The sequence below is a fragment of the Ensifer sp. B1-9 genome, from assembly GCF_050474445.1.
Classification (GTDB): domain Bacteria; phylum Pseudomonadota; class Alphaproteobacteria; order Rhizobiales; family Rhizobiaceae; genus Ensifer.
Genome location: NZ_JBCHVG010000002.1, coordinates 389,719 through 502,367, shown reverse-complemented (window position 1 = coordinate 502,367; position 112,649 = coordinate 389,719). Strand labels below are relative to the sequence as shown.

Sequence of the window (112,649 nt, the reverse complement as noted above, 5' to 3'; positions counted from 1 at the left end):
GACCAGCAAGGCGGACAACCAGTTGTCGGAAAGAAAACGGAAAAACGAGGTTTCGGCGACACGCCGCATCCTCTTGCCGTCAGCGAGGCCTGCAATCGCAGACTGCCAGGCGGCGAGACCGATCTCCGTCAGCCGGTCGACGTCGCCGGCGCGAGCATGGCGGATGAAGGGCATGACGCGGGCTCCTTCCGCGACAAGAGTGGCCGTGCGTGCCTCAGAAGCAGAAATGGCGGTGCCTGTCCGGCACCGCCATCAGAATTTACCACCACTTGGCCGGTGTGAAGCGGCCCGCCGCCTGCTCGATGACATGCGCCGTCTTGAACAGCGTCTCTTCTTCGAACGGCTTGCCGATCAGTTGCAGGCCCAAAGGCAGCCCCTTATGGTCGAGGCCGCCGGGAACAGCGATGCCGGGCAGGCCAGCCATGTTGACCGTCACCGTGAAGATGTCGTTCAGGTACATCTTGACCGGATCGGATGCCAGATCCTCGTCGGCGATGCCGAAGGCGGAGGACGGCGTTGCGGGCGTAAGGATAGCGTCGACGCCGGCGTGGAAGGCCAGCTCGAAGTCACGCTTGATCAGCGTGCGGACCTTCTGCGCCCGCAGATAGTAGGCGTCGTAGTAGCCGGCCGAAAGCACGTAGGTGCCGATCATGATGCGGCGCTTGACCTCCTGGCCAAAACCGGCGGCGCGCGTCTTCTCGTACATTTCGACGATGTCCTTGCCATCGACGCGCAGACCGTAACGCACGCCGTCATAGCGGGCGAGGTTCGAGGAAGCCTCGGCCGGAGCGACGATGTAATAAGCCGGCAGGGCGTATTTCGTGTGCGGCAGGGTGATGTCGACGATCTCGGCGCCAGCTTCCTTCAGCCAGGCAATGCCCTGCTGCCAGAGCGCCTCGATCTCCTCCGGCATGCCGTCGACGCGGTATTCCCGGGGAATACCGATCTTCATGCCCTTGATCGACTTGCCGATCGACGCTTCGTAGTCCGGCACCGGCAGATCGACCGAAGTCGTGTCCTTGGTGTCGACGCTTGCCATCGATTTCAGGAGGAGGGCGGCATCGCGCACGTCACGGGCGATCGGGCCGGCCTGGTCGAGCGACGAGGCGAAGGCGACGACGCCCCAGCGCGAGCAGCGGCCATAGGTCGGCTTGATGCCGACGGTGCCGGTGAAGGCGGCCGGCTGGCGGATGGAACCGCCGGTGTCGGTCGCCGTGGCACCGGCGCAGAGATGCGCGGCGACGGCCGCGGCGGAACCGCCGGAGGAGCCGCCAGGCACGAGATCCATGTTGGAGCCCTTGGCGCGCCAGGGGTTCTTCACGGCACCATAGTAGGACGTCTCGTTCGACGAACCCATGGCGAACTCGTCCATGTTCAGCTTGCCGAGCATGACGGCACCGTCGTTCCAGAGGTTCTGGGTAACGGTCGATTCGTAGCGCGGTGCGAAACCGTCGAGAATATGGCTGCAGGCCTGGGTGTGCACGCCTTCGGTACCGAAGAGGTCCTTGATACCGAGCGGGATGCCTTCGAGCGCGCCGGCCTTGCCGGCGGCAATGCGCGCATCCGAGGCCTTGGCCATCTCGCGTGCCTTGTCCGGCGTTACGGCGATATAGGCGTTGATCGCCTCATTGGCGGCGTCGATTGCGGCGATATAGGCGTCCGTCAGTTCGACGGCGGTGATTTCCTTGGCGGCGAGCTTTGCGCGGGCTTCGGCAATCGTGAGGCTGGTAAGGTCGGTCATGATGAAATCGGGCTTTCGCAATCGGGAACGTCGGGGCGGCAGGCGGAGGTTACTCGACCACCTTCGGGACGAGGAAGAAATTGCGATCGGAATTCGGCGCATTGGCAACGATGTCGTCGGCCTTGTTGCCGTCCGTGACGTCGTCCGTCCGCTTCTTCATCTCCATCGGCGTCACCGAAGTCATCGGCTCGACGCCATCGACATTCACTTCGGAGAGCTGTTCGACAAAACCGAGGATGCCATTGAGCTCGCCCATCATCCGCTCGGCTTCCTCTTCGCTGACGGCGATACGGGCAAGGCGCGCAACGCGCTTCACGGTGGCAAGGTCTACGGACATGATCGTCTCCGGTAACTGGAACTTCCCCCGCTATAATGGCGCGCGGCGAGCCACGCAACGGGGGAATTGCCGGAGTACCGGGCCTCGCGTCAAAAGGCCCGGCGCAACATCAGACCTCGACGACGCCGCCGACGTGCGGCGTCTCCACCTTGGTGGGCGCACTTTCCATACCGACAACGAAGGTTTCGGGCGTCTGGTCGATGATCGGGAACGAGCCGTAATGGCAGGGGATCGCCGTCGAGAACTTGAAAAAGCGCTGGCAGGCGAGTGCCGCCACGGCTCCACCCATGGTGAAACGGTCGCCGATCGGAACGATGCCGATCGCAGGCTGGTGCAGTTCGCCAATCAACGCCATGTCGGAAAAGATGTCCGTGTCGCCCATGTGGTAGAGCGTCGGCTCGTCGTCGAAGTGCAGCACCAGGCCATTAGCGTTGCCGAGCGAGTGGGAGACGCCGTCCTCGGTGATCTGCGCCGAGGAATGCAGCGCGTTGACGAAGGTTGCGGAAAAGCCGCCGAGGTGGATCGTTCCGCCGGTGTTGCCCGGCTCCATTTTCGTGACGCCCTGCCTGCCGAGCCACATGCAAAGATCGAAGTTGCCGACGACGGTGGCCCCTGTCTCCTTGGCGATCGCAACCGCATCGCCGACATGGTCGCCGTGGCCATGGGTCAGGAGGATGTGGGTGAGGCCGGCGGTCGCGTCCCTGCGCTCCTCGTCCCGGAAGGCGGGGTTGCCGGTGAAAAAGGGGTCGATGAGGATTTTGGCCTTTGCCGTCTCGACGTGAAAGGCGGAATGGCCGAGCCATTTGATCTTCATGACTTTCTCCCTGATGATTTGCGTATCGGAACAGCATATGGAACAGACAACCCTCCGCGCAAAGATCGAATCGACACGGACATGGCAATTCTCACCATCGAAGAGCTGGCATCCCAGCTTCATCAGAACCAGGCGATCGCCGGGCTCGACCTTGGCACCAAGACGATCGGTCTCTCGGTCTCCGATCTCGGCCGCCGTTTCGCGACACCCCGCGAGGTGATCCGCCGGGTCAAGTTCGGGGTGGACGCGGAAGCGCTGTTGTCAGTGGCGGAAAAAGAAAAGGTCGCGGCCTTCGTCATCGGCCTGCCCGTCAATATGGACGGCAGCGAGGGACCGCGCTGTCAGGCGACCCGCGCCTTCGTACGCAACATGGAGCAGAAAACGCCGCTGCCCTTCATCTTCTGGGATGAACGACTTTCGACCGTTGCGGCCGAGCGCGTGCTGATCGAGATGGACGTTTCGCGACGGAAGCGGGCCGAACGCATCGATTCGGCCGCCGCCTCCTTCATTCTTCAGGGCGCCCTCGACAGGCTGGCGTCGCTTGGAAGGGACGCCCTCTCGGACTGAGCTCTGCCGGCACCGAAACGACGGCGATACCAGGCTGAGATCTCCCGGCGCTTGCGAAAACCGATAATGGCAAAGACCACGAAACTATCGAAGACGATTGCGCGGGCGACGAGCGGCGGGATCGTCTCCGGCGGAATGCCGAGAACATGGCCGTAGACCTGGAACACGAGATCGTGGGTCTGCCGCGTCAGCATGAAGAAGCCGAAGCTCATGTCGTAATAGGAGAGACCATACCACGACGTGAGGAACATGACCGGGCAGGCCCACAGGATCAGAAACCACTTCATGCGGCTCCCCTTTCCGAAATGCGGCGGTGGATCAACGGATATATGGCGCGGTCCGCCAGCAACAAGGCGAGCAGGACCGTCGTTGGAACCGCAATATCCATCGCCAGTCCGGCGAAAAACATCATCATGATGATCAAAAGGCCAGTTCTCACCGAACCGCTCCATCCGGATTCTGTTGAAATGCCTGGTCAATTTCCTCCCTGTGGGGAAGACGTGCAACGTAAACCATTTGTTAAGGTTAATTTGCACAGGCTGGTCTTTTGGTGCCGTTGGACGCGGCTGCGCTCCGATCTTTCTCCCCTATGCCGCAAGTCCATTCCGATCGCTGCAGAATCCGGGTAGCGATATCCCTCCCCCTCGCAGGTCCTCCTCCATGACCGTCGTCTTTGAAAGCATCTTCCCGATCTTCCTGCTCGTACTGCTCGGCGCCTGGCTCAAGCGCTCGACATTCGTCGACCAGAGCCTTTGGCTCGGGCTTGAGCAGTTTGGCTACTTCATCCTGTTCCCCGCCCTTCTGTTCTCGACGCTCGCCCAGGCGGACTTTGCCGGCCTGAAAGCCGACGCGACGGCCATCGCGACGGTCGGCAGCGTCAGCCTGATGTCGGCCTTTGTGCTGCTGCTCTGGCCAATGCTGCGGGACCGCCAGGTGTCCGGTGCCTCCTTCACATCGGTCTTCCAGACCGCGACGCGCTGGAACGGCTTCATGGCGCTGGCAATCGCGCAGAAGCTCTACGGCCCGATCGGTTTGACGCTGACCGCCCTGGTGATGACGCTCGTGATCATTCCCATCAATCTCTACAATATCGGCGTGCTGGTCTGGTTCGGCGGGGGCAATCGTGACTTCAGGCGCTTCTTCGCAAAGATCGTCACCAATCCGCTGATCGTCGCCTCGGTGCTTGGTATTCTCGTCAACTCGATCGGCCTGAAGATCTACGGCCCCGTGATGTCCACGATCGAGATGCTGGCGAGCGCCTCGCTCAGCCTCGGGCTGGTAATGGTCGGGGCGGGCTTGCGCGCTTCCGATGCACTGAAGCCGAGCGCGACAGCGCTGCTCGCGGTCTTCCTCAAGCTGATTGTCATGCCGGTCTTCATGGTGAGCGCGAGCTACCTGCTCGGCATTCGCGGCGACGCCCTGCTGGTCATCGCGCTTGGCGCGGCCGTGCCGACGGCGATGAACGGCTATCTGCTGGCCAAACAGATGGATGGCGACGCCGAACTCTATGCGGCAGTCGCGACGATCCAGACGGTCGTCTCGTTCTTCACGATACCGCTCGTCCTCTACCTGACGGCGTACGTTACAGGGGGCTGACCGCTTATGCCGCAGCGGCCTGACGACTTACGTCCCAGGGCCCGACGGCTTATGCCGCGGGGCCTGACGGCTTATGCCGCAGGGGGATAGAGAAGATCGAGGATGTAGGCGGAATCGAAGCGCGAATCGAGCATGCCGTAGGTCGAGCGCCATCCGGCGGCCAGGCGCGATTCGAGGAACGCGTCCGCGATGCGACCGGCACCGAGGCGGTAAAGCTCGGCGGCAGCCCCTGCGAGCGCCAGTTGCTCGACCAGCATGCGCGCCGCACCCTCATCGCGCTCGCAGAGCGACATGGCCGCACGCAGCACGTCGATCGTCTTGCGGCCGGACGGCCCGAGATCGCGCGCCAGAACGACGAAGAGCTGCTCGAAGAGATCCTTGCCCTTGGCGAGCACGCGCAGCACGTCCAGCGCCATGACATTGCCGGAGCCTTCCCAGATGGCGTTGACCGGCGCCTCGCGGTAATGGCGCGCCAGCGCGCGCTCCTCCACATAGCCGTTGCCGCCCAGGCATTCCATCGCTTCATAGATCAGCGCCGGCGCGATCTTGCAGGCCCAGTATTTCGCGACAGGCGTCATGATCCGCGCATAGGCCGCGTCTTCCGAACTGCTGCGCGCCTTGTCGAAGGCCTCGGCCAGACGGAAGGAAAGTGCGCTTGCCGCCGCCACATCGAGCGCCATGTCGGCCAGCACACGCGTCATCATCGGCTGGCTCACGAGCGGCTTGCCGAAGACCTTGCGGCCGCGAGTGTGATGCACGGCTTCGGCGAGCGAGGCCCGCATCATGCCGGCGGATGCCAGCGCACAGTCAAGGCGCGTCAGCGTCACCATGTCGAGGATCGTCCGGATGCCGGCATCCGGCGCGCCGAGGATGAAACCGAACGTGTCGGAGAACTCGACCTCTGACGAAGCGTTGGAGCGGTTGCCGAGCTTGTCCTTCAGCCGCTGGAAACGCAGCCCGTTGGCGCTGCCGTCCTCCAAGAGCCGCGGTACGAGGAAGCAGGCGAGGCCGTCGCGCGTCTGCGCCAGCATGACGAAGGCGTCGCTCATCGGCGCCGACATGAACCACTTGTGGCCGTTGAGCCGGTAGATGCCTTCGCCCACGCGTTCCGCCGTAGAAGTGTTGGCGCGCACGTCGGTGCCGCCCTGCTTCTCGGTCATGCCCATGCCGACGGTGACAGCCGATTTCTGCATCCAGGGGCGGTTGGTGGAATCGTATTTGCGCGACAGGATCTTCGGCGCCCATTCCTTCTGGACCGCCGGCGACGCAGTGATCGCGGCAAGCGAAGCGCTGGTCATCGTCAGCGGGCAGAGATGGCCGCATTCGAGCTGGGCCGTCAGATAGAAGCGGATTGCGCGGGTCTTGTGCGACTGGTTGCGTTCATCCGGCAGATTTTCCCAGGCGGACGCGTGCAGGCCCGAAGACATCGAGCGACGCATCAGTGCATGCCAAGCCGGGTGAAACTCGACGACGTCGAGACGCTCGCCGCGCGGCCCATGCGTCTTCAGCTTCGGCGGACCTTCGTTCGCCATGCGCGCCAGTTCCTGCGCCTCCGGCGAGGTGACGTAACGGCCGAGCAGATCGAATTCGTCGCGCAGTGTCTTGCTCATACCGGACGTGATGTCCACCACCAGCGGGTCGGAGCGATAGGCGTTGACACCGGACCAGGGCTTGGGCTGGTTCAGCTCGGCGAGTTTCTGTTCAGTCCGGTTCATCTGATTCATGGGCCGGTTCTAGCGCAAGTTTCACGACCACGGAACGGGGCGCGAAAAAGATAGGATCGCCGTTGCAAGTTTTCTGCGGACGGTGACGCCCAAGCCTTGCCGTGCCGGGGGCCAAGTCTTATAGAGCGACGCAATTTAGAGCGGAATGAGGAAAAGTGTTTGCGGTTTTCCGCTCGCATTCCGCTCTAACTTATAAGAAGCGATCACGTTAATGGTGTTGGGCCTCATCGGCCCAAAACCATCGTGATCCGAAGAGCGCAAGGGCGGCCCATGACCACTTTCCCGCATCGCCACCTGCTCGGCATCAAGGGGCTCACGGAGCAGGATATCACCTATCTGCTCGACCGCGCCGATGAAGCCGTCCAAATCTCCCGCCAAAGAGAGAAGAAGACCTCCACGCTTCGAGGGCTGACGCAGATCAACCTCTTCTTCGAGGCCTCGACCCGCACGCAGTCTTCCTTCGAACTCGCCGGCAAGCGCCTCGGCGCCGATGTCATGAACATGTCGGTCGGCAATTCCTCGGTGAAAAAGGGCGAGACGCTGATCGACACCGCGATGACGCTGAACGCCATGCACCCGGACGTGCTGGTCGTGCGCCATTCCTCGGCCGGCGCCGCGGCGCTGCTGGCGCAGAAGGTTTCCTGCTCCGTCGTCAATGCCGGCGACGGCCAGCACGAGCACCCGACCCAGGCGCTGCTCGACGCGCTGACGATCCGCCGCGCCAAGGGCAAACTCTCACGTATCATCGTGGCGATCTGCGGCGACGTGCTGCACTCGCGCGTGGCGCGCTCCAATATTCTCCTCCTGAACCAGATGGGCGCCCGCGTCCGCGTGGTCGCTCCGGCGACGCTGCTGCCCTCGGGGATCGCCGAGATGGGCGTCGAGGTCTACCACTCCATGGCCGAGGGCCTGAAAGATGCCGATGTCGTCATGATGCTGCGTCTCCAGCGCGAGCGCATGGCCGGCGCCTTCGTTCCTTCGGTGCGCGAATACTTCCACTATTACGGGCTCGACGCGGAGAAGCTGAAGGCTGCCAAGGACGATGCACTCGTCATGCATCCCGGGCCGATGAACCGCGGCGTCGAGATCGCCTCGGAAATCGCCGATGGCCCGCAGAGCGTGATCGAACAGCAGGTCGAGATGGGCGTTGCCGTACGCATGGCGGTGATGGAAACGCTGCTTCTCTCGCAGAATCAGGGGCCGCGCCTATGACCAGACCACTCGTTCTGAAGAACCTCCGCATCGTCGATCCCTCGCGCAACCTTGATGAGGTCGGCACCATTATCGTTGGAAACGACGGCCGCATCCTGGGTGCCGGCGCCGATGCGCAGAACCAGGGCGCGCCGGACGGCGCCTTCGTCAAGGACTGCGCCGGGCTCACTGCAGTTCCGGGCCTCGTCGATGCCCGCGTCTTCGTCGGCGAACCGGGCAGCGAACATCGCGAGACCTTCGAATCCGCGTCGCGCGCGGCGGCGGTCGGTGGCGTCACCACTTTCATCGCGATGCCGGACACGGATCCTGTGATCGACGATATCGCGCTGGTCGAGTTCGTGAAGAAGACGGCGCGCGACAAGGCCGTCGTCAACGTGCATCCGGCCGCGGCCCTGACCAAGGGACTGGCCGGGGAAGAGATGACCGAATTCGGCCTGCTGCGCGAAGCCGGCGCCGTCTGTTTCACCAATGGCCGGCGGTCGATCCACGATACGCTGGTCCTGCGCCGCGCCATGACCTATGCGCGCGAATTCGGCGCCGTCATCTCGCTTGAGACCCGCGACAAGTATCTCGGCGCCAACGGCGTCATGCACGAAGGCCTGCTCGCAAGCTGGCTCGGTCTTGCCGGGATCCCGCGCGAGTCGGAGATCATCCCGCTCGAGCGCGACCTGCGCATCGCCGGCCTGACGAAGGCGGCCTATCACGCCGCGCAGATTTCGGTTCCCGAATCGGCAGAGGCCATCCGCACCGCGCGCGAACGCGGCGCCAACGTCACCTGCGGTATCTCCATCAACAATCTGGCACTCAACGAGAACGACATCGGCGAGTACCGCACCTTCTTCAAGCTTTCGCCGCCGCTTCGCAGCGAGGACGACCGGGTCGCCATGACCGAGGCACTGGCCGACGGCACCATCGACATCATCGTCTCCTCGCATGACCCGCAGGACGTCGATACCAAACGCCTGCCCTTCGCCGACGCCGCCGATGGCGCCATCGGCCTGGAAACGCTCGCGGCTGCAGCCCTTCGCCTGCACCACAGCGGCCAGGTTCCGCTGATGCGCCTTATCGATGCCATGTCGACGCGTCCGGCAGCAATTTTCGGTCTCGACGCCGGTACGCTGAAACCCGGCGCCAAGGCGGATATCGCGGTCCTCGACCTTGACGAGCCGTGGGTGCTCTACAAGGAGGCGATCGTTTCGCGCTCCAAGAACACGCCGTTTGAAAATGCACGCTTTACCGGGCGGGTTGTGCAAACCTATGTTGCGGGCAAGCTTGTGCATTCCGCATAAGCCCGAAGCGGTCGCGCGGGAGGGGAACCGGTGGATCTATTTTCCTGGCAGCTCGGGCTGCCCTTGACGTTGGTGTGTCTCGCCTTCGGCTATCTGCTCGGCTCGATCCCATTCGGGCTGATACTGACCCGCATGGCGGGGCTCGGCGACGTGCGAAAGATCGGCTCGGGTAATATCGGCGCGACCAATGTGCTGAGAACCGGCAATAAGAAACTCGCAGCCGCCACTTTGCTGCTCGATGCCCTGAAGGGTACCGCGGCCGCGGCCATAGCCTCCTATTGGGGCGTCGAGGCAGGCATCGCCGCCGGCTTTGCGGCGTTTCTCGGCCACCTCTATCCGGTCTGGCTCGGCTTCAAGGGCGGCAAGGGCATTGCCACTTATATCGGCGTCCTCCTCGGCCTCGTTCCCGTCATGGTGCTTGCCTTTGCGGCGGTCTGGCTCGCCATGGCGAAAATCACCCGTTACTCCTCATTGTCCGCCCTGGTTGCAACGGCTATCATCCCGGTTCTACTTTACGCAGTAGGGAATGAGAAGGTCGCTCTCCTCTTCGCCGCAATGACCATCATTAGCTGGGTGAAGCATCGCGCCAATATCCAGCGGCTGCTCGCCGGCACGGAAAGCAAGATCGGAGATAAGGGATAATGTCTGAGGACAGCGCAGGACGAACCGGAGTGGCGCTGACCGAACGACAGAAACTCTCCTGGCTGCGGCTGATCCGCAGCGACAATGTCGGCCCCATCGCCTTCAGGGACCTGATCAACCACTTCGGCACCGCGGAAAATGCGCTCGACGCGCTCCCTGAACTGTCCCGGCGCGGAGGAACCAAGCAGGCCTACCGCGTGGCGACCGTGAGTGAGGCCGAACGGGAACTGGAAGCGGCGCGACGCTGCGGCGCGGTCTTCGTCGGTATTGGCGAGCCGGGTTATCCCTCGGCGCTGCGACAGATCGACGGCGCTCCCCCTCTTCTCGCCATGAAGGGCGACCTCAAAGCAGCAACCCGCCCATCGCTCGGCATCGTCGGCTCGCGCAATGCATCGGCGAGCGGCGCAAAGTTCGCGGCGATGATCGCGCGCGATGCCGGACGCGCAGGCTATGTCGTCACTTCGGGTCTTGCCCGGGGCATCGATACGGCCGCCCATCGCGCAAGCCTCGAGACGGGCACGATCGCCGCACTTGCCGGCGGGCTCGATCGCCCCTACCCGCCCGAAAACCTCGGCCTCCTCGAGGAGATCACATCTGGCCGCGGCCTCGCGATCAGCGAAATGCCTTTCGGGTGGGAGCCGCGTGCCCGCGATTTTCCTCGCCGCAACCGCCTGATTGCCGGCGTCAGCCTCGGCGTCGCCGTCGTCGAGGCGGCCAATCGCTCCGGTTCGCTGATCACCGCCCGTTATGCCGCCGATTTCGGCCGGCTCGTCTTTGCCGTTCCGGGATCCCCACTCGATCCCCGGTGCCACGGCACCAACGATCTTCTGAAACAGGGCGCGATCGTGACAACGTCGCCGGACGATGTCCTCGAAGCGCTGGCGCCGCTCAGCCAGTTCGAGCTGGCCCTGCCAAGCGCCAGGGAACCGGAGGGGCATACGCAGCCGAGCGCCCCCGCCACGACCAGCGACACCGATCGTGCGGCCATCATCGATGCGCTTGGCCCGACGCCGGTCGAAACGGACGATATCGTCCGGCACACCGGGCTTTCTCCCGCGCAGGTCTACCTGCTCCTTCTGGAACTCGATCTCGCCGGGCGGCTCGACCGGCACGCCGGCGGGCTTGTGTCTCTCACGGCAACCGAATGAGTGCCAGCAATGGTGATCCGCGGCCGCTAAGAAGCGACGGAATACCCATTGCAGATTGCAGATGCCATGCAATCTTGTGTGAGTTGCATCGCCTCCTCTCATCGTTATTTTGGGCGAACCCTCTTGACCCCGCACGAATCCCTGTCCATTTCGGGGCATCGATACAAGGCGACACACGGCGCTGACAGCGCTGGCGCCCGAACCAGAACCGGTTGTCTCAGAAAATGACGATGAATGTTGTAGTGGTGGAGTCGCCTTCCAAGGCAAAGACGATCAACAAGTACCTCGGGCCTGGCTACAAGGTACTGGCTTCGTTCGGCCATGTGCGCGACCTGCCGGCGAAGGACGGTTCGGTCCGTCCGGACGAAGACTTCGAAATGTCCTGGGAGGTCGACGGCGCCTCGGCGAAGCGCATGAAGGATATTGCCGACGCGGTCAAATCCTCCGACGGCCTCATTCTCGCAACCGACCCGGATCGCGAAGGCGAAGCCATTTCCTGGCACGTGCTCGACCTCTTGAAGAAGAAGAAGGTGCTTGGCGACAAGCCGGTCAAGCGCGTGGCCTTCAACGCCATCACCAAAAAGGCAGTGCTCGAGGCGATCGCCCATCCGCGCGACATCGACATCTCGCTGGTCGACGCCTACCTGGCACGCCGCGCGCTTGACTATCTCGTCGGCTTCAACCTGTCGCCGGTGCTCTGGCGCAAGCTGCCGGGCGCCCGTTCGGCCGGCCGCGTGCAGTCGGTCACGCTCCGCCTCGTCTGCGACCGCGAAGCCGAGATCGAGCGCTTCGTCTCGGAGGAATACTGGAACATTTCGGCGCTGCTGAAGACCCCGCGCGGCGACGAGTTCGAGGCGCGCCTCGTCTCAGCCGACGGCAAGCGCCTTGCGCCCAAGGCGGTCGGCAACGGCGAGGAAGCGAACCGGCTGAAGACCCTGCTCGATGGCGCCGCCTATGTCGTCGACAGCATCGAGGCGAAGCCCGTCAAGCGTAATCCGTCGCCGCCCTTCACCACCTCGACGCTGCAGCAGGCGGCCTCCTCCAAGCTCGGCTTTTCGGCCTCGCGCACCATGCAGGTCGCGCAGAAGCTCTATGAAGGCGTCGACATCGGCGGAGAGACGGTCGGTCTGATCACCTATATGCGTACCGACGGCGTGCAGATGGCGCCGGAGGCGATCGAGGCCTCGCGCAAAGCGATCGCCAGCCAATTCGGCGATCGTTACCTGCCGGAAAAGCCGCGCTTCTATTCGACCAAGGCGAAGAACGCCCAGGAAGCGCACGAAGCCATCCGCCCGACCGACTTCAACCGCACGCCGGACCAGGTTCGCCGCTTCCTCGATGGCGACATGCTGCGGCTCTACGACCTTGTCTGGAAGCGCGGCATCGCGAGCCAGATGGCATCCGCCGAGATCGAGCGCACCACCGCCGAAATTACCGCCAACAATGGCGGCAAGACCGCCGGCCTGCGTGCCACCGGCTCCGTCATCCGCTTCGACGGCTTCATCGCCGCCTATACGGATGCCAAGGAAGATGGCGAGCAGAGCGACGACGGCGACGAGGATGGTCGCCTGCCGGAGATCAATGCGCGCGAGAACCTCGCGAAGCAGAAGATCAACGCTTCGCAGCACTTCACCGAGCCGCCGCCGCGCTACTCGGAAGCGAGCCTGATCAAGAAGATGGAAGAGCTCGGCATCGGCCGGCCTTCCACCTATGCCGCAACGGTCACGACGCTGCTCGACCGCGACTACATCACCAACGACAAGCGCAAGCTCGTGCCCCAGGCCAAGGGCCGCCTGGTGACGGCGTTCCTGGAGAGTTTCTTCACGCGCTATGTCGGCTACGACTTCACGGCGTCGCTGGAAGAGAAGCTCGACCAGGTCTCGGCCGGAGAGGTCAACTGGAAGGACGTCCTTCGCGACTTCTGGAAGGATTTCTTCGCACAGATCGAGGAAACCAAGGAGCTGCGTGTCACCAACGTGCTCGACGCACTGAACGAGGAACTGGCGCCGCTGGTCTTCCCGAAGCGCGAGGATGGCGGCGATCCGCGCACCTGCCAGGTCTGCGGCACCGGCAAGCTGTCGCTGAAGCTCGGCAAGTATGGCGCCTTCGTCGGCTGCTCGAACTATCCGGAGTGCAATTTCACCCGCCAGCTTTCCTCCGAGAGCAACGGCGACCAGGAAGCGGCGGTCTCCAACGAACCGCAGGCGCTCGGCAAGGACCCGCATACCGGCGAGGAAATCACGCTGCGCAGCGGCCGCTTCGGTCCCTATGTCCAGCGTGGCGACGGCAAGGAAGCCAAGCGCTCGAGCCTGCCGAAGGGCTGGACGCCATCGACCATAGACCACGAGAAGGCGGTCGCCCTTCTGTCGCTGCCGCGCGACATCGGCGCGCATCCCGAAACCGGCAAGATGATCTCGACCGGCCTCGGCCGCTACGGACCATTCGTGCTGCATGACGGCACCTATGCCAATCTCGAATCGATCGAAGACGTGTTCTCGATCGGCCTCAACCGCGCCGTCTCGGTTCTTGCCGACAAGCAGTCGAAGGCCGGCGCCGGGCGTGGCCGCACGGCAGCCGCCGCGCTCAAGGAACTCGGAGATCACCCGGAAGGCGGCGCCATCACCGTTCGTGACGGGCGCTACGGTCCCTATGTCAACTGGGGCAAGGTCAACGCCACTCTGCCCAAGGGCAAGGATCCGCAGTCGGTGACGGTCGAGGAGGCGCTCGCGCTGATTTCGGAGCGCGCCGCCAAGGGCGGAACGACGAAGGGCAAGGCAAGCAAGGCCAAGACGACCAAGGCAGCGGCAAAGTCCGAGGACGGCGCTGCGAAGACAACCAAAGCCAAGGCACCCGCCAAGAGCAAGACGAAGACGGCCCCCAAGGCCAAGAAGGGCTGATTTTGACCAGAATACCGCGCGACCCGACCGAACAGTCCGGCAAGAGAAGCATGGGCAAGAAGCCTGCTCGCGCGGCCAAGGCCGGACCGGCTCAGCCAAGCGAACCCATCATTCACGGCGCGGTTCCGCCGCGCGACGTACTGATGCGCTTCATCGCCGAAAACCCGGATCGTGCCTCCAAGCGCGAGATCGCCAAGGCCTTCGGTCTCAAGGGCGAAACCCGTGTCGAGCTCAAGGCGTTGCTCAGATCGCTGGAAGAGGACGGTCTGGTCGAGAAGAAGCGCAAGTCGCTGGTGCGTCCCGGCGCCCTGCCCCCTGTCACCGTGCTCGACATCACTATCCGCGACGTCGACGGCGAACTGATCGGCCGGCCGGCCGAGTGGCTTGACGACGACGGCGTCGCTCCGGCGGTGCTGATCAAGCAGTCGGCCGTCGGCAAGGCCAAGGGCAAGGTTCCGGTCGGCGGCCTCGGCGACCGCGTGCTCGCCAAGATCTTTCCGGCCAAGGAGCGGGGCGGTCCTGCCTATACGGCGCGCATCATCAAGGTGCTGGACAAGCGTAAGGACGCGGTGCTCGGCGTCTTCCGCTCGACGCCCGGCGGCGGTGGCCGCTTGATGCCGATCGACAAGCGCGGCGAGGAAGTGCTCGTCGATCCGGAATTCACCGGCAACGCCAAGGATGGCGATCTCGTCGAGGTACAGCTCGCACGGGTCGGCCGTTACGGCTTGCCACGCGCCCAGGTGCAAAACGTCATCGGCTCGGTGGCCTCGGAGAAGGCGATCTCGATGATCGCGATCCATTCCCACGGCATACCCCACGTCTTCCCGGAACGGGTGATCGAAGAGGCAAATGCCGCTGGACCCGCCACCATGGCGCATCGCGAAGACTGGCGGACGCTGCCGCTCATCACCATCGACCCGGCCGATGCGAAGGATCACGACGACGCCGTTCACGCCGAGCCGGATCCGTCCGAAGACAATCCCGGCGGCGTCATCGTCACGGTCGCGATCGCCGATGTCTCCTATTATGTCCGGCCAAAATCCGCGCTGGACCTTGAGGCGCTGAAGCGCGGCAACTCGGTCTACTTCCCCGATCGGGTGGTGCCGATGCTGCCCGAACGGATATCCAACGATCTCTGCTCCCTGAAGGAAGGCGTCGACCGCCCGGCACTGGCCGTGCGCATGCGCTTTTCCAAAGAGGGCCGCAAGGCCGGGCACACGTTCCACCGCATCATGATGAGAAGCGCGGCAAAACTCTCCTACCAGCAGGCGCAGGCGGCCATCGACGGCAATCCGGACGACAAGACCGGGCCGATCCTCGACACGATCCTGAAGCCGCTCTGGGAGGCTTATCGCACCCTCACGCGCGGCCGCGACCGGCGCCAGCCCCTCGAGCTCAACATGCCCGAGCGCAAGATCATCCTGAAGCCCGATGGCACGGTCGACCGTGTCTTCGTTCCCGAGCGCCTCGATGCCCACAAGCTGATCGAGGAAATGATGATCCAGGCAAACGTCGCTGCGGCCGAGACGCTGGAGCAGAAGCGCCAGGTGCTGATCTACCGCGTGCACGACCAGCCGTCGCTCGCCAAGCAGGAGAGCTTGCGCGAATTCCTGGCGACGCTCGACATCTCGCTCATCAAGGGCGGAAACATGCGCTCGAACCATTTCAACGGCATCCTGGCCAAGGCCGAAGGAAAGCCCTTCGAGACGATGGTCAACGAGATGGTGCTCCGCTCGCAGAGCCAGGCCATCTACAGCCCCGAGAATATCGGGCACTTCGGCCTGAACCTCTTGAAATACGCGCATTTCACCTCGCCGATCCGGCGTTATGCCGACCTCATCGTACATCGGGCACTGGTTGCCTCGCTCGGCCTTGGCGAAGGCGGACTGACGCCGCAGGAAGAGGGTGTGCTCGACGACATCGCCGCGGAGATCTCGACCTTCGAGCGCCGCGCCATGGCAGCGGAACGGGACACCGTCGACCGGCTGATCGCCCATCATCTGAATGGCCGTGTCGGCGAGGAATTCGAAGGCCGCGTTTCGGGCGTCACCAAGGCGGGACTCTTTGTCACCCTGCCCGCCTATGGCGCCGATGGCTTCGTTCCGATATCTACGCTCGGACGCGACTACTTCATCTATGATGAGGCGCATCAGGCGCTTTCCGGCGAGAAGACCGGGCTCGGCTATCGCCTGGGCGATCCGGTGCGCGTCAAGCTCGTGGAGGCCGTGCCGCTTGCGGGTGCGCTGAGATTCGAAATGCTGAGCGAGGGGCGCAAGATGCCGACGGCGACGCGCTCCTTCCACAAGTCCGGCCGGCGCGACCGCACCGGGGCACGCAAGAAGCCGGGAACACGGCCGCCGAGAGGCCGGCGATAGGTTCCCGCAAGGCAGAGGAATAGGCATGAAAGCAGCGGCAGGCGAAACACTTCAACTGGGCAGCAGCGAAAGCGACGAGCGCTCGGTTGGCCTTTCGATGAAGCGCGGCTTTCTCGGCCGCTGTCCGGCCTGCGGCAGCGGCAAGCTGTTTCGCAGCTACGTCAAGTCCGTCGATGCCTGCGCCGCCTGCGGCGAGCGCATGGACCATCATCGTGCCGATGACTTCCCGCCCTATATCGTCGTGACGATCGTCGGCCACCTCGTGCTTGCCGGCTATATGATGACCGACCTCATCCTGCCGTTGACGACGTGGCAGCATCTGGCGATCTGGGCGCCGATCACCGTGATCAGTTCGCTGGGGCTGCTGCAGCCGGTCAAAGGTGCCGTCATCGGTCTGCAATGGGCGCTCAGGATGCACGGCTTTGGCGGTCACGAAGACGCGCCGGAAGATGTCCTGCCGCCGCGAGACGACAGGGCATGACGTCTGCGCGGAGCTCAGGCGGCCCGGAACGCCAGCATCCTGCGGCCGTCAGACCGCGGGATGCCGCCTCCGTCATGCTGCTGGACCGCCAAGGGGAGCGCGTGCGGGTTTTGATGGGCAAGCGGCACAGCGCCCACGTCTTCATGCCGGATCTCTATGTCTTCCCCGGTGGACGGCGCGATGCCGGCGACCACCGCATCAGTTTCGGCTCCGACCTGCACCCGTCCGTCCTGCATGCGCTGAAGACGGCCGGCACACGCCAACTGACCGACACAAGCGCCCGCGCGCTCGCCCTTGCCGGGCTGCGTGAGCTCTACGAAGAGGCCGGCATCGCCGTCGGCCAACCGGCTCCCTCGGCCACCGCGCCGGTTCCCTTTCTTCCCGATCTTGCGAAGTTGCGCTATATGGCTCGGGCCATCACCCCTCCGGGCCATGCGAGGCGGTTCGATACGCGCTTCTTCGCTTTGTTTGCGGACGAGGCCGGGATCGATCCGACACGCTTCCTGGACAGCCGGGAGCTTCAGGACTTGCAGTGGATCGATGTGAACGATTCTCCGTCTCTACGGATACCTGACATCACCGCCATCATACTTGCGGATCTCAGAACCAGTCTCGACACCGATCCGTCGCTCCCCTGTGAACGAGCGGTGCCACTCTATGCCGCGCGCCGTGGGCGCCTCGTCCGCACGTTGCTCTAGGGTTCGCCTAATGTCACAGCCGTCGCCCGGTATAACTGCACCGGTTGAGGATATTCACTGGCGGTCGCTGATCGCCGCCGTTGCCGCAATCAGCGCCGTTGGCATCGCCATCGGCCTCGGTCTGCCGCTGCTCTCCATCATCATGGAGAAGCGTGGAATTTCCTCGACGCTCATCGGGCTCAACTCGGCGATGGCCGGCCTTGCCTCGATGGCGGCCGCGCCGTTCACCACAAAGGTCGCCCATCGCTACGGTGTCGCACAGACCATGTTGTGGGCCGTGCTGGTCGCCGCCATGAGTGCCTTCGGCTTCTACTACATCACCAACTTCTGGCTCTGGTTTCCGCTGCGTGTGATCTTCCACGGCGCCATTACCGTGCTCTTCATCCTCTCGGAGTTCTGGATCAACGCGACTGCACCGCCAAGCAAGCGCGGCTTCGTGCTCGGCATCTACGGCACGGTTCTTTCGCTTGGTTTCGCCACCGGTCCCCTGCTCTTCTCCATCCTCGGCAGCGAGGGCATCCTGCCCTTCGTCGTCGGCGCCGGCGTGATTCTGCTTGCCGCCGTGCCGATCTTCCTGGCGCGTGACGAGAGCCCCGTCATCGACGAGAAGCCCGAGCGGCATTTCCTGCGCTACGTCTACCTCGTTCCGACCGCCACGGCCGCCGTCTTCATCTTCGGCGCGGTCGAATCGGGCGGGCTTTCGCTGTTCCCGGTGTTCGGTACCCGGTCCGGCTTCACCGAATCACAGGCCGCACTGCTGCTGACGGTGATGGGCATCGGCAACTTCATCTTCCAGATCCCCCTCGGCATGTTGTCCGATCGGGTGAAGGACCGGCGCACGCTGTTGTCCGCCATGACGGTCATCGGCCTCATCGGCGCCCTCTGTCTGCCGATGCTGGCTGAAAGCTGGTTCCTCATGGCGGTCGTGCTGCTTTTCTGGGGTGGTTGCGTGTCCGGGCTCTACACCGTCGGCCTCAGCCATCTGGGGTCTCGCCTGCAGGGCGCGGATCTCGCGGCCGCCAACGCCGCCTTCGTGTTCTCCTATGCGGTCGGCACGGTCGCTGGCCCGCAGGTCATCGGCGCCGCGATGGACGTCACCGGCGACAACGGCTTCGCCTGGGCGATCGCCGGCTTTTTCGCTCTCTATGTCGCGCTTTCGGTGGTCAGGATCGTTTTGAATCCAAAACGGCCTTGACTTTTCGGCCGCGATTTGTAGTTTCGCGCCAACCTTGCCCGTGGCCCGCAACCGGTTGTCCACGGCTTTCATTGTTACAAAGGCAGGACGACCATGGCAAAAGCCACCACCATCAAGATCAAGCTGCTTTCGACAGCCGACACGGGTTTCTTCTACGTCACGACCAAGAACAGCCGTACGATGACGGAAAAGATGACGAAGACCAAGTACGACCCGGTCGTCAAGAAGCACGTCGAGTTCAAGGAAACCAAGATCAAGTAAGATCGACGGTTTCCCGGGGATCAAGGGGCGCCGACCGCAAGGTCAGGCGCCCTTTCCTTTTGGGCGTTCGAGCATGGGCTTTCGGCGATCGCGGCGACCGGCCAGTTGACGATCGAAAGGCATGCCGTCTCGCGCCTCTCGCCTGATCCCCCAAAGTAAAAACGCCGCCCCGAGATGGGGCGGCGTTTCGCAAAGGGGGTCGGCTGGCCTCTGACTGCGGCACGAGGATTCCGCAGGCGTCAAAAGCCAACCGACCGACCCCACGACCCAGGAGATGCGGCGGACCTGAGCATCATGGGGTAAGCAAAATGTTAGGAGGCGATGCCTTCCTGTTCATCAGCATCACCTGAAAATGGAAAAAAATCAACGAATTCTTAATGCGCGAAGCGGTGCCGCTAAGCGCATGGTTAATTCTGTATCAGACTGAGACAGGCATACGGTCTGGGCGCCGCGGCTACCCAAACTCCCCGGTAGCATCGGCTGCGGCGAGAATACAACTTTAGATGCAACCTGCAAGAGGTGGCCCCAAGAAATTCACCGGGGTGCGGAGCGTCCGGATTGGACGCCCAAATGCTCAGGCAGCCGCCGCCACCACACGGTTGCGGCCCTCGTTCTTGGCTTGGTAGAGCGCCGTATCCGCGCGCTTGAGCAGAGCCTCGGCCGTATCGGCATCCGGCCTAAGCGTCGCGATTCCCATCGACGCCGTTACCCTCAAAACGCCATCCGCCTGTGGTACCGGGAACGGCAGGCTTTCGATAATCATACGTAAGCGCTCGGCGACGCCGGCCGCCATCTCAGCCGACGTATCCGGCATCACGACGACGAATTCCTCTCCGCCGAAACGGCAGGCAAGATCGGCCCCGCGGACGGTCGCACGAATGCGATTGGCGAACTCCCGCAGCACTTCGTCGCCGGCATCATGGCCGTAGGTATCGTTGACCTGTTTGAAACGGTCGATGTCCGTCATGCAGATGGACAGCGGCCGGCCGCGCGCAGCAGCCCGATCCATCAGCAGTTTCAGGTGAGTATCGAAATAGCGGCGGTTGTGCAGGCCGGTCAGCCCGTCGGTGACGGCAAGTTCGATGGTCTGCTGCACGCTCGCGCGCAGCCTGTCATTGCAATGCTTGCGCCGGATCTGGGTCATGGAGCGAGCGATCAGCTCATTCGGATCGACCGGCCGCATCAGGTAATCGGTCACGCCGAGATCGAGGGCGCGGACCACCATCTCATCGCTGCCCTGCTCCGCGATCAGCAGGATGGGGATGAAGCGCGTCCGCTCCAGCGAACGCAACTGCGAGCACAGCCGCAGAGGATCGTATTCGTCGAAGTTCGCGTTGACGATGACCAGGTCGAAATTGTTCTCGGCGGCTTCGAAGAGTGCCGCCTGCGGATCTGAGGTCACCGAGACATCCGCGATCGGTGCAAGCGCGCGCTGCAGCCTCTCCTGCGACGAGCCACGACCATCGACCAGCAGAACATTGCCCGGCTCATCCGGGCGATCCGAGCGGCCGACGTCCTCGAGGCCGATGGTCTGCGCCGTCTGGGCGCGCAGGCGCAATTCGTCGCTGACATTCTTCAGCCGCACCAGGCTCTTCACGCGCGACATCAGTTGCAGATCGTTGACGGGCTTGGTCAGGAAGTCGTCGGCGCCTGCCTTCAGGCCGCGCACGCGATCCGACGGCTGATCGAGCGCCGTCACCATGACGACGGGAATATGCGCCGTGCGCGGATTCGCCTTCAGCCGTTCGCAGACCTCGAAACCGTCGAGTCCAGGCATCATGATGTCGAGCAGCACGAGATCGATGGGCGTCTTCTCGCAAAGCGCCAGTGCCGAGTAGCCGTCATTGGCCGTCAACACATCGAAATATTCGGCGAGCAGCCTAGCTTCGAGCAACTTCACATTGGCCGGAACATCATCAACGACAAGGATACGCGCAGTCATATCAATTTTCCCGCCGCTCAGGCATCGCCCAGGTAGGTTTTGATCGTTTCTATAAACTTCGGTACGGAAATCGGCTTGGAAACATAGGCTTCGCATCCACCCTGGCGGATGCGCTCCTCGTCTCCCTTCATTGCAAATGCGGTAACGGCGATGACAGGAATGACGTGCAATTCATCGTCTTCCTTCAGCCATTTGGTCACTTCCAGACCGGACACTTCCGGCAACTGGATATCCATGAGAATGAGATCGGGCCGGTGCTTGCGCGCGAGCTCGAGCGCCTCCATGCCGTTGCGCGTCTGGATCGTCGCATAGCCGGAAGCCTCAATCAGGTCGCGGAACAGCTTCATGTTCAGCTCGTTGTCCTCAACAATCATTACCTGTTTGGGCATGTCGATCCCTTGCTGTCCGTCGTCACCTTGCAAGTCTCCTCAAGACATTTAACTTGCAGAGTCGACGACTCGACCCATTTCCTCAACTTCAGAGATAGGCCTATTTGGTTGAAAAATAGGTAACTCAGCACGTAAAAACCATACGGGGACGAAGCATTGAAGAGCGCTGACGAAATCGCCATCGACATCCTCGCCTGGCTCGCCGGCGAGCCTGAGCTTCTGTCCCGTTTCCTGGCGCTGACGGGCACCGATCCCACGGCATTGCGCAATGCCATCGCCGAGCCTGGATTCATGGGCGGACTCGTCGCCTTTCTCATGGACCACGAGCCAACGCTGATGGCATTCTGCCAGGCGACCGGTACGGCGCCGGAAGATGTGGTGCGCGCCCATGCGGCGCTTTCGGGCCATTCGGATTTTGAGGATTGAGCGTGCCAGGCGCGTCCACAGGCGACCGGATCCAGCTTCGAGAGCGCCCGCTGATCGTCAGCGACATCGATGAGGTCGTGCTCGAATTCATCAATCCGTTCAAGCTTTTCCTTGAAAGCTGCGGCCACGTTCTGTTGCCCCGATCCTTCCGTTTGACCGGCAACATCGTCGATCGTACGAACGAACGACCGCTCGCGGAGGCGGAGGTCAAAGCCCTGCTTGATTCCTTCTACGGGACGCAGGATCGCTGGCAGACGCCGGCCGCACAGGTCGTCGAGACCTTGGCGGCGCTGTCGAAGGAAGCGGACATCGTTTTCCTCACCGCCATGCCGCCGCATCACGCTGCGATCCGGCGCGCCTTGCTCGACCGGCTTGGCCTTCCCTACCCGCTGCTTGCCTCCGAGGAACCGAAGGGACCGATCGTGCAGAAACTGCACGCCGGACGCCCGGTTCCGCTGGTCTTCGTCGACGACATTCTTCGCAACCTGCAGTCGGTCCAGCGCTACGCGCCGTCCTGCCTGCTGATCAACCTGATGGTTAACGTGGAGTTCCGCGCGCTCGCCCCAAAGCCGGACACCGGCATCCGCGCGGCCGCTGACTGGCCGGAGGCCGCGGCGGCCATTCGTGCGCATTTCGAGGGCTAATTCAGCGCCGGTTCCCATCAGTCCAAATCCAAACGCATCAGCGGTCTGCCATCCTTGCGACGCGCCACGACGTCGAATCCCGCGGCCTCGAAGACCGTCGTCGCGCCGACCCAAAGGGCGACTGATTTTGACTGTTTGGCGTGATCGATCGGACAAGCATCGAGATAGCGTGCACCGCCCGCCCTGGCGTGGTCGACCGCGGCGCGCACGAGTTGATGGCTCAAGCCCTTGCCCCGTAGTTTCGACTGCATGAACAGACAGCTCAGCGCCCATACCTTCGGATCGGTCGCCTCGCGGTCCTCCAGCGGTCGCGCCACCGTGCGCGGTGAATTGAACTGCGGAACATCCTGGCGAGGACCAACCTGAACCCAGGCCACCGGCTTTCCCTCGAAATAGCCGAGGATGCCGGGCGGCGGCGCGGCTTCGATACGTTCCTTGATAAAGGCCTTGCGCTGCCCGGCCGGCATCGCCGTTCGGATGGAATGCGGCAGGCGCAACGCGGTGCACCAGCAACCGCCATAGGCACCGTTCGGCTCAAAAAGCTGCTCGAAATCCGCCCAACTATCCGCCGTCACGGGTGAGAACTGGAGTGTGATTTCCAACGGAGCCTCCCTTGAGACTCACCAGCCTAGAGCGTAAGGTCGCGATGTTCAATATTTGTTCCCGATATGCCCGACAGCGCTGCTCAATCTCCAGGCTTCTGCCGCGACTGCCTCAAGGAACAGGCCGTTGGCGCGCGGCGCTGCACGGCCTGCGGCAGTCCACGCCTGCTACGCCACAGCGAGCTCTATGATCTGACATTGGCGCATATCGATTGTGACGCCTTCTACGCGTCGATCGAAAAACGCGATGATCCGGAACTTGCCGACAAGCCGGTGATCATCGGCGGCGGCAAGCGCGGCGTGGTGTCCACCGCCTGCTACATTGCCCGCATTCACGGCGTACGCTCGGCAATGCCGATGTTCAAGGCGCTGGAGGCCTGCCCGCAGGCCGTGGTCATCAAGCCCAACATGGAAAAATACGCGCGTGTCGGGCGCGAAGTCCGCACGCTGATGCAGGAGTTGACACCGCTGGTGCAGCCGCTGTCGATCGACGAGGCCTTTCTGGAACTCAAGGGTACCGAGCGGCTGCACCACGATCCGCCGGCGCGCACGCTCGCGCGCTTCGCCCGGCGTGTCGAGCAGGAGATCGGCATCACCGTCTCCGTCGGCCTCTCCTACTGCAAGTTTCTCGCCAAGGTGGCTTCCGACCTGCAGAAGCCGCGCGGCTTTTCGGTCATCGGCCAGGCCGAGGCACTGGAGTTCCTGAGAGAAAGGCCGGTCACGCTGATCTGGGGCGTCGGCAAGGCCTTCGCCAATACCCTGGAACGCGACGGCGTGCGCACGATCGGGCAATTGCAGAGCATGGAGGAAGCCGATCTCATGCGCCGCTACGGCACCATGGGACAACGGCTCTTTCGCCTGTCGCGCGGGCTCGACGAGAGGGCGGTCGAGATCGACGGAGAAGCCAAGAGCGTGTCCTCCGAGACGACGTTCAACGACGATATCGCGCGTTACGACGATCTCGTGGTGCACCTCAGGCGCCTCAGCGAGCAGGTAGCGCATCGGCTGCGAAAGTCCGAACTCGCCGGTCAGACCGTCGTTCTGAAACTGAAGACGGCCGACTTCAAGATCCGCACCCGCAACCGGCGGCTCGACAGCCCGACACGGCTCGCCGACCGCATCTTCCGCACCGGGCTGCAACTCCTGGAAAAAGAGGCGGACGGCACGAAGTACCGCCTGATCGGGATCGGCGTCAGCGATCTCTCAGCCCCGGATCTTGCCGATCCGCCCGATCTGGTCGACCCCGCGGCAACCCGCCGGGCCGCGGCCGAAGACGCCATCAACAAGCTGCGCGACAAGTTCGGCAAGGCCAGCGTCGAGACCGGCTATACCTTCGGCACCCGGAAACGCGATCCCTGAACGCGGGCGCAGCGCGATCATGCAACCTTGATGTGGTGCGCACACGGACTGGATGAATTCTTTAAAGATTGCAGGCTAGGCTCGTTCGCCAAGTCACGTGTTGGGTTGAGTGTATGGTATCGCGTTTCGCTCTCACCGCCAGCTTCGTTGCTCTGCTTTTGTCACCGGCCACCGGGTTTGCAGGCAGTCGCGGGCCGCTACAGATCATCGTCTCGAAAGACCAGCAATCGCTCGTCGTCTATGACGGCGACGCCGTGATTGCGACGTCGCCGGTGTCAACCGGCAAGGCCGGCCATGCGACGCCGACGGGCATCTTCTCGATTCTGGAAAAGCGGCGCCATCACAAGTCGAACATCTACTCGAACGCGCCGATGCCCTTCATGCAGCGGCTTACTTGGTCGGGTATCGCGCTGCACGGGTCCAACCATGTGCCCGACTACCCCGCCTCGCATGGCTGCGTGCGCCTGCCGAGCGCTTTCGCCGCCTCGCTTTACAAGATGACCGAGCGCGGCGTGCACGTGCTGATTTCCGACCGGCAGATAACGCCTGCAGAGGTCAAGAGCGCCCTGCTCTTTCGCCCGGCTCCCTCGGAAATCCTGCCGCCGCTTTCCGATGTGCCGCTGAGACCCGCCATCAGCCAGGCTGGAGATACGCCGGTCGAAGTCGCCATGACAGAACCGGCAGGTGGTGCGGGGGGCGCAGCCAAATCCACGGCAGAACCGATCCGTATCCTGATCACGCGCAGCGATGCGCGGGACGCCATGCGTGAAGTGCAGGCGTCGCTGGAGTTCCTCGGATACGCACCCGGTACGATCGACGGCCACCCAGGGCCGGCGACGATTGCGGCGCTCCGTGCCTTCCAGGCGAGCGAAGGGCTCGAGAGCGACGGCAAGCTGACGCCGGAGTTGACCGACAGGCTGCTGCGCAAGGCCGGGCGCACGCCGCCGCAGAACGGCAAGATCCTCGTGCGGCAAGGGTTCAAGCCACTGTTCGAAGCGGGTCTTACCATCGACAAGCCGGAAGAGGCACTTGGAACGCATTTCCTTCAATTCCGCCACAATGAAGAAGAAGGCGCTGAAGGCAAATGGTTCGGCGTTTCCCTTGAGAACCACCTGCCTGCTTCGACGAAGAAGCGGCTCGGCATTTCCACAGACGCGGATCCCTTCGCCTATAACGGAATACAGCGGACGCTGGCGCGGATGACGATATCAGACGATGTTCGCAGGCGGGTCGAGGGCCTGTTGGCCGAAGGCTCGTCGCTCTCGATCGCCGACACGGAAAGCGGACTGGAGACCGGCGAGGGCACCGATTTCATCACCATCACCCGAACGCGGCCCCGCGACTGATCGCAGGCCTATACGCGAAACAGTCATGGGCGCGCCGCCGCTCGCCTTGAAGGACCTCCACGCCAGTTCTCCGGTTCACTGAAAGGGAAACATCCGGATCAAACCAGCTCGACGTCGACCACACCCGGCGCCGAGCGCAGCGCTGCGGCGATCTCCGGCGAAATCCGGAACTTCTCGCTCAGTTCCACCTCGATCTCGCGCTGACCGTTGTCCTTGATGACGACGAAGGAGACGAGGCCGTCGCCTCTGGTGTTGAGATGCGAGGCGATCGATTTCAGCGGGCCGGAATCGCGCACATAGACGCGCAACGCCTTCTGCAGTTGCAGCGATTCTTCCTCCAGCGAGCGCAGGGTCTGGATGCGCAGCCCGATGCCTTCCGGCCGCTCTTCGGCGGCAACGGTCATCACCAGCGATTTGCCCGGCTCCAAGAGGTCACGATACTGATGCAGCATCTCGGAGAAAAGCACGGCCTCGAATTGGCCGGAGGAGTCGGAAAAGGCAACGATGCCCATCTTGTTGCCGGTGCGCGTCTTGCGTTCCTGCTTCGAGGTTACCGTGCCGGCTAACCGGCCGGCGGTTGCGCCCTTCTTTACCGCGCCTGCGAAATCGCCGAAGGTCTGCACCCGCATCTTCGCAAGCAGCGCATTGTAGGTGTCGAGCGGATGGGCGGAGAGATAGAAGCCCAGCACCTGGAATTCGCGGTGCAACTTTTCCGAAGCGAGCCAGGGCGTGTAGGCGGGGAGCGCGATTCGCTCCGGCCCGGTTGCCGCCCCTGCCCCAAACATGTCGCTCTGGCCGCTCGTCTTGTTCTCCTGCGCACGCTGGGCGAGGCCAAGGATGCGATCGAGCCCGCCGACCAGTTCCGCCCGGTCATAGCCGAAGCAATCGAAGGCGCCGGCGGCGATCAGGCTTTCGAAGACGCGACGGTTGAGAAGTTTGGGATCGATCCTGAGGCAGAAATCCTCGAGACTCGCGAAGGGCCGGTCGCCGCGCACTTCGACGATATGCTCGACCGCGGATTCGCCCACGCCCTTAATCGCGGCGAGTGAATAATAGATGCGGTTCTCACCCGTCTGGAAATGCCGGAACGAGGTCTGCACCGATGGCGCGATCACCTCGATGCTCAGCCGCTTCGCATCCTGGCGGAAGTCGTTGACCTTTTCCGTGTTGGACATGTCGAGCGTCATCGACGCCGCCAGGAACTCCACCGGATAGTGCGCCTTCATATAGGCGGTCTGGTAGGAGACGATCGCATAAGCCGCGGCATGCGATTTGTTGAAGCCGTAGTTGGCGAACTTGGCGAGCAGGTCGAAGATCAGGTCGGCCTGCGGCTTCGACACTTCATTCTTGACGGCGCCGTCGACGAAGCGGGCGCGCTGCTTATCCATTTCCTCCTTGATCTTCTTACCCATGGCGCGGCGCAGAAGATCGGCCTCGCCGAGCGAATAGCCCGAGAGCACCTGGGCGATCTGCATCACCTGCTCCTGGTAGACGATAACGCCCTGCGTTTCCTTGAGCAGATGGTCGATCTTGGGATGGATCGATTCGACCTCTTCCTCGCCATGCTTGCGGGCGTTGTAGACCGGGATGTTCTCCATCGGGCCCGGGCGGTAGAGCGCCACCAGCGCGATGATGTCCTCGATGCAGTCGGGCCGCATGCCGATCAGCGCCTTGCGCATGCCGGCACTTTCCACCTGGAACACGCCGACGGTCTCGCCGCGCGACAGCATCTCATAGGTCTTCGGGTCGTCGAGCGGAATGCTCGCGAGATCGACTTCGATGCCGCGCTGCTTCACGAAATCGACCGCAACCTTCAGAACGGTGAGGGTCTTCAGGCCGAGGAAGTCGAACTTGACGAGACCCGCCTGCTCCACCCATTTCATGTTGAACTGGGTGACCGGCATGTCGGAGCGCGGATCGCGATACATCGGCACGAGTTGCGACAGCGGCCGGTCGCCGATGACGATGCCGGCGGCATGAGTCGAGGCGTGACGGTAGAGGCCTTCGATCTTCTGGGCGATGTCGAGAAGGCGGGCGACCACCGGCTCCTTCTCGGCTTCCTCCTGCAGGCGTGGCTCCTCTTCGATCGCCTTGGAGAGCGGCGTCGGATTGGCCGGATTGTTCGGCACCAGCTTGCAGATCTTGTCGACCTGGCCATAGGGCATTTCGAGCACGCGGCCGACGTCGCGCAGTGCGGCGCGCGCCTGCAGCGAACCGAAGGTGATGATCTGCGCCACCTGCTCGCGGCCATATTTGCGCTGCACGTAGCGGATCACCTCTTCGCGCCGGTCCTGGCAGAAGTCGATGTCGAAGTCGGGCATCGAGACGCGCTCAGGATTGAGGAAGCGTTCGAACAGCAGCGAGAAGCGCATCGGATCGACGTCAGTGATCGTCAGCGCATACGCAACCAGTGATCCTGCACCCGAACCGCGGCCCGGCCCGACGGGGATATCGTGCTGCTTCGCCCATTTGATGAAGTCGGCAACGATCAGGAAGTAACCGGGGAACTTCATGCGCTCGATAACACTGAGCTCGAAGGCCAGGCGCTCGCGATATTCCTGCTCGCTATAGCCGGGCGCCATGCCAAGCTTGGCGAGACGCTGTTCGAGCCCCTCCTCCGCCTGGCGGCGCAGCTCGGCCGCCTCGGCGCGCTCTGCCTCTTCCGGATCCGCGGTGGCGCCGGTAAAGCGCGGCAGGATCGGTCCGCGGGTCTTCAGCATGAAGGAGCAGCGCCGCGCGATCTCGACGGTGTTTTCCAGCGCCTCGGGCAGATCGGCAAAAAGCGCCGCCATTTCCTTGCGGCTCTTGAGATAGTGGTCCGGCGTCAGGCGGAAGCGGCTGTCGTCCGAAACCATCGCGTTGTGCGCCACTGCCATCAGGGCGTCATGGGCATCATAGTCGGACGGCGACGGGAAGAAGGCCTCGTTGGTGGCAACAAGGGGTATGTCGAACTTGTAGGCAAGGTCGATCATCCGGCTCTCATGACGCCGGTCGTAGCCTCCATGCCGCTGCAGCTCGATATAGAGACGATCGCCGAAGAGATCATGCAAGGCTTCGAGGCGTGCCTCGGCCAGCGCCGTCGAGCCAGCCTTCAGGGCCAAGTCCACCGGGCCGCCGGACGCGCCGGTCAACGCGATCAATCCGTCCGTACCGTTTTCGGCAAGCCAGGAACGCGTGATCCGGGTCGCCTGGCTGCCCTCGCCGCTGAGATAGGCGCGACTCACCAAATCGACGAGCCGCGTGTAGCCGTCGTCCGTCGCGGCGATCAGGACGATCGAGGGCAGCTTCGCGAGTTGTTGCGTGTGGCCGCGCCGTTCGCCATCCGCCTCGTCTTCCATGTCGATGGAAAGCTGGCAGCCGGTAATCGGCTGCAGGCCGTCGTCGGCTGCTTTCTGCGAAAACTCGAGTGCGGCAAAGAGATTGTTGGTGTCGGCGATCCCGATCGCCGGCTGATTATCGGCAACCGCCTTGCCGATGACCTTCTTCAGCGGCAGGGCGCCTTCGAGCAGGGAGAAGGCCGAGTGAACACGCAGATGCACAAATTGCGGGTCCGTCCCAAGCGCCTCGCTCGATGCTGCTTTGCCGTCGTCTGCCATTGTTCGCACCCTGATTCCTGTCCGGTCGGCAGGATATCCCGCTTCTCACCCGACATGTCCAGTTTCCCCTGACATATCGTCCCCCTTATTCAATCCCGGGGGCGAAAATTGGGAAGGGCGTGGGAGGAAATGTCGGCGCTCCTCAGAGGCCGAGCGCGATGAAAGAGATGCTTGCGATGAAAAGGCTCATCGAAGCGAAGGCGGCGAGGTCACGAACAAAATCAGTCATAACATGGCTCCTTTTCCGTTATGTTTTTACTTTGTTCCATTTTTGTTCACTCGTCAAGCGAGGCACAGGCATTCTGTTCACGATGGTTAACACGGGAGGCGAATGCCCGTTAACTATGAGGAAGCCGCTTGAGGAACGCGCCGCGCCCGCCTATCAAGAGGAACAACCAAGCGGAGCGTTTCGACATGCATGCACGCCTGATTCTACCCTTGCTGTTCCTGTTGCCGGCGGTCGCCTCTGCGACGGAAACGATCGACCCTGCCCGGATTGTCTCCGCCGCAACCGGCGACTGGGATAAGGACGGGGATTCGGATCTCGCCCTGATCGTGCGGCCCGCCGAGGGCAGCGACGACGACAACGGCGTCTATGTTTACCTGGCCGGCGAAACTGGCGCGCTCGGTTTGAAGTCGGCCATCCCGAACAAGGTCTGGGGTCAGTTCGATCTTGCCGGACAGGCGCCATCGGTCACGGCGCTGCCGAATGGCTCACTCCTCATCACCAGCCACAATGACGCCATCGGCCGTGACCGCTGGGAGCAGAAATTGACGGTGGCATACCGCAACTTCGACTTCGTGGTCGCAGGCTACACCTACTCGTCCTACGATACGCTCGCCCCCGACAACACCTCCCAATGCGACCTCAACGTGCTGACGGGTAAGGGCAAGGCCAATGACAAGCCCTTTGCCGTAAAAGGCGAGCTCGTCCTCCTCAAAGACTGGGACGACGATCGCGGGCAGAAGGCTTGCGGCATTCGATAATCATCTATTTGTTCCCTTTATGTTCTTCACAGCTCTCGCGCATTGCGGCATTTTGAGTCTGGAACATATGGGGAACAGTCATGACCGAACTCAACGGACTCACGGACTTCATCGTAGAGGCCAAAGCCAATGCCTATGTGGGCGGCGGTATGGCCCGCGCTCCTTCGCGCCCGGGCTCCCGCGACATCGGTTACGAACGTGATCGCTGGCGCTATCTCGACAGCTATTTCGGCGGGACTGATTTTGCCGGACAGGAGACCGTCTGGCAGGAGGAGGAACCCCGCTGGGCCATGAACTATTTCGGCCGCATCATCCGCCCCGATCTCATCGATGGAGAGAAGGCTGGGCTGGTCATCAAGGCTGCGCTGCGGACGATGTACCAGGAAAAGCGGCACTTCCTCGGCGGCATGGAGTTTCGGCATGCGCATGGCTACTATATCGACAGCAGCCGTGGTGACACCGGACATTTTTCCGGCCACGAAGTCATCTTCGTCGATGGCGAGGAAGCTTACGAACTCGACTATCGCGGCGGTCTGATCAGGCGGTGAGAGCAAGCCCGGTAGACGCGTCCATCGCGCCTCTGGGCCCCTCTCCGGCGGCCTAAACGAAACGGGCCGGGTCCGCGCTTTCCCGTACGAGCAAAAAACAAGAGGTGACGGCGCCTGAGGATCAACAGGCCGGCCGCCACGCGGTCAGTTCATTTCGACAACCTTGCCGTCCTCGATCGTCACGCGGCGGTCCATCAAGCCGGCAAGCTCGTGGTTGTGTGTCGCGATCAGGGCCGCAAGGCCCGACTGGCGCGCGAGCGCCTCCAGCGCTTCGAAGACATACCCGGCGGTTTCCGGGTCGAGATTGCCCGTCGGCTCGTCTGCAAGAAGCACGAGCGGCGCATTGGCGACGGCCCGCGCGATTGCGACGCGCTGCTGCTCACCGCCGGAAAGTTCCGCCGGACGGTGGTCGGCGCGGTGACCGATGCGCATGTAGTCGAGCAGCGCCCTTGCTCGATCGGCGGCCTCAGCCTTGGGCAGACCGGCGATCAACTGCGGCATCATGATGTTCTCGAGTGCCGAGAATTCGGGAAGCAGATGGTGAAACTGGTAGACGAAGCCGATCTCGTTTCGGCGGATCGCCGTGCGCCGATCGTCGTTGAGCCCACCACAGGAGACGCCATTGACCAAGACTTCGCCGCCATCCGGGCGCTCCAGCAGACCGGCCACATGCAAGAGCGTCGACTTGCCGGTTCCCGAGGGCGCGACCAGCGCAACCGTCTCGCCGCTTCTCAACGTAAAATCCGCACCCTTGAGGATGGGCAGGTACGTTTCGCCTTCCCCGTAGTGTCGCTCGACGCCGGAAAGCTGCAGTGCCACGCGCGCATTCATTCAGTTGATGTCCTTGTCATTCGTAACGCAGGGCCTGCACCGGATCGAGGCGCGAGGCACGCCAGGCCGGGAAGATCGTGGCGAGGAAGGAAAGGGTGAGTGCCATGACGATGACGAGCGCGGTCTCATCGGCATTCATATCGGCCGGGAGCTGGCTCAGGAAATAGAGTTCCGGGCTGAAGAGTGTCGTTCCGGAGATCCAGGAGAAGAACTGCCGGATGGATTCGATGTTGAGGCAGACAACGACGCCGAGCGCCACGCCGGCGATCGTTCCCGCCACGCCGATCGCCGCCCCGGTCATGAAGAAGATGCGCATCACCGAGCTTGAAGTTGCGCCCATCGTTCTGAGAATCGCGATGTCGCTGCCCTTGTCCTTCACCAGCATGATCAGGCCGGAGATGATGTTCAGCGCCGCGACCAGCACGATCAGCGTCAGGATCATGAACATCACGTTGCGCTCGACTTCGAGCGCCGAGAAGAAGGTCTTGTTGCGGTCACGCCAGTCGGTGATGAAGATCTGCCGTCCCGCGGCATCCTCGATCGGCTGGCGCAGTTCGTCGACGACATCCGGATGCTCGACGAAGATCTCGATCGACTGCGCGAGCCCCTCCGCGTTGAAGAAGAGTTGCGCCTCTTCGAGCGGCATGAAGATGATCGTCGAGTCGTATTCCGACATGCCGATCTCGTAGATCGCCGAGACGGTATAGGCCTTGACGCGCGGGTTCATGCCGAGCGGCGTCACATCGCCATTGGGCGAGGTCAGCGTGATCGTTCCGCCGACGCGGATGCCGAGCTGTTCGGCCATGCGCGAGCCGATCGCCACGCCCGAGCCGGAGGCAAAGCCGACCATGTCGCCGGATTGGATATGATCGGAAACCGACTTCATCTTGCTGAGATCGTCGGCGCGGATGCCGCGGACCAGAGCGCCCGTGGAACTATCGCCGACGCCCTGGGCCAGAACCTGGCCCTCGACCAGCGGGATGGCCATGGTGACGCCCTTGACGCCCGAAAACTTGGTCGCCAGTTCCGCATAATTGTTGAGCGGCCCGTCGATCGGCTGGACGATCATATGACCGTTGATGCCGAGAATGCGGGAGATGAGCTCGGTGCGAAACCCATTCATCACCGCCATGACGATGATCAGCGTGGCGACGCCGAGCATGATGCCGATGAAGGAGAAGCCGGCGATTACAGAGATGAAAGCTTCCTTGCGCCTGGAGCGCAGGTAGCGCCAGGCTACCATGCGCTCAAAGGCGGAAAAGGGACGGCTGGAGGACTTTTCAGGCTGCACTGCGGCCTGCACCTGATCTTGCACCACGGCGGTCATCCTGCCTTCCCTCGCCTCATTACTTCGTTGCGATCAGCTTGTTGATCGCAGCTTCGACGGTCATCGTCTCGCGCTCGCCGGTCTTGCGATCCTTGACCTCGACTTCGCCGTTGGCGACCGAACGCGGACCGACGATGATCTGGACCGGAACCCCGATCAGGTCAGCCGTCGCGAACTTCGCGCCGGCGCGGTCGTCCGTGTCGTCGAGCAGAGCATCGAATCCTGCCTTGCCGAGTTCGGAGTAGAGCGTCTCGCAGGCTCCGTCGCAAGCGGCATCGCCCGCTTTCATGTTGATGATGACGCCGTCGAACGGCGCGATCGACTTCGGCCAGATGATGCCGTTGTCGTCATGCGAGGCTTCGATGATCGCCGGCACGAGGCGGGTCGGCCCGATACCGTAGGACCCCATGTGCACGGCGTGCTCCTTGCCGTCGGGGCCGAGAACCTTGGCGCCCATGGCTTCGGAATACTTGGTGCCGAAATAGAAGATATGGCCGACTTCGATGCCGCGTGCCGACACGCGATCGCCTTCGGCAACCGCATTGAAGGCTGCTTCATCGTGCATTTCCGATGTCGCCGCGTAGCGCGACGTCCACTTGTCGAAGATCGCCTTGAGACCGGCGACATCATCGAAGTTGGTTTCTTCGCCGGGGATATCGAAGCCGAGGAAATCCTTGTGGCAGAAGACTTCGGATTCGCCGGTGTCGGCGAGGATGATGAATTCGTGGCTCAGGTTGCCGCCGATCGGGCCGGTATCGGCACGCATCGGAATGGCGCGAAGGCCCATGCGTGCGAAGGTGCGCAGGTAAGCGGCGAACATGCGGTTATAGGCGTGTTCTGCCCCTTCCCGGTCGAGATCGAAGGAATAGGCATCCTTCATCAGGAACTCGCGCGAGCGCATGGTGCCGAAGCGCGGGCGGATCTCGTCACGGAACTTCAGCTGGATGTGGTAGAGGTTGAGCGGCAGATCGCGGTAGGACTTCACGTAGGAACGGAAGACGTCCGTGATCATTTCCTCGTTCGTGGGACCGTAGAGCATCGGACGATCCTGGCGATCCTTGATGCGCAGCATCTCCTTGCCGTAGGCGTCGTAACGGCCGCTTTCCTGCCAGAGCTCTGCGGACTGCAGCGTCGGCATCAGGAGTTCGATCGCGCCCGAGCGGTTCTGCTCCTCGCGGATGATCGCATTGACCTTGTCGAGAACGCGCTTGCCCAGTGGCAGCCAGGTATAGATGCCCGAGGACTGCTGCCGGATCATGCCCGTACGGAGCATGAGGCGGTGGGAAACGATTTCCGCTTCCTTAGGATTTTCCTTCAGGATGGGCATGAAAAAGCGGGACAGGCGCATGACGGGTTCCAGAACTTGATGAACGTCGCACTATCGGCGGATTCGGGCGAAATGACGTTGAGCTCCGGTGCCTTCTTTGCCGATAGACTGGCAAGGGCGACCGACGCTTCTCGGGGTCGAGCTCTCCATTATCCATCGTCGGCAAAGCCGACGTGAACCTTTATGAGCCTTGCGTTCATAGCTGCTTCGCAGTCGGAAGAAAACCCTACTCTCAGACCATCGCCGGAAAGATCGGAGCCGCTGATTTTGAGGGGAAAAGACCGGCAAAGCCTGCGTCAAAAGAGCACGCTAGTAACAAGATTGCGACAGGAATTGTCAACGGGAATATTTTACCCAACTGTAGCAAAAATGCAAAAAAACAGGATGACAGAGCTTAATGTTTGGGCTAATTTCGGCTCACAAAACAGGCATGAAGACTAAATTCTTGCCGACTTTCGCGGTCAAGTCTTGGGAGGATAAGATCTTAGGCGCGCTTAGTCGCTGCCGCCGGCAACGGATGAAAGATCACGCGAAACTTGAAAACAAGGCTTTTAGCCTTGTTTTTTTTTGCTTTTCTCGATCCATCGCAATCACGAAGCAGCAGCAAGAATTGAACTATGTCAATTTGGCGGCGGTCAACCCTGTGATTGCTCTGGTTCCGGCCGCGGCGTCGCGACGGCCGTTTTCGCGACGCCGAAATCCAGCCTCGATATCCTGAAAGTTCTTCACTCGGCCTGCGGCTTCGCTCAGCCCACCTGCCCCCGCGGAAACTCTCAATAGAATTTCGGGTAAAACCGCGGGATGGAATCGATGCCGTAACCAAGTTTGACGGAGACGACATACCAGGCGACCTGGATGACGGCCGCGATGGCCGTGGTCAAAAGCACGACCCGTTTCGCATTGAACTTGGCCGGCGCGCTTTCGACGCTTCCCGGGACGACGCTGTTTTCTTCCGCCTGCGTGCGCACTCCCAAGGGGAGAACGGCAAACAGCGTGATCCACCAGATGATGAAGTAGATGGCAAAAATTGAAAACAGCGGCATTTCCGGCTCCCGGTGAAGGCAATCGACGTAACGGCCCAGGCCATTTCGCCGCGACTTCCGCGACATTCTGTCCGCCTTATAGCGCCGCCTGCCCGATCAGACAAACGTGCATCGCGCGGTCAACTGTCACACCTCTTCGAGTTCGATCAGCGTACCCTGGAAATCCTTGGGATGCAGGAAAAGCACCGGCTTGCCATGCGCGCCGATTTTCGGCTCTCCGTCTCCCAGAACCCGGGCTCCCGCCGCCCGCAGCGCGTCACGCGCCGCAAGGATGTTCTCCACTTCGTAGCAGATGTGGTGCATTCCGCCCGAAGGGTTCTTCGCCAGGAAGGCAGCGATCGGCGAACCTTCGCCGAGCGGCTCGAGGAGTTCGACCTTGGTGTTGGCCAGCGTGACGAACACGACGGTCACGCCGTGTTCCGGCAATGCTTGCGGCTCGGTGACGGATGCACCGAGCGTCGAGCGGTAGCTTTCGGCGGCGGAGCCAAGGTCCGGCACGGCGATGGCGATATGGTTCACTCTTCCGAGCATTGCGATCCTCCCGCTATGACGTCCTGTACCGGTCCCGCTTACACCGCCGCGGGACGACCGCCAATCAGACTTTGGTGACAAACACCGTTACAATCGGCTTCTTGCCCCAGGTCTGGTTGGCTGTGCTACGAACCGCTCGGCGAACCGCCTCCTGCAACATTGCCAGGTCCTTGCGCTTTGCCCGCGGAATACTCTCGACCGCACCGAGGATCGCGTCATAGAGGGTGTCCTCCATGTCTTCGCCCTCGTCATCGAACTCCGGGAGACCGATCGCAACGATATCCGGATCGCCGAGGAAATCGTACCGGCTGTCGAGCACGACATTGACGGCGACGTGTCCGGCAAAAGAGAGCTTGCGGCGCTCGCCGATGCCCATTTCTTCAAAATCGCCGATGAGATTGCCGTCCTTGTAGATACGGCCATGCGGCGCTTCGTCGATGACCTCGGCCGGGCCCGGCGCAAGCCGCAGCATTTTGCCGTTCCGGAGGCGCGGAACACTGGCAATGCCCGACTGCTGTCCGAGTTCGGCATGGGCCGTCAGATGCGCAGCTTCGCCATGAACCGGGACTAGGATCTGCGGGCGCAGCCACTGATACATCTGCTGCAGTTCGGTGCGGCGCGGGTGACCGGACACATGCACCAGCGCTTCACTGTCGGTGATGATGTGGATTCCCTGTTCGACAAGGCCATTCTTGATGTCGTTGATCGCCTTCTCGTTGCCGGGGATCGTGCGTGAAGAGAAGACAACCGTGTCGCCGGCGGAGAACGCAACGTTACGCATCTCGTCGCGCGCGATCTTGGCGAGCGCTGCTCGCGGTTCGCCCTGGCTGCCGGTCAGGATAACCACGACCTTGTCGCGCGGTACGTAGCCGAACTCGTCTTCGGCGAGGAAGGGCTTGATGCCTTCCATCAATCCGAGGTCCTGAGCAACGGCGACGACGCGGCGCATCGAGCTGCCGAGCAGCAGGACATCCCGCCCCGCCTCTTCCGCGGCCTCGGCGATCGAGCGGATGCGTCCGACATTCGACGAGAAGGTGGTGATCGCAACCCGGCCCTCGGCGTTGGCGATGATCTTCGACAGGCTTTCGGAGACTTCCTGTTCCGACGGCGAAACGCCGTCGCGCATGGCATTGGTGGAATCGCAGATGAGCGCCAACACGCCTTCGTCGCCGATCTGGCGGAAACGCGTCTCGTCGGTCAGGGGCCCGAGCGACGGATGCAGGTCGATCTTCCAGTCGCCAGTATGAACGACCGTTCCGAGCGGCGTGCGGATGATCAGCGACATCGGCTCGGGGATCGAATGGTTGACGCCGACGGCTTCGATCTCGAACGGGCCGACATTGATGCGGTCGCCCTGCTTGAAGATCGTCACCGGGATCTCGCCGCGGCTCTTTTCGAAATCGCGCTTGGCCTCCAGCATGCCTGCCGTGAACGGCGAGGCATAGACCGGAACGTTGAGACCCGGCCAAAGATCGTTCAGGCCGCCGTAATGGTCCTCATGGGCGTGGGTGATAATGATCGCCTTGAGATTGCGCCGCTCCTCGGCGAGAAACCCGATGTCAGGCAGCACCAGTTCGACGCCGGGAAGCTCCGGCCCCGGGAACGTCACACCGCAATCGACCATGATCCACTGGCGGTTTCCGGGCCGCCCGTAGCCGTAAAGGCCGAGGTTCATGCCGATTTCGCCGACGCCGCCAAGCGGCAAGAACACCAGTTCTTCGTCCTGCGCCATATTGTAATGCGCCCTTGTTCTAGAAATTATCCGAAAAATACGTCGCCGGCTGCAATCGCCTGCATCGTGCCTGACCCGGTATCGAGCATCAACCGCCCGGTCTCATCAATACCGGCAAAGCGACCCGAAAGCGACCGGTCCGGCAGGTTCACTGTAATCGTCTCACCGATGCCGCGGGCGGCCGCCCGCCATTGCTCGATGGTCTTTGCAATCCCCGCGCCACGGTCCCATAGCGACAGCGTCTCCGCCATCGTCATGAACAGTCGCGCGAAAAGTTCGTCCGGCGAAACCGAAGCGCCTTCCTTCCTCAACGAGGTGACGGGATAGAGGGCCTCGTCCGGCTGGACGGCAATGTTGATGCCGCAGCCAATGACCAACGCCTGGCGCCCATCCGGAAGTGCCTCCCCCTCGAGCAGGATGCCGCAGGTCTTCTTCCCGTCGATGAGAATATCGTTTGGCCACTTGATCTCCACCGGTGCCGCACCCAGCGGCATCACCTGGCGGATTGCCCGGTGCACGGCGACGGCAACCGCGAGCGGCAGAGAATGCAGATGCTCGACTGGTGCCGGATCGATCAGCAGAAGCGATGCATAGAGGTTGCCGGGTTCCGAAAACCAGGCGCGGCCGCGGCGGCCGCGACCACCGGTCTGCCTGACTGCCGTGACCCAGAGATTGCCCGGGTCGCCCTGGCGCGCACGCGCCAGGCATTCGCTGTTTGTCGATCCGACCGCATCGAGAGCGACGTGCCGGAAATCGTCGGGCGATATCCGGCCACCGCTTTCAGGGGCGATCAAAAGAAGGTCCGCGCCGCGGCCTCGGCAGCGCTTCCAAGCGGACCGCCGATCAGGACGTATCCGAGGACGAACAGACCCGAGAGGCCGAACACCAGTTTCAGTTCGCCAGCCGTACGGGCAAACTCGCCCTTGGCGTCATCGAACCACATCACCTTGATGACGCGCAGGTAATAGTACGCGCCGACAACGGATGCGAGCACGCCGATGATGGCGAGTGCATAGAGCTGTGCTTCGATCGCGGCCATGAAGACGAAATACTTCCCGAAGAAGCCTGCCATCGGCGGGATGCCGGCGAGCGAGAACATCATGATGGTCAGCACGGTCGCCATGAAGGGGTTCGTCTGCGACAGGCCCGCGAGATCGTCGATGTTCTCGACGTTTTCGCCTTCCTTGCGCCGCATCGCCAGGATGCAGGCAAAGGTGCCGAGCGTCATGACCATGTAGATGAGCATGTAGAGCAGCACGCCGCGAACGCCCGCCATCGAGCCGGCAGCAAGGCCGACCAGCGCGTACCCCATGTGACCGATCGAGGAATAGGCCATCAGGCGCTTGATGTTCTTCTGGCCGATCGCAGCGAAGGCGCCGAGCAGCATCGAAGCGATCGAGATGAAGACGATGATCTGCTGCCAGTCGGCAACGACGGGCTCGAAGGCGTTGATGACGATACGCACAAGGATCGCCATGGCGGCAACCTTCGGCGCTGCCGCGAAGAAGGCGGTGACCGGTGTCGGTGCGCCTTCGTAGACGTCAGGCGTCCACATGTGGAACGGCACGGCCGAAATCTTGAAGGCGAGACCGGCGAGCACGAAGACGAGACCGAAGATCAGGCCGAGCGAGCGGCCTTCCGCCGTCAGCGCAGCGGCAATCTGGGTAAAGCCGGTATGACCGGTGAAGCCGTAGATCAACGACATGCCATAGAGCAGCATGCCCGACGAAAGCGCGCCGAGCACGAAGTACTTGAGGCCGGCTTCGGTCGAACGAACGCTATCGCGGTTGATGGCGGCGACGACATAGAGCGCAAGTGACTGCAGTTCCAGCGAGAGATAGAGCGAGATCAGGTCGTTGGCCGAGATCATCAGCAGCATGCCGAGCGTCGCCAGCACCAGAAGCACCGGGAACTCGAAGCGATCGATCTGGGCGGAACGCGCGTGACCGACGGTCATCACCATCGCCGTGATCGAACCGATCAACGCCAGCACCTTCATGAATTTGGCGAAGGGATCCGAGAGGAAGGCGCCGCCATAGGCTTCGCCTTCACCAGTTTTCAGAACGAGCCAGAGGCCGGCGATGATCAGAACGGCAACCGCAAGGCCGGTGACGGTCGAAGCCGACTTTTCGCCGGCAAATACGCCGATCATCAGCAATGCCATAGCGCCGACCGCGAGGATCAACTCGGGGATCGAGAGTTGCAGGCTTGCAAGGAGGGTTTCAGCAGTCATGTCCAATCACGTCCTGTGGTCATTGCACCGAAAGCGCAACGTTTTGCGCTGCCTGCAGGGCTGCGGAGTAGTTGTTGACGAGCAGATCCACGGAAGCCGCGGTCGCATCGAAGATCGGAGCCGGGTAGACGCCGAAGAAGATCGTCAAGATCACCAGCGGATAAAGAATGGCCTTTTCACGCGGCGACAGGTCGAGCAGCGCCTTCAGGCTTTCCTTTTCCAGCGCACCGAAGATCACCCGACGATAGAGCCAGAGAGCATAGGCGGCCGAGAGGATGACGCCCGACGTCGCGAAGAGCGCAACCCAGGTGTTGGCACGGAACGCGCCTACGAGGGTCAGGACTTCGCCGACGAAGCCGGAGGTGCCCGGAAGGCCGACGTTGGCCATGGTGAAGACCATGAAGGCGACGGCGTATTTCGGCATATTGTTGACCAGGCCGCCATAGGCCAAGATCTCGCGGGTATGCAGACGGTCATAGACGACGCCGACACAGAGGAAGAGCGCGCCGGAGACGATGCCGTGCGACAGCATCTGGAAGATCGCACCCTGCACGCCCTGGGTATTGGCGGCGAAGATACCCATCGTCACGTAACCCATGTGCGCAACCGACGAATAGGCGATCAGCTTCTTGATGTCCGTCTGCATCATCGCGACCAGCGAGGTGTAGATGATGGCGACGACGGAAAGCGTGAAGACGAACGGCGCGAAATAGTCGGATGCCAGCGGGAACATCGGCAGCGAGAAGCGCAGGAAGCCGTAACCGCCGAGCTTCAGGAGAATGCCTGCCAGGATGACCGAGCCCGCCGTCGGCGCCTGAACGTGCGCGTCCGGAAGCCAGGTATGGACCGGCCACATCGGCATCTTCACCGCGAAGGAGGCAAAGAAGGCGAGCCACAGCCACGTCTGCATCTGGCGCGGGAAGCTGTAGGCGATCAACTGCGGAATGTCGGTCGTACCGGCCTGCCAGTACATCGCCATGATCGCGAGCAGCATCAGTACCGAGCCGAGCAGCGTGTAGAGGAAGAACTTATAGCTGGCGTAGACGCGGTCCTTACCGCCCCAGACACCGATGATGATGAACATCGGGATCAGGCCGGCTTCGAAGAATACGTAGAAGAGCACGATATCGAGCGACACGAAGACGCCGATCATGAACGTTTCCAGGACAAGGAAGGCGATCATGTATGCCTTGAGCCGCTTCTCGATCGTCAGCCAGCTTGCAAGCACGCAGAACGGCATGAGGAAGGCCGAGAGCACGACGAAAAGTACCGAAATGCCGTCGACGCCGAGATGGTAGGAAATGCCGGTGCCGAGCCAGTCGTGCTTTTCGATCATCTGGAAGCCCGGGTTCGAGGCGTCGAACTGGTACCAGATGTAGACCGACACGGCGAGCGTGAAGATCGTCGTCAGCAGCGATACGTTCAGGATGTTCCGGCGGCCGTAAGCGCTGTCTTCTCTTGTCAGCAAGAGAAGCAGGACGCCGACGAGCGGCATGAAGGTGACCGTGGAAAGTACGGGCCAATCGGTCATCAGAAGGAACTCCTGAACATCATCCAAGTAACGAGCGCGGCAATGCCGATCAGCATCGCGAACGCGTAGTGATAGAGGTAACCAGTCTGCAGGCGGACAACGCGGTCAGTGACATTAAGCACGCGCGCGGCAATGCCGTTCGGGCCGTAGCCATCGATCACGCGGCCATCGCCTTCCTTCCAGAGGAAAGTGCCGAGCCACTTGGCCGAGCGTACGAACAGCAGGTCGTAGAGCTCGTCGAAGTACCACTTGTTGAGCAGGAACTGGTAGAGGCCACGATGCTGCTCCGCCAGGTACTTCGGCAGTTCCGGCCGGCGGATATACATGTACCAGGCGGTGAAGAGGCCGAGCGCCATCGCGGCAAACGGGCTCCACTTAACCCACAACGGGACGTGGTGATATTCCTCGAGGATCTCGTTTTCCGCTCCCGTGAAGAGCGCACCCTTCCAGAACTCGGCATATTCGTGGCCGAAGAAGTGGTCGTGGAACAGGAAACCCGCGAGCAGCGCACCGGCACCCAGGATATAAAGCGGCACCAGCATGACCTGGGGCGATTCATGGACGTGATGCATGACATCCGAAGACGCACGCGGCTTACCGTGGAACGTCATGAAGGTCAGGCGCCAGGAGTAGAAGCTCGTGAACAGCGCGGCGATCACCAGCAGCGCGAAGGCGAAGCCCGATACGGTGCTGTGCGAGGCGAAGGTCGACTCGATGATCGCATCCTTCGAGAAGAAGCCAGCCGTACCGAAGAGCGTACCGGGGATACCGACGCCGGTCAGTGCGATCGTACCGATGAACATCATCCAGTAGGTGACCGGGATATGCTTCCGAAGGCCGCCCATGTAGCGCATGTCCTGTTCGCCATCGACGGCGTGGATGACCGAACCGGCACCCAAGAACAGCAGCGCCTTGAAGAAGGCGTGCGTGAACAGGTGGAAGATGGCTGCGCCATAGGCGCCAACGCCGAGGGCCACGAACATGTAGCCGAGCTGCGAGCAGGTCGAATAGGCGATGACGCGCTTGATGTCGTTCTGGACGAGACCGACGGTCGCGGCGAAGAAGGCGGTGATCGCGCCGATGATCGTGACCACGGTCAGTGCATCCGGCGAAAGTTCAAACAGCGGCGACATGCGGGCGACGAGGAAGACGCCGGCGGTGACCATGGTTGCGGCATGGATAAGGGCCGAAACCGGGGTCGGACCTTCCATCGCGTCCGGAAGCCAGGTGTGCAGCAGGAACTGCGCCGACTTGCCCATCGCGCCCATGAAGAGCAGCAAGCAGGCAGCCGTGATGGCGTCAGCCTTGTCGAGGTGCATGCCGAACAGGGTGACAACCGCCTCCCCTGCTGCTGCACCCTCGGCCGGCAGGTAGGTCTGGGCGGCGGCGAAGATCGTCTCGAAGTTGACCGAGCCGAACAGCACGAAGACGAGGAAGATGCCAAGCGAGAAGCCGAAGTCGCCGACGCGGTTGACGATGAAGGCCTTCATCGCCGCTGCGTTGGCCGAAGGCTTCTTGTACCAGAAGCCGATGAGCAGGTAGGACGCCAGGCCCACGCCTTCCCAGCCGAAGAACATCTGCACCAGGTTGTCCGACGTGATGAGCATCAGCATCGCGAAGGTGAAGAGCGACAGATAGGCAAAGAAGCGCGGACGATGCGGATCGTGATGCATGTATCCGATCGAATAGACATGCACGAGCGTCGAGACGGTGTTGACGACGACGAACATGACCGACGTCAGCGTGTCAACGCGGAACGCCCATTCGACGTCGAAGCTGCCGGACTGGATCCAGCGCAGCACCGAAACCTTGATCATCTCCTGGTGGCCGAGCGCGACGTCGAAGAAGACGTACCAGGAGAGCGCGGCGGCGATGATCATCAGACCGCTGGTGACATATTCCGATGCCTTGGCGCCGATCGAAGTCCCGAAGAGGCCGGCGATCAGAAAGCCGATCAAAGGCAGGAAGACGATAGCCTTGATGATGGTATCCATAGCCCAATCAGCCCTTCATCATGTTGACGTCTTCAACAGCGATCGAGCCGCGGTTGCGGTAGAAGACGACGAGAATTGCAAGTCCGATGGCCGCTTCCGCAGCCGCGACGGTCAGGATGAACAGGGCGAAGACCTGGCCTGTGATGTCGTTCAGGAACGACGAAAAGGCAACCATGTTGATGTTGACCGCGAGAAGAATGAGTTCGACCGACATCAGGATGACGATGACGTTCTTCCGGTTCAGGAAGATGCCAAAGACGCCCAGCGTGAACAGGATGGCGCTGACGGTGAGATAGTGGGAAATTCCGATTTCCATTTTTTGTTCCTCGATCTCGCGTCCGACTTAGATGCCCTGGCCCGGCTTGACCGTGACCACTTCGACGGCGGTCTCGGGTGTACGGGCAACCTGCTGCGGGATGTTCTGGCGCTTGATGTTTTCGCGATGGCGCAGGGTCAGCACGATCGCGCCGATCATGGCGACGAGCAGCACGAGGCCGGCGATCTGGAAGAAGTAGACGTAGTGGGTGTAGAGCACGTCGCCGAGGGCTGCCGTGTTCGTCCGCTCCGTGACGGCCGGGATCGGCATCGAAATCGCCTTGGCGATTTCCGGCGAGAAGGTTGCGCCGCCGACCACGATGATGAGCTCGGCTGCGAGGATCAGGCCGATCAGGGCGCCGATCGGCGCGTATTCGAGCACGCCTGCACGCAATTCCGCGAAGTCGATGTCGAGCATCATGACCACGAACAGGAAGAGCACCGCGACCGCACCGACATAGACGACCAGCAGGATCATCGCGAGGAATTCGGCGCCGGTCAGCAGGAACAGGCCCGCCGAGTTAAAGAAGGTCAGGATCAGGAACAGAACCGAATAAACCGGGTTCCTGGCCGCAATGACCATAAATGCCGACGCCACCGCGATGAAGGCAAAGAGATAGAAAAAAAGAACCTGCAGACCCATGATCGGTGCCTTTTTCGTCTTGCACGGCGTGAAGCGCTTCTGGCTCCACTCCACAGGCAAAGCCGGACACGCGTCCGGCCGTTGCCCAAACCTATGTCACATGCGCCGCCCTCCCGGGGCGGCACTACGCTCCGGCCTCAGCGATAGGGCGAGTCCATTGCGATGTTGCGTGCGATTTCCCGTTCCCAACGGTCGCCGTTGGCGAGGAGCTTGTCCTTGTCGTAGTAAAGCTCTTCGCGCGTCTCGGTGGCGAACTCGAAGTTCGGGCCTTCGACGATGGCATCGACCGGACAGGCTTCCTGGCAGAAACCGCAATAGATGCACTTCACCATGTCGATGTCGTAGCGCACCGTGCGGCGCGTGCCGTCGTTGCGGCGCGGTCCGGCTTCGATGGTGATGGCCTGTGCAGGACAGATCGCCTCGCACAGCTTGCAGGCGATGCAACGCTCTTCACCATTCGGATAGCGGCGCAGAGCATGCTCGCCGCGGAAGCGCGGGCTGACCGGCCCTTTTTCGAAGGGATAGTTCACCGTCGCCTTCGGCTTGAAGAAATAGCGCATCGACAGAAAGAACGCGCCGACGAATTCCTTCAGGAACAGCGAGCTGACGGCTTGCGAAAGACCGGCCATCATTTACCTCCAGAATTGCCGGCCTGGGAGCGGCCGGCGGTATGCTGCAAAACGTGAGCCATCGTCATGCGGCTCCCGTCAGCTTGAGAACGAATGCAGTGATCACGACCATTGCAAGAGAAAGCGGCAGGAAGACCTTCCAGCCGAGACGCATCAGCTGGTCGTAGCGGTAACGCGGAACGAAAGCCTTCACCATCGCGAACATGAAGAACACGAAGGATGCCTTCAGAACGAACCAGATGATGCCGGGAACCCAGTTCAGGAACCAGACGTCGACCGGAGGCAGCCAGCCGCCAAGGAACAGGATCGTCGTCAGCGCACACATCAGGCAGATGGCGGCATATTCGCCGAGCATGAACATCATGTACGGAGTGGAGCCGTACTCGACCATGAAGCCGGCGACGAGTTCGGATTCGGCTTCCGGCAGGTCGAAGGGCGGGCGGTTCGTTTCGGCGAGCGCCGAAATGAAGAACACGATGAACATCGGGAACAATGCCAGCCAGTGCCAGTCAAGGAAGGACGCCGGGAGGCCGAGGCGCGTGCCGATGCCGTCGGTCTGGGCGTTGACGATGTCCGTCAGGTTCAGCGAGCCGACGCAAAGCAGGACGGTGACGATGACGAAGCCGATCGAGACTTCGTAGGAAACCATCTGCGCCGCGGAACGGAGCGCACCGAGGAACGGATACTTGGAGTTCGACGCCCAGCCGCCCATGATGATGCCATAAACTTCAAGAGAAGATATGGCGAACACGAAGAGGATGCCGACGTTGATGTTCGCGATCACCCATCCGGCGTTGAGCGGGATCACCGCCCAGGCGGCGAGCGCCAGCGTGACGGAAACGAGCGGGGCGAGCAGGAAGATCGCCTTGTTGGCGCCGGCCGGAATCACCGGCTCCTTGAAGACGAACTTCAAAAGGTCGGCGAAGGACTGGAAAAGTCCCCAGGGGCCTACCACATTCGGACCACGGCGGAGCTGAACTGCGGCCCAGATCTTACGGTCGGCGAGCAGGATGTAGGCGATGAAAAGCAGCAGCGCGACCAGGAGCAGCAGCGACTGGGCGACCATGATGATCGCGGGCCAGACATAGGTCGAAACGAAAGCGTCCATGATACTCTATTCCCTCGCGCTCATTCCGCCGCAGCTTTGAAATTGTTGCGTGCCAAAGCCGAGCATTCGGCCATGACGGCGGATGCGCGCGCTATCGGGTTCGTCAAATAGAAGTCTTTGACCGGAGACGCAAACACGGATTTGCCCATCTCACCGGCTTTTTGGCCGAGTGCGGCAATTTCGTCGCCGTTACCGGTCGCGATTGCGTCGACGTCAGCGAAATGCGGGTGGGCCGCATAGAGCTTCGAGCGCAATTCGCCAAGCGAATCAAAGGGCAGCTTCTTGCCGAGAACGTCGGAGAGTGCACGGATGATCGCCCAGTCCTCACGTGCATCGCCCGGTGCGAAGCCGGCGCGGTTGCCGACCTGAACGCGTCCCTCGGTGTTGACCCAAGTGCCGGACTTTTCGGTGTAGGTTGCGCCCGGCAGGATGACGTCGGCAGCATGCGCGCCGTTGTCGCCGTGCGAGCCAATATAGACGGTGAAGCCGGACTTGCGCGCCGAAAGATCGATCTCGTCAGCGCCGAGCAGGAAGAGAACGTCGGAAGCAGTGACCATTTCGGCGGCCGACTTGCCGTTCGCACCCGGCACGAAGCCGAGGTCGAGACCACCGACACGGGAAGCGGCCGTGTGAAGGACGGCAAAACCGTTCCACTCGCCGGTGACCGCACCGACGGCGCCCGCGAGCTTGGCCGCAGCAGCGAGAACGGCGGCACCGCCCTCCCCTGCGATCGCGCCCTGGCCGATGATGATCATCGGGCGCTGGGCCTTCTTCAGCGTTGCGACGAACTTGCCCTTGCCGGAAACGAGCTCGGCCAGCGTTTCGGTGCCGGCGCCGAGATACTCGTATTCGTAGCGCAGTTCACCGGGCTCGCCGATCACGGCGATCGGGAAATTGCCCATGCGGTAGCGCTTGCGGATACGGGCGTTGAGGACGGACGCCTCGAAGCGCGGGTTCGAGCCGATGATCAACAGAGCGTCGGCGCTTTCGATGCCGGCGATCGTCGGGTTGAAGAGGTAGCTGGCACGGCCAAGCGACGGGTCGAGTGCTGCGCCATCCTGGCGGCAGTCGACGCTCTCGGAGCCGAGCGCTGCGATCAGGCTCTTCAGTGCATACATTTCCTCGATCGAAGCGAGGTCGCCGGCAATGGCGCCGATCTTGTCGCCGGAGGTCTGGGCAACGGCAGCCTTGATCGCCTGGAAGGCTTCACCCCAAGTCGTCGGCTGCAGTCGGCCATCCTTCTTGACGTAGGGACGATCGAGGCGCTGCGTCTTCAGGCCGTCCCAGATGAAGCGGCTCTTGTCGGAGATCCACTCTTCATTGATGTCTTCGTTGACGCGCGGCATGATGCGCATGACTTCGCGGCCGCGGGTATCGACGCGGATCGCAGAGCCCAGCGCGTCCATCACGTCGATGGATTCGGTCTTGTTCAGCTCCCACGGACGGGCGGTAAAGGCAAACGGCTTCGAGGTCAGCGCGCCGACCGGGCAGAGGTCAACGACATTGCCCTGCAATTCGGACGTCATGGCCTGCTCGAGATAGGTGGTGATCTCGGCGTCTTCGCCGCGGCCGATCAGGCCAAGCTCGGCAATACCGGCAACTTCGGTCGTGAAGCGGACGCAGCGCGTGCAGTGGATGCAGCGGTTCATCACGGTCTTGACGAGCGGGCCGATATACTTGTCTTCGACGGCGCGCTTGTTTTCCTGGTAGCGCGAACTGTCGATGCCGAAGGCCATCGCCTGGTCCTGCAGGTCGCATTCGCCGCCCTGGTCACAGATCGGGCAGTCGAGCGGATGGTTGATCAGCAGGAATTCCATCACGCCTTCGCGGGCCTTCTTGACCATCGGCGTGGTCGTGAAGACTTCCGGCGCTTCGCCGTTCGGGCCCGGACGAAGGTCGCGCACACCCATGGCGCAGGAGGCGGCGGGCTTCGGCGGCCCTCCCTTCACCTCGATCAGACACATGCGGCAGTTGCCGGCGACCGAAAGCCGCTCGTGGAAACAGAAGCGCGGAACCTCGGCTCCGGCCTCTTCGCACGCCTGAAGCAGCGTGAAATGATCCGGTACCTCGATCTCTTTTCCGTCGACTTTCAGCTTTGCCATCTTCGTACTCAATCCTGTCTTCCGTCCATCGGCCTTCCGGCGATGGACAATTCCAACACAGCCTTGCTGCTTGCGGGCGATGACCGTCTCAGGTCCCCGCCCCTATTGTCTCACGCGCCTTTCAGCGCTTTGGCCTGTCCAACCCAGTCATCCCGCTTGATGCGGCCGCCGAAACCGAGTTCGTCATCGAAGCGGGCAACGTCCGCGTCGCTCCAGCCGGCAATGTCGGCAAAATCGCGCACGCCCTTCCCGTTCAGCACCTGCTCGAGCTTCGGGCCGATACCGGAGATCCGCTTCAGGTCGTCAGCGGCCTTCGCCTTGACCCGCGCCGCGCGAACCTTAACCGGCTTCTCGACGGCTGCCTTATCAATCACCGGCTTCGCCGCAACGCGCTTGGCGGCCGTGGACGGCCTGGCGACCGGTTCCGGCTTTGCTTCGGCTTGCACCGTCTTTGCGACAACCGGGGCCCTCGCGCCAGAAGCTGCGGGTTCCGCCCGCTTCTGAGCCGCCTCGACAGCACCCTTCATCGCGCCGAACATAGCGCCTGCAAAGTGGCTCGTAAGGCCGAAGCCGATCGCGGTCGCCGCAGCAACCGCGGCAGCCGGATGCACCATCAGCGGGTGCAACGGCACCTGCGACAGACCCTTCATCCACTCGGCCATGCCGAACGGATCGGCCGGATCGCCGCCAAGCGGACGTGCGAACGGAATGCCTGCTTCGGCCTCTCCCTTCATCTGCCCTTCTCCGCGCGCGCCGGCCATCGTCCGTTACTCCGCCGCTTCCAGAACCGCGCCATGCGACGAGGCATTGCGCGTGTATTCGTCGATGCGCTTTTCCATTTCCGGACGGAAATGCTTGATCAGGCCCTGGATCGGCCAGGCGGCTGCGTCGCCGAGCGCGCAGATCGTGTGGCCTTCGACCTGCTTGGTGACGTCGAACAGCATGTCGATCTCGCGCTTCTGGGCGCGGCCCTGCACCATGCGTTCCATCACGCGCATCATCCAGCCCGTGCCTTCGCGGCACGGCGTGCACTGACCGCAGCTCTCGTGCTTGTAGAAGGCCGAGAGGCGCCAGATCGCCTTGATGATGTCGGTCGACTTGTCCATGACGATGACGGCAGCGGTGCCGAGACCGGAGCCAAGCTCGCGCAGGCCGTCATAGTCCATGATCGCGTCCTTCATCTGCGCGCCGGGCACGCAGGGAACGGACGAGCCACCGGGGATGACGGCGAGCAGGTTGTCCCAGCCGCCGCGAATGCCGCCACAGTGCTTTTCGATCAGTTCATGGAACGGGATCGACATCGCGTCTTCGACCGTGCACGGGCGGTTGACGTGACCGGAAACCGAATAGAGCTTGGTGCCGTGGTTGTTCGGACGACCGAAGCTCGTGTACCAGCCGGCGCCGCGGCGCAGGATGGTCGGCGTGACTGCGATCGACTCGACGTTGTTGACGGTCGTCGGGCAGCCATAGAGGCCCATGTTGGCCGGGAACGGCGGCTTCAGGCGCGGCTGGCCCTTCTTGCCTTCGAGGCTTTCGAGCAGCGCGGTTTCTTCGCCGCAGATATAGGCACCGGCACCATGGTGCACGTAAATATCGATGTCGTAGCCGAGCTTGCTGTTCTTGCCGAGCAGGCCGTAGGCGTAGCATTCGTCGATCGCCGCCTGCAGCGCCTCGCGCTCGCGGATGAATTCACCGCGGACGTAAATATAGGCGACATGTGCACCCATGGCGAAGCTGGCGATGACGCAGCCTTCGATCAGGGTGTGCGGGTCGTGACGCATGATGTCACGGTCCTTGCAGGTGCCGGGCTCGGACTCGTCGGCATTGACGACGAGATAGTGCGGACGGCCATCGCTTTCCTTCGGCATGAAGGACCACTTGAGGCCGGTCGGGAAGCCGGCGCCGCCACGGCCGCGCAGGCCGGAGGCCTTCACTTCGTTGACGATCCAGTCACGGCCCTTTTCGAGCAACTGCTTGGTGCCGTCCCAATGGCCGCGCGCCATGGCGCCCTTCAGGGACTTGTCCTTGAGGCCGTAGATATTGGTAAAGATGCGGTCTTCATCTCTGAGCATAATTCACCTCTTTACCGCGGCTTCTTGCCGAAGACCTTGATGTATTCGGCTTCGCCGCCCTTGGCGAGCGCCTTGGCCTGCTTGACCCAGTCGTCGCGTTCGATGCGGCCCTTGAAATTCAGGTATCCATCGACCCACTCGCGCTCCGCCTTCTTCCACGAAGCAACTTGCGCGTAGGTGTAGATGCCCAGTTCGTTCAGCGTGCCCTCGATCTTCGGCCCGACGCCGGAGATCAGCTTGAGGTCGTCGACGGCCGCCGGCTTTTCGATGCCTGCCGGGCGGTTCTTGTCCTCGAGCGAGGGCTTGCCGGCTACGGCGGCAGCCTTGGCCGGCTTCGATTTGTCGACGGTGTCACCTTCGACCTTGGCGTTGGCAGCGGCTTCCGCCTTCGCCGTCGCCGGCGTCTTCAAGGATGCATTGGTCTCGCTGGCAGCGGTCTTGGCACGGGCGGCATTCGACGGCGGCACGGAAACGGCCGGCCCATCGCTGACTTTCTTGGCGACGCTGGTCGCAGTCTTTGCCGGAGCCGGGTCAGCCGTCATCAGCGTCGTCAGGCCGCCTTCCGGCGCGGAATAGATGCGGTCGATCTGCGGACCCGGGGTAACTTCGGCACCCTTGCCTGCCTCGAAGCGGTCGATGATCTGCTCGAGCTTCTCGGGCGTCAGGTCTTCGAAAGTATCCTTGAAGATCATGACCATCGGCGCGTTGACGCAGGCGCCCTGACATTCAACCTCTTCCCAGGAGAGCGTGCCGCTCTCGTTGAGGGTGAAGGGGTCACGGGCGATCTTGCTCTTGCAGACCTTGATCAGATCCTCGGCGCCGCGCAGCATGCACGGCGTCGTGCCGCAAACCTGGACGTGGGCGCGCGTGCCGACCGGCTTAAGCTGGAACTGGGTGTAGAAGGTCGCAACTTCGAGCACGCGGATATAGGCCATGCCAAGCATGTCGGCGATCGACTCGATGGCCGCCTTCGTCACCCAGCCGTCCTGATCTTGAGCGCGCATCAAAAGCGGGATGACGGCGGACTGCTCACGACCCTTGGGGTATTTCTTGATCGTTTCCTTCGCCCAGGCGGCGTTCTCCTTGCTGAAGGCAAAGCTCGCTGGCTGGACGGTGTCTTCGGCTAGTCGACGAACGGACATTCTAGTGGACACCTTATCAGTTAATCGAACCGCACCGCGATTTCGTCACCGAGACGAATTCGCAGGCATAGGCTGACTGGTCTTTCTGCAAAAATACGATGTAGCGCGTGCCATTGGCGACCGCGGCCTTGATCTCGTAGCCCTTGGCGACGAGGTCGGCCATCGAGCCCCCGCGCATGCCACCCGACGTCGCACCGCTGTCGACCGACTCCTGCGCAGGAGCGGCCGATGCGAAAGCGAGAAGAGCAAGCGCGGCCAGGGGCACGAGACGCATCAGCGGTCTACCTCACCGAACACGATATCGAGGGAGCCCAGCACGGCCGAAACGTCGGCAAGCTGGTGTCCTCGACAGAGGAAATCCATCGCCTGGAGATGTGCGTAACCCGGCGCGCGGATCTTGCAGCGATAGGGCTTGTTGGTGCCGTCGGAGACGAGATAGACGCCGAACTCGCCCTTCGGCGCTTCGACGGCAGCGTAAACTTCGCCGGCCGGCACGTGATAGCCTTCGGTGTAGAGCTTGAAGTGGTGGATCAGCGCTTCCATCGAACGTTTCATCTCGCCGCGCTTCGGCGGAACGATCTTGCCGTCGAGCGACGAAACCGGACCGACCTTGGCATCGCCGAGCAGGCGATCGACGCACTGACGCATGATGCGCGCCGACTGGCGCATCTCGATCATGCGGATCAGGTAGCGGTCGAAGCAGTCGCCGTTCTTGCCGATCGGGATATCGAATTCGAGATCCGAGTAGCACTCGTAGGGTTGCGAGCGGCGCAGGTCCCAGGCAGCGCCCGAGCCGCGCACCATCACGCCCGAGAAGCCCCAGGCCCAGGCGTCATCGAGCTTGACGACGCCGATGTCGACGTTGCGCTGCTTGAAGATGCGGTTGCCGGTGAGCAGCTCATCAATGTCGTCGACGGTCTTCAGGAACGGATCGATCCATTTGCCGATGTCTTCGACCAACTCGTGCGGCAGGTCCTGGTGGACGCCGCCCGGACGGAAATAGGCCGAGTGCATGCGCGCGCCACAGGCACGCTCATAGAACACCATCAGCTTTTCGCGCTCTTCGAAGCCCCAGAGCGGCGGCGTCAGCGCGCCGACGTCCATGGCCTGCGTGGTGACGTTCAAGAGGTGCGAGAGGATGCGGCCGATTTCCGAATAGAGGACACGGATGAGCTGACCGCGAATCGGGACTTCCGTGCCCGTCAGCTTTTCGACCGCAAGCGCGAAAGCATGCTCCTGGTTCATCGGCGCCACGTAGTCGAGGCGGTCGAAATAGGGCACGGCCTGCAGATAGGTCTTGGTCTCGATCAGCTTCTCGGTTCCGCGATGCAGAAGGCCGATATGCGGATCGACGCGTTCGACGATTTCGCCATCAAGCTCGAGCACCAGACGAAGAACGCCGTGCGCCGCCGGATGCTGCGGACCAAAGTTGATGTTGAAGTTGCGGACATTGTGTTCGGTCATACCGATTGCTCCAGGCCGGACGGCAGCCGCTTGGCGGCTACCGCGGGCCACTTAGTCTCACCGTGCTTTCGCTTTCTCGTCGCCAGGCAGCACGTAGTCCGTGCCTTCCCAGGGAGAGAGGAAGTCGAAGTTGCGGAATTCCTGCTTCAGCTCGACGGGCTCGTAGACGACGCGCTTGGCTTCGTCGTCATAGCGCACCTCGACAAAACCGGTGACCGGAAAGTCCTTGCGCAGCGGATGTCCTTCGAAACCGTAGTCCGTCAGGATGCGGCGCAGGTCCGGATGGCCGGTGAACAGGATGCCGTACATGTCGTAGGCTTCGCGCTCGAACCAATCGGCGCCCGGATAGACCGGCGTCGCCGATGGAACCGGTTCGTTCTCGCCGGTCGAAACCTTGACGCGCACGCGCAGGTTCTGGCGCGGCGACAGCAGGTGATAGACGACATCGAAGCGATCCGGCCGCTGCGGCCAGTCGACGCCGCAGACATCGACGAAGTTGACGAAGGCGCATTGCACGTCATCGCGCAGGAAAGTGAGCAGCGCGATGAGGTTTGCCGCCGTCGTCGTCAGCGTCAGTTCGCCATAGGCCAGCGATGCGTCGGAAATCAGCGCACCGCGCGTCTCACGCAGGTAGGACGCAAGCTCGTTCAGGGCTTCACTCATATCAAAGACCCCCTGCCCTTAGCGCTCGATCGTGCCGGTCCGGCGGATCTTCTTCTGCAGCAGCAGCACGCCGTAAAGCAGCGCTTCTGCCGTGGGAGGACAGCCTGGCACATAGATGTCGACGGGAACGACGCGGTCGCAGCCGCGAACAACCGAATAGGAATAGTGATAGTAGCCGCCGCCGTTGGCGCAGGAGCCCATCGAGATGACGTAACGCGGCTCCGGCATCTGGTCATAGACCTTGCGAAGCGCAGGCGCCATCTTGTTGGTCAACGTGCCGGCGACGATCATGACGTCGGACTGGCGCGGCGAGGCGCGCGGCGCAAAACCGAAACGCTCGGCATCGTAGCGCGGCATCGACATCTGCATCATCTCGACCGCACAGCAGGCGAGACCGAACGTCATCCACATCAGCGAGCCGGTACGGGCCCAGTTGATGAGCTCGTCCGTCGAAGTAACGAGAAAACCCTTGTCGGCGAGCTCGTTGTTGATCTCGCCGAAGAATGCGTCATTGCTGCCAATCGGCTTGCCAGTGGCGGGATCGATGATCCCCTTCGGCTTGGGCGCAACGAGCGCGGTGCCGGATGATGCTAGTTCCATTCCAGCGCTCCCTTCTTCCATTCATAGACAAAGCCGATCGTCAGCACGGCGAGGAAGACCATCATCGACCAGAAGCCGAACCAGCCCAGATCATGGAACGAAACCGCCCAGGGGAAGAGGAAGGCGACTTCGAGGTCGAAGATGATGAAGAGGATCGACACGAGATAAAAGCGGATGTCGAACTTCATGCGGGCGTCATCGAACGCATTGAAGCCGCACTCATAGGCCGACAGCTTTTCCGAATCAGGAGCCTTGAAGGCGACGGCGAAGGGAGCAATCAGAAGCGCCAGGCCGATCACCAATGCGATTCCAATGAAAATCGCGATCGGAACGTAGGAACCGAGAAGTTCAGTCATTGTTATCCGTCCCTGCCTGCGGGAGGGCGCATGGGAGAGCACCAAAACAACAGATCTCGCAGGCCGAAAAATATGTTGCAACGCCAGAGTGGTTAGCGCAGCCCGCGCCTGCGCGCAAGCCTTCAAGGGTCATTTAAACCGGTTCACGACACAGGATCGAATGGGTGGGCGCGACAAAGCTCGGAATTACGGGCCATCGTCGACTTTACCGTAAACAGCGGCAATGCGAGACAGATTGCCGCAGCGCACAAATCCAGCCACACAACACAGAAACAGGAAAATCTGGAAGAGGAAAGTGGCGCGAGTGACGGGGCTCGAACCCGCGACCTCCGGCGTGACAGGCCGGCACTCTAACCGACTGAGCTACACCCGCGCATGATGACCGTGAACGATCATTATTACCACCATTGGCCATTCATGAGAATGCCTAGGCAGAACCAGATCAAGAGTGGCGCGAGTGACGGGGCTCGAACCCGCGACCTCCGGCGTGACAGGCCGGCACTCTAACCGACTGAGCTACACCCGCATCATCTTGACTTGGCTGGAGCGTTTCCGCCCCGGCACCGAGCGGGCTTGCCCGTTCGATGAGCGGCTAACTAAGCGGTTCGCATTTGGGTGTCAAGCGTGTTTGAAGACAAATCCATGACGGAACGAAAAATGATCCACAGGCCAGGGTGACGGCAAACTTCTGGAAGCTGGATCGCGTGCACGACGCAGCCACAGGTCACTCCGGCCGCCGCTTCTATCCCGTCCGATGGTGCCGAACAGCGAATCTTTGTTTCTCGCCCTCCCCCGCCGCGCGGGGCGGCCAAGAACCCGCTTTCCTGTCCACAAGCACGAACCCCGGCAATTCAGGGCGTTGCGCAACCCGTAACAAAAAAAATCATAAAAACGATACAAATGCTCTTGCGGTTTTTTTCGGTTACGCCTAGATCACGGCCACCGACGCGGCGGACTGATCCGGTCCGGATGCGGAAGGGCGATTAGCTCAGTTGGTAGAGCGCCTCGTTTACACCGAGGATGTCGGGAGTTCGAGTCTCTCATCGCCCACCATTATTCTCCCCGAAGATCGACATCCATACACTTGCGGCATCGCTGTGTATTCGTGCGCAGCTCGCGCCTGCCTTCATAATCTCTTCGAGATGGGCGATGCGCTTTAAGCGGGCGGGAATCAGGGCCTCGACAATCACGATCGAAGCAACCTGTCGACACGACCGCTAATTTCGCCGGATACGCAGTCCCGCGCGGCGCGCTTACGCACCGTGATACTGCTCGTCGGTCACATGCTCCAGCCAATCCACAGCCTTGCCGTCGAGCGCTTCCTGAATAGCCAGGTGCACCATTGCGGTCTCGGGCGCGGCCCCATGCCAGTGCTTTTCGCCCGGCGGGAACCAGACGACATCGCCCACGCGAATCTCGCGCACCGGGCCGCCCCAGGTCTGCGCCAGGCCGCGGCCCGCGGTCACGATCAGTGTCTGGCCGAGCGGATGGGTGTGCCAGGCGGTGCGGGCCCCCGGCTCGAAGGTAACGCTGACCGCGCGGACCCGCGCCGGATCCGCGGCCTCGATGACCGGGTCCTGCCGCACTGTGCCGGTGAAATACTCCGCCGGCGCGCGCATCGAAGGTCTCGATCCACCGGGTATGATCTCCATCTCTCGTTCCTCCGGGTTTTCGTTTGCGGCACTTCCGTTCAGCGAAAGTGCGTCACGCCGAACAGGCATCGCCTTTCCGCGACCCTATCATAACCTGTGGATTGTCACAGTCGGGCAGGCAGCACGGGCGATCTCGCAAAGGTGTTCGTGGTGCGTCAGATAGATCACCTGGCCCACGCGCGCCATGTCAGCCATCTGCTCGAAGGCACGGCCGGCGCGCCCGTCGTCGAAAGTCTCCATGATGTCGTCGGCGATGAAGGGCAGCGATTCGCGTGCTGCCGCGATTTCGTGATAGCCGGCGATTCTGAGCGCCAGATAAAGTTGGAATCGGGTGCCTTTGGAGAGATCCTTGGCAAGTTTCGATCCGCCGCCGGCGGCGTTGGCGATCAGAAACTCCTGCCCCCTGTCGGATTGCGCCGACAGGCCGGAATATTCTCCGCCGCTGATGCGGCTGAAGGTTTCGGAGGCCCGGCGCATCATCGCGCTGCGGTGCCGCTCGCGGAAAAGCCGAAGCGCCGTTTCCGCCGCGATGACGCCTGCCCGGAGCCGCAGGTAAGCGAGCGCCCTGCTCTCAATCTCAAGCAGCAGCGTTCGCCGCTTCTGATCGAGTTCGGCCACCGTATCCCCGCCTTCGACATCGGCGAGCGCCTTCTCCTTGCCGCGCATATCCGTGTGCGATTCGCTGACGTCGCGGTCGCTGTCTTCGAGCGCCGCGTCGAGCCGCGCCAGCTCCAGCCGGACCGCGGCGTCATCGAACTCAGCGAGCAACGCCTCGGCCTCCTCGCACTTGGCAACGCCAAGTCGGGATGCGAGGTCCGCTTCCAGTTCGGCTATTCGCTGTCGCAGGCGCTCCTGCTCGCGCGCGTTTTCAAACTGCTGCGCGGCTTCCTCGAGTGTATCGCACGCGAAGAATTCAGTAACGAGGCGCCGGCGCGCGCCATGAATCTCGCGTGCGCCACAGATTTCGCGCCGCTCTTCCTCCAGTCGGGCCAGTTCCGACAGAAAGGTCGCCCGGCGATCGGCAATCCGCTGCGCCTCGGCGGCACGCGCCTTGAGCATCGTAAAAGTTGCGAACGTATCGTCTGTCGCGGATGCGCCGGCAAGGTCGGCGATATCGCGCTCGAAAGCTGCCTGATCCTTGCGCATGCCGATGACGCGATATTCGAGATCGGCCTTGCGTTGCGCGAGCTTGTCCAGATCCTGCAGGATAGCGAGCATCGCGCCAATTTGCTCCGGCACGAGCTGTTCGCTGCGTTCGGCAAGCCAGCTCTTGGCGAGAAGCGCATTCCACTGCTCCTGCCAGGCAGCCATCTCTGTCTCGGCAAGGTCAAGGGCCGCGCGGCGGCCGTCAAGAACCGTTGCGCCGCGCTTCACCGCCTCGCGGGCCGCGTTGCGGGCGGCGGCCGCCGCTTGCGCTTGCGATACGACCCGCTCGGCGATCAGCAGGAGATCGTCGAGCCGCTCCGGCAACCCCTCTCGTATGCCGATGCCGGCAAGCTCGCCGCTGATCGCGCGAATCGCTTCGGCTTCCTCGGCATGCGCGCGCTCAAATTCCAGGCGCGCCACACGCAATTGCGCGCGAATCTCGAGCACCGAAATCCGAACGGCAAGCCAGGCCTCCACTTGCGGCAAACTCGTGACGCTGGGTAAGCCGCACGACGTAGCGATGGCTGCGAGAACCTGCGCCTGGGCCTTCCCTTCCTCGCTGCACCGCTGCTGCTGTTCGCGGAGCGCCGCGAGCCGGGCGCGTCGCTCGGCGAGTGAAAGGGATAAGCCGCGCATCTCGGCGAGCCGCGCCGTTTCGGCGAGGCGCAGCGCGGTAACCTCGTCATCCCTGCCCATCGCCTCTTCGAAAACGACGGCCGTTTCGTGGACGAGCCGGTCCTTGTGCCGTTTCCAGGCCTCATCACGATGGCGACGCAGCGCCGCGGCCGAAACATCGTCCAGAGTGCCGCCGTCGGCAGACAGCGCGTCCAGCCGCGCCTCCTCGCCCGCAAGCAGTTCCTGCTCGCCGGCGATGCGATCGGACAGGCGCGCTTGCCGTTCCTCCAATGTGGCGGCCGCCTTGCGCCAGGCCTCAAGCGCTCCGGGTGCCGGAACGCCAAGCGCCAGCAGATCGTCGGCGCTTCCGGCAAAAGGTTGCAGCAGCAACAGCTTGTCGGCAAGTTCCGCCTCCAGCCGATCCAGCGACTGTGCGGCTGCCTGTTTCCGCAGCAGACAGTCGCTGCGACGCAGCAGCGTTAGCCGCCCGGAAAGACCCGAGGCATCCGCCGGTCCCCCTTCTCCATCGATCCGCGCCAGTTCACACTCAGCGACCCGATTTTCCTCGGCGGCGGCCTGCGCTTCGTGCCGAGCGGACGTGCACCGTTCGGCCAGGGCAGAATGCCGGCGCGCGAGATCCTGAAGCCGCGCACCAACCCCTGCCGGCAGCAGCAGCTCGGCAGGGTCGCGGTCCGCCGGCTCGCCGAGCCGCAGCAGGCAGCCGGCGATCTCCGTAGACGTCCTCGCCAGTTCTTCCAATCGCGACGGCATGTCGCGCGCGGCCGTAACATAGCGCGCATCGAGCGCTGTCTCCTGCAGCGCCGTCAGCCGTTCGGCCAGGCACAGCCCTTCCTTGTCGAGTGGTAATTGTTCCAGCGCATCGCGACGATGCTTCATCTCGCTTTCGGTCTGCCGGAGCCTGACCTCGATCTCCGCTTCCTGGCGGCGAAGCGCCGGCAGTTCGGTTGCCCATTCGGTCGGCGGAACCGGCAACACCGGCGCGCTCGCCAGCTCCATGCGAAGCGCGCGCAGCCGGCCAAAATTCGGCATTGCCTCGATCTCAGTCTTCAATCTAGCCCGCGCGACCCGAAGCTCGGCGCGGCGTGTGATCGCCTCGTCGTGACGGTCGCGCGCTTGCGCCAGCGTCTTGCGGAGCGCCGCATATTCGCGTGCATTGATATCGAGGGCGTTTCGTTCCGTCCTCAAAGCATCAAGCTGCGCCTTCAGCTCGGCAAGCTGATGCTTACGCGCCTGTGGCCGATAGAAGACGTCCGCCTGGCCACGCAAGGCCGCAAGGATCGCCGTGCTATCCGGCAGACCCGAGCTTGCGGAAAACAATAGCGATCCAAGCTCGCCCTCGCTCTTCAGGATCGCCTCGCCGCCCTTCTCGATGCTCTCGTCATCGAGCGAAAACATCGTCTGATAGGTGTCGCGGTCGATTGCGCCCAGCGCTCCGGAGAAGAGATTGTCGGGCAGCGGCTGATCATCAGCACCAACCAGCGAGTTCGTCTTGCGTTTGACCCGGAACACACGGTGAGTCCGGTCGGCCGCCGTGAGCGTGCCGCCGACGCGCATCGTCGGATAGGGATGCAGGAACCCATAGGGGCTCGAGTGCTCTATCCCGAAGAGCAGATCGAGGAAGCCGGAAAAAAGGGTCGATTTGCCCGCTTCGTTCGGTCCGTAGACGATGTGCAGATCGGGCACATCGGCCGTGTTCTCACCGAAGTCGAGGCGGCGATCGGTGAATTTGCCATAGCGGACGAGATCAAGCGCACGTAGCCGCATCAGTGGCTGCCCTCGCCGGCACTGCCGCCATGAAGATGGGCAAGCACCTCCATACCTCCCGATGCGCCGGCCTCGAAAGCGAGCCGTTCGATCGCATCTTCGTCAGGCGCCAAAGCTTGGCGCAGCTCCGGCGGCAGCTGTTGCAGCAAATCTTCCACGGCCGCCCGGACCTCCTGGCGAAAGCCGTGGGCGGGCAGAACGTCGGCCTCGACGAGAGCCACCAGCTCATCGACCGGATCCAGCATTGCACCCGTTTTTTCCGCGAGCGGACTGCGGCAGGCGAGTTCCAGCTTCTCGATCCAGCAACCGACGATGCCGGCCGCGATGTTGTCGATCTCGGCGCGCAACAGGTCCGTGTCATGGCGAAGGCGCCAAGCCAGCGGCGTTGCCCCCGTCAGCGTTACGCGCAGGATCACGTTTTCCGCGGCCGTATCCACAGTGACGCGCGTAAGCGCCTGCCTGACCGCATCGAGCACATCGCGCCACTCGGAGAGGCCGGTGATATCGACCGGCAGGCGCTCGAAACTGGCGATACCGAGCGGCATCTCGGCAATCTCGGTCCGTCCGTCGTCATCGATCGCCACCAGCGTCACGCTTTTCACGCCGGCCTCGTTGATGTCGCGGCCCTGCGGTATGCCGGGCATGACGACGAAGCGGCCTGTCGCATGGATCTGGCGTTGGTGGATATGGCCGAGCGCCCAGTAGTCAAAACCATGCGCCACGAGGTCGGCGGCACTGCAGGGCGCATAGGGATCATGGCCAGCGGCGCCGGCAAGGCTGGTATGCAGCATGCCGATGTTGACTGCGCCCGGCATCGGCGGCTGAAAGGCCGGCAGCAGGCTTTCCGGCGCGTGCGGACTGGCGAAACTTACCCCGTGCACGTAGACGTCGCGCCCGCTTGCCAGGGTCTTGGCGAGAACAGCCTTTGCCTTGCCCTTGAACACATGTGCCGAGGGCGGCAGCGTAAGCTCGTTGGTGACCTGCGACTGGGCGTCGTGGTTGCCGCGGATGACGAACGTCCGGATCCCCGCCTCATCCAGCCGGCGCAACTCCCGTCCGAGAAACAGCGCCGTGTTCATCGACGTCTGGCTACCGTCATAGAGATCGCCCGCGATCAGCAGCGCATCGACCTGCTCGGCGATGCAGAGATCGACGATCTTGACGAAGGCGCGTCGAGAGGCGCCACGCACGATCTCCGCGAGGTCGGCGTTCCTGAGGGCGAGGCTGCGGAGGGGCGAATCGAGATGAAGATCTGCGGTGTGGACGAAGCGGAAGGGCATGGCCGACCATGGCCCGGCAGGCCGGTGCCCGTCAATCAGCGGCGTCCCTTCATCCACGTGGCAGATTGGCCGGTTACAGACGAGCACATTTCAGGCCAGCCAAGTAAAGCCGAGACTAATACAGAAGATCCCCGTGAAGATTGACGAAACCAAACGATCAACCGCACCGTCCGAGTACCTGCAAATATCAGATTATACTCACTTTAATCGCTTAGGGTTTTTGTAACATCTTGTTCGCTAGGTTTCCGCCGGCTGCGCTCAGAGCGCGTCCAGGCACCGGAATGATTCCTGCTTCGGCATCCGCTCCGTCATGACGATCAAGAGCCGGAACGACTTCATCAAGTACAGCTTTATGGACGGCCGTCCTTCCGGGGGGAACCTATGTCACGGCTCAAGATTTCACACACGCTCATTGCCCTTTTCCTCGTGGTCGCCGTCATTGTCGCGGCGCTTGCGGTCTCCTCGCTCGGCGGCATCAAGATGATGAACGAGCGCAACAACGAGATCGCCACCACCTGGCTGCCGCGTGTCTCGCTTTCCCGCGCGCTCGAAACCCAGCTTTCCGACACGCGCATGGCGTTTGCGCGCCACCTGATCTCGCTGACGCCCTTCGAGAAGAAGGCCGCGGAAAAAGTCATCGGCCAGACCGTCGAAGGCTTCAACAAGCTCGCCGACGACTATGCGGCGCTGATGGTGACGGACGCCGACAAGGCAGCGCTGGAAAAAGTGCGCGCTGCCTACCAGGCCTACCTCTCCATCGCAGATGGCATGGTCAAGCTCTCCAACAACCTCGAGAACATGAAGGCGCAGAGCGTCTTCAAGGTCGAGATGCGTGAAACGGAGCAGAAGGTCGACGAGGCGATCAAGGAAGTGCGCGCCCTCAACGTCGCCGGAGCCGATGCCGCGGTTGCCGCAAGCTCGGCAACGCATGACCAGATCCGCAAGATCGAGATGGCCGTCATCGCTGTCGCTGCCATCATCGTGATCGGCGCCATTCTCTATGCCGTGCGCGGTATCGCTCGTCCGATCCAGATCATTACCCGTTCGATGGCGCGCCTTGCGGAGGGCGACACGGACAGGAACATCCCCTACGGCGCCCGCAAGGACGAAATCGGCGAGATGGCTCGTGCCGTCGAAGTCTTCCGTCAGGCGGCAATCACCAACCAGCAACTCGAAGCGGATGCTGAGGCGCAGCGCGCACGCGCCGAGGCCGATCGCCTGCGTCTGACCGAAGAAGCGGAGGCCGCAGCTCAGCGCCGTCTCCAGGAAGCGACGGCGGGCCTGGCCGGCGGTCTGCGCCGCCTGGCCTCCGGCGATCTCGCCTTCCAGCTCAACGAGCCTTTCGCGCCTGATTTCGAGCAGCTCCGCCACGACCTGAACCAGGCCGTCGCCCAGCTTGCCGACACGCTTGCCGCCGTTTCGGCCAGCTCCGGCAGCATCGACAGCGGTGCGCGCGAAGTCAGCCAGAGCGCCGACGACCTGTCGCGCCGGACCGAGCAGCAGGCCGCTTCGCTGGAAGAGACCGCCGCCGCCCTCGACCAGATCACCGTCAATGTCGGCAATTCGTCGAAGCGCACCAACGAGGCCCGCGCCGTGGCCAGCCAGGCAAACGAAAGCGCCCGCAAGTCCGGCGCGATCGTCTCGGGCGCCGTCGATGCCATGGGCCGGATCGAGCATTCGTCGAGCCAGATCTCGAACATCATCGGCGTCATCGACGAGATCGCCTTCCAGACGAACCTCCTGGCGCTGAATGCCGGCGTCGAAGCGGCCCGCGCCGGTGATGCCGGCAAGGGTTTTGCCGTCGTCGCCCAGGAAGTGCGCGAACTTGCCCAGCGCTCGGCCAATGCGGCCAAGGAGATCAAGGATCTGATCCGCAACTCCGCCGTCGAAGTCGAGAGTGGTGTCCGGCTCGTGCGCGAAACCGGCGAGGCTCTCCGCACCATTGAAGGTTTCATCGTCACGATCAACCAGCACATGGATGCGATCGCCGTCTCGGCGCAGGAGCAGTCCGCGGGACTGTCGGAGGTCAACATGGCCGTGAACCAGATGGATCAGGTGACGCAGCAGAATGCCGCGATGGTCGAGGAAGCCAATGCGGCAAGCGCCACGCTTGCCCAGGAAGCTGGCCGCCTGCGAGATCTGATCGCCCGCTTCACCCTGGAAGAAGCCCAGGCCTACGGCTACGCGCCGTCCGCCGGCTCGACCCGCCGGGCGGCATAACCATCGCGCAGGTCCGAACCTGGTTTTTCGCGGGCTCGCGCCGGAGACATCGCAATCGACCGTGAAGTGGACGAGCGATTTGTAACCGATGTTCGGGTTACGAAAACCATGACGAACCAACAGAAACGGCCGCCGGAAACGGCGGCCGTTTCTTTGCCTGTCGGGTGCTTACCGTGAAGTCCCGGAGGTTTGTGTCGACAAATGCGGTAATTATAACTATCACTAATGTTACTGCCATTTCACATGGCACCTCATGAAATTCCAATGACGATCATGAAGAAGACATTCGAAGTTTCCGACAGACTGTTCGAGCTCTACCATCGGGTCCACCGGCTGGTGAACGAATCGATGACCGAAGAAGGCGTATCGCTGGCACGCAGCAAGTTCCTCTTCTTCCTCAGCAAGCTCGGTCCCTGTCGCTCGACCGATATTGCCTGCGCGCTGAACTTCGCGCCGCGCACGGTTACCGAAGCCATCGACGGTCTCGAACGTGACCGCCTGGTCATGCGCAAACCGGACCCGGAAGATCGGCGCGCAAAGATCGTCTCGATCACCGAAACCGGGCGCATCGTTCTCGAGGCCGCCGAACATCCACGCAAGCAGCTGCTCGAGGAAATCTTCTCGGCGCTCGACGACGAGGAACTCGACGCCCTCTACGACATCGTCGGCAAGCTGGTGGACAGGACGGACGAGATCCGCAAGCGCAAGGATGAAGCCGAAGAGGCAGCACAGATCGCTGTCGCCCGCTAATGGCGGCTCCTCGATCGGGTCACGCAGTGCCGAAATTGAAAGAGGCCGGGACGTCATATCCCGGCCTCTTCCGTTTTCTCCGGGCGTAACGCTTACATCGCGTTGATAGCGCCGATGGAGAAGAACAGGGTCTCGCCGGAGGAGTCGTCGACACCGTCATTGTCGGTGACGACGTAGCCGTTGCCGCCGGCGTCGACGGTGAAACCTTCGACCTTGTCGACGACGTAGCCGTTCAGCGCCTTCAGGTCCGGAATGAGGTCACGTACCTCTTCCTTCTTGACGACCGGCAGTTCGCCACCGAGTGCTGCCGGCTTCAGTTCCGTCAACGCCACCCGGTAGATCTTCTTGAGCTTGGCTGCCTGGCCGATCAGGTTGTCGCGCTCGATGACATAGGCGTAGTCGCCATGAACGGAGATTTCCGAGAGGCCGACCCAGCCGTCACCGGCCTTTTCCAGCGGGTAGCGCACGGCGCCCCACTCTTCGCTCTTCGGCTTATAGGAAACGAGCTTGACGAAACCCTTCTCGTCATCCTTCCATTCGCGTTGGACAGCCATCCACAGCGTCTGATCGTCACCTTCGCCAACGACAGTGATGCCTTCGAAGCCGAAGCGGGTTTCGCCGACACGCAGCGCTTCAGGCAGGGCGATTTCCTTCTTGATCTCGCCCTTCTTGTTCACGTGGAAGATTGCGTGATTGTAGAGCTTGTCGGAGTTGCCCTCGGATGCGAGCCAGAAGCCCCCTTCCCCGTCATTGGCGATGCCCTCGATGTCGAGCTTCTGAGCCGGCGCGCCGTCCCGGGTGATCGTGAGCGTTTCGGTGATGAGGGCCGGCTTCTGCGTTGCGTCGATCGTGAAGATCGTCGGCTGGGACGAGAAGACCGAGTCGTTGACGGCGCGCAGGAAACCTGGCTTGTCCGCGACGGCGGCGAGACCGGAGAGTGCGCCAAAGCCGATCGGCAGGTCGTCCTTCTCAGCGGAGCGGATCTGCGGATAGGCTGCCTCGCCCTCGCCGCGCTCGTAGATCATCACGTGCGAACGCGCGCCGCCGTCCTCGACGAGATCGACTTCGTTTGCGGTCGCGAGCAGATTGCGCGACGGAATAGCGACGGCGCCTTCCGGCGAGATGCCCGACGGCAGCAACTGCAGCAGTTCAGGCTCCGCACCGGTGTCCTTGTAGACGCCAACGACCGAAGCACGCTCCGAGAGCAGGAAGAACAGGTTGTCGTCACCGAACTTCGCTGCGTCCAGGCCCTCGGGCTCGACGCCCTTGGCAGAAGAACGCTTCTCCGGATAGTGGCCGATCGCGGCAATGGCATGCTCGAAGCTCGCACCCGATTCGTAGAGGACCCTGCCGGTCGTATCGAAGATCGTGAAGCCGCGCGAACCGCCTTCGTAGTCGCCTTCGTTGGCCACGACGATCCGGTTGTCATCGAGCCACTTCACCGCATCCGGCTCGCGCTTGCGGCCCGGCTGTTCGTCCTTGAAGGCAATCGCACCGTTGCGCTTGGTGTCGATGTCCTTGAGGTCAACCGTGCCGGCGGAGAAATGCGTCTTCACCGTCGCGGTCTTGCCGTCGATGATGACGATGTGGTTGTTTTCCTGCAGCGTCAGCGCAATCTCGTCTTTGCTGTTGAAGGAGACGAATTCCGGCTCCGGATCCTCGCCGGCGATTTCGGCAAGACCTGTCAGCGTCACACGCTTCAGCGCGCCGCAATCGGCAACGCCGTCCTTCAGGGACAGGATGACCAGGTCGCCGGCCGGCATCTGCGGGATCTTGCCTTCGTTCACGTCCTCGTCACGCTCGTTTTCAATGGCGATCGCTGCAAGCGTGCGATCCTTGTTGACGGCGACCGAGTCCGGCTGACCGCCGAGGTCACAGGTTGCCTCAACCTTCTTCGAAGCGAGATCGACCACAGCGAGAAGACCGGAAGGCTTGACGAAGCTTTCGCGCGTGTTGACCGCAACGAGCGCCTTGGCGCCGGCAACGGTGACGGAGGTCGGCTCACCATCGAAGGAGATCGTGCCGGCAGCCTTCGGCGCCTTGGCATCGGTGATGTCGATCAGGCCGACGCGCTTGCCCGGGCTGTCCGAGTAGATCAGCGTATTGCCGTCCTCGCTGGCCGCAATGATCTCGGCGGACGTCGGCGCCTTGCGCGCGTCGCCTTCAGGCAGATTGTCGGCAACAGCGAAGGATGCAATCCGGTTGAATACGGGCTCGGCCGCCGCGGGAAAAACCGCGGATGCAAGAAGGACGGCGGCAAGTGCCGCCACGCGCGATGCATTGGTCATAAAATCCCCCATGGACACTACTGAAAAACATGGGGTTTCTGCGCGATGGGGATGACAGCCGAATGACAGCCGAACGGTTTTGCACCACTCAGGCGGCGGCGGTCTCCCGCTCGCGCCTGATCTCGTTGCGCATGATGAACAGCGAGGCTGCGAGGATCAGCACGGCACCGATCCAGAGATAGCCGGTCGGCGCGTAGCCAAAGACCAGCCAGCCGGCGAAAACATTGAGCGGCAGCTTCAGATCATCGAAGGGCTGCACATAGGCTGCGTCAGCAACCGTGTAGGCCAGTGTCAGCAGATACTGCGCGAAAACTGTCAGAACTCCGGCGAGCACGAGAAGGCCGAGTGCCGCGCCGTCCGGAACCGCAAAACCAGCCGTCAGCGCTATGGCACCATTGATCGGGGTCAGGAGGACAAGCAGCCAGATGGTGATCGTTTCGGGACGCTCGCTGCTCGTCAGGCTCTTCGTGATGAGTGACGACGCGCCCCACAGCAACGCGGAGAGGATCGGCAGCAGGGCCGCCCAGGTGAAGCTGTCCGACCAGGGTTCGAGAATGATCATGGCGCCGGCAAATCCGACCGCCGTCGCGGTCCAGCGCGCCGGGCCGACGCGCTCGCCAAGAAACAGGCGAGCGCCAAGGATGATGAAGAACGGCGAGGTCATGACCAGGGCGATCGCCTGCCAGATCGGCACGTGAGCGAGGCCGGAGACCCAGGCCCCGACGCCGAAGGCGGCGAGCGCCACACGCACCGCGTGGCGCCAAGGGTAATCGGTGCGCATCGCCGAAAGTCCGGCACGGCGCAGGAACGGCAGGGAAAACAGGAAGGCGAAGGCATATTGCCAGAAGGCCGTGGCGGCGGCGGGAAAGCCGAGCGTCATCGTCAGCCATTGGGTCACGACGTTGAGGCCGGCGAAGGCTATGCCGGCCAGCACCATGAAGCCGGCTCCGGCCATGGCACGCGAGGAGGAAAAACCGAGGGAAGTCTGATTCATGTCATGCACCCTGAGAAACGGACAAACACAAATCAGGACGCATGAGCGCACGGCACGACGCCGGGCAGCCCTGCCCTTCGTGCCGACGACCATTCTCTTTCATCCGGACTATGACCGTCGGCTCCGGAGTTGCACCGGATCTGCTGACCCCTCCCCCTGTTCCAGGAGAAAGGCGCTCGCGGGCTTGGGCCACCGCTTAGCGTTACAGCAACCTTGGCGCGCCTTGAAGGACGCGCGGCGCTGTCGTGCCCTTACCGCCGGTGGGGACTTTCACCCCGCCCTGAGAATGGGCAAGCCGTAGAGCAAATGGCGGGAGGCTGCAAGGGCTGCCCCTGAAATGCAAAAGGGTCCGGCTTTCGCCGAACCCTCGAATACCTGGACTGCCGGCCTCGTGTCCGGCCGCCAAGCAAATCTGATCAGCCGTTGACGGCGTCCTTCAGGCCCTTGCCGGCCGTGAACTTCGGCACGTTGCGAGCCGGGATATCAACTTCCGCACCCGTGGACGGGTTGCGGCCCTTCGAGGCTTCGCGGCGCGAAACCGAGAAGTTGCCGAAGCCGACCAGGCGAATGTCGCCGCCGTTCTTCAGCTCGCCCTGGATGGTCTCGAAAACTGCATCAACTGCAGAAGATGCGTCGGTCTTGGAAAGTCCGGCCTTCTCAGCAACGGCAGACACGAGCTCATTTTTGTTCATGTTTCCACCCCTTTCAGATTGGTTCGAAACGACTGTGTTTTAAGGCGCGGCGGCTTGCGCATCGCCCGCGTCTTGCCTTTCCCAATTGCGCCTAATCCCTTGGAATGCAAGGCTTGCGGCGTGCTTTTACAACAAAAAAGACCGGCCAGAGGCCGGTCTTCCCAATTTTTCTGCAAAATCGGCGCCGCGTGAGGGCGCGGCGCCCATTGCCCGGCACTTTTTAGTGGGCGATCGAAGAACCCGCTTCGTCCTGCGAATCAACCGCTGCGACGGTCGCCGGCTCGTTTGCCGGGTCCCAGTCGATCGGCTCCGGCCTGCGCACCAGAGCGTGTTCGAGCACTTCGCCCATCCGCGAAACCGGGATGATTTCGAGCGCGTTCTTCACGTTGTCCGGGATCTCGGCGAGATCCTTGGCGTTCTCTTCGGGGATCAGCACCTTCTTGATGCCACCCCGGAGCGCTGCGAGCAGCTTCTCCTTGAGACCGCCGATCGGCAGCACCCGGCCGCGCAGCGTGATCTCGCCGGTCATCGCCACATCCTTGGAGATCGGGATGCCGGTCATGATCGATACGATCGCGGTCGCCATGGCGACACCAGCCGACGGACCATCCTTCGGCGTTGCGCCTTCCGGCAGGTGCACGTGGATGTCGCGCTTGTCGAACAGCGGAGGCTCGATGCCGAAATCGATCGCCCGCGAACGGACATAGGACGCCGCCGCCGAAATCGATTCCTTCATCACGTCACGCAGGTTGCCGGTGACCGTCATGCGGCCCTTGCCGGGCATCATGACACCTTCGATCGTCAGCAGTTCGCCGCCGACCTCGGTCCAGGCAAGACCCGTGACCACGCCGATCTGATCGTCGCGTTCGGCTTCGCCGTGACGGAAGCGCGGCACACCCAGGTAGTCGTTGATGTTGTCCGCCGTGACTTCGACCGTCTTGGTCTTGCCCTTGATGATCTCGGTTACCGCCTTGCGGGCGAGCTTCATCAATTCACGCTCGAAGTTACGGACGCCGGCTTCCCGCGTGTAGGTCTGGATGACCGCCATCAGGGCCCCGTCGCTCACGGAGAACTCCTTCGGCTGCAGCGCGTGGTCGCGGATCGCCTTCGGCAGCAGATGCCGCTTGGCGATCTCCAGCTTTTCCTCTTCGGTATAGCCGGCGATGCGGATCACTTCCATGCGGTCCATTAACGGCGCCGGAATGTTCAGCGTGTTGGCCGTGGTGATGAACATCACGTTGGACAGGTCGTATTCGACTTCCAGGTAGTGGTCCATGAAGGTCGAGTTCTGTTCCGGATCCAGCACCTCGAGCAGAGCCGACGACGGATCGCCGCGGAAGTCCTGGCCCATCTTGTCGATTTCGTCGAGCAGGAACAGCGGGTTGGACCGCTTCGCCTTCTTCATCGACTGGACGACCTTGCCCGGCATGGAGCCGATATAGGTACGGCGGTGGCCGCGGATCTCGGCTTCGTCACGAACGCCGCCCAGCGCCATGCGCACATATTCGCGGCCGGTCGCCTTGGCGATCGACTTGGCGAGCGAGGTCTTGCCGACGCCCGGAGGGCCGACGAGGCACAGGATCGGGCCCTTGATCTTCGACGAACGCGCCTGCACGGCGAGATATTCGACGATGCGTTCCTTGACCTTGTCGAGACCGAAGTGATCCGTGTTGAGCACGTCCTCGGCATGGTTCAGGTCGCTCTTGATCTTCGACTTCTTGCCCCAGGGCAGGCCGAGCAACCAATCCAGATAGTTGCGAACCACGGTCGCTTCCGCGGACATCGGGCTCATCTGGCGCAGCTTCTTGAGTTCCGCGTCAGCCTTTTCGCGCGCTTCCTTGGAAAGCTTCGTCTTGGCGATGCGTTCCTCGATCTCGGCCATCTCGTCGCGGCCATCTTCGCCGTCGCCGAGTTCCTTCTGGATCGCCTTCATCTGTTCGTTGAGGTAGTATTCGCGCTGGGTCTTCTCCATCTGGCGCTTGACGCGCGAGCGGATGCGCTTTTCGACCTGCAGGACGGAAATCTCACCTTCCATGAAGCCGAGCGCCTTTTCGAGGCGCATCTTCACGCTGGTGGTCTCCAGCATTTCCTGCTTCTCGACGATCTTGATCGACAGATGCGAAGCGACCGTATCCGCGAGCTTCGAATAGTCTTCGATCTGGCTGGCGACGCCGACGACCTCGGGGGAGATTTTCTTGTTGAGCTTCACATAGCTTTCGAACTCGGAAACGACCGAGCGGCTCAGCGCCTCGATCTCGACCGGATCTTCTTCCGGTTCGTTCAGCGTATGCGCCGAAGCCTCATAAAACTCTTCGCGCGGCGTGTAGCCGTCGATCTTGGCGCGCGCACGGCCTTCGACCAGCACCTTGACGGTGCCATCGGGCAGCTTCAGCAATTGCAGGACATTGGCGATGGTGCCGACGTCATAGATCGCGGACGGTTCCGGATCGTCGTCGGTGGCGTTGATCTGGGTGGCAAGCATGATCTGCTTGTCGGTACCCATGACTTCCTCAAGCGCACGGATCGACTTTTCACGGCCGACGAAGAGCGGCACGATCATGTGCGGGAAGACTACGATGTCGCGGAGCGGCAGGACCGGGTAGGTCGCGCTTTCAGTCGCCGGTGACGTTTTGTTCGTCATGTCATTTCCTTTCCGTCCCGATTTCGGGCCCGTTCCCGGGAGCCCCGCAGGCACTCCCGGCTGTCATATTTTCCACATGAAAGTGGAGTGCGACCGCGTCCATTTCAAGGCTGACGCGACACCCACCGTGGCCGGGTCCTTCTGACTACGCATCATTTCTGTTGCGGGCCTTGCGACGGAGAACGAGGCTCAAGGACGCGCAACGACAAAGGTCCTTCATTGAATCGTCACATCATTGCGTTGTTTGGGACACTTTAGCAACAATCGAATTGTGAAATCTGCGCTGCCGCCCCTTAGTCTCAACAGCTAAGTGCGCAAACATGAAAAAGCCCGCACAAGGCGGGCTTCTCAAACGATAATTCAGCTTTCTCAGGCTGAAACGTTGGTCTTTTCGTCAGACCGCTCGGAGTAGATGTAGAGCGGCCGCGCTGCACCCTTGACCACCTCGTCGGAGATGACCACTTCGCGCACGCCCTCAAGCGTCGGCAGCTCGAACATGGTGTCGAGCAGGATCTTTTCCATGATCGAGCGAAGGCCGCGAGCACCGGTCTTGCGCACGATCGCCCGGCGGGCAATCTCGCGCAGCGCGTCTTCATGGAAGGTGAGCTCCACGTCTTCCATCTCGAACAGGCGCTGGTACTGCTTGACGAGCGCGTTCTTCGGCTCCGACAGGATCTGGATCAGCGCGTCCTCGTCGAGGTCTTCGAGCGTTGCCAGGACCGGCAGACGACCAATGAATTCCGGGATCAGGCCGAACTTGACGAGATCTTCCGGCTCCAGTTCGCGCAGTACTTCGCCAACGCGACGGTCTTCCGGCGCACGAACCGTGGCGCCGAAGCCGATCGAGGTCTTCTCGCCGCGGGCGGAGATGATCTTGTCGAGGCCGGCAAAAGCGCCACCGCAGATGAACAGGATGTTGGTCGTGTCGACCTGCAGGAATTCCTGCTGCGGATGCTTGCGGCCACCCTGCGGCGGTACCGATGCAACCGTGCCTTCCATGATCTTCAGCAGCGCCTGCTGCACGCCCTCGCCCGAAACGTCGCGGGTGATCGACGGGTTGTCGGACTTGCGCGAAATCTTGTCGACTTCGTCGATGTAGACGATGCCGCGCTGGGCGCGCTCGACGTTGTAGTCGGCAGCCTGGAGCAGCTTGAGGATGATGTTTTCGACGTCCTCACCGACATAACCGGCCTCGGTCAACGTCGTGGCGTCCGCCATGGTGAACGGCACGTCGATGATGCGGGCGAGCGTCTGGGCGAGATAGGTCTTGCCGCAACCGGTCGGGCCGACGAGCATGATGTTCGACTTCGCCAGTTCGACATCGCTGCCCTTGGCGGCGTGCGCCAGGCGCTTGTAATGGTTGTGTACGGCGACCGACAGGATACGCTTGGCTTGCTGCTGGCCGATGACGTATTCGTCGAGAACCTTGATGATTTCCTGAGGGGTCGGCACACCGTCGCGGGACTTGACCATCGAGGTCTTGTTCTCTTCGCGAATGATGTCCATGCACAGTTCGACGCATTCATCGCAGATGAAGACGGTCGGTCCGGCAATCAGCTTACGGACTTCGTGCTGGCTTTTGCCGCAGAACGAACAATAAAGCGTATTCTTCGAGTCACCGCCGTTGCTTCCGCTGACCTTGCTCATTTCCACTTCCTTCCAGCACGCCGGACACTTCAAGAAAAGTATCGCGGACCACTCAATTCGCCCTGTAGCCTATCCTCATGCAGGGCTTCCGGGAGTACTTACCGCATCGGCACGGACACGCCCGATACGGCTGCAACGACTCTCCCAACTCATCCGAACACTATGCCCTCAGAATCCAACATAGCATTAACGGTCCATATTAACGGCTTTACCCTGTCGATAAAGCCCTTGAGCCATTACAATTGTGTCACAATTACATCTATCGCGACACAAAAGCGCGTTATCAGGCCTGCTCGGCGCCTTCGATCTCTTCGCGCGAGGTCAGTACCTTGTCGACGATACCCCAGTCCAGAGCCTCGTCCGCGCTCATGAAATGGTCGCGATCGAGCGTCTGTTCGACTTCCTCGTAAGTCCGACCGCAATGCTTGACATAGACCTCGTTGAGGCGGCGCTTCATCTTGAGGATGTCGCGGGCATGGCGCTCGATGTCGGAGGCCTGGCCCTGGAAACCGCCCGAGGGCTGGTGAACCATGATGCGCGCATTCGGCGTCGCAAAACGCATGTCCTTATGGCCGGCCGCCAAAAGCAGAGACCCCATGGAGGCTGCCTGGCCGACGCAGAGCGTCGAGACCGCAGGCTTGATGAATTGCATCGTGTCGTAGATCGCCATACCCGAGGTGACGACGCCGCCCGGGGAATTGATGTAGAGCGCGATTTCCTTCTTCGGGTTTTCGGCTTCGAGGAAGAGGAGCTGGGCGCAGACGAGCGTCGCCATCTGATCTTCGACCGGACCGGTGACGAAGATGATGCGCTCCTTCAGAAGGCGCGAAAAGATATCGTAGGAACGTTCACCGCGGTTGGTCTGCTCAACAACCATCGGCACCAGTGCCAGTGCGGTATCAACGGGATTTCTCATATCGAACCTTCATCAATCGGGCTCGCAAAACCTTTGCGAACCGGGAATCACGGGATTTACCTTCTGCTCCTACATAGAGTGTCAACACCCTTCACTTCAAGTCGCGAAGCTTCGATAACCTTAATCGAACGCCCCGCTTTGCTGCGAAGTCCGGCACTCCTCCACACATGGTTGTCAATAGAGCCTTTTTTCGCCGATAAGCGCGGCGCAAGCCCGCCGCGATCGAGCGTTTCGCACAGGGTTCGATGACCTCGGTAAACGAACGGCAAATCATGCAGCCGATCCATCGCTTCGTCAGAGCTGGGACTCGATCGGCAGAATTCGGATCAGGTTGGCCATCAAACGCCTCGCAAGGCTGGCATCCGGCTCGTGCCGCAGCAGCCTCTCGGAACCGTTGGCGCGATCACGCCAGACAAGCCGTGAGCCGTCCATTCCGAGCCGATAGCTGATCGACGGCGAAGTCTCCTCCTCGAACATGCCGGCGAGTTCGCCGGCAAGAGCCTCGTCCGCAAACACCACGCCCATTTCCGTGTTGAGCGATGCGGAGCGCGGATCGAAGTTCATCGAGCCGACGAAGCCGTGTCGGCCATCGACAACGAAAGCCTTGCTATGCAGGCTCGCATTGCGCGCGCCGAACAACGACATGCGATGTCCTTCGGCGACATCGCCCTGTTCCTTCAATTCGAAGAGTTCCACGCCGGCGCGCACGAGTTTGCCGCGATACTTGACGTACCCGCCGTGAACGGCTGCGACATCCGTCGCAGCAAGAGAGTTGGTCAGCACCGAGACGCGCGCGCCCCGCGCCGCAATGGAGGTAAGCTCGCGCGTCCCGGCAACGCCGGGAATGAAATAAGGTGAAATGATCCTGAGATCCCTCGCGGCCGCCTCTATCAACGGGAAGAGCTCACGCAGCAACCAGTTCTGGCGCCGCTGCATCAGCGCCTTTTCCGGCGGGTCCGATACCAGGCGGATCTCCGAACTCCAGTGAAGGCGCCGCGAGCCGTGATAGATGTCGGCCTCCTTGACCGCGCTGTCGATGCGTTCGATGTAGAACCGGCCCGCCGGCGTCCGGGCAAGCCCGTCGACGGCGTCGCGGAGCGCCGGCAGATATTGCTTGCGCGGTGTGCGCAGCGCCGCGATCGGGAGAACCGAGGCGCTGTTCCAATAGCGGTCGAACATGGCAGACGCCTGCTCCAGCACCGGCCCCACCATCCAGACGTCGAGGTCGCGGAAGTTGGAGAGTTCGGCAGCGTCGAAATAGGCGTCGCCGATGTTGCGTCCACCGGCGATGGCGATGCGACCGTCCGCCACCCACAGCTTGTTGTGCATGCGGCGGGTGGCGCTGAAGGCACGGATCGCCATTTCGAAGCCGCGACGAAAGCGATCGGTCCGCGCCCGGCTCGGGTTGAAGAGCCGCACGTCGATATTGGGGTGGGCGTCAAGCGCGATGCACATGCGATCGTGAATGCCGGCATTGATGTCGTCGAGCAGCAGCCGGACACGCACGTCCCTGTCGGCGGCGGCCAGGATCTCGCGAGCCAGCAGAAGACCGGTCAGGTCATCCTTCCAATAGTAATACTGCAGATCGAGGCTTCGACCGGCGCGCCGCGCCGCATGCGCGCGCACCACCAGAGCCTCGATATTGTCGGAGACGAGCGACACGCCATTTGCCGCTGGATGGGCTGCAAGAAGCGGCGCCAGATGCCGATCGAGTTCGGTTCCAGCCTCGGCCACCGGCAGCGCGGTCGACGGCAGCCCATGCGGGCGCCGCCCGAACCGGCCGTAGATGTAGAGGACGGCCGAAACGACCACACCGACGATGATAGCGACGACGATCAGGACGAAGGACAACATCGAAAGCTCGCCCCGCGCCTGACGTCAGGCCGATCCCGTGCGACCGGCATCGACCCGATTTCCGTCTCGGTGCTCCTGCTGGGCAGCCTTCAACGCGATCGAGGCTTTTATCGGCAGATGGTCCGAGGCGATCCGCGCAAGCGGTGAGTCATGTACGGCGACCGAGGTTACCAGGTGGTGTGGATTGCCAAGCACACGATCGAGCGGAAGCAGGGGAAAGCGCGACGGAAAGCTCGCGACCGTGGCATGCGACGGATCGAAAACCGGACTGAGGAACGACAGCGACGAGCGCCGACCCATGCGCCACTCGTTGAGATCGCCGATCAGCAAGGTCGGCCGCCCGTTCGCATCGGCCGCCGCCTCGAGGATTGCCTCGGCCTGTTGAGCGCGGGAATGCCTGAGAAGGCCGAGATGGGCGGCGATGATGCGCAATGGGCCGACCTTCAGGTCGAGATCGACGACGAGGGCACCGCGCGGCTCGACGCCCGGCAGTTTCAGTTGCCGCACGTCCGAAACCGCTCCCTCGCGCAGCAGCAGCACATTGCCGTGCCACCCATGCCCCTTCGCGGAAAACCCGGAGATCGGCACCGAGACGAGGTGGGCTTCACGGCGGAGGTGGTCGAGATCGAGAAGCCCGGCGCGCTCCCCGAACCGCTGGTCCGCCTCCTGAAGCGCAACGATATCGGCACCCAGCTCGCCGATCACATGGGCCGTCCGCCCGGGATCGAACCGCCCGTCCGTGCCGACACATTTGTGGATGTTATAGGAGGCGATGACGATGTCGCCGCGGTTCACCGCGGTTTCGCGATGGACGACCGTGGGGCGCCGCTTGCGGATCGCCGCCACGATCCCCGCCGATAGACTGGACTGGTTTTTTGCCATGCCGCTCCCTGCCTGCTGCCCGCATCATTGCGCAAATAGGTCGCCCGGCGCCACCGAAAAAGGGTGGAAGGCGGAAGTTGTTTCGCAACCGCATTGCGGCAAAGACCGGATGGATGCCGAAACGGCAGGAGCAGCGCGGGCATCCATTTTAGCCGTTCACGACCAATCGGCCGGCCCAGCGAACAGGACCAAATTTCCGTCCGGATCGAGCACGATGAAGGTGCGGGCACCCCAGGGTTCCATCCGCAGCCGCTGGTGAAAATGCACGCCTGCAGCCTAGTACGTCAGGAACAATCGCTTGATGTCATTGGCGGTTTCGACTGTGATGACAGCCGAAAGCAGGTCTTCGCGCTGCCGGATGTCGCCGGCGAAGACCGGCTCGCAAACGAGACGGAAGGCGGGCCTGGGCACTGTCCCGAGTCATCTGCCCATAGAAGGGCGGATCGCCATGGGCGAAATCGACGGCAAGGCCGAGTTTCTCTGCGTAGAAGTCGCACGCGGCCTTGATATCGGCAACGAACAGTTGCGCGGCGATCGATTGCAGCACCGGCCGCGAAGTCGTGGGACTTGACTGCGCGGTCCTTGTCAGGGCTCCTGAATTGAGCGCCTGCCGACTGTCAAATCCGGATTGGCGCGCAATCAGTTCCTGCGCGTCGGCAAGCTTGAACTCCGCCTTGAGAATGGCGTCGTCATCAATTTCCCGGTAACGCGGCAAGGCAGCCCTGCTCTGGGCCGCGACCGGATGGTACCGTTCGCGATGCCATTTGAGGTGCTGCTTCGCCTGCTCTTCAGGTTTTCAAGGTTTGGCATCGGCGCAACTAACGGCATGTCATCCATAGGCGGGCATTGCCCTTTCAGCCTCCGGCCGATGCGCCCTACGCAGTCTCACGAAATTGACTGCCATCGCCGGCCCTGTCAACGCCGTGCCGGCGGCCGGAGGGATGTCTGCACTTGCCGGTCGAACGACGATTCCCGTAGAAATAGATCTCGGTCAAATCCTGCGAAGAGCCCGTTGCATGCCTGGTATAACTATTAATGGCGCCCAAAGGCGCGTTTCCATCGACGCGCGCGATCCCGCGTTCTACCGTGATCCACTCGCCGCCTATGCCGAGATCCACGCGCAATGCCCGGCCTTCTTCTGGGAAGAGCGGCAACAATGGTATTTCGCTGGCTACGACCAGGTGAACACGCTGCTGCGCGACCGGCGTTTCGGCCGGCAGATTCTGCATGTGGCGACGCGCGAAGAGGTTGGCCTTCCGGCACCGAAGCCGCATTTGAAGGATTTCGACGCGCTCGAGGAGCATTCGCTGCTGGAGCTCGAACCGCCGGCACACACGCGCCTGCGTACACTCGTCAACCGCGCCTTCGTCTCGCGGCAGATCGAACAGTTGAGACCGGATATCGAACGGCTGTCGCATGCCCTGATCAACGGTTTCGAGCGCAATGGTGAAGTCGAATTGCTCAAGACCTATGCCGAAACGATCCCGGTGACGATCATCGCCCGCATGCTCGGCATACCCGTCGAGGCGGCACCCGATCTTCTCGACTGGTCGCACCGCATGGTCCGGATGTATGTCTTCAACCCGAGCCACGAGACCGAACTCGACGCCAACCGGGCTTCCGCCGACTTTGCCGCCTACCTCAAAAACATCATCGCGGAGAAACGCCACAATCCCGCCGATGATCTGCTGAGCCACATGATCACCTCGGAAAAGGATGGCGAGCGGCTTTCCGAGGCCGAACTGGTCTCGACCACCGCCCTGCTCCTCAATGCCGGTCACGAAGCGACGGTGCATCAGATCGGCAATGCGGTCAAAACCATCCTGCAATCCGGACTCTCTGCCACGGACCTGTTTGCCACGGAAGCGGCAACGGCGCTGACGATCGAGGAGTGTCTGCGCTTTGCGGCACCGCTGCATATTTTCCAGCGTTATGCCCTGACGGACGTCGAGCTCGGTGACGGCATCACGCTTCGAAAGGGTGACAAGATCGGCCTTTTGCTCGGGGCGGCCAATGTCGACCCGAAAAAGTTCACGGACCCGAATGTGTTTCGGCCGACGCGTGACGAAGGCGCCAACGTCTCCTTCGGCGCCGGCCTGCATTTCTGCATCGGCGCGCCGCTGGCCCGGCTTGAACTCAATCTATCGCTGCCGATCCTGTTTCGGCGGCTGCCGAACATGCGGCTGAAGAACGAACCCGAGGTGAAGGATGCGTTCCATTTCCACGGACTGGAGCGCCTCGACCTGGTCTGGTGAGCCGCACCGAAGCCCTGTCTCCGGTGCTGCGGCGATCAAAGGCGGATGACGTAATCCTTGCGCGTGGTCTCGACGACTTCCCAGGTGCCTTCGAAACCGGGGCGCAGGATCATGCTGTCGCCGGCACGCAGATGCGCCGCCTCGCCACCATCCTGCGTGACGATCGAATAGCCGGAGATGATGTGGAAATATTCCCACTCCTCGTAGACGATCCGCCATTTGCCCGGCGTCGATTCCCATACCCCGGCGTAGAGGCCGCCCTCGGCCTCCTCCAGGTTCCAGGTCCGGAATTGCGGCACCCCGGAAATCAGCCGGTCGGCGGCCGGCGTACCGGTTTCCGCCTCGACGGAAGACAGATCGAATTTCTGCATTTTCGTCATTTTGGCACCTTCGCGGGAGGCGTCGCCTCCCCTCCTGTTTCAGAGCTTGGCCAGCGACTGCTCGAGATCGGCGATGATGTCGGAGACGTCCTCGATGCCGACCGAGAGACGGACGACATCCGGTCCGGCACCGGCCGCCACCTGTTGCTCGGGCGTCAGTTGCCGATGGGTGGTCGAGGCCGGGTGAATGACGAGCGAGCGCGTGTCGCCGATATTGGCGAGATGCGAGAACATTTCCAGCCCCTCGACGAAGCGCTTGCCGGCCTCGTAGCCACCCTTGAGACCGAAGGTAAAAACGGCGCCAGCCCCCTTCGGCGAATAGCGCTGCTGAAGCGCGTGGTTGGGGTCGTCCTCAAGCCCGGCATAGCTTACCCACGACACCTTGTCGTGCGTCTTCAGCCACTTGGCGACCGCAAGCGCGTTGTCGCAATGGCGCTGCATGCGCAGAGGCAGGGTCTCGGCACCGGTCACGAGCATGAAGGCATTGAACGGCGAGATTGCCGGGCCGAAATCGCGCAGGCCCAGGACACGGGCGGCAATCGCAAAGGCGATATTGCCGAAGGCCTGGTGCAGGACGACGCCGGCATATTCCGGACGCGGCTCCGAAAGCATCGGATACTTGCCGGACTTCGACCAGTCGAAAGTGCCGCCGTCGACGATGACGCCACCCATCGAATTGCCATGGCCGCCGATGAACTTCGTCAGCGAATGCACGACGATATCGGCGCCATGCTCCAGCGGCCGCAGCAGGTAGGGCGTCGCCATGGTGTTGTCGACGATCAGAGGCAATTCGTGCCTGCGGGCAATCTCGGCGATCGCGGCGATGTCGACGAAGGTGCCGCCGGGATTGGCGAGGCTTTCGATGAAGATCGCCTTGGTGCGCCGATCGATCTTCGCCTCGAAGGAGGCCGGGTCGCTCGGATCGGCCCAGCGCACCTGCCAGTCGAAGGACTTGAAGGCATGGCCGAACTGGTTGACCGAGCCGCCATAGAGCCGGTTGGCCGCGACGAAGTTGTCGCCTGGGCTCATGATCGTGTGGAAGACGAGCAACTGTGCCGCATGGCCGGAGGCAACCGCCAGCGCCGCCGTGCCGCCTTCGAGCGCAGCGATGCGCTCTTCCAGCACAGCCTGGGTCGGGTTCATGATGCGGGTGTAGATGTTGCCGAACTGCTGGAGACCGAAAAGCGCCGCGGCATGGTCGGTATCGTTGAAGACGAAGCTCGTCGTCTGGTAGATCGGCGTCGCCCGCGCCCCCGTGGTCGGATCAGGCTGCGCTCCGGCGTGGATTGCGAGCGTGTTGAAACCAGGATTGTCTTTCGTCATTTCGTACCTCCCATGACCCGAGCGCCGCGCCAGCCGGCGCGCCGAGGACGCCCTATCACTTTGAATCTGTGTGTGACCCGCAATCGACCCTCCGCGGCCAGCGCGGAGGTGGCGGCACTATTCCAGAGCCTACGTGTGCGGTCAAAGAGGATTTTTGCGAAACTGACGGTTGTGCGGACCGTGCCCTATCTCAGCCGATCAGCCGCGGATACTCGATCGCCGGACAGCGGTCCATCACCACCTTGATCCCGGCAGCTTCCGCTTTTGCCGCTGCGCCGTCGTGGCGCACGGAGAGCTGGCCCCAGATCACCTTCGGCAATCGGTCAAGCGCCAGGATCTCGTCGACGAGCGCCGGCAAGGCATAGGCCGCGCGGAAGACGTCGACCATGTCGATCGGTTCCTTGACGTCGGCCAGCCTGCCGACAACCGTCTGGCCGAGTAAGGTCTTGCCGACGTGACCGGGATTGATCGGGATCACCCGATAGCCCTTGCGCAACAGGAACGCCATGACCCGATGGCTCGGTCGCTCGGCATTCGGTGAGGCACCGACGAGGGCGATCGTCTTGGTCTCGCGCAGGATGTCGGCGAGATAGTAGTCCGGATAGGCGTCGTGGTTCATCTAAGGCTACGGGGTCCATTGTAACGGCCGTATAATGATGCCGGGACCCGGCAAGTCAACTGCGCGCTCCATACTTCCCGCGTGTCGCTCAAGACGACCGCCGCCGCGACACTTTCCGATTGCATTTACGGCCGAGCGGCGCGACAAGCGTCATAAAGCCTGCCACATCGTTTCCGAGGTCCCATCTTGCCCGTTGAAGTCATTGCGCTCGTCCTGTTCGGGGCGTTGTTGCACGCGACCTGGAATGCCCTGGTCAAGGCAGGCTCGGAAAAATCGCTCGACGCAGCAATGATCGCGCTCGGGGCCGCCGCCGTGGCAATCCCCTTCCTGCCCTTCCTGCCCCTGCCGAAACCGGAAGCCTGGCCCTACATCCTGGTTTCGGCGCTGTTCCAGTTCGCCTATTTCCAGCTTGTCGCCGCCTCCTATCGCGCCGGCGACATCGGTCTCGTCTATCCCCTGATGCGCGGCACCGCGCCCTTGATCGTCGCGGCCACCAGCGGTGCCTTGATCGGCGAGCAGCTTTCGTTCGGTACGATGATCGGCATTCTGACGATCTCGGCCGGCGTCCTGACACTCGCCTTCGAGTCGCGAAAGGGCGGGAAACACGCGATCGTGCTCGCCCTCCTCAACGCCTGCGTCATCGCCTGCTACACCTATGTCGACGGCATCGGCGCGCGCATCTCGGGCAATGCGATTTCCTACACGCTGTGGATGGCCCTGCTGCCGCCAGCGCTGCTCTTCACCTGGGCCTTCGCCCGACGCGGCATCAAGCCGGTCGCCCGCCACGTCTACAAGAACTGGTGGCGCGGACTCATCGGCGGCGCCGGGTCGATCGGCGCTTACGGCCTGGCGCTCTGGGCGATGACCAAGGCGCCGGTCGCCACCGTCGCGGCGCTCCGCGAGACGTCGATCCTTTTTGCGGTGGTCATCTCGGTCGTGTTCCTCAAGGAACCGGTCAGCGTCTGGCGCATCGCCGCTGCCTGCGTCATTGCACTCGGCGCGCTGCTCTTGAAGCTCGCCTGACCGTCAGTCGTCCTTCCATTCCGGCATGCGCTTGCCGAGGAAGGCACCGATACCGTCCTCGGCATCGCGGGCCAGCATGTTCTCGACCATGACGCCGACGGCGTAGTCATAGGCATCCGGCAGGTCCATCTCGGCCTGGCGATAGAAGGCCTCCTTGCCGATCTTCAGCGCCTGCGGCGACTTCGACGCGATCACCGCGGCATATTTGTCGACGACCTGGCGCAGATATTGCTGCGGCACGATGCGGTTGACGAGGCCGAAATCCTTGGCGGTCGAGGCGTCGATGGTCTCGCCGGTCAAGAGCATCTCCATCGCCTGCTTGCGATGCGCCGCACGCGTGAGCGCGACCATCGGCGTCGAGCAGAAGAGGCCGATATTGACGCCGGGCGTACAGAAGGTGGAGCTGTCGGTGCAGATCGCCAGGTCGCAGCTTGCCACAAGCTGGCAGCCGGCCGCCGTCGCAAGCCCGTCGATCTCGGCAATCACCGCCTGCGGCAGCCGGTTGATCTTCAGCATCAACTCAGCGGCCATGCGGATCGTCTGTTCGAAGAAGGCTCTGCCCCGATCGTCGTCCTCGCGATGAACAGTCATTTCCTTGAGATCGTGGCCGGCGGAAAAGAGTTTGCCCGAAGCGGCAAGCACGACGACCTTGATTTCCTTGGAAGCGGCGATTGCGTCGAACTCCGCGTGCAAGGCCTCCATCATGGCGATCGAAAGCACGTTGGCCGGCGGATTGTTAAGCGTCAGCCGCAACACCGGCCCGGAGCGTTCGCGCAGCAGCATCCCGTTCGGCTCTTCCTTCCTGAACGATACGACCTCGGCCATGATCTTCTCCTGAAACGTGAACTCGGGCTTGGTGGTACGCCGGACGCGCGTGCGGCGCAAGCTGGCGGGAGAACCAGCGGCGCATCCCGTCTAAGACCTTTTTCCGCCTTGCGTCCGGCCGCCGGTCGGTTTCAGGTGGCGGCAGATATGTTGAAGGATGCAATGAATGACCATCGAGCCGATCATGACCGTCGACGACCTCAACCGGTTTCTCGACACGGATTTTCCGCAGGTCCACACCGACGGCAAGGTCTTTCATGTCACGGCGGTCGGCCCCAGCTTTGCCACGATGCGGCTCGATCCGAACGAGCGGCACATCCGCCCGGGCGGCACCGTCTCGGGCCCTACCCTCTTCGCGCTTGCCGACGTTTCCGCCTATATCGCGCTGATCGCCCATATCGGACCGATCGCGCTTGCAGTCACCACCAATCTCAACATCAATTTCCTGCGCAAGCCCGAGCCGGAACCGCTCGAATGCACCTGCCGGATCCTGAAACTCGGCAAGCGGCTGGCCGTTCTCGACGCATCGATCGTCAAGGTCGGCAGTGACGATCTCGTCGCGCATGCAACGGCGACCTATTCGATTCCACCGCGCTAATTTGTGGTATCAAAATACCATAATAATAACCTATTGTTTTTGCTTGACTTTATTTCCAGAACGCTGATTTCGCGTTCTTGACGCTTGTTTCGCACTTGCGTATAAGCTGCCGCAGATCGCGGTCCTCAAGGGCCGCTTTCTTCTTTTGTCCGGGAGACCGGCCAAAACCAAGCAACAAGAAACGCCCGGCGGTTCGCCGCTCGGGTCCAAAGAAAGAGTTTTGATATGGCAACCTTCGTTCAGAAGCCTGCAGAGGTGGAGAAGAAGTGGATCATCATCGACGCCGAAGGCCTCGTTGTCGGTCGCCTCGCTTCCATCATCGCAAACCGCCTGCGCGGCAAGCACAAAGCTACCTTCACCCCGCATGTTGACGACGGCGACAACGTCATCGTCATCAACGCCGAGAAGGCAGTTCTGACGGGCAAGAAGTACACCGACAAGAAGTACTACTGGCACACCGGCTACCCCGGCGGCATCAAGGAGCGCACCGCTCGCCAGATCATCGAAGGCCGCTTCCCGGAGCGCGTCATCGAGAAGGCCGTCGAGCGCATGGTTCCGCGTGGTCCGCTCGGCCGTCGCCAGATGAAGAACCTGCGCGTTTACGCAGGCGCCAACCACCCGCATGAAGCACAGCAGCCGGCCGTCCTCGACGTCGCCAAGCTGAACAGCAAGAACACAAGGAGCGCCTGATAATGGCTGACCTTTCCGCTCTCAAGGACATCGCCACGACCGCGGAACCGGCTGCTCCGGTTCACGTCAAGAAGGTCGACGCCCAGGGTCGCTCCTACGCGACCGGCAAGCGTAAGGACGCTGTCGCCCGCGTATGGGTCAAGCCGGGCTCCGGCAAGATCACCATCAACGGCAAGCCCTACTCGGCTTACTTCGCCCGTCCGGTTCTGCAGATGATCCTGCAGCAGCCGATCGTCGCTGCTGCCCGTGACGGCCAGTTCGACATCGACGCGACCGTTGCTGGCGGTGGTCTCTCCGGCCAGGCCGGTGCCGTTCGTCACGGCATTGCCAAGGCGCTGACCTACTTCGAACCGGGCCTGCGCTCCGTTCTGAAGCGTGGTGGCTTCCTCACCCGCGACAGCCGCGTGGTCGAGCGCAAGAAGTACGGCCGTGCGAAGGCACGTCGTTCGTTCCAGTTCTCGAAGCGTTAATCGCTTCCAAACTGCGACACTGGAAAGGCGGGGCTTTGCTCCGCCTTTTTTGTTATCGTCGCCAGCATAACATCCGATAACGTCGACCTTCCGAGGCATAGCGTATGACCACGTCCCCCGTCGCCAAGACCCCAGCGCCTCCCTATTACATCGTCACCTTCTCCTCACGGCGCACGGCCGGCGACAACGGCTACGACGACATGGGCACGGAAATGGAGAGGCTTGCCCGCGAACAGCCCGGCTTTCTCGGCCTCGAAAGCGTGCGCGGCGCCGATGGCTTCGGCATTACCAATTCCTACTGGGCGGACGAAGCGAGCATCACGGCATGGAAAAGCAACGTCCGTCATCTTGCCGCCCAGCGGATAGGCCGCGAGCGTTGGTACGAGGATTATCAGGTGCGGGTCGGCAAGATCGAACGGCAGTACGGATTCGAGCGCACTTAAACGACGCGGCTCCGTGCGGCGCTCATTTTGAGCCGCTTCAGATCGGCAATTCGGTGGTCGACTTGAGTTCGCGCAACACGAAACTCGATACGACCGTGCGCACATGCGGATTGCGCATCAGATACCGCGTCATGAAGGCGTCGTAGCTTTCGACGTCGGCCGCGCGGATCTTCAGCATGTAGTCGAACGTACCCGACAGAGCGTAACACTCCATGATTTCCGGCCGGTCGCGCACCACGGCCGAGAAGGCCGCGATCGCTTCGTCGTGATGGTCCTCGAGTGTCACGTGGGCGATGATGCAGAGTTTGAGATCGAGCTTTGCCGGATCGAGCAGCGCCACGCGCTTGCGGATGACGCCGTCGCCTTCCAGTTCCTGCAGGCGTCGCCACGCCGAGCTTTGCGACATGCCGGCCTTTTCCGCCAGTTCCGAAAGAGACTGGCCGCTATCGGCCTGAATCAGCCGCAACAGCTTTCGCAATGGTTGAAGATTTTCTTTCACATCGGACGGCATACCGAAATTTTCTCCCGCTCACAGTCCACAGCCTGGCAACTGTGAAACAAATACTCGCTCCAATCGCGATACAATTGCAACAGAAGAAGTTGTTCTGACGAGCGAGGAGGCGTCATGACCAAGGAAAGCACTTATACCGCCAAGCTGCCCGAGCCTGACGGCACCTATCTCTACACCCCGGAAGAGGATGCGATCTGGGGCGAGCTCTATCAGCGGCAGATGAAGCTTCTTGCCGACAAGGCCTGCGACGAATATCTGGAAGGCGCAAGGACGCTCAACCTCGGCCCCGATCACGTGCCCCAATTGAAGGACGTGAACCGCCGATTGGCCGAGACTACCGGATTCGGTGTGGAAGGCGTTCCCGCCCTCATTCCGCCGTCACGCTTCTACGAGCTCCTGTCCCAGGGCAAGTTTCCTCTGGCGACTTTCATTCGTCGGCGTGAGCATATCGACTACATCGAAGAGCCCGATATCTTCCACGAAGTCTTCGGCCATTGCCCGCTGCTCACCAACCAGAGCTACGCGAATTTCGTCCGTCGCTTCGGCGAAAAGGCGGCTTCGCTCGGCAAGGGCTATTCGTGGCACATGTTCCGGATCTTCTGGTTCACGGTCGAGTTCGGTCTGATCAACACATCGAAGGGTCGTCGCTGCTATGGTGCCGGCATCGTGTCTTCGCCGAACGAGACACGAAATGCGATGGAGACCCCTGGCATCGAGTTCCGTCCGTTCGACCTGATGACCGTGCTGCGCACGCCCTATCGCATCGATATCGTGCAGCCGATCTATTACGTGATCGACAGCTTCGCGCAGCTCGAAACGATCATCGAAGAGGATGTCGCCGCGCGCATCACCGAAGCGAAGGCGCTTGGCGACTTTGCCCCGACCTACGAGGCCAAGGCCTCGTAATCGCGAAAGATTCGGCCGGCAGGGGCCTTGCCTTGCCGGCGACGATTGTCCAACGTCTCGCCACCACACGTTGGAGCGGGATGCGCGCACAGGATGCGCCCACCCCGCCCTGGAGCAGAGGCGGGCCATGGCCAACAGGACAATCGATCATGCGCTGACGGCGCGTTCACTGACATCGGCGGCATCCGACCCGACACATGCCGGCATTCTCTCCTTCATGCGGCGCAAATACTCGAAGCAGTTGAAGAGCGTCGATGCCGTCGTCTGGGGCATCCCGTTTGATGCCGCGACCTCGAACCGCCCCGGCGCTCGCTTTGGGCCACAGGCGATCCGGCGCGCTTCGGCGATCTTCGACAACGATCCGCAATACCCCTTCGAGCGCGATCTCTTCTCGGAGATGGCGACGATCGACTACGGCGACTGCCTGCTCGACTACGGCAACCATTCGAAGACGCCGGCAACGATCGAGCGCGAGGCCGCCAAGATTCTCAGGAGCGGCGCCTATCTGCAGACGCTCGGCGGCGACCACTTCGTCACCTACCCGATCCTGAAGGCGCATGCGGCTATCCACGGCCCCCTCGCCCTCGTGCAATTCGATGCCCACCAGGATACCTGGCCGGACGAGCGCGGCCGCATCGATCACGGCTCCTTCGTCGGCCGTGCCGCGCGCGAGGGCCTGATCGACACCGACGCCTCGATCCAGATCGGCATCCGCACCCACGCGCCGGACGATTGCGGCGTTCGTATCCTCTATGGCTATGACGTCGAAGAAATGAGCGCGACCGAGATTGCCGAGTCGATCATCCGGCAGGTGGGCGAGCGGAAAGCCTATCTCACCTTCGACATCGACTGCCTCGACCCGGCCTATGCGCCCGGCACCGGCACGCCGGTCGCTGGCGGCCCGTCGAGCGCCAAGATCCTCTCGGTCCTGCGCAAGCTCGGCGCGCTGACGGTGGTCGGCAGCGACGTCGTGGAAGTGGCGCCCGCCTACGATCATGCCGATATCACCGCGATCGCCGGCGCGACCGTCGCCATGTACCTGCTGGGGCTGCATGCGGAAAAGCTTGCGGAGCGCGCGCCACTGCGCTGAAAGCAAGCGCCGCCGTTGCGACGAAGGGCGGCTGCTTGTATAGGAATTGACAGGCTTGGCGGTGGTCCGCCCGCCTGTTGAGAAAATGATTCAATTCTATGCCAGACTGATTCCGGAACGACCTCTAACCTACTGGCAGAACGGGAAAATCATGAAACCGAAGATCTTCATCGATGGCGAACACGGCACCACGGGCCTGCAGATCCGCACGCGCATGGCCGGCCGCAGCGATCTGGAACTGCTTTCCATACCGGAAGCAGAACGACGCAACGCCGCGATGCGCGAAGATCTCCTGAACGACGCCGACATCGCGATCCTCTGCCTGCCGGACGATGCCTCGCGCGAAGCGGTTTCGATGGTCGCCGGCAATAACAAGGTGCGCATCATCGACACATCGACCGCGCACCGCATTGCGCCCGACTGGGCCTATGGTTTTGCCGAAATGGACAAGGCGCAGCCGGAGAAGATCCGCGACGCCCGCCATGTCGCCAATCCCGGCTGCTATCCGACCGGCGCGATCGGCGTGATCCGGCCGCTGCGCCAGGCCGGCATCCTGCCGGACGGCTATTCGGTCACGGTCAACGCGGTTTCCGGCTATACCGGCGGCGGCAAGCAGATGATCGCGCAGATGGAGGACGAGACCAATCCGGACCACATCAGCGCACCGCACTTCCTCTACGGCCTGCCGCTCAAGCACAAGCACGTGCCCGAGATGAAGATGCACGGCCTGCTCGATAGGGCTCCGATTTTCGCCCCCTCGGTCGGCAAGTTCGCGCAGGGCATGATCGTCCAGGTTCCGCTCTACCTCGAAGATCTTGCCGCCGGCGCAACACTGGAGACGGTGCACGCGGCGCTGGTCGAGCACTATGCCGGTCAGTCGATCGTCGAGGTCGTGCCGCTTGCGGAAAGTGAAAAGCTCGCACGCATCGACGCGACCGAGCTTGCCGGCACGGACACGATGAAGCTCTTCGTCTTCGGCACCAGCGGCGGCAATCACGTGAACCTCGTCGCCCTGCTCGATAATCTCGGCAAGGGCGCCTCGGGCGCGGCCGTCCAGAACATGGACCTGATGCTGTCGGCCTAAACGGCAACTTCACCTGAAAATCAGAAGACCCCGGCGAGCGGCTCGCCGGGGTCTTCTGATTCATCGCTTCGGTGCGAACGTCAGTCGCGATACTCGATCGCCGTCGGCCGCGGATATTCGCCGTAGAATCCGCGCCAGTGGGCGACGGCGAAGCCGAGCACGACTAGAGCGCCGCCCTGGTGCAACACGCCCCAGCCGATCGGCACCTGCAACACCAGCGTGGTGATACCGATGGCCGCCTGGGCCGAGACGAGCAGGAACAGAAGCATCGAGCGCCGTGCGTGTGTGGTTTCCGGGGCAGCCCTCAATGAAGCGATCATGTGCATCAGCGCGAAGGAGAACAGCACATAAGCGCCGATGCGGTGAACAAACTGCACCGTCTTCGGGTTCTCGAAGAGATTGATCCACCAGGGTTGCTGCAGGAACAGATCCTGCGGGACTATCGCACCATCCATCAGCGGCCAGGTATTGTAGCTGAAGCCGGCATCGAGGCCGGCGACGAGCGCGCCCAGATAGATCTGGAACAGGCTGAAGATCGCGATGATCATTGCCATCTTGCGTGAACGGTCGGTGGGCGCGACATCATTCGAATGCGGACTGAGCCCGCGGAAGATCCACATACAAGAGGCGAAAATCAGACAGGCGATGACGAGGTGCGTCGCCAGCCGGTACTGGCTGACCTCGGTGCGCTCGACGAGGCCGGAGGAAACCATCCACCATCCAATGAAGCCTTGAAAGCCGCCAAGCGCGAGGATGCCGAGAAGCGGCATCCGGAGCTTACGCTCGACCCGCCCGGCCAACCAGAAGAACGCGAGCGGCAGGGCGAAGATCAAGCCGATGGTACGGGCCAGCAGCCGGTGCGCCCATTCCCACCAGAAGATCGTCTTGAATTCGTCGACCGTCATGCCGTTGTTCATCTGCTGATATTGCGGAATGCGCTGGTAGAGCTGGAACTCTTCCTCCCATTCCTCGGCCGAAAGCGGCGGGACCACACCATGGATCGGCTTCCATTCGGTGATCGACAATCCCGATTCCGTAAGGCGCGTTGCGCCACCGACAAGCACGAGCGCAAAGAGGGTGAAAAGCACCACCGCCAGCCAGCCGCGGATTTGCCGCCGGTTACGGTCGGTCCTGCTGATCTCGTTTCGAAGCATCTGTTCTGTCGCCAATTCGACGCCGGCCATCATTTTCCCTCTGGTATCGCAGGGTTGTCGGCGGAGCGACCGGACGGATCAACGGTCGCACCTCTCGGAAAGCCGTTGATTTGCACCAGAGCGGCATGCAAAACAAGGCCGAAACCTTTGCGGCATGCGGTCGCGGCCTCCTTGCCCATATGTAAGCCACGTGAAAGAAGTGAAATGCCCGTACGCCTCAGAAAGCTGATCGGCACGATCCTGATCATCATCCTCGTCGTCGTTTATGCGCTTGCCGCCGTCACCTTCGCCTCGCTGCTGCTCGGCGCGTCGCCGTGGTGGGTGCATCTCGCCTATTTCTTCTTCACCGGCCTGCTCTGGATATTGCCAGCCATGCTGATCATCAAATGGATGGAAAAGCCCGCCAAGGATCGCTGATCCCCTACTGCATGTCTCCTTAAATCGACCTCGATTTGAGGACGAAGACATGCAGTAAATCAAAGTGCTACAGCGACCTTTGCGCGTCTTAAAAGACGCGCGACGCTGTAGGCGTTGCGCACATCGAAGAGGTCACTGATGAGACTTGCGGTCATTTCCGATATCCACGGCAACGATCTTGCGCTCGAAGCGGTACTCGCCGACATCGATGCGCTGGGTATTCGCGACATCGTCAATCTTGGCGATCACCTGAGCGGCCCGCTCAATGCCGCCCGCACCGCCGACATCCTGATCGAGCGGCCGATGCCGTCGATCCGCGGCAATCACGATCGCTATCTGCTGACTGTCGACCCCCTGCACATGGGGTTGTCCGATCGCGCCGCTCACGACGAATTGCAGCCGCGACACCGCGAATGGCTCGCCACTTTGCCCGCGACGCTGGTTTACAAAAGCACGGCCTTCCTGTGCCATGCAACGTCGGAAAACGACGAGGCCTATTGGCTCGAGGCCCTGAGCACTGGTGGCATCGTCCATATGGCAGCCCATTCAGCGATCGAGGCTTTGGCCGACGGTATCGACTATCCGGTGATCCTCTGCGGTCACACCCACATCCAACGCGACGTCCGCCTCTCCGACGGACGCCTCGTCGTCAATCCCGGCAGCGTCGGCTGCCCCGGCTATGTCGACGACCAGCCCGTGCCGCACAAGGTCGAGGCGGGCTCTCCGCATGCGCGCTACGCGATCATCGAACAATCGGCGGCAGGGTGGGGTGTCACCTTCCGCAACGTTCCCTATGATTGGATGGCTATGTCCCGGCTCGCAGCCAGCCGCAACCGGCTTGAATGGGCAAAGGCATTGGCCACAGGTTTTCTCGATTGATCGGTTGGGTCACGGGATGCCCGCTCGTTTCACGCTTTGCTAACCGCGTTCCCCGGTTATTCTCCAAAGCAGTTCATAAGAATTCCCGCATTAAACGGATCGTAGCGGACTTGAGGTTCAATCGCTCGGCAACAGGGACCGGATGGCACCTTCGATGACGAACTCCGACCTTACCATGGAAGGCTCCGGCGACCGTCGCCCGCGTGCTTCCACGCGTGTCGGTCCGACCGATGCTGCGAGCCGCTTCGCGATTTCGATCCATCGCACAATGGAGCCGCTGGAGGCCGAGTGGCGTGCACTCGACAGCCTCGCTGGCAATTCGCTGCATCACGCCTACGACTGGTGCCGTGCCTGGGCGGAAACCCACGGCAGCGATCTCTTGCTGCTGCGCGTAGCGCTCGATGGTGAGCTTCTCCTCATTCTGCCGTTGGAACTCAGTCGCGGGCGCCTGTTTCGGAGCGCCCGTCTGATCGGAACGGAACACAGCAACCTTAACACCGGGCTCTTTGCCGCCGATGTCTCGGCGGCGATGACGCCGGCGCTGGCCCAAGCCTTGGCCGGAGACATCACAAGGGCGCTACTCGGCTTCGCCGATGTCCTCATGATCGAACGGACACCAAGCGAGTGGCGCGGCAGCGTCAGCCCCTTCGCCGCACTCCCTGGCGTCGCAAATCCCAATTCTTCGTTCCAGCTCCCCCTCCTCGGCAGCATCCAGCTCACGCTGGCCCAGATCAACGCCAAGCGCCGCCGCAAGAAGATGCGTATCTCCGAGCGACGCTTGGCGGAAATTGGCGGTTACGACTATGTGATCGCCCAAACTGCCGGCGAAACGCAGGCGCTGCTCGACACCTTCTTTCGGCAGAAGACGGCACGCTTTGCAACACTCGGTCTGCCCGATGTCTTTAAGGACACCGAGACACAGGCCTTCTTCCATGCGCTTGCCTCCGACCAGGATGGCGATCCACAGCTCATGCAGTTGAACGCCATCCGGCTCAAGGGTGAACATGACGGGCGGGTGGTTGCCGTCGCCGGGCTTTCTCTGAAAGGCGACCATGTCATCTGTCAATTCGGATCGATCGACGAGGCGCTGGCGGGCGATGCAAGCCCGGGTGAGTTGTTGTTCTATCGGATGATCGAGCGCCTCTCGACGCAAGGCCTGCGCCTGTTCGATTTCGGTGTCGGCGACCAACCCTACAAGCGATCCTGGTGCACGATCGAGACGCCGTTGCGTGACATTGCGTTACCGGTGACGTTTTGGGGGCGCCTTGCCGTCCTGCGCCATCACCTCGTCGTGCGGGCAAAGGCTGCAGCGAAGTCGAACAAGGCGGTTTACGCTCGCCTACAGCGAGCGAGGCGGTTCAGACAAGGTAAAGTCGATTCACAAAGCATCCCCGACTGAGGGGCTGAACAGTAGCGTCGCAACCGTGCGGACCGCGTTGATTACGCGCAGTCGGCACGCCGCCCTCCGTCAGGCGGCATCCTGGTCGGGATAATCCGGATCGGTCTCTGCCTGCCCGGTCATGAGGACGATGTCGCGATAGCCAGCGGCACCAAAGCCGGTCAGAACCTCGACGATGCGTTCATCGCTGACCGACGGTGCCGAGAGGATGATCTCTGCGCCATCGCGTCCGGCAATCTTCTCGACAGCCATTTCGTCGGCCGGACCACATTCTACCAGAACGAGATCATAGGCGTTGGTCAGGGCGTCGATGATCATCTTCAGCCGTTCGATGCCACGCATCGCCTGCCGCGGGTCGGCATCGCCCTGGGGGATGATGTGGGCGTCGGAGAAGCGGTCGGCATGAATGGTATCGGTGAAGGGCACCTCACCCGCCAGAAGGTTGGTAATGCCGGGAAGCTGCGGCGAGCGCGCCATCAGGCGCGTCGGGCAGGCCGAGCCGGTCAGGTCGATCAGCACGACCTTCACGCCATCCTCGGCCAGAAGGCGTGCCAGCATCACCGTTGCGGTCGACCCTTCGTCTCCGCCCGGCGACACCGAAATCGCGACGCGCACGCCGGTGGCGCGCAGATGTTCCGCCACCGCTTCGATCGAGAAATCCGGTTCGGCGGCTGCTTCCGCGGCGTCCGCATCCGCATCCGACGTTTGCGCCGCGGGCAGCAGGTCGACAGCGTCACCATCGGCCACGGGCGCTACGTCGGGCGAGGTGTCCGCGGCAACGATCGGGATGTCGGCGGCGCTTGCAGCCAGGGCTGGCCGCGGGCGAACCGGTGCCAGCCGCTCGCCGGTTGCCGAGACCGGCCGCAGCGCCCGGCCACTGAACAGTTCGCCGAGCATGATCACGACGCAGCTCAACAGGAACGTCGCAAGAGCGGCAACGATCGTGATCGGCAGCACCTTCGGGAAGCTGGCGCTCGTCGGGACCACCGCATTTGAAATCACACGTGCATCGGCTGGTGTCGCATTCTCGACCGTGCGCGACGTCGCCTCCCGGTAACGGGCAAGATAGGTCTCGAGCAGCTGCCGCTGGGCTGTCGCTTCGCGCTCGAGCGCGCGCAGGCCAACCTCCTCCTCGCCCGCCTGGGCCGACTGTGCCTTCAGCGCGTTGAGTTGCTGGACGAGCTGCTGTTCACGCAGTTCGCCGACTTTCGCCTCGTTTTCGAGGCTCGTCAGGATCTTGCGCGTCTCCGTGTGAATCTGTCCGCGGATGCCTTCAAGTTGCGACTTCAGCGCCTTAAGGCGCGGATGACCGTCAAGCAACGTGGTCGAAAGATCGGCGACCTGTGCCTGCAGGTTTGCCTCGGTCTCCTTGAGCCGCTGGATCATCTGCGACCCGACGACGTCGGTGATCGTGTCCGGTGCCCGGCCGCTCGCAAGCGCGGAGCGCACGCCGGCAGCGCGCGCTTCCGCGTTGGCACGTTCACCACGCACGCGGGCCAGCTCGGTCGAGATATCCGTCAGTTGCCGTGTCGCGAAATTTGTCGTCTCGCCGGTCGGCAACAGATCGGACGATGCGCGGTAGGCGGCAACTTTTGCCTCCGCATCCCGCACCTTCTCGCGCAGATTGGCGATCTCCGGCTCGAGCCAGCGGGTGGCCTCGGAATTGGTGTCGAGCTTCGCGCCGCTTTGAAGCGCAAGGTAGACCTTCGCCATCTCGTTCGGAACCGCGGCCGCAAGCTGCCGATCCTTCGAAGTGAAGCTGATCGCGATCACGCGTGACTTCTCGACCTGATAGACTTGGAGCTTGTCGTTGAATTCCTTGAGCACCCTCTCTTCGGGTGGCATTTCCAAAGGGTTCTTCTTGAGGCCGAGCATGACGAGAAGATCCGAAAGCGCCGAGGGCGCAGCCGACGGATCGAATTCCTTGAGCTCATAGAGCTTCATGTTGCGCGCAACCTGCTTGATGAGGTCGGCGGAGCGGAGCACCTGTACCTGGCTCAAGATGCCGGACTCGTCGAAGACGCGATCGGCCCCGGCCTGCGAGGCCTGGTTCGGGCCACTGAACTCCGGCTCACGGGATTCAATGAGCACGCGGGTTTCGCTCTGATAGTCCGGAGCAATCATCTTCGTGGCACCGAAGGCGAGTGCCGCCACACCGGCGGTTGCGAGCAGCACCTTGACGCGCCGATCCCAGACGGCGCGAAACAGGCCGCCGAGATCGATATCCACATCCTGTTGACCGCTGCCGCTTCCCGACATGCTACTGGCTCCGAACCTTCAAATTTTGCCGGAGGGTAAATGAACATGGTAACGCAAGGGTTAATGGGATCAACTTCCGGACGATAACCCCTTCTCCGCCACAGCGATACATCGCAAAAATTCTACCGCGAGTTTACCGGCTATTAACCCTAACGGTTCGATAACGTCTGAAAAGGTGGGTCGTTTCCGGAGCCTATGAACCGCATGTCAACCGCAGCTATCAAGACGGGTCTCGCGATCACGGCGGCAGTGCTGTCGATGTTGCTCAGCGGTTGCACAAGCTATCAGCCGGCGCCGAAGGCTTTCAGCGAAGCCACCATCCAACCCTATCGCCTCGACAGCGGCGATCGCCTGCGCATCAACGTCTTCGAACAGGCGGGCCTCAGCGGCACCTATACGGTCGATCAGGCCGGATATGTCGCCTTCCCGCTGATCGGCACGGTCGCCTCGCGCGGCAAGACCCTGCCCGAGCTCGAAGGCATGATCGCCGCCAAGTTGCGCCAGGGGTACCTGCGCGACCCCGACGTGACGATCGAGGTCGATCGCTACCGTTCGGTCTTCATCATGGGCGAAGTCGGCCAGGCTGGACAATATGCCTATGTGCCAGGGATGACCGTGCAGAATGCGATTGCGGTCGCTGGCGGTTTCTCGCCGCGCGCCAACCAATCCAACGCCGACATTACCCGGAAGATAAACGGCCGCATCATCACCGGCCGGGTTCCGATCACCGACGCGGTTCTCGCCGGCGATACGATCTACATCCGCGAACGGCTGTTCTGATCTCGATGCAGCCACAGCGTCCCCTGCGCATCATTCATTGTTTCAGGTCGCCGGTCGGCGGAATTTTCCGCCATGTGCGCGATCTCGCCGAGGCGCACGCTCGCGCCGGCCACGAGGTCGGCATTCTCTGCGACAGCACCACCGGGGGTAGCCACGAGGATTCACTGTTCGACGAGATCCGGCCCTACCTGGCACTCGGCCTCGTCCGCATGCCGATTCACCGCTCAATCGGGCCGTCGGATTTTGCCGCGCTGTGGCGCGGCTACAAGGAAATCAGAAGTTTGCGACCGGATGTGTTGCATGGGCACGGCGCCAAGGGTGGCGCCATAGCCCGCCTCATCGGTTCAGCCTTGCGGGTCAACAGGTATCGCGTAGCCCGCCTCTATTCACCGCACGGAGGGAGCCTCCACTATCGCCGCCGCTCCCTGATCGGCCGGCTCGTCTTCCCGCTGGAACGGGTCCAGGAGCGGCTGGCGGATGCGCTCGTTTTCGTCTGCGACTTCGAACGCCAGACCTACTTCACCAAAGTCGGGGCGCCACACGTCCGGCACGAACTGATCTACAACGGCATAGACGACGGGGAGTTCGAAGTGATCTCCCCCCGGCCGGATGCGGCCGATTTTCTCTATATCGGCATGATGCGGGACCTGAAGGGTCCCGATTTGTTTGTAGAGGCCTTCGCGCGGACCGAACGCCTCGTCGGACGACCCCTGTCCGCATTGATGATCGGCGACGGCCCGCAACAGCAGGAATATGGCGAACTGATGCTGCAGCAGGGCCTCAGCCGCCGCATCAAGATGCAGCCAGCCATGAAGACCCGCGAAGCATTTACGCTGGCGCGCAACGTCGTCGTTCCCTCGCGCGCGGAGTCCATGCCCTATATCGTCCTCGAAGCGCTCGCGGCGAGAAAACCGGTCATCGCCAGCCGTGTCGGCGGCATCCCGGAGATACTTGGGCCCGACAGCGGCGCGCTTGCAGAACCGGCCGACGTCCAATCGCTGGCCACCATCATGGCGCGCTCCATCAGCGAAAAGGACTGGGCGATGCGAGTCATGCCTGAGCCGAACACGTTCAAATCGCGCTTCGCCGCTTCGGTCATGTCGTCCGAGATGCTGGACCTCTATCGGGAATTGTGCCGTTACCAGCCATCCACGGATAGCGTGTCATCTACAACGTAAGCGTTTCTTAGTGGCTTTCTGCTATCCGGGCGGAGGAACTTCAGCGCCGGAAGACAGCCATGAACAAGATTGATCGCCCGGGTTCATTCGATCCGGAAGTGCTTCGCAAGAAGATTTCGGAGATCCGCGCCCGTGCACCCGGCGAGATGCCGAGCGACGGGCCGACCGCGGAACTCAACCCGCTGGCACGCCAAATCGCCGAACAGTTCCGGGCCGACACCTATTCGCCTGCCATGATCATGGGGCTGATGCGGCTGTTCGAGTTCAGCGCACTCTTTGCCATCGGCTACGCGATCAACGCACTCTATGTTCAGCCCGCCCTCGACCACTTGCCGCTCTATCTGGCGATCCTGGTGGGGGGCTCGGCTCTGGCGGTTGCCGCGATGCAGATTGCCGATACCTACCAGATCCCGGCTCTGCGTGCCTGGCTACGCGCGATGCCGCGTATTCTCGCGGCCTGGGCGGCCGCCTTTGGTGGCATCGCCATCGCCCTCTTCTTCCTGAAATCCGGCCACCAGTATTCCCGCGTCTGGTTCGGCGGCTGGTTCGTCGGTGGCGCGCTCTTTCTCGTCGCGGAACGCGCTTTCATCGCCTATTCCATCCGTCACTGGGCCCGCAACGGCACAATGGAACGGCGCGCCGTCGTCGTTGGCGGCGGCCAGCCGGCGAAGGACCTGATCCGCACGCTTGAGGATCAACCCGACAACGACATCCGTATCTGCGGCATTTTCGACGATCGCGACGAGCGGCGCTCGCCCAACGTCATCGCCGGTTATCCGAAACTTGGAACGGTCAACGAACTCGTGGAGTTCGCGCGCCTGGCGCGCATCGACATGCTGATCATCTCGCTGCCGCTGACGGCCGAAAAGCGCATTCTCGAGCTCCTCAAGAAGCTCTGGATCCTGCCGGTCGACATCCGACTCGCCGCCCACGCCAACAATCTGCGCTTCCGACCGCGCAGCTACTCCCATGTCGGCGACGTGCCCATGCTCGACATTTTCGACAAGCCGATCGCCGACTGGGACTCGGTCGCCAAGCGCGGCTTCGACATCTTCTTCAGTCTGGTCGCGCTGGTGCTTCTGTGGCCGATCATGCTGGGCGCCGCCATTGCCGTCAAAGCCACCTCTCCCGGCCCGATCATCTTCAAGCAGAAGCGGCACGGCTTCAACAACGAGACGATCGAGGTCTACAAGTTCCGCTCGATGTATACGCATATGAGCGACCACTCGGCACGCAACGCCGTGACCAGGGGCGACCCTCGCGTAACGCCGGTCGGCCGCTTCATCCGCAAGTCGTCGATCGATGAGTTGCCGCAGATTTTCAACGTGCTGAAAGGCGAACTGTCGCTCGTGGGGCCGCGCCCGCACGCCGTGCTGGCACAGACCCAGAACCGGACCTATTCCGACGTCGTCGAAGGCTATTTCGCGCGCCATCGCGTCAAGCCCGGCGTCACCGGTTGGGCGCAGATCAATGGCTGGCGCGGCGAGATCGACAATGACGAGAAGATCCGCCTGCGCACGGCCTTCGATCTCTACTACATCGAAAACTGGTCGTTGCTCTTCGATCTCAGGATCCTGTTCCTGACGCCGTTCCGTCTCCTCAACACCGAGAACGCCTATTGAGCGCCGTCGAGACAGGCCGGTTTCCGATCGCTCGTCCCCAGCTTGCAGCGCTCTCGCTGCTCGGCTCGGGCCTGGTGGCGGTCGCCGTGTTTCTTTCCGGCTTCGTCATCTTCGAGCCCGCGCCCTACGAATTGTTCCTCGTCGCACTCATCGGCCTCTGGGCACTCTTCGGTCTCAAGATTTCACGGAGCGTCGCGCCCCTGCTCACGCTTCTGACGCTGTTCATGGTGGGCGGCATTCTGTCCTTGACGGTCATGGTCGACCTGACCAAGGGGCCGATGTACATGGCGGTTTCCGGCTTTCTTGCGCTGTCGTCGATCTTCTATGCTGCGATCATAGAAGATCGTCATGAGCGGCTGAGGCTCATCTTCAATGCGTGGACGGTCGCGGCCATCATTACCGCGCTGCTCGGCATCCTCGGCTATTTCGGCGCCGTTCCGGGCGCGGAGAACTTCACGCTCTACGGTCGCGCCAAGGGCGCCTTTCAGGACCCGAACGTATTCGGCCCGTTTCTCTCGGTGCCGGCCATGTATCTGATTCACGGCATCCTGACGCAGCCGATCCAGAAGGCGCCGCCGAAGATAGCCGCATTGCTGATCCTCGCCCTCGGTGTCTTCCTGTCGTTTTCGCGTGCCGCCTGGGCGCTCAACCTCTTCTGCGTCGTCGCCTTCGTCTTCGTCATGCTGCTTAGGGAACGCAGCGGCCTCTTTCGTCTCAGAATCCTCGTCCTGGCGCTCGTGGGCGCCCTCCTGGTCGTCGGCGCGCTTCTCGCCGCCCTTCAATCCGAGCAGGTCGCAACGCTCTTTTCCAGCCGATCGCAGCTCGTGCAGGATTATGACGGCGGGCACCTCGGCCGTTTCGATCGCCATCGACTGGGCTTCCTGATGTCGATGGAGAAGCCTCTCGGCATCGGCCCCATGGTCTTCAGCACGATCTTCCCCGAAGACGAGCACAACGTCTGGCTGAAGTCGCTGACGTCCTATGGCTGGCTTGGCTTCATCAGCTATGTGACGCTCATCATCTGGACGCTTTCACTCGGCTTCCGCTTCCTGCTGCTCAATCGCCCCTGGCAAACCTACCTCATGATTGCCTGGGTTGCCGTCCTCGGCCATGTCGGCGTTGGCAACGTCATCGATACCGATCACTGGCGCCATTTCTACCTGCTCCTCGGAATCATCTGGGGATGTGCCGCCCTCGAATATCGCCATCGCCGGCAAACGCGTGCCGGCTGGAGCTCCTGATCATGGAACACTTCGTTCCGGGCCGGCGACCGGCCCTCCCCTTGCGCCTCCTTCAGGTTCTGGAACCGAGCGGTGGCGGCTCGGGCAGACACTTTCTCGACCTCTGCCGCGGCATGCACCAACGCGGGCATCATGTGGAAGCGGTGTATTCGCCGGTGCGCGCTGAGGACGGTTTCGTGCGCGAGTTGAAGGCGGTCGGTTTGCCGGCCATCCATGCCGTCAACATGAAGCGGGCGCCGGGTCCGTGGGATCTAGCCTCCTTCCTCGAACTGCGGCGCATCATTCGCGGCGGCGGGTTCGACATCATCCATGGCCATAGCTCCAAGGCCGGCGCGCTGACCCGGATCCGGCTTCCCGGTCCGCACATTCCCCGCCTCTATACCCCACACGCCTTTCGCACCCTCGATCCCAGGCTCGGCCGCGGCGGCCGGCTGATCTATGGCGCGATAGAATGGGGCCTTGCCCGCTTCTTTACCGACCGGCTCATCTGCGTTTCCGAAGACGAATACCGTCACGCCCTATCGCTGCATATGCCCGAGGATCGGACGTCGGTGATCGTCAACGGCGTTACCCCGCCCTCATGCGACATGGCGCAAACGATTCGCGCCAGCTTCGGGATCGCGCCAGATGCCTTCGTCTTCGGCTTCATCGGCCGGCTTTCGGCGCAAAAGGCGCCGGAGCGTCTCATCGCCGCCTTCAAGAGCGTCGCCGCTTCGGTGAACAATAGCCATCTGGTGATGGTCGGCGCCGGTGAACTCGAAGGGACCTTGCGCAAGGCGATCGCCGAAAGCGGACTGCAGAACCGCATGCACCTGACCTCGGCCTTCGCCGGACCACAGGCCGCACCGGCTTTCGATCTTCTGGTCATGCCGAGCCGCTACGAAGCCATGTCTTATGTGATGCTGGAAGGGGCGGCCGCCGGCAAACCGATCATCGCCACCGATATCGGCGGAGCCCGCACGGTCATCGAGGATGGCCAGAACGGCTTCATCCTGCCGAACAGCGACGACACGTCACTGCTTGCGAAGACGATGGTCAAGGCAGCCGCAGCGGAGATTTTCGAAAAGCTGTCTGCCGTCGCGCGGAGCCGAAAACAACGCTTCACCCTCGATGTGATGCTCGATCAAACCGAGACGCTCTATAAGAGGACGGCCATCAGACGCCGTGTGCCAGCAATCCTTCAGCCGGCGGAGTAGCGCGGATAGAATAGAAGTGGAAAACAGATCAATCGCTCTATGGGGGATCGAGGATTGAGAAAATGGTCGGAGCGGCGGGATTCGAACCCACGACCCCTTGACCCCCAGTCAAGTGCGCTACCGGGCTGCGCTACGCTCCGAACCGAAGAAACCCCTATATAACCAGCGCTTAGAGCGCAAGCGGGAATTTCGAAGTCGGCGTGAAAAAGAAATGTCCGGAGTGGAAAAGCGGACCCGGCAGGGTTCGGTGAGGAAATCGATCCGATTATCTCGGCCATCGCTCCTCAGATCGACTCTGGTGCGCCGCAATGGAACCTTCACCAAACCTGAAATCGCGTCGCTCGAAACGTTGTCCCTAACGCAACGTGAGCTTGCCATCACAACCGATTTGAGGGACAGTTTGGTACTGGCCCTTGAGGCCTGGAGCCTCCCCTCATAGGAGAAAACCATGCCTCTTAAATCTCTGATGGCCGTGGCCGCACTCGTCGTCCTGACCCTGTCCGGATGTGCGACGTCCGGTTCGACCAACACAACCTACGCGCAGTGGACCGGCCCCTATCCGCAGCCTGATGTTTCCGCATCGAGCCCCGGTGGTTTCCGTATGTCCTACTAAAACGCGGCACCTGTAGGGTAAGCGACAGAACGCGAGCCCAGTGAGGCGCCCCTCAATCGCTCGCGTCCATGCATAGGTGGGTTGCCCTCTTGCCCAGGGCCGAAGCACTTGGGTGCGGGCCGCCCGCCAATCTCCCAAACCGACGATCGAACGAATGTTCGCCGATAGCTCCGGTTGGCTGGCAGCAATGCGTCCCACAACCGCGCAAGCGCCACGCCTGCGTTACCACTGAATTTCTTTAAGGCCATCAAAGCGTTGCGCGTTGTCGACCAGGCATGCGCCTCGCAGGCGATCGCAGACGGCCTCAGCGCACCTGGTCGAGCAGGCGCTTGCATTCCAGGAGATCGTAGAGCGCCTCCTGAAGCAGGGCGCGATCTTCCTTGCCGACAGACGACGATTTGCCGAGAGAGATTTCCGGCACGTCGTCGCTGCCGCCGCCAAATGAGAAGAAGCGGCGGCTCGCCGGCGCCTTGGCGCGGCCGACGATCTGGTCCTCCTCCGAAACGCCGGCCTTGGGCGGCGCCGGTTCCTCGTTGCTCGATGCCGCAAGCGCCTCGACGGTCGCGAGATCACCGCTGGCAATGGCGGCAACGAACTTGTTGCCGTTGGTCTTCAAAAGCTTCTGCACGCCCTTGATGGTGTAGCCGTGGTCATAGAGGAGGTGCCGAATACCCTTCAGGAGATCGACATCCTCGGGTCGGTAATACCGTCGACCGCCGCCGCGCTTCATCGGCTTGATCTGCTGGAAACGGGTTTCCCAGAAGCGCAGAACATGCTGCGGCAGATCGAGATCGTCGGCGACCTCACTGATGGTGCGGAAAGCGTCCGGGCTCTTTTCCATGTGGCTCCCAATCCATGTCACGCGACTCACGCTCGCAAGCCGCAATGAACCGATATCATACCGATGATGGCACGAATCAGGTCCATTTCAACGGCTTATGGATGGGTTTTCAACCACATTTGTGGCAGACGCCGTGACTTCACGCGACGGGAGATACCGGCTTCTGCTTGGCCCTGCGGCTAAGATGGGCCTTCAGCACCCGTTGCTTGAGCACGTTGGACGCCTTGAAGGTCATGACACGCCGCGGCGAGATCGGCACTTCCTCGCCGGTCTTCGGGTTTCGCCCGATGCGCTCGTTCTTGTCGCGGACCTGAAAAGTCGCGAAAGAAGACAGCTTCACGCTCTCGCCACGCACGATTGCGTTGCATATTTCGTCAATGACGGTTTCCACCAGTTCGGCAGACTCTGTCCGCGACAGACCTACCTTGCGAAAAACCGACTCAGCCAAGTCCGCCCGTGTTACTGTTTTTCCGCTCATCTTCCCCCACCAACGTCTGGTACGCCGATCAGCGTCCGAAGACTATTGCCCTTACCTTTTGCGGTCAAGCGCCTGTTGCTTAAGCAATTTCTTTACCAGCGGAGGAGCACGGAGCCCCAGGTGAAGCCACCCCCCATGGCCTCGAGCAGGACGAGGTCGCCCTTCTTGATCCGCCCGTCGCTTGCCGCCGCATTCAAGGCCAGCGGAATGGAGGCAGCAGACGTGTTGCCATGCAGATCGACCGTCACCACAACCTTGTCGAGAGGGATGCCGAGCTTCTTGGCGGAGCCGTCGATAATGCGTCGATTGGCCTGGTGCGGCACCAGCCAGTCCAGATCGTCCGCGGTCGTTCCGGTCGCCTCGAAAGCGGCCTCGATCACGTCGGTGATCATGCCGACCGCGTGCTTGAAGACTTCGCGGCCTTCCATCTTCAGATGGCCGACCGTGCCCGTGGTCGAAGGGCCGCCGTCAACATAAAGCTTGTCGCGATGGGCACCGTCGGAGCGGAGCTTCGCCGTCAGCACGCCACGGTCGGCATTCGTGCCCTCGCCCTCTTGGGCTTCCAGGATGATGGCACCGGCGCCGTCGCCGAAGAGCACGCAGGTCGTCCGGTCGGTCCAGTCGAGAATGCGCGAGAACGTCTCCGAGCCGATCACCAGAACGCGCCTGGCAAGCCCGCCGCGGATATAGGCGTCGGCCGTCGTCACCGCATAGACGAAACCGGAGCAGACGGCCTGCAAGTCGAAAGCCGCACCATGGCGCATGCCAAGGCGATCCTGGATGTTGACGGCCGTTGCCGGAAAGGTGTTGTCCGGTGTCGAGGTCGCCAGGATGATGACGTCGATATCGTCAGGCGTGAGCCCGGCATTGGCGAGGGCCGCGCGGGCAGCGCCTTCGCCAAGAGACGCGGTGGTTTCGCCCTCGCCGGCGATGTAGCGCTGCCGGATGCCCGTGCGCTGCACAATCCACTCATCGGACGTATCGACCTTGGATTCCAGCTCCTGGTTGGTAACAACGCGCTTCGGCAAGGCTGCGCCGAAGCCGCGAACGACGGAACGGATCATCTATTCAAACCTCATCATTCATGCCGGCGGAAAGGGCCTGGGGCGGTTCCGCACCATGGTACTTCGCCAGATCGAGCTCGATCTTCGACTTCAGGCCATTCTTCACCATGTCGTAGCCGACATCGATCGCGGCTGCGAAACCCTCGGCATCCGCACCACCATGGCTCTTGATCACGACGCCATTGAGGCCAAGGAATACCCCGCCATTGACCTTCCTGGGATCCATCTTCTCGCGCAGACGATCGAATGCGCCCTTCGCCAGGATGTAGCCGATCTTGGCAAGCAGGGTACGCGACATTGCAGCGCGCAGATATTCGGCAATCTGGCGCGCGGTGCCTTCGGCGGCCTTCAGCGCGATGTTGCCGGAAAAACCTTCGGTCACGACCACATCGACCGTTCCGCGGCCGATGTCATCACCCTCGACGAAGCCGTAATAGTCAAAGCCGTCGATATTGGCTTCACGGATCAGGCGGCCAGCTTCTTTGACCTCCTCCTGTCCCTTGATTTCCTCGACACCGACGTTGAGAAGACCAACCGTCGGCCGTTCGATCTCGAAAAGCGCCCGCGCCATGGCGCCGCCCATCAGCGCGAAGTCCATGAGTTGCTGTGCATCCGCGCCGATCGTCGCCCCGACGTCCAGCACGATGCTTTCGCCCTTCAGCGTCGGCCAGATGGCGGCGATCGCCGGACGCTGGATCCCCTGCATCGTGCGCAGACAGAAGACCGACATGGCCATCAGCGCGCCGGTATTGCCGGCCGAAACGACGACATCCGCCTCGCCAGCGTTGATCGCGTCGATCGCCTTCCACATGCTCGATTTTCCGCGGCCGCGGCGAAGCGCCTGGCTCGGCTTCTCGTCCATCGCGACGGCGATCTCGCAGTCATGAAAAGTGCTGCTGGCCTTGAGCTTCGGATATTTTTCCAGGAGCCCCGCGCATTGCGCCTCGATGCCGAACAACACGAACTTGATGTCCGGATGACGTTCGAGCGCCCTTGCGGCGCCCGGGATGACGACTTCGGGACCATAGTCGCCACCCATCACGTCAAGTGAAATTCTGACCACGCGTGTCTTATCCTTCATTTCTGCCACACAACACGTACCGTCGTGGCGCACTCACCTGGGACGCAATGACGATACATATTGCTTCTGACGCTTGAGCCAAGCACGCGGCAGATCGCTTCGCGGCTCTTTTGGCCGGTTTGGGGCCAAAATACTGCTTTTCCTTTGCGTGACAACCGAATTGTAGAGGAGGCTTTCAGAGCCTCAGTCCTTTTTCCAGTCCTTCAGAACGGCAAAGGGGTTCGGCTTCTTGTCGTCCGCTGCCGTGCTCTCGATGCGCGCGCCGAAAGTGGCGCCAGGCTTGCGCGGATAGGGATCGATCGCAAGCGCCACCTGCTCGCTGACGACGACGCCGGCATCGATCGTGTCACCGGTGAAGGTGTCGGGAATGTCGGGACCATCCGGATCGAGAATCATCTCGCCGCCGTCGTTGCTCGCCTGGCGGGCGAGCCGCGATCCCTCGGGTACTAGGATCACTTCGACCGGCTCGTGGATGTCGGCTTCGACGGGCTCGAGCGTCACCACGCAGCTTTGCACGATGCGGGCCGTGACATCGCCCTTGATCTTGATGCCATCCTTCTTCCAGCGCGCGATTTGCAGGTCAGCGCCGAGCGACAGCACATCGTCGACACCCCAGAGCTGCGCGAGCGCCGCACGCTCGCGCTCGTTTGCGGAAAGCTTAACGCTGACAGCGTTCGCCGAGATATGTCCCACCCTCACCGGATAGGAGAAGGCCGGCTGGCCATCGTCTTTCATGATCGGATCCTTCCTCGCCAGGGCGATTGATGCCGCCCAGTCGCGAATGCAGCCGTCGCCCGTATTCGGGTTTGCGACGCTGTTATCTCTTAATGACCGCTCTATTAAGCTCCAGCGGACGGAATCTGCAACTGACCGGTCTCGACGACCTCTTCGCCGACGTCGGCGAGTTGTGCCTCCACGGTTAGCAGATAGGTTGCAAGCGCCTCCATCGCGGGCGCGGCATCGCCCCCTTCCGGGTGGAAGTTGCGCTTCAACGCCGCCGCAAGGGCGGCCCTGTCCTTTGCCTCCAGCGCAGCCGCATAGGATTCGAGGCGACCATAATACATGCCGGCCAGCCTCTTCATCTTCTTCGGAACGCCGGCATCGCCCACGCCAAGTTCGCGGATCGAGTGATCGACGTCCTCGAAGAAAGCGTCGATGATCTCCTGGGCGATTTCCTGCCCGGGCCTTGCGGAGGCGCGTGTGCGGCGGAAGTAAAGGATCAGCATTGCCGACAGCATCTCGAAACGCCCCATGACCGTGTCCGGCACATCGAGGTCGGTATAGAGATAGGGTTGGCGTGCGGCCGACGTCAGCAGCGCATACTGCCGTTCGACAATCGCCGTATTGCCGCTTTTTCTTTTGAACAGTCCAAAAATCATCACAAAGCTCGGGCTTGGCTTTCTCGAAATGCGCGCAAGCGCCCATCCCGTTGTTGCATGACAGCCGAAGCTGGTTTACCGAAGCAGGCACGAATTGCAATGGCGGATCTGCCATCGTTTCTCCAAGGGGAGCTGTCGTTGACGAAGCGGTATTTGAGAAAAAACTTTAAAACCCTCGGCCGCGTGGCGGTCGTAGCTACCATCGCCGGTCTCACCCTTTCAGCCTGCCAGTCCGCCAATGTCGGTGAAGTCCTTCATCAAGGTTACGTGGTCGACCAGGAAACGCTAAATCTCGTTCCGGTTGGCTCCAGCCGCGAACAGGTGCTGCTGTCGCTCGGCACGCCCTCGACCACCGCGACCTTCGACAACGAAGTGTTCTACTACATTTCGCAGACCCGCAAGCGTCCCGTCGCCTTCATGAAGCCCAAGTTGATCGACCAGTCGATCCTTGCAGTCTACTTCGACAAGGAAGGCACTGTCAGCCAGCTTGCGCATTATACTTTGAAGGACGGCAAGGTCTTCGACATGCTGTCACGCACGACGCCGACCGGCGGCAAGGAAACGAGCTTCCTCGGCCAGCTTCTCAGCGGACCGGGCGCCGGACAGGCTGCCGCAAAGAGCCTGTTCAAGGACTTCGGCAGCAAATAGTTCACCCATCACAAAGCAAAAGGCCCGCGGAACCTCGTTCCGCGGGCCTTTTTCGTTTCAGTGGTCGATCAGGCGAGGATCGCCAACAGCAGCAGCGCCACGATGTTGGTGATCTTGATCGCCGGGTTCACCGCCGGGCCGGCGGTATCCTTGTAGGGGTCGCCCACTGTGTCGCCGGTGACGGATGCCTTGTGCGCATCCGATCCCTTCAGATGACGTTCGCCGTTCTTGTCGACGAAACCATCCTCGAAGCTCTTCTTGGCATTGTCCCAGGCGCCACCGCCCGAGGTCATCGAGATCGCCACGAAGAGGCCATTGACGATGACACCGAGAAGCGATGCGCCAAGGGCAGCGAAGGCCGAGGCCTTCGAGCCCGACAGAAGCAGTACGCCAAAGTAGACGACGACAGGTGCAAGCACCGGCAGCAGCGAGGGAACAACCATTTCGCGGATTGCCGCCTTGGTCAGAAGATCGACGGCGCGGCCATAGTCCGGCCGTTCCTTGCCTTCCATGATGCCGGGTTTTTCGCGGAACTGCCGGCGAACCTCCTCGACGATGGACCCGGCCGCACGGCCGACGGCCGTCATCGCGATACCGCCGAAGAGGTAGGGGATGAGACCGCCAAAGATCAATCCAGCCACGACGTAGGGGTTGGAGAGATCGAAGGAGATCTGTCCGACATCGGCGAAGTACGGGTACTTGTCGCCGTTGGCGGCGAAGTAGCTGAGGTCGTTCGAATAAGCGGCGAACAGCACCAGCGCGCCAAGACCGGCCGAACCGATCGCGTAGCCCTTGGTGACGGCCTTGGTAGTGTTGCCGACGGCGTCGAGCGCGTCCGTCGATTTACGCACTTCCGGCGGCAGGTGTGACATTTCCGCGATGCCGCCGGCGTTGTCGGTCACCGGCCCGAACGCATCAAGCGCCACGATCATGCCGGCAAGGCCGAGCATGGCGGTGACGGCGATGCCCGTGCCGAAGAGACCGGCGAGCTGGTAGGTGGCAATGATGCCGCCGACGATGACGATCGCCGGCAAAGCCGTCGATTCCAGCGAAACGGCGAGGCCCTGGATCACGTTGGTGCCGTGGCCGGTCACAGAGGCCTGGGCGATCGAGTTCACCGGCCGCTTGTTGGTGCCGGTATAGTATTCGGTGATAACAACGATCAGGGCCGTCACGACCAGGCCGAGGATACCGCAGAAGAACAGGTTCCAGCCGGTGACGTCCTTGCCTGCGACGGTGCCGATCGAGCCCCATCCGATCGTAAACGACGTGGCGGCGCCGAGACCGAAGATCGACAACACGCCGGTAACGATCAGGCCCTTGTAGAGCGCGCCCATGATCGAGTTGTTGGCACCGAGCTTCACGAAGAAAGTGCCGACGATCGATGTGATGATGCAGGCCGCGCAGATCGCCAGCGGATAGACCATGACGGTCGCGAGCACCGGCGTGCCGGCGAAGAAGATCGCCGCGAGCACCATGGTTGCGACGACCGAGACGGCATAGGTCTCGAAGAGGTCGGCCGCCATGCCGGCGCAATCGCCGACATTGTCGCCGACGTTGTCGGCAATCGTCGCCGGATTGCGCGGATCATCCTCGGGGATGCCGGCTTCCACCTTGCCGACGAGATCGCCGCCGACGTCGGCACCCTTGGTGAAGATGCCTCCGCCGAGACGGGCGAAGATGGAGATCAGCGAAGCGCCGAAGCCGAGCGCGACCAGCGCGTCGATGACTTCGCGCGAGGCGGGCTCATGCCCGAGGCCGACCGTGAGGACGACGTAGTAGACGGAGACGCCGAGGAGCGCCAGGCCCGCTACGAGAAGGCCGGTAATCGCGCCGGACTTGAAAGCGATGTCGAGGCCGGAGGCAAGGCTGACGGAAGCCGCCTGGGCAGTGCGGACGTTCGCCCGAACCGAAACATGCATGCCGATGAAGCCCGCAGCGCCCGAAAGGATTGCACCAATCAGGAAGCCGAACGCGGCGGCGGGGGAAAGAAGAACCCAAGCGGCGATGAAAACGACGACGCCGACGATGGCAATGGTCTTGTACTGACGCGTGAGATAGGCCTGCGCCCCTTCACGAATGTAGCCTGCGATTTCTTGCATGCGGGCGTTCCCCTGGTCGGCGGCCAGCACCGACTGTGTTGCCCAGATGGCATAAGCCACCGCGAGCAACCCGCATGCGATAACGCCCAACAAAATGGTCATTTCGCATTACCCTCCGTTACAACCCGCAGACTCACTCCCGGCCACGGGCCCCTCAAAACCGCGAATCACGCGCCACCTCCTCAAGCAGCACCTGTCACGGCGCGGCCAGAGTGCGGTTGCAACGGGAGATCGTCAAGCCCCGGAAAACGCCAGTGACAAGGCGCTCGGGCGACTTCGATTGTCGGGGGAAGGAGCTAGGCGGCGGCGTTCCGGGGAGCGCGCTTCAACAGCAACAGAAGCACGAGGCAGACAATGGTGACCGGCCAGACGACCGCGTTCAGCATGTCCCATCCATAGGCGGAGAGGACCTTGCCCGAGGCAAAGGACGACAGCGCCACGGTGCTGAACAGGATGATGTCGTGGAAGGCCTGGACCTTGTCGGCCTCCTGCGGGCGGTAGCTGCTCGCGACGATCGCCGTCGAACCGATGAAGCCGAAGTTCCAGCCGAGGCCGAGCAGCACCAGGGCGCCCCAGAAGTTCCAGAGCTCGATGCCCATATGCGCAACCGTGGCGCAGGCCATCAACAACAGCAGGCCGCAGCCGACGATACGCTCGGCGCCGAAGCGGCTGATCAGCCAGCCGGTGAAGAAGCTCGGGGCGAACATCGCCAGCACGTGCCACTGTATGCCGAGCGTCGCAAGTTCCGTCGAAAAACCGCAGCCCACGACCATCTCGACCGGCGCACCGGTCATCATGAAGGTCATCAGCGCGTAGCTGGAGATGCCGCAGACCATGCCGGTGGCGAAGCGCTGGCTGCGCACGATCGCGCCGAGAGGACGCACGGCCCGGTCGTGGTGATCTCTCACCATCGCACTCGGTTCGGGCAGCCGCAGCGGTGCGAAGAAGAATGCCGCAAGCAGGCTGATCGGCAGCAGCACAACGAATGCGCCGGCAAAGGCAACGGGCGCGAACAGATTGCCGGCAAAGATGACGATCTGCGGGCCGAGTACCGCTGAAACAATGCCACCGCCAAGGATCAGCGAGATCGCCTTGGGCTTGTAGAACGACGGGGAAGCATCGGCCGCAGCAAAGCGCAGCTTCTGGGTGAAGCCGTTCGACGAGCCGAGCATGGCAAGGGCGAAGGCAAAGAGCCAGAAGCTTTCACGGAAGAGCGCGATTGCGGCGAGCGCCGCACCTGCGGCTGCGATCCCGGTCCCGGTCATGAAGGCAAAACGACGGCCGATCACGCGCGATAGCATCGCGACCAGCACGACGCCGAGCGCCATGCCGACGTTAAAGGCGGTAAGTGGCGCGGTGGCGAGGGACTTGTCATCCGCCAGCAACTGATAGCCGGCAACGCCGCCGATGGAGAAGCAGATCGGCCCGACGACACCCATGATAGCCTGGGCTGCGGTCAGGTGAAAAACATTGCGGCGCGCTTCGCGAAGGGTGGTCCCCATGTCATCCGCAGCAACCGCAACCATAACTCTTTACTTCCTGAACTCGCTGCGGACCTGCTTGGCAATGCGGTCGAGAACGGCGTTGACCAGCTTCGGCTCGTCATCCTCGAAGAAGGCCTTGGCGATCTCGACATATTCGGTGACGATCACCGGAACGGGCACGTCCTTGCGCTCCAGCATCTCGAAGGTGCCGGCGCGCAGGATGGCGCGTACGGTGGAATCGAGCCGCGACAGCGCCCAGTCGTCCTGAAGCGCCGAACCGATCAACGGATCGAGCTTGCGCTGGTCGCGCACGACGCCGGCGACGATCGAGCGGAACCAGGACGCGTCCGCCTTCAGATAGGTATCGCCGTCGACGTCCTGGCCGAGGCGATGGGCTTCGTACTCGGCAACCACTTCGAGCACGCCGGTACCGCCAATGTCCATCTGATAGAGCGCCTGCACGGCGGCAAGGCGCGCTGCACCGCGCTGGTTGACCTGCTTCAGCGGCTGATCCGAGGGTGTCTTCGTCACTTTTCCGTGCCCAGTTTCTTCTTCAATTCAATCATGGTGAGCGCCGCGCGCGCGGCGAAGCCACCCTTGTCACCTTCCGACCGGCGGGCACGTGCCCAAGCCTGGTCGTCATTCTCGACCGTCAGGATACCATTGCCAATAGCGAGGCTTTCGCTCACGGCGAGATCCATGATGGCCCGCGAAGATTCGTTCGCGACGATATCGAAATGATAGGTCTCGCCGCGAATGACCATGCCGAGTGCGACGAAGCCGTCATATTCCGTGCCGCCCTCGTCGGCACCGTCAAGCGCCATGGCGATCGCAGCCGGGATTTCGAGCGCGCCCGGAACCGTCACGATATCATAGGTGGCCCCAGCTGCGTCCAGCGCATGCTTGGCGCCGTCGAGCAATGCATCGGCCATATCGTCATAGAAGCGCGCTTCCACAATCAGGATGTGGGCTGCCGTGGTCTCTGCCATGGATCACCTGTCTTTGAGAGTTCGTCGCCGGATGCGACCGACTGAGGCGGCGGTCAAACCATGCCCGGCGCCGAATGGCAAGCAAATTCCGCCGCGGAAGGCCTTTTGCCGCGCCGAACGGCGCCAGAATAGCCGCCCCGAAGGACGTTGGCGAAGCGCTGAAGGAGGCAACATGGCAAACGCGCGGTCCAATGTGATCCGCATGCGCTCCGCTGCAGCTACCGTCATAGGATTGCAATACGGAGACACAATCAACGTGACGTTTATCAATTTTCAACGCTTCCCTGTTGACGATCCCGCGATCGCGGGACACGGATAGGGAAGCACCGTCGATGCTTCTTGCGAAATGCACGGCGCCAGGGAGGAAGACATGACGGAAACGCGAAAACCGGTCGTCAACCCGAAGACCCTCGACCTCGATCATTGGACGAGAGGCGAGCGGTTCGAATCACGCGACGCCTCCTTCGGCGCGCTGCTCGGCCTTAGGGATCTCGGCATCGGCTACGGCGAAGTGCCGCCGGGCAAGTCCGGTTGTCCCTTCCACAATCACCACGTCGAGGAAGAGCTTTTCATCATCCTCGAAGGCGAAGGCACCTACCGCTTCGGCAGCGAACGCCATTCGGTGGGCCCGGGCGATATCCTGGGCGCGCCGGCGGGCGGGCCAGAAACGGCGCATCACCTGATCAACACCGGCACGGCTCCGCTCAAATACCTGTCGATCTCGACCATGGCAGCAACCGAGATTTGCGAGTATCCCGATTCCGGCAAGTTTCTCGCCAAGACGCGCGGCCCCGACGGCGAACGGCGCTTCCGTTTCATCGGCCGCGCGGAAAGCAGCGTCGACTATTGGGACGGCGAGCCCGGCGCTTGAGTTCACCACAGCATAGGATCGAACATGCATAGCGTGCCTATCATCGAGACAGATCGCCTCGTCCTGCGCCCCTATCGCCGTGACGATTTCCCTTCCTACGTTGCCCTGTTCGGCGATGCCGAGGTGATCCGCTTTGTCGGCGGGGTACCGTTCACGCGCGAACAATCCTGGACCCGTTTCCTGCGCCAGGTCGGCATGTGGCACTATTTCGGCTTCGGCTTCTTCGCCATCCAGGATCGGCAGACGGGGACCTTTCTTGGCGAGGCCGGGTTTCACGACGTGCATCGCGCGATCACGCCGTCACTCGAGGGAACGATGGAAACCGGATGGGCGCTGTCGCCCAAAGCCCATGGCCGGGGCCTGGCGACGGAAGCCGTCAGTGCCGCGCTCAAATGGGCCGATCAGCAATTTCCGAGACTCCGGAAAACCTGCATCATCGATATCGGAAACCACGCCTCGATCCGTGTCGCGGAAAAGCACGGCTTCCAGGAGTTCTGGCGAACGACCTATCACGGCAATCACGTAATCATGTTCGAGCGCCAGCAGACGCGTGCGAACGCCGAAACATGAACAATTTTTAATTGTTTTCCCGCCCTTGGCGCCATGGAAACGGCCAGATTCCGGCACAGTTTTCCAGGCATTGGCACGACGCGCCCCCGCCCCAAGCCGAGGAAACGTCGTCCCAATTAGTCGAAACAGTCCAGCACGTCCCACTGCGGGTTATGCAACCCGTAAACGACGCCTGCTGGCCGCTGTGGCACGAGATGGTGATCGGCCCCGGACACCCGTAGCGGTCCCGCGATCGGGCAGGAGGCCGGCGCTCGCGATGCCGCAGGCAACCAAGGAGCATGACCATGAACCGCATTGCCAAGCTTTCCGTCATCGCTGCTCTCTCCGCCCTTCCCTTCGGGGGCATCTCCTACGCGGCAGGCGCTG

104 protein-coding genes, 4 tRNA genes, 1 pseudogene and 1 riboswitch (2 of these 110 only partly in view) are annotated in these 112,649 nt (G+C 62.2%); of the genes and pseudogenes, 43 read left to right on the top strand and 66 right to left on the bottom strand.

Translation table 11 applies throughout. The annotated features are described in order from the left end of the window. The 4 genes from ACQ5BM_RS05625 to ACQ5BM_RS05610 form a co-directional block, all read right to left on the bottom strand. Window positions 1-174, bottom strand: the 5' portion of a protein-coding gene (locus ACQ5BM_RS05625) for a GNAT family N-acetyltransferase (RefSeq protein ID WP_429808847.1). It extends 321 nt beyond the left edge of the window; the window shows 174 of its 495 coding nt (coding positions 1-174); it begins with the start codon at window positions 172-174; its stop codon lies beyond the left edge, outside the window. An 85-nt stretch (window positions 175-259) separates the two neighbouring features. Beyond that, window positions 260-1,741: an Asp-tRNA(Asn)/Glu-tRNA(Gln) amidotransferase subunit GatA gene (gatA, locus tag ACQ5BM_RS05620; RefSeq protein WP_429808844.1), complete on the bottom strand. Its 1,482-nt coding sequence runs from the start codon at window positions 1,739-1,741 to the stop codon at window positions 260-262. 49 nt (window positions 1,742-1,790) lie between these two features. Further along, complete coding sequence (gene gatC / locus ACQ5BM_RS05615; protein WP_429808841.1) at window positions 1,791-2,078, bottom strand: Asp-tRNA(Asn)/Glu-tRNA(Gln) amidotransferase subunit GatC; 288 nt, start codon at window positions 2,076-2,078, stop codon at window positions 1,791-1,793. A 109-nt stretch (window positions 2,079-2,187) separates the two neighbouring features. Next, a complete protein-coding gene (locus ACQ5BM_RS05610) occupies window positions 2,188-2,892 on the bottom strand; it encodes a metal-dependent hydrolase (protein WP_429808838.1) in 705 nt (234 codons plus the stop codon). Between the two features lie 81 nt (window positions 2,893-2,973). Between ACQ5BM_RS05610 and ruvX the strand changes: the two genes are divergently transcribed. Further along, window positions 2,974-3,459 (top strand): Holliday junction resolvase RuvX, encoded by a 486-nt coding sequence (ruvX, locus tag ACQ5BM_RS05605; RefSeq protein WP_429808835.1) that lies wholly within the window; start codon window positions 2,974-2,976, stop codon window positions 3,457-3,459. Here the strand turns inward: ruvX and ACQ5BM_RS05600 are convergent. Together ACQ5BM_RS05600 and ACQ5BM_RS05595 are read right to left on the bottom strand one after the other, a co-directional pair. Next, window positions 3,405-3,746, bottom strand: a complete 342-nt coding sequence (locus tag ACQ5BM_RS05600; RefSeq protein WP_429808833.1) for a DUF6105 family protein — start codon at window positions 3,744-3,746, stop codon at window positions 3,405-3,407. The genes ruvX and ACQ5BM_RS05600 overlap by 55 nt on opposite strands. After that, window positions 3,743-3,883 carry a hypothetical protein gene (locus ACQ5BM_RS05595; RefSeq protein WP_429808957.1) on the bottom strand — a complete coding sequence of 47 codons (141 nt, stop codon included), beginning with the start codon at window positions 3,881-3,883 and terminating at the stop codon, window positions 3,743-3,745. Before ACQ5BM_RS05595 ends, ACQ5BM_RS05600 begins: the two co-directional genes overlap by 4 nt. 236 nt (window positions 3,884-4,119) lie before the next feature. Between ACQ5BM_RS05595 and ACQ5BM_RS05590 the strand changes: the two genes are divergently transcribed. After that, window positions 4,120-5,055: an AEC family transporter gene (locus ACQ5BM_RS05590; protein WP_429808830.1), complete on the top strand. Its 936-nt coding sequence runs from the start codon at window positions 4,120-4,122 to the stop codon at window positions 5,053-5,055. 71 nt (window positions 5,056-5,126) lie between these two features. Here the strand turns inward: ACQ5BM_RS05590 and ACQ5BM_RS05585 are convergent, their stop codons facing one another. Next, window positions 5,127-6,779, bottom strand: a complete 1,653-nt coding sequence (locus ACQ5BM_RS05585) for an acyl-CoA dehydrogenase family protein (protein ID WP_429808827.1) — start codon at window positions 6,777-6,779, stop codon at window positions 5,127-5,129. 270 nt (window positions 6,780-7,049) lie between these two features. Here ACQ5BM_RS05585 and ACQ5BM_RS05580 point away from each other — a divergent pair, with 270 nt between their 5' ends. From ACQ5BM_RS05580 to rpmG, 10 genes are all read left to right on the top strand, one after another. Continuing rightward, complete coding sequence (locus tag ACQ5BM_RS05580; RefSeq protein WP_429808825.1) at window positions 7,050-7,991, top strand: aspartate carbamoyltransferase catalytic subunit; 942 nt, start codon at window positions 7,050-7,052, stop codon at window positions 7,989-7,991. Further along, the gene (locus ACQ5BM_RS05575; RefSeq protein WP_429808822.1) at window positions 7,988-9,280 is read left to right on the top strand and encodes a dihydroorotase; all 1,293 of its coding nucleotides are present in this window, start codon (window positions 7,988-7,990) and stop codon (window positions 9,278-9,280) included. Before ACQ5BM_RS05580 ends, ACQ5BM_RS05575 begins: the two co-directional genes overlap by 4 nt. A 30-nt stretch (window positions 9,281-9,310) precedes the next feature. Then, window positions 9,311-9,922 (top strand): glycerol-3-phosphate 1-O-acyltransferase PlsY, encoded by a 612-nt coding sequence (gene plsY / locus ACQ5BM_RS05570; RefSeq protein ID WP_429808820.1) that lies wholly within the window; start codon window positions 9,311-9,313, stop codon window positions 9,920-9,922. Next, complete coding sequence (gene dprA, locus ACQ5BM_RS05565; RefSeq protein WP_429808817.1) at window positions 9,922-11,070, top strand: DNA-processing protein DprA; 1,149 nt, start codon at window positions 9,922-9,924, stop codon at window positions 11,068-11,070. Before plsY ends, dprA begins: the two co-directional genes overlap by 1 nt. A gap of 230 nt (window positions 11,071-11,300) precedes the next feature. Next, a complete protein-coding gene (gene topA / locus ACQ5BM_RS05560; RefSeq protein ID WP_429808814.1) occupies window positions 11,301-13,967 on the top strand; it encodes a type I DNA topoisomerase in 2,667 nt (888 codons plus the stop codon). Window positions 13,968-13,969: 2 nt separating this feature from the next. Then, the gene (rnr, locus tag ACQ5BM_RS05555; protein ID WP_429808811.1) at window positions 13,970-16,342 is read left to right on the top strand and encodes a ribonuclease R; all 2,373 of its coding nucleotides are present in this window, start codon (window positions 13,970-13,972) and stop codon (window positions 16,340-16,342) included. Window positions 16,343-16,367: 25 nt separating this feature from the next. Then, window positions 16,368-16,823: a DUF983 domain-containing protein gene (locus ACQ5BM_RS05550; protein ID WP_429808808.1), complete on the top strand. Its 456-nt coding sequence runs from the start codon at window positions 16,368-16,370 to the stop codon at window positions 16,821-16,823. Next, window positions 16,820-17,521 carry an NUDIX hydrolase gene (locus ACQ5BM_RS05545; RefSeq protein ID WP_429808805.1) on the top strand — a complete coding sequence of 234 codons (702 nt, stop codon included), beginning with the start codon at window positions 16,820-16,822 and terminating at the stop codon, window positions 17,519-17,521. Before ACQ5BM_RS05550 ends, ACQ5BM_RS05545 begins: the two co-directional genes overlap by 4 nt. Before the next feature lie 10 nt (window positions 17,522-17,531). Next, entirely contained in the window at window positions 17,532-18,716 is a 1,185-nt protein-coding gene (locus tag ACQ5BM_RS05540) for an MFS transporter (protein WP_429808802.1), read from the top strand. Between the two features lie 93 nt (window positions 18,717-18,809). Further along, window positions 18,810-18,977, top strand: a complete 168-nt coding sequence (rpmG, locus tag ACQ5BM_RS05535) for a 50S ribosomal protein L33 (RefSeq protein ID WP_034795357.1) — start codon at window positions 18,810-18,812, stop codon at window positions 18,975-18,977. 574 nt (window positions 18,978-19,551) lie between these two features. On the opposite strand, the gene ACQ5BM_RS05530 is transcribed toward rpmG, so the two are convergent. Both ACQ5BM_RS05530 and ACQ5BM_RS05525 read right to left on the bottom strand, forming a co-directional pair. Continuing rightward, window positions 19,552-20,919: a PleD family two-component system response regulator gene (locus ACQ5BM_RS05530; protein ID WP_429808799.1), complete on the bottom strand. Its 1,368-nt coding sequence runs from the start codon at window positions 20,917-20,919 to the stop codon at window positions 19,552-19,554. 17 nt (window positions 20,920-20,936) lie between these two features. Then, window positions 20,937-21,308: a response regulator gene (locus ACQ5BM_RS05525; RefSeq protein ID WP_003537642.1), complete on the bottom strand. Its 372-nt coding sequence runs from the start codon at window positions 21,306-21,308 to the stop codon at window positions 20,937-20,939. Between the two features lie 156 nt (window positions 21,309-21,464). On the opposite strand from ACQ5BM_RS05525, the gene ACQ5BM_RS05520 reads away from it, so the two are divergent. Continuing rightward, window positions 21,465-21,734, top strand: a complete 270-nt coding sequence (locus ACQ5BM_RS05520; RefSeq protein WP_429808796.1) for a DUF3572 domain-containing protein — start codon at window positions 21,465-21,467, stop codon at window positions 21,732-21,734. 2 nt (window positions 21,735-21,736) lie between these two features. After that, window positions 21,737-22,378 (top strand): hypothetical protein, encoded by a 642-nt coding sequence (locus ACQ5BM_RS05515; RefSeq protein ID WP_429808794.1) that lies wholly within the window; start codon window positions 21,737-21,739, stop codon window positions 22,376-22,378. A 17-nt stretch (window positions 22,379-22,395) separates the two neighbouring features. On the opposite strand, the gene ACQ5BM_RS05510 is transcribed toward ACQ5BM_RS05515, so the two are convergent. Further along, on the bottom strand, window positions 22,396-22,980 hold the full coding sequence (locus tag ACQ5BM_RS05510) for a GNAT family N-acetyltransferase (protein WP_429808791.1): 585 nt from the start codon (window positions 22,978-22,980) through the stop codon (window positions 22,396-22,398). 66 nt (window positions 22,981-23,046) lie between these two features. On the opposite strand from ACQ5BM_RS05510, the gene ACQ5BM_RS05505 reads away from it, so the two are divergent. Together ACQ5BM_RS05505 and ACQ5BM_RS05500 are read left to right on the top strand one after the other, a co-directional pair. Further along, complete coding sequence (locus ACQ5BM_RS05505) at window positions 23,047-24,339, top strand: DNA polymerase IV (protein ID WP_429808788.1); 1,293 nt, start codon at window positions 23,047-23,049, stop codon at window positions 24,337-24,339. A 113-nt stretch (window positions 24,340-24,452) separates the two neighbouring features. After that, complete coding sequence (locus tag ACQ5BM_RS05500) at window positions 24,453-25,685, top strand: L,D-transpeptidase family protein (protein WP_429808786.1); 1,233 nt, start codon at window positions 24,453-24,455, stop codon at window positions 25,683-25,685. 98 nt (window positions 25,686-25,783) lie between these two features. Here ACQ5BM_RS05500 and dnaE read toward each other — a convergent pair whose 3' ends face one another. Next, the gene (dnaE, locus tag ACQ5BM_RS05495; RefSeq protein WP_429808783.1) at window positions 25,784-29,281 is read right to left on the bottom strand and encodes a DNA polymerase III subunit alpha; all 3,498 of its coding nucleotides are present in this window, start codon (window positions 29,279-29,281) and stop codon (window positions 25,784-25,786) included. A gap of 414 nt (window positions 29,282-29,695) precedes the next feature. Here dnaE and ACQ5BM_RS05490 point away from each other — a divergent pair, with 414 nt between their 5' ends. Both ACQ5BM_RS05490 and ACQ5BM_RS05485 read left to right on the top strand, forming a co-directional pair. Next, window positions 29,696-30,268 carry a hypothetical protein gene (locus ACQ5BM_RS05490; RefSeq protein WP_429808780.1) on the top strand — a complete coding sequence of 191 codons (573 nt, stop codon included), beginning with the start codon at window positions 29,696-29,698 and terminating at the stop codon, window positions 30,266-30,268. Between the two features lie 80 nt (window positions 30,269-30,348). After that, a complete protein-coding gene (locus ACQ5BM_RS05485; protein WP_429808777.1) occupies window positions 30,349-30,816 on the top strand; it encodes a DUF5680 domain-containing protein in 468 nt (155 codons plus the stop codon). 144 nt (window positions 30,817-30,960) lie between these two features. Here the strand turns inward: ACQ5BM_RS05485 and ACQ5BM_RS05480 are convergent, their stop codons facing one another. The 25 genes from ACQ5BM_RS05480 to ACQ5BM_RS05360 all read right to left on the bottom strand — a co-directional run bounded on the left by ACQ5BM_RS05480 (window position 30,961) and on the right by ACQ5BM_RS05360 (window position 54,985). Further along, window positions 30,961-31,647: an ABC transporter ATP-binding protein gene (locus tag ACQ5BM_RS05480; RefSeq protein ID WP_429808774.1), complete on the bottom strand. Its 687-nt coding sequence runs from the start codon at window positions 31,645-31,647 to the stop codon at window positions 30,961-30,963. Window positions 31,648-31,663: 16 nt separating this feature from the next. Next, window positions 31,664-32,974: a lipoprotein-releasing ABC transporter permease subunit gene (locus ACQ5BM_RS05475; RefSeq protein WP_429808772.1), complete on the bottom strand. Its 1,311-nt coding sequence runs from the start codon at window positions 32,972-32,974 to the stop codon at window positions 31,664-31,666. Window positions 32,975-32,993: 19 nt separating this feature from the next. Further along, on the bottom strand, window positions 32,994-34,322 hold the full coding sequence (gene proS / locus ACQ5BM_RS05470) for a proline--tRNA ligase (RefSeq protein WP_429808768.1): 1,329 nt from the start codon (window positions 34,320-34,322) through the stop codon (window positions 32,994-32,996). A 752-nt stretch (window positions 34,323-35,074) separates the two neighbouring features. After that, complete coding sequence (locus ACQ5BM_RS05465) at window positions 35,075-35,344, bottom strand: DUF1467 family protein (RefSeq protein WP_429808765.1); 270 nt, start codon at window positions 35,342-35,344, stop codon at window positions 35,075-35,077. A 126-nt stretch (window positions 35,345-35,470) separates the two neighbouring features. Next, window positions 35,471-35,875, bottom strand: a complete 405-nt coding sequence (gene mce, locus ACQ5BM_RS05460; protein WP_429808763.1) for a methylmalonyl-CoA epimerase — start codon at window positions 35,873-35,875, stop codon at window positions 35,471-35,473. Window positions 35,876-35,939: 64 nt separating this feature from the next. Next, window positions 35,940-37,607, bottom strand: coding sequence for a ribonuclease J (locus ACQ5BM_RS05455; protein WP_429808761.1), 1,668 nt, complete (start codon window positions 37,605-37,607; stop codon window positions 35,940-35,942). Between the two features lie 26 nt (window positions 37,608-37,633). Beyond that, complete coding sequence (locus ACQ5BM_RS05450; RefSeq protein WP_429808948.1) at window positions 37,634-38,398, bottom strand: biotin--[acetyl-CoA-carboxylase] ligase; 765 nt, start codon at window positions 38,396-38,398, stop codon at window positions 37,634-37,636. Beyond that, window positions 38,398-39,840: an NADH-quinone oxidoreductase subunit NuoN gene (nuoN, locus tag ACQ5BM_RS05445; protein WP_429808758.1), complete on the bottom strand. Its 1,443-nt coding sequence runs from the start codon at window positions 39,838-39,840 to the stop codon at window positions 38,398-38,400. Before nuoN ends, ACQ5BM_RS05450 begins: the two co-directional genes overlap by 1 nt. Window positions 39,841-39,859: 19 nt before the next feature. Next, window positions 39,860-41,371, bottom strand: a complete 1,512-nt coding sequence (locus ACQ5BM_RS05440) for an NADH-quinone oxidoreductase subunit M (RefSeq protein ID WP_429808756.1) — start codon at window positions 41,369-41,371, stop codon at window positions 39,860-39,862. Then, on the bottom strand, window positions 41,371-43,365 hold the full coding sequence (gene nuoL / locus ACQ5BM_RS05435; RefSeq protein WP_429808753.1) for an NADH-quinone oxidoreductase subunit L: 1,995 nt from the start codon (window positions 43,363-43,365) through the stop codon (window positions 41,371-41,373). Before nuoL ends, ACQ5BM_RS05440 begins: the two co-directional genes overlap by 1 nt. Window positions 43,366-43,372: 7 nt before the next feature. Next, entirely contained in the window at window positions 43,373-43,681 is a 309-nt protein-coding gene (nuoK, locus tag ACQ5BM_RS05430; protein WP_025426592.1) for an NADH-quinone oxidoreductase subunit NuoK, read from the bottom strand. 27 nt (window positions 43,682-43,708) lie between these two features. Beyond that, window positions 43,709-44,323: an NADH-quinone oxidoreductase subunit J gene (locus ACQ5BM_RS05425; RefSeq protein WP_057252871.1), complete on the bottom strand. Its 615-nt coding sequence runs from the start codon at window positions 44,321-44,323 to the stop codon at window positions 43,709-43,711. A gap of 137 nt (window positions 44,324-44,460) precedes the next feature. Further along, the gene (nuoI, locus tag ACQ5BM_RS05420; RefSeq protein WP_429808750.1) at window positions 44,461-44,952 is read right to left on the bottom strand and encodes an NADH-quinone oxidoreductase subunit NuoI; all 492 of its coding nucleotides are present in this window, start codon (window positions 44,950-44,952) and stop codon (window positions 44,461-44,463) included. A 64-nt stretch (window positions 44,953-45,016) separates the two neighbouring features. Then, window positions 45,017-46,060: an NADH-quinone oxidoreductase subunit NuoH gene (gene nuoH / locus ACQ5BM_RS05415; RefSeq protein WP_429808747.1), complete on the bottom strand. Its 1,044-nt coding sequence runs from the start codon at window positions 46,058-46,060 to the stop codon at window positions 45,017-45,019. 20 nt (window positions 46,061-46,080) lie between these two features. After that, window positions 46,081-48,162, bottom strand: a complete 2,082-nt coding sequence (nuoG, locus tag ACQ5BM_RS05410; protein WP_429808745.1) for an NADH-quinone oxidoreductase subunit NuoG — start codon at window positions 48,160-48,162, stop codon at window positions 46,081-46,083. A 110-nt stretch (window positions 48,163-48,272) separates the two neighbouring features. Continuing rightward, entirely contained in the window at window positions 48,273-48,923 is a 651-nt protein-coding gene (locus ACQ5BM_RS05405) for an NADH:ubiquinone oxidoreductase (protein WP_429808742.1), read from the bottom strand. Window positions 48,924-48,929: 6 nt separating this feature from the next. Beyond that, window positions 48,930-50,234, bottom strand: a complete 1,305-nt coding sequence (nuoF, locus tag ACQ5BM_RS05400; RefSeq protein ID WP_429808739.1) for an NADH-quinone oxidoreductase subunit NuoF — start codon at window positions 50,232-50,234, stop codon at window positions 48,930-48,932. Window positions 50,235-50,245: 11 nt separating this feature from the next. Beyond that, entirely contained in the window at window positions 50,246-51,376 is a 1,131-nt protein-coding gene (locus tag ACQ5BM_RS05395; RefSeq protein ID WP_429808736.1) for an NADH-quinone oxidoreductase subunit E, read from the bottom strand. A 16-nt stretch (window positions 51,377-51,392) separates the two neighbouring features. Next, the gene (locus ACQ5BM_RS05390) at window positions 51,393-51,650 is read right to left on the bottom strand and encodes a hypothetical protein (RefSeq protein ID WP_429808733.1); all 258 of its coding nucleotides are present in this window, start codon (window positions 51,648-51,650) and stop codon (window positions 51,393-51,395) included. Then, window positions 51,650-52,840: an NADH-quinone oxidoreductase subunit D gene (locus ACQ5BM_RS05385; RefSeq protein ID WP_173516176.1), complete on the bottom strand. Its 1,191-nt coding sequence runs from the start codon at window positions 52,838-52,840 to the stop codon at window positions 51,650-51,652. Before ACQ5BM_RS05385 ends, ACQ5BM_RS05390 begins: the two co-directional genes overlap by 1 nt. Window positions 52,841-52,897: 57 nt before the next feature. Then, window positions 52,898-53,503, bottom strand: coding sequence for an NADH-quinone oxidoreductase subunit C (locus ACQ5BM_RS05380; protein WP_429808730.1), 606 nt, complete (start codon window positions 53,501-53,503; stop codon window positions 52,898-52,900). Window positions 53,504-53,521: 18 nt separating this feature from the next. Beyond that, the gene (locus ACQ5BM_RS05375) at window positions 53,522-54,103 is read right to left on the bottom strand and encodes a NuoB/complex I 20 kDa subunit family protein (RefSeq protein WP_429808727.1); all 582 of its coding nucleotides are present in this window, start codon (window positions 54,101-54,103) and stop codon (window positions 53,522-53,524) included. Beyond that, the gene (locus ACQ5BM_RS05370; protein ID WP_429808724.1) at window positions 54,094-54,459 is read right to left on the bottom strand and encodes an NADH-quinone oxidoreductase subunit A; all 366 of its coding nucleotides are present in this window, start codon (window positions 54,457-54,459) and stop codon (window positions 54,094-54,096) included. Before ACQ5BM_RS05370 ends, ACQ5BM_RS05375 begins: the two co-directional genes overlap by 10 nt. Window positions 54,460-54,755: 296 nt before the next feature. After that, window positions 54,756-54,832 (bottom strand) — tRNA-Asp (locus ACQ5BM_RS05365). A gap of 76 nt (window positions 54,833-54,908) precedes the next feature. Then, window positions 54,909-54,985, bottom strand: a tRNA-Asp gene (locus ACQ5BM_RS05360). Between the two features lie 451 nt (window positions 54,986-55,436). Here ACQ5BM_RS05360 and ACQ5BM_RS05355 point away from each other — a divergent pair. After that, window positions 55,437-55,512 (top strand) — tRNA-Val (locus ACQ5BM_RS05355). Window positions 55,513-55,712: 200 nt separating this feature from the next. On the opposite strand, the gene ACQ5BM_RS05350 is transcribed toward ACQ5BM_RS05355, so the two are convergent. The 3 genes from ACQ5BM_RS05350 to ACQ5BM_RS05340 form a co-directional block, all read right to left on the bottom strand. Next, window positions 55,713-56,111 carry a (R)-mandelonitrile lyase gene (locus ACQ5BM_RS05350; protein ID WP_429808945.1) on the bottom strand — a complete coding sequence of 133 codons (399 nt, stop codon included), beginning with the start codon at window positions 56,109-56,111 and terminating at the stop codon, window positions 55,713-55,715. Between the two features lie 87 nt (window positions 56,112-56,198). Then, entirely contained in the window at window positions 56,199-59,657 is a 3,459-nt protein-coding gene (locus ACQ5BM_RS05345; RefSeq protein WP_429808721.1) for an AAA family ATPase, read from the bottom strand. Further along, window positions 59,657-60,937 (bottom strand): metallophosphoesterase family protein, encoded by a 1,281-nt coding sequence (locus ACQ5BM_RS05340; protein ID WP_429808718.1) that lies wholly within the window; start codon window positions 60,935-60,937, stop codon window positions 59,657-59,659. Before ACQ5BM_RS05340 ends, ACQ5BM_RS05345 begins: the two co-directional genes overlap by 1 nt. A gap of 381 nt (window positions 60,938-61,318) precedes the next feature. Between ACQ5BM_RS05340 and ACQ5BM_RS05335 the strand changes: the two genes are divergently transcribed. Beyond that, window positions 61,319-63,157, top strand: a complete 1,839-nt coding sequence (locus ACQ5BM_RS05335; protein ID WP_429808715.1) for a HAMP domain-containing methyl-accepting chemotaxis protein — start codon at window positions 61,319-61,321, stop codon at window positions 63,155-63,157. Between the two features lie 273 nt (window positions 63,158-63,430). Continuing rightward, window positions 63,431-63,907 (top strand): MarR family winged helix-turn-helix transcriptional regulator, encoded by a 477-nt coding sequence (locus ACQ5BM_RS05330; RefSeq protein WP_173518111.1) that lies wholly within the window; start codon window positions 63,431-63,433, stop codon window positions 63,905-63,907. 92 nt (window positions 63,908-63,999) lie between these two features. Here the strand turns inward: ACQ5BM_RS05330 and ACQ5BM_RS05325 are convergent, their stop codons facing one another. From ACQ5BM_RS05325 to ACQ5BM_RS05285, 9 genes and pseudogenes are all read right to left on the bottom strand, one after another. Continuing rightward, on the bottom strand, window positions 64,000-66,207 hold the full coding sequence (locus tag ACQ5BM_RS05325; RefSeq protein WP_429808713.1) for an esterase-like activity of phytase family protein: 2,208 nt from the start codon (window positions 66,205-66,207) through the stop codon (window positions 64,000-64,002). 76 nt (window positions 66,208-66,283) lie between these two features. Continuing rightward, the gene (locus tag ACQ5BM_RS05320) at window positions 66,284-67,189 is read right to left on the bottom strand and encodes a DMT family transporter (protein WP_429808710.1); all 906 of its coding nucleotides are present in this window, start codon (window positions 67,187-67,189) and stop codon (window positions 66,284-66,286) included. Between the two features lie 87 nt (window positions 67,190-67,276). Beyond that, window positions 67,277-67,481, bottom strand: a riboswitch (FMN riboswitch). A 124-nt stretch (window positions 67,482-67,605) separates the two neighbouring features. Then, on the bottom strand, window positions 67,606-67,881 hold the full coding sequence (gene hupB, locus ACQ5BM_RS05315) for a DNA-binding protein HupB (protein ID WP_065777403.1): 276 nt from the start codon (window positions 67,879-67,881) through the stop codon (window positions 67,606-67,608). A 220-nt stretch (window positions 67,882-68,101) separates the two neighbouring features. After that, entirely contained in the window at window positions 68,102-70,522 is a 2,421-nt protein-coding gene (lon, locus tag ACQ5BM_RS05310) for an endopeptidase La (protein ID WP_429808707.1), read from the bottom strand. Between the two features lie 369 nt (window positions 70,523-70,891). Next, on the bottom strand, window positions 70,892-72,169 hold the full coding sequence (gene clpX, locus ACQ5BM_RS05305; protein WP_077961578.1) for an ATP-dependent Clp protease ATP-binding subunit ClpX: 1,278 nt from the start codon (window positions 72,167-72,169) through the stop codon (window positions 70,892-70,894). A 283-nt stretch (window positions 72,170-72,452) separates the two neighbouring features. Continuing rightward, window positions 72,453-73,085, bottom strand: a complete 633-nt coding sequence (locus ACQ5BM_RS05300) for an ATP-dependent Clp protease proteolytic subunit (RefSeq protein WP_173516165.1) — start codon at window positions 73,083-73,085, stop codon at window positions 72,453-72,455. Between the two features lie 294 nt (window positions 73,086-73,379). Continuing rightward, window positions 73,380-74,939, bottom strand: a complete 1,560-nt coding sequence (locus ACQ5BM_RS05295) for a phospholipase D family protein (protein WP_429808703.1) — start codon at window positions 74,937-74,939, stop codon at window positions 73,380-73,382. A gap of 24 nt (window positions 74,940-74,963) precedes the next feature. Continuing rightward, window positions 74,964-75,821: an endonuclease/exonuclease/phosphatase family protein gene (locus ACQ5BM_RS05290; protein ID WP_429808700.1), complete on the bottom strand. Its 858-nt coding sequence runs from the start codon at window positions 75,819-75,821 to the stop codon at window positions 74,964-74,966. Window positions 75,822-75,977: 156 nt separating this feature from the next. After that, a pseudogene (locus tag ACQ5BM_RS05285) lies at window positions 75,978-76,631 on the bottom strand (VOC family protein). A 206-nt stretch (window positions 76,632-76,837) separates the two neighbouring features. Here ACQ5BM_RS05285 and ACQ5BM_RS05280 point away from each other — a divergent pair. After that, window positions 76,838-78,076: a cytochrome P450 gene (locus ACQ5BM_RS05280; RefSeq protein WP_429808698.1), complete on the top strand. Its 1,239-nt coding sequence runs from the start codon at window positions 76,838-76,840 to the stop codon at window positions 78,074-78,076. A 35-nt stretch (window positions 78,077-78,111) separates the two neighbouring features. On the opposite strand, the gene ACQ5BM_RS05275 is transcribed toward ACQ5BM_RS05280, so the two are convergent. The 3 genes from ACQ5BM_RS05275 to ACQ5BM_RS05265 form a co-directional block, all read right to left on the bottom strand. Further along, window positions 78,112-78,456 carry a cupin domain-containing protein gene (locus ACQ5BM_RS05275; protein ID WP_429808695.1) on the bottom strand — a complete coding sequence of 115 codons (345 nt, stop codon included), beginning with the start codon at window positions 78,454-78,456 and terminating at the stop codon, window positions 78,112-78,114. Window positions 78,457-78,495: 39 nt separating this feature from the next. Then, complete coding sequence (locus ACQ5BM_RS05270) at window positions 78,496-79,779, bottom strand: O-acetylhomoserine aminocarboxypropyltransferase (protein ID WP_429808692.1); 1,284 nt, start codon at window positions 79,777-79,779, stop codon at window positions 78,496-78,498. A 190-nt stretch (window positions 79,780-79,969) separates the two neighbouring features. Further along, window positions 79,970-80,398 (bottom strand): CoA-binding protein, encoded by a 429-nt coding sequence (locus ACQ5BM_RS05265; protein WP_429808689.1) that lies wholly within the window; start codon window positions 80,396-80,398, stop codon window positions 79,970-79,972. Between the two features lie 186 nt (window positions 80,399-80,584). On the opposite strand from ACQ5BM_RS05265, the gene ACQ5BM_RS05260 reads away from it, so the two are divergent. Then, the gene (locus ACQ5BM_RS05260; RefSeq protein ID WP_429808686.1) at window positions 80,585-81,421 is read left to right on the top strand and encodes an EamA family transporter; all 837 of its coding nucleotides are present in this window, start codon (window positions 80,585-80,587) and stop codon (window positions 81,419-81,421) included. Window positions 81,422-81,424: 3 nt separating this feature from the next. On the opposite strand, the gene ACQ5BM_RS05255 is transcribed toward ACQ5BM_RS05260, so the two are convergent. Next, window positions 81,425-82,246 carry an enoyl-CoA hydratase gene (locus ACQ5BM_RS05255; protein WP_429808683.1) on the bottom strand — a complete coding sequence of 274 codons (822 nt, stop codon included), beginning with the start codon at window positions 82,244-82,246 and terminating at the stop codon, window positions 81,425-81,427. Between the two features lie 166 nt (window positions 82,247-82,412). On the opposite strand from ACQ5BM_RS05255, the gene ACQ5BM_RS05250 reads away from it, so the two are divergent. From ACQ5BM_RS05250 to ACQ5BM_RS05235, 4 genes are all read left to right on the top strand, one after another. Further along, complete coding sequence (locus ACQ5BM_RS05250; protein ID WP_429808681.1) at window positions 82,413-82,844, top strand: PaaI family thioesterase; 432 nt, start codon at window positions 82,413-82,415, stop codon at window positions 82,842-82,844. 225 nt (window positions 82,845-83,069) lie between these two features. Beyond that, a complete protein-coding gene (rplM, locus tag ACQ5BM_RS05245; RefSeq protein ID WP_429808678.1) occupies window positions 83,070-83,534 on the top strand; it encodes a 50S ribosomal protein L13 in 465 nt (154 codons plus the stop codon). Window positions 83,535-83,536: 2 nt separating this feature from the next. Beyond that, on the top strand, window positions 83,537-84,004 hold the full coding sequence (gene rpsI / locus ACQ5BM_RS05240; RefSeq protein ID WP_173516154.1) for a 30S ribosomal protein S9: 468 nt from the start codon (window positions 83,537-83,539) through the stop codon (window positions 84,002-84,004). 104 nt (window positions 84,005-84,108) lie between these two features. Then, a complete protein-coding gene (locus ACQ5BM_RS05235) occupies window positions 84,109-84,447 on the top strand; it encodes an antibiotic biosynthesis monooxygenase family protein (RefSeq protein WP_429808676.1) in 339 nt (112 codons plus the stop codon). A 37-nt stretch (window positions 84,448-84,484) separates the two neighbouring features. Here the strand turns inward: ACQ5BM_RS05235 and ACQ5BM_RS05230 are convergent, their stop codons facing one another. Then, entirely contained in the window at window positions 84,485-84,958 is a 474-nt protein-coding gene (locus ACQ5BM_RS05230; RefSeq protein ID WP_429808673.1) for an Lrp/AsnC family transcriptional regulator, read from the bottom strand. A 114-nt stretch (window positions 84,959-85,072) separates the two neighbouring features. On the opposite strand from ACQ5BM_RS05230, the gene ACQ5BM_RS05225 reads away from it, so the two are divergent. From ACQ5BM_RS05225 to argC, 3 genes are all read left to right on the top strand, one after another. After that, complete coding sequence (locus tag ACQ5BM_RS05225; RefSeq protein WP_429808670.1) at window positions 85,073-85,864, top strand: phenylalanine 4-monooxygenase; 792 nt, start codon at window positions 85,073-85,075, stop codon at window positions 85,862-85,864. A gap of 127 nt (window positions 85,865-85,991) precedes the next feature. Next, on the top strand, window positions 85,992-86,954 hold the full coding sequence (gene speB, locus ACQ5BM_RS05220) for an agmatinase (protein ID WP_429808667.1): 963 nt from the start codon (window positions 85,992-85,994) through the stop codon (window positions 86,952-86,954). A gap of 151 nt (window positions 86,955-87,105) precedes the next feature. Beyond that, window positions 87,106-88,038: an N-acetyl-gamma-glutamyl-phosphate reductase gene (gene argC, locus ACQ5BM_RS05215; protein WP_429808664.1), complete on the top strand. Its 933-nt coding sequence runs from the start codon at window positions 87,106-87,108 to the stop codon at window positions 88,036-88,038. Window positions 88,039-88,118: 80 nt separating this feature from the next. Here argC and ACQ5BM_RS05210 read toward each other — a convergent pair whose 3' ends face one another. Next, window positions 88,119-89,222, bottom strand: a complete 1,104-nt coding sequence (locus tag ACQ5BM_RS05210) for a COX15/CtaA family protein (RefSeq protein WP_429808661.1) — start codon at window positions 89,220-89,222, stop codon at window positions 88,119-88,121. Between the two features lie 174 nt (window positions 89,223-89,396). Between ACQ5BM_RS05210 and ACQ5BM_RS05205 the strand changes: the two genes are divergently transcribed. The 3 genes from ACQ5BM_RS05205 (at window position 89,397) to ACQ5BM_RS05195 (ending at window position 91,887) form a co-directional block, all read left to right on the top strand. Beyond that, window positions 89,397-89,609 carry a DUF2842 domain-containing protein gene (locus ACQ5BM_RS05205; RefSeq protein ID WP_247957779.1) on the top strand — a complete coding sequence of 71 codons (213 nt, stop codon included), beginning with the start codon at window positions 89,397-89,399 and terminating at the stop codon, window positions 89,607-89,609. A gap of 138 nt (window positions 89,610-89,747) precedes the next feature. Further along, window positions 89,748-90,488, top strand: a complete 741-nt coding sequence (locus ACQ5BM_RS05200; RefSeq protein ID WP_429808659.1) for a metallophosphoesterase family protein — start codon at window positions 89,748-89,750, stop codon at window positions 90,486-90,488. 154 nt (window positions 90,489-90,642) lie between these two features. After that, window positions 90,643-91,887: a GNAT family N-acetyltransferase gene (locus tag ACQ5BM_RS05195; protein ID WP_429808656.1), complete on the top strand. Its 1,245-nt coding sequence runs from the start codon at window positions 90,643-90,645 to the stop codon at window positions 91,885-91,887. Between the two features lie 69 nt (window positions 91,888-91,956). Here ACQ5BM_RS05195 and ACQ5BM_RS05190 read toward each other — a convergent pair whose 3' ends face one another. Continuing rightward, a complete protein-coding gene (locus ACQ5BM_RS05190) occupies window positions 91,957-94,146 on the bottom strand; it encodes a GumC family protein (RefSeq protein ID WP_429808654.1) in 2,190 nt (729 codons plus the stop codon). A 204-nt stretch (window positions 94,147-94,350) separates the two neighbouring features. Between ACQ5BM_RS05190 and ACQ5BM_RS05185 the strand changes: the two genes are divergently transcribed. The 5 genes from ACQ5BM_RS05185 to ACQ5BM_RS05165 are packed head-to-tail and all read left to right on the top strand — an operon-like array spanning window position 94,351 to window position 100,163. Further along, entirely contained in the window at window positions 94,351-94,926 is a 576-nt protein-coding gene (locus tag ACQ5BM_RS05185) for a polysaccharide biosynthesis/export family protein (protein WP_113536971.1), read from the top strand. Between the two features lie 5 nt (window positions 94,927-94,931). Beyond that, a complete protein-coding gene (locus ACQ5BM_RS05180; protein WP_429808651.1) occupies window positions 94,932-96,104 on the top strand; it encodes a glycosyltransferase family 4 protein in 1,173 nt (390 codons plus the stop codon). 59 nt (window positions 96,105-96,163) lie between these two features. After that, window positions 96,164-97,726, top strand: a complete 1,563-nt coding sequence (locus ACQ5BM_RS05175) for an undecaprenyl-phosphate glucose phosphotransferase (protein ID WP_429808648.1) — start codon at window positions 96,164-96,166, stop codon at window positions 97,724-97,726. Then, on the top strand, window positions 97,723-98,967 hold the full coding sequence (locus ACQ5BM_RS05170; RefSeq protein WP_429808645.1) for an O-antigen ligase family protein: 1,245 nt from the start codon (window positions 97,723-97,725) through the stop codon (window positions 98,965-98,967). The genes ACQ5BM_RS05175 and ACQ5BM_RS05170 overlap by 4 nt, the downstream gene beginning before the upstream one ends. A gap of 2 nt (window positions 98,968-98,969) precedes the next feature. Then, the gene (locus tag ACQ5BM_RS05165; RefSeq protein WP_429808642.1) at window positions 98,970-100,163 is read left to right on the top strand and encodes a glycosyltransferase family 4 protein; all 1,194 of its coding nucleotides are present in this window, start codon (window positions 98,970-98,972) and stop codon (window positions 100,161-100,163) included. Between the two features lie 63 nt (window positions 100,164-100,226). On the opposite strand, the gene ACQ5BM_RS05160 is transcribed toward ACQ5BM_RS05165, so the two are convergent. Continuing rightward, window positions 100,227-100,303 (bottom strand) — tRNA-Pro (locus ACQ5BM_RS05160). 308 nt (window positions 100,304-100,611) lie between these two features. Between ACQ5BM_RS05160 and ACQ5BM_RS05155 the strand changes: the two genes are divergently transcribed. Then, entirely contained in the window at window positions 100,612-100,776 is a 165-nt protein-coding gene (locus ACQ5BM_RS05155) for a hypothetical protein (protein WP_429808640.1), read from the top strand. Window positions 100,777-101,080: 304 nt separating this feature from the next. Here the strand turns inward: ACQ5BM_RS05155 and ACQ5BM_RS05150 are convergent, their stop codons facing one another. The 6 genes from ACQ5BM_RS05150 to ACQ5BM_RS05125 all read right to left on the bottom strand — a co-directional run bounded on the left by ACQ5BM_RS05150 (window position 101,081) and on the right by ACQ5BM_RS05125 (window position 105,619). After that, window positions 101,081-101,617: a MerR family transcriptional regulator gene (locus ACQ5BM_RS05150; RefSeq protein WP_057252555.1), complete on the bottom strand. Its 537-nt coding sequence runs from the start codon at window positions 101,615-101,617 to the stop codon at window positions 101,081-101,083. Between the two features lie 139 nt (window positions 101,618-101,756). Continuing rightward, complete coding sequence (locus ACQ5BM_RS05145) at window positions 101,757-102,095, bottom strand: integration host factor subunit alpha (RefSeq protein ID WP_113536913.1); 339 nt, start codon at window positions 102,093-102,095, stop codon at window positions 101,757-101,759. A gap of 92 nt (window positions 102,096-102,187) precedes the next feature. Further along, the gene (locus ACQ5BM_RS05140) at window positions 102,188-103,159 is read right to left on the bottom strand and encodes a beta-ketoacyl-ACP synthase III (RefSeq protein WP_429808636.1); all 972 of its coding nucleotides are present in this window, start codon (window positions 103,157-103,159) and stop codon (window positions 102,188-102,190) included. Between the two features lie 4 nt (window positions 103,160-103,163). Further along, on the bottom strand, window positions 103,164-104,222 hold the full coding sequence (gene plsX, locus ACQ5BM_RS05135) for a phosphate acyltransferase PlsX (RefSeq protein WP_429808634.1): 1,059 nt from the start codon (window positions 104,220-104,222) through the stop codon (window positions 103,164-103,166). 201 nt (window positions 104,223-104,423) lie between these two features. Further along, window positions 104,424-104,975 (bottom strand): YceD family protein, encoded by a 552-nt coding sequence (locus ACQ5BM_RS05130; protein ID WP_429808631.1) that lies wholly within the window; start codon window positions 104,973-104,975, stop codon window positions 104,424-104,426. 104 nt (window positions 104,976-105,079) lie between these two features. Further along, the gene (locus tag ACQ5BM_RS05125; RefSeq protein WP_429808628.1) at window positions 105,080-105,619 is read right to left on the bottom strand and encodes a ubiquinol-cytochrome C chaperone family protein; all 540 of its coding nucleotides are present in this window, start codon (window positions 105,617-105,619) and stop codon (window positions 105,080-105,082) included. A gap of 138 nt (window positions 105,620-105,757) precedes the next feature. Between ACQ5BM_RS05125 and ACQ5BM_RS05120 the strand changes: the two genes are divergently transcribed. Continuing rightward, on the top strand, window positions 105,758-106,267 hold the full coding sequence (locus ACQ5BM_RS05120) for an outer membrane protein assembly factor BamE (RefSeq protein WP_429808626.1): 510 nt from the start codon (window positions 105,758-105,760) through the stop codon (window positions 106,265-106,267). Between the two features lie 68 nt (window positions 106,268-106,335). Here ACQ5BM_RS05120 and ACQ5BM_RS05115 read toward each other — a convergent pair whose 3' ends face one another. The 4 genes from ACQ5BM_RS05115 to ribH all read right to left on the bottom strand — a co-directional run bounded on the left by ACQ5BM_RS05115 (window position 106,336) and on the right by ribH (window position 110,842). Further along, window positions 106,336-108,471 carry a sodium-translocating pyrophosphatase gene (locus ACQ5BM_RS05115; RefSeq protein ID WP_429808623.1) on the bottom strand — a complete coding sequence of 712 codons (2,136 nt, stop codon included), beginning with the start codon at window positions 108,469-108,471 and terminating at the stop codon, window positions 106,336-106,338. A gap of 194 nt (window positions 108,472-108,665) precedes the next feature. Then, complete coding sequence (locus ACQ5BM_RS05110) at window positions 108,666-109,895, bottom strand: MFS transporter (RefSeq protein WP_429808621.1); 1,230 nt, start codon at window positions 109,893-109,895, stop codon at window positions 108,666-108,668. A 6-nt stretch (window positions 109,896-109,901) separates the two neighbouring features. Beyond that, window positions 109,902-110,384: a transcription antitermination factor NusB gene (gene nusB / locus ACQ5BM_RS05105; protein WP_113398386.1), complete on the bottom strand. Its 483-nt coding sequence runs from the start codon at window positions 110,382-110,384 to the stop codon at window positions 109,902-109,904. Beyond that, window positions 110,381-110,842, bottom strand: coding sequence for a 6,7-dimethyl-8-ribityllumazine synthase (gene ribH / locus ACQ5BM_RS05100; RefSeq protein WP_173516130.1), 462 nt, complete (start codon window positions 110,840-110,842; stop codon window positions 110,381-110,383). Before ribH ends, nusB begins: the two co-directional genes overlap by 4 nt. A gap of 370 nt (window positions 110,843-111,212) precedes the next feature. Between ribH and ACQ5BM_RS05095 the strand changes: the two genes are divergently transcribed. The 3 genes from ACQ5BM_RS05095 to ACQ5BM_RS05085 all read left to right on the top strand — a co-directional run. Then, the gene (locus tag ACQ5BM_RS05095) at window positions 111,213-111,713 is read left to right on the top strand and encodes a cupin domain-containing protein (protein WP_429808618.1); all 501 of its coding nucleotides are present in this window, start codon (window positions 111,213-111,215) and stop codon (window positions 111,711-111,713) included. A 24-nt stretch (window positions 111,714-111,737) separates the two neighbouring features. After that, window positions 111,738-112,283: a GNAT family N-acetyltransferase gene (locus tag ACQ5BM_RS05090; protein WP_429808615.1), complete on the top strand. Its 546-nt coding sequence runs from the start codon at window positions 111,738-111,740 to the stop codon at window positions 112,281-112,283. A 284-nt stretch (window positions 112,284-112,567) separates the two neighbouring features. Then, window positions 112,568-112,649 carry the start of a hypothetical protein gene (locus ACQ5BM_RS05085; protein WP_429808612.1) on the top strand. Its footprint extends 269 nt past the window's final position, so only the first 82 of its 351 coding nucleotides appear in the window; it begins with the start codon at window positions 112,568-112,570; its stop codon lies beyond the right edge, outside the window.

What these genes read in the sequence shown, in the direction of transcription:
- gatA (WP_429808844.1), bottom strand. Translation starts at nt 1,741, where the DNA reads ATGACCGACCTTACCAGCCTCACGATTGCCGAAGCCCGCGCAAAGCTC.
- gatC (WP_429808841.1), bottom strand. Translation starts at nt 2,078, where the DNA reads ATGTCCGTAGACCTTGCCACCGTGAAGCGCGTTGCGCGCCTTGCCCGT.
- ACQ5BM_RS05610 (WP_429808838.1), bottom strand. Translation starts at nt 2,892, where the DNA reads ATGAAGATCAAATGGCTCGGCCATTCCGCCTTTCACGTCGAGACGGCA.
- ruvX (WP_429808835.1), top strand. Translation starts at nt 2,974, where the DNA reads ATGGCAATTCTCACCATCGAAGAGCTGGCATCCCAGCTTCATCAGAAC.
- ACQ5BM_RS05600 (WP_429808833.1), bottom strand. Translation starts at nt 3,746, where the DNA reads ATGAAGTGGTTTCTGATCCTGTGGGCCTGCCCGGTCATGTTCCTCACG.
- ACQ5BM_RS05590 (WP_429808830.1), top strand. Translation starts at nt 4,120, where the DNA reads ATGACCGTCGTCTTTGAAAGCATCTTCCCGATCTTCCTGCTCGTACTG.
- ACQ5BM_RS05585 (WP_429808827.1), bottom strand. Translation starts at nt 6,779, where the DNA reads ATGAATCAGATGAACCGGACTGAACAGAAACTCGCCGAGCTGAACCAG.
- ACQ5BM_RS05580 (WP_429808825.1), top strand. Translation starts at nt 7,050, where the DNA reads ATGACCACTTTCCCGCATCGCCACCTGCTCGGCATCAAGGGGCTCACG.
- ACQ5BM_RS05575 (WP_429808822.1), top strand. Translation starts at nt 7,988, where the DNA reads ATGACCAGACCACTCGTTCTGAAGAACCTCCGCATCGTCGATCCCTCG.
- dprA (WP_429808817.1), top strand. Translation starts at nt 9,922, where the DNA reads ATGTCTGAGGACAGCGCAGGACGAACCGGAGTGGCGCTGACCGAACGA.
- topA (WP_429808814.1), top strand. Translation starts at nt 11,301, where the DNA reads ATGAATGTTGTAGTGGTGGAGTCGCCTTCCAAGGCAAAGACGATCAAC.
- ACQ5BM_RS05550 (WP_429808808.1), top strand. Translation starts at nt 16,368, where the DNA reads ATGAAAGCAGCGGCAGGCGAAACACTTCAACTGGGCAGCAGCGAAAGC.
- ACQ5BM_RS05545 (WP_429808805.1), top strand. Translation starts at nt 16,820, where the DNA reads ATGACGTCTGCGCGGAGCTCAGGCGGCCCGGAACGCCAGCATCCTGCG.
- ACQ5BM_RS05540 (WP_429808802.1), top strand. Translation starts at nt 17,532, where the DNA reads ATGTCACAGCCGTCGCCCGGTATAACTGCACCGGTTGAGGATATTCAC.
- rpmG (WP_034795357.1), top strand. Translation starts at nt 18,810, where the DNA reads ATGGCAAAAGCCACCACCATCAAGATCAAGCTGCTTTCGACAGCCGAC.
- ACQ5BM_RS05530 (WP_429808799.1), bottom strand. Translation starts at nt 20,919, where the DNA reads ATGACTGCGCGTATCCTTGTCGTTGATGATGTTCCGGCCAATGTGAAG.
- ACQ5BM_RS05525 (WP_003537642.1), bottom strand. Translation starts at nt 21,308, where the DNA reads ATGCCCAAACAGGTAATGATTGTTGAGGACAACGAGCTGAACATGAAG.
- ACQ5BM_RS05505 (WP_429808788.1), top strand. Translation starts at nt 23,047, where the DNA reads ATGCCCGACAGCGCTGCTCAATCTCCAGGCTTCTGCCGCGACTGCCTC.
- ACQ5BM_RS05500 (WP_429808786.1), top strand. Translation starts at nt 24,453, where the DNA reads ATGGTATCGCGTTTCGCTCTCACCGCCAGCTTCGTTGCTCTGCTTTTG.
- dnaE (WP_429808783.1), bottom strand. Translation starts at nt 29,281, where the DNA reads ATGGCAGACGACGGCAAAGCAGCATCGAGCGAGGCGCTTGGGACGGAC.
- ACQ5BM_RS05490 (WP_429808780.1), top strand. Translation starts at nt 29,696, where the DNA reads ATGCATGCACGCCTGATTCTACCCTTGCTGTTCCTGTTGCCGGCGGTC.
- ACQ5BM_RS05485 (WP_429808777.1), top strand. Translation starts at nt 30,349, where the DNA reads ATGACCGAACTCAACGGACTCACGGACTTCATCGTAGAGGCCAAAGCC.
- ACQ5BM_RS05480 (WP_429808774.1), bottom strand. Translation starts at nt 31,647, where the DNA reads ATGAATGCGCGCGTGGCACTGCAGCTTTCCGGCGTCGAGCGACACTAC.
- ACQ5BM_RS05475 (WP_429808772.1), bottom strand. Translation starts at nt 32,974, where the DNA reads ATGACCGCCGTGGTGCAAGATCAGGTGCAGGCCGCAGTGCAGCCTGAA.
- proS (WP_429808768.1), bottom strand. Translation starts at nt 34,322, where the DNA reads ATGCGCCTGTCCCGCTTTTTCATGCCCATCCTGAAGGAAAATCCTAAG.
- ACQ5BM_RS05465 (WP_429808765.1), bottom strand. Translation starts at nt 35,344, where the DNA reads ATGCCGCTGTTTTCAATTTTTGCCATCTACTTCATCATCTGGTGGATC.
- mce (WP_429808763.1), bottom strand. Translation starts at nt 35,875, where the DNA reads ATGCTCGGAAGAGTGAACCATATCGCCATCGCCGTGCCGGACCTTGGC.
- ACQ5BM_RS05455 (WP_429808761.1), bottom strand. Translation starts at nt 37,607, where the DNA reads ATGGCGCAGGACGAAGAACTGGTGTTCTTGCCGCTTGGCGGCGTCGGC.
- nuoN (WP_429808758.1), bottom strand. Translation starts at nt 39,840, where the DNA reads ATGACTGCTGAAACCCTCCTTGCAAGCCTGCAACTCTCGATCCCCGAG.
- ACQ5BM_RS05440 (WP_429808756.1), bottom strand. Translation starts at nt 41,371, where the DNA reads ATGACCGATTGGCCCGTACTTTCCACGGTCACCTTCATGCCGCTCGTC.
- nuoL (WP_429808753.1), bottom strand. Translation starts at nt 43,365, where the DNA reads ATGGATACCATCATCAAGGCTATCGTCTTCCTGCCTTTGATCGGCTTT.
- nuoK (WP_025426592.1), bottom strand. Translation starts at nt 43,681, where the DNA reads ATGGAAATCGGAATTTCCCACTATCTCACCGTCAGCGCCATCCTGTTC.
- ACQ5BM_RS05425 (WP_057252871.1), bottom strand. Translation starts at nt 44,323, where the DNA reads ATGGGTCTGCAGGTTCTTTTTTTCTATCTCTTTGCCTTCATCGCGGTG.
- nuoI (WP_429808750.1), bottom strand. Translation starts at nt 44,952, where the DNA reads ATGGCCGGTCTTTCGCAAGCCGTCAGCTCGCTGTTCCTGAAGGAATTC.
- nuoH (WP_429808747.1), bottom strand. Translation starts at nt 46,060, where the DNA reads ATGGACGCTTTCGTTTCGACCTATGTCTGGCCCGCGATCATCATGGTC.
- nuoG (WP_429808745.1), bottom strand. Translation starts at nt 48,162, where the DNA reads ATGGCAAAGCTGAAAGTCGACGGAAAAGAGATCGAGGTACCGGATCAT.
- ACQ5BM_RS05405 (WP_429808742.1), bottom strand. Translation starts at nt 48,923, where the DNA reads ATGGCCGGCGCGCGCGGAGAAGGGCAGATGAAGGGAGAGGCCGAAGCA.
- nuoF (WP_429808739.1), bottom strand. Translation starts at nt 50,234, where the DNA reads ATGCTCAGAGATGAAGACCGCATCTTTACCAATATCTACGGCCTCAAG.
- ACQ5BM_RS05395 (WP_429808736.1), bottom strand. Translation starts at nt 51,376, where the DNA reads ATGTCCGTTCGTCGACTAGCCGAAGACACCGTCCAGCCAGCGAGCTTT.
- ACQ5BM_RS05390 (WP_429808733.1), bottom strand. Translation starts at nt 51,650, where the DNA reads ATGCGTCTCGTGCCCCTGGCCGCGCTTGCTCTTCTCGCTTTCGCATCG.
- ACQ5BM_RS05385 (WP_173516176.1), bottom strand. Translation starts at nt 52,840, where the DNA reads ATGACCGAACACAATGTCCGCAACTTCAACATCAACTTTGGTCCGCAG.
- ACQ5BM_RS05380 (WP_429808730.1), bottom strand. Translation starts at nt 53,503, where the DNA reads ATGAGTGAAGCCCTGAACGAGCTTGCGTCCTACCTGCGTGAGACGCGC.
- ACQ5BM_RS05375 (WP_429808727.1), bottom strand. Translation starts at nt 54,103, where the DNA reads ATGGAACTAGCATCATCCGGCACCGCGCTCGTTGCGCCCAAGCCGAAG.
- ACQ5BM_RS05370 (WP_429808724.1), bottom strand. Translation starts at nt 54,459, where the DNA reads ATGACTGAACTTCTCGGTTCCTACGTTCCGATCGCGATTTTCATTGGA.
- ACQ5BM_RS05350 (WP_429808945.1), bottom strand. Translation starts at nt 56,111, where the DNA reads ATGGAGATCATACCCGGTGGATCGAGACCTTCGATGCGCGCGCCGGCG.
- ACQ5BM_RS05345 (WP_429808721.1), bottom strand. Translation starts at nt 59,657, where the DNA reads ATGCGGCTACGTGCGCTTGATCTCGTCCGCTATGGCAAATTCACCGAT.
- ACQ5BM_RS05340 (WP_429808718.1), bottom strand. Translation starts at nt 60,937, where the DNA reads ATGCCCTTCCGCTTCGTCCACACCGCAGATCTTCATCTCGATTCGCCC.
- ACQ5BM_RS05335 (WP_429808715.1), top strand. Translation starts at nt 61,319, where the DNA reads ATGTCACGGCTCAAGATTTCACACACGCTCATTGCCCTTTTCCTCGTG.
- ACQ5BM_RS05330 (WP_173518111.1), top strand. Translation starts at nt 63,431, where the DNA reads ATGAAGAAGACATTCGAAGTTTCCGACAGACTGTTCGAGCTCTACCAT.
- ACQ5BM_RS05325 (WP_429808713.1), bottom strand. Translation starts at nt 66,207, where the DNA reads ATGGGGGATTTTATGACCAATGCATCGCGCGTGGCGGCACTTGCCGCC.
- ACQ5BM_RS05320 (WP_429808710.1), bottom strand. Translation starts at nt 67,189, where the DNA reads ATGAATCAGACTTCCCTCGGTTTTTCCTCCTCGCGTGCCATGGCCGGA.
- hupB (WP_065777403.1), bottom strand. Translation starts at nt 67,881, where the DNA reads ATGAACAAAAATGAGCTCGTGTCTGCCGTTGCTGAGAAGGCCGGACTT.
- lon (WP_429808707.1), bottom strand. Translation starts at nt 70,522, where the DNA reads ATGACGAACAAAACGTCACCGGCGACTGAAAGCGCGACCTACCCGGTC.
- clpX (WP_077961578.1), bottom strand. Translation starts at nt 72,169, where the DNA reads ATGAGCAAGGTCAGCGGAAGCAACGGCGGTGACTCGAAGAATACGCTT.
- ACQ5BM_RS05300 (WP_173516165.1), bottom strand. Translation starts at nt 73,085, where the DNA reads ATGAGAAATCCCGTTGATACCGCACTGGCACTGGTGCCGATGGTTGTT.
- ACQ5BM_RS05295 (WP_429808703.1), bottom strand. Translation starts at nt 74,939, where the DNA reads ATGTTGTCCTTCGTCCTGATCGTCGTCGCTATCATCGTCGGTGTGGTC.
- ACQ5BM_RS05290 (WP_429808700.1), bottom strand. Translation starts at nt 75,821, where the DNA reads ATGGCAAAAAACCAGTCCAGTCTATCGGCGGGGATCGTGGCGGCGATC.
- ACQ5BM_RS05280 (WP_429808698.1), top strand. Translation starts at nt 76,838, where the DNA reads ATGCCTGGTATAACTATTAATGGCGCCCAAAGGCGCGTTTCCATCGAC.
- ACQ5BM_RS05275 (WP_429808695.1), bottom strand. Translation starts at nt 78,456, where the DNA reads ATGACGAAAATGCAGAAATTCGATCTGTCTTCCGTCGAGGCGGAAACC.
- ACQ5BM_RS05270 (WP_429808692.1), bottom strand. Translation starts at nt 79,779, where the DNA reads ATGACGAAAGACAATCCTGGTTTCAACACGCTCGCAATCCACGCCGGA.
- ACQ5BM_RS05265 (WP_429808689.1), bottom strand. Translation starts at nt 80,398, where the DNA reads ATGAACCACGACGCCTATCCGGACTACTATCTCGCCGACATCCTGCGC.
- ACQ5BM_RS05255 (WP_429808683.1), bottom strand. Translation starts at nt 82,246, where the DNA reads ATGGCCGAGGTCGTATCGTTCAGGAAGGAAGAGCCGAACGGGATGCTG.
- ACQ5BM_RS05250 (WP_429808681.1), top strand. Translation starts at nt 82,413, where the DNA reads ATGACCATCGAGCCGATCATGACCGTCGACGACCTCAACCGGTTTCTC.
- rplM (WP_429808678.1), top strand. Translation starts at nt 83,070, where the DNA reads ATGGCAACCTTCGTTCAGAAGCCTGCAGAGGTGGAGAAGAAGTGGATC.
- rpsI (WP_173516154.1), top strand. Translation starts at nt 83,537, where the DNA reads ATGGCTGACCTTTCCGCTCTCAAGGACATCGCCACGACCGCGGAACCG.
- ACQ5BM_RS05235 (WP_429808676.1), top strand. Translation starts at nt 84,109, where the DNA reads ATGACCACGTCCCCCGTCGCCAAGACCCCAGCGCCTCCCTATTACATC.
- ACQ5BM_RS05230 (WP_429808673.1), bottom strand. Translation starts at nt 84,958, where the DNA reads ATGCCGTCCGATGTGAAAGAAAATCTTCAACCATTGCGAAAGCTGTTG.
- ACQ5BM_RS05225 (WP_429808670.1), top strand. Translation starts at nt 85,073, where the DNA reads ATGACCAAGGAAAGCACTTATACCGCCAAGCTGCCCGAGCCTGACGGC.
- speB (WP_429808667.1), top strand. Translation starts at nt 85,992, where the DNA reads ATGGCCAACAGGACAATCGATCATGCGCTGACGGCGCGTTCACTGACA.
- argC (WP_429808664.1), top strand. Translation starts at nt 87,106, where the DNA reads ATGAAACCGAAGATCTTCATCGATGGCGAACACGGCACCACGGGCCTG.
- ACQ5BM_RS05210 (WP_429808661.1), bottom strand. Translation starts at nt 89,222, where the DNA reads ATGGCCGGCGTCGAATTGGCGACAGAACAGATGCTTCGAAACGAGATC.
- ACQ5BM_RS05205 (WP_247957779.1), top strand. Translation starts at nt 89,397, where the DNA reads ATGCCCGTACGCCTCAGAAAGCTGATCGGCACGATCCTGATCATCATC.
- ACQ5BM_RS05200 (WP_429808659.1), top strand. Translation starts at nt 89,748, where the DNA reads ATGAGACTTGCGGTCATTTCCGATATCCACGGCAACGATCTTGCGCTC.
- ACQ5BM_RS05195 (WP_429808656.1), top strand. Translation starts at nt 90,643, where the DNA reads ATGACGAACTCCGACCTTACCATGGAAGGCTCCGGCGACCGTCGCCCG.
- ACQ5BM_RS05190 (WP_429808654.1), bottom strand. Translation starts at nt 94,146, where the DNA reads ATGTCGGGAAGCGGCAGCGGTCAACAGGATGTGGATATCGATCTCGGC.
- ACQ5BM_RS05185 (WP_113536971.1), top strand. Translation starts at nt 94,351, where the DNA reads ATGTCAACCGCAGCTATCAAGACGGGTCTCGCGATCACGGCGGCAGTG.
- ACQ5BM_RS05180 (WP_429808651.1), top strand. Translation starts at nt 94,932, where the DNA reads ATGCAGCCACAGCGTCCCCTGCGCATCATTCATTGTTTCAGGTCGCCG.
- ACQ5BM_RS05175 (WP_429808648.1), top strand. Translation starts at nt 96,164, where the DNA reads ATGAACAAGATTGATCGCCCGGGTTCATTCGATCCGGAAGTGCTTCGC.
- ACQ5BM_RS05165 (WP_429808642.1), top strand. Translation starts at nt 98,970, where the DNA reads ATGGAACACTTCGTTCCGGGCCGGCGACCGGCCCTCCCCTTGCGCCTC.
- ACQ5BM_RS05155 (WP_429808640.1), top strand. Translation starts at nt 100,612, where the DNA reads ATGCCTCTTAAATCTCTGATGGCCGTGGCCGCACTCGTCGTCCTGACC.
- ACQ5BM_RS05150 (WP_057252555.1), bottom strand. Translation starts at nt 101,617, where the DNA reads ATGGAAAAGAGCCCGGACGCTTTCCGCACCATCAGTGAGGTCGCCGAC.
- ACQ5BM_RS05145 (WP_113536913.1), bottom strand. Translation starts at nt 102,095, where the DNA reads ATGAGCGGAAAAACAGTAACACGGGCGGACTTGGCTGAGTCGGTTTTT.
- ACQ5BM_RS05140 (WP_429808636.1), bottom strand. Translation starts at nt 103,159, where the DNA reads ATGATCCGTTCCGTCGTTCGCGGCTTCGGCGCAGCCTTGCCGAAGCGC.
- ACQ5BM_RS05130 (WP_429808631.1), bottom strand. Translation starts at nt 104,975, where the DNA reads ATGAAAGACGATGGCCAGCCGGCCTTCTCCTATCCGGTGAGGGTGGGA.
- ACQ5BM_RS05125 (WP_429808628.1), bottom strand. Translation starts at nt 105,619, where the DNA reads ATGATTTTTGGACTGTTCAAAAGAAAAAGCGGCAATACGGCGATTGTC.
- ACQ5BM_RS05115 (WP_429808623.1), bottom strand. Translation starts at nt 108,471, where the DNA reads ATGACCATTTTGTTGGGCGTTATCGCATGCGGGTTGCTCGCGGTGGCT.
- ACQ5BM_RS05110 (WP_429808621.1), bottom strand. Translation starts at nt 109,895, where the DNA reads ATGGTTGCGGTTGCTGCGGATGACATGGGGACCACCCTTCGCGAAGCG.
- ribH (WP_173516130.1), bottom strand. Translation starts at nt 110,842, where the DNA reads ATGGCAGAGACCACGGCAGCCCACATCCTGATTGTGGAAGCGCGCTTC.
- ACQ5BM_RS05095 (WP_429808618.1), top strand. Translation starts at nt 111,213, where the DNA reads ATGACGGAAACGCGAAAACCGGTCGTCAACCCGAAGACCCTCGACCTC.
- ACQ5BM_RS05090 (WP_429808615.1), top strand. Translation starts at nt 111,738, where the DNA reads ATGCATAGCGTGCCTATCATCGAGACAGATCGCCTCGTCCTGCGCCCC.